We start from the raw sequence: 115,343 nt of genomic DNA, 5'->3' as shown, positions 1-115,343 counted from the left end.
AAAGACAGTATGGGTCAGAAGCTTTTTGATCATATCGAAGAAAATACGGTATATACAAATGATTGTTTAGTGAAATAAATGTTGAGGGAATTTTCTGCTTTTACTCTGATTTTTAAAATTTCGTAAGGTGAGGTGATAGGTATGCAATTAGAGGATTATGTAAAAGCAAACCATCCAAATGTTATGGAAGAGCATAAACGTTTTGTGCGAGGATTTGTTCCTTCAATTGGTTCTGAATTAATTTATTTAGTAGATGATGCTAACGGTAGTTCCGGACAGTCTTTGGAGGTAATTGGGTACAGTGCTTTAGGATGTGGTATGGATGTATTTATCGATTTGAAAAATCAATCTAACGGTACATGCAGTATTTGTTCTTTTAAAAACTGGCATGAAAAGGTCAAACTTATAAAGGGGGAATACCTTCCAATTGGTCAGGTGAAATTTAATGATTCATAATGATAGGAATCATGACAGTTTGATAGTTAAGTTAGAGTGTTAATAAGGAACTTTATATTACAAATGTATTTTTACTGGGTATTTAATTTTTGCAATCTAAAGGTTATTAAAAAATCTTTCGATAGGGGAATAGATCATGAAAGCTGCAAAATTTTATAGTGCATTAAATATTCAAATTGAAGAAGTACAACATTCGAAGATAGACGATGGATTAGTAAAAATCGCGGTAGAATGGGCTGGTATTTGTGGAAGTGATATGCATGAATACTTAGCAGGCCCTTTTTTTGCTAAACCAAATGTAACTTTAGGTCATGAATTTTCTGGTACTGTTGTTGAACTAGGAGCAGGTGTTACAACAGTTTCAGTTGGTGATCGAGTGGTAGTGGAACCTTTTTATAGCTGTGGGGATTGTGATGCTTGTACAGAAGGATTATACAATTTGTGTAAAAAAGTAGAGTGTTATGGGTTTTCTGATGATGGTGGGTTTGCTGAATTTGTGACGGTGCGAGAATCTAGGATTTTTAAAATTCCAGATGAACTAAGCTTTGAGGTGGCAGCATTAGTCGAGCCTACAGCAGTAGCACTTCATGCTGTTCGGAAAAGTCAATTAAAAAGCGGTAACAGTTGTGCAATATTTGGAGCTGGACCAATAGGACTATTATTAGTACAGGTTGCAAAAGCCTTAGGCGCAAAAGAAATCATAGTGGTGGAATTGTCAGAAGAACGTCGTAAAAAAGCACTTGAAATTGGAGCAACACACGTCATTAATCCTGATAATGAAAAACCTGTTAAAGCGATCAATAGGATTATACAAGGGGGAGTCCATGTTGCATTTGAAGCTGCTGGTGCAGAAACCTCTTTTATAGCTGCCCTAGCAAGTTTAAGACATACAGGAGAACTTATGATCGTTTCGCTATGGGAGAAAAATGTTTCATTCTCTCCTAATATGCTAGTGATTGGAGAAAAGAAGATTAATTCATCATTAGGATATCGCCATAATTTCCAAGAAGTGATAAATTTATTAATTAGTGGAAAAATTGATGGGACTAAATTAATTACAAATAAAATTTATATAAATGATATTGTAAAAAAAGGATTTGAGAAACTGAAAAACGATAAAACACAATGTAAGATCTTAGTAACCCCAAAAGAAAATAATCTTTAAGACTTAATATAGAGGGATATGTTTTTATATAAAGGATTTTTTTATTTTATTAAAATAGTATTTAGAATTGATTAACTATTAAATATGCCAATATCTTAGGAGGAGCTTATGATTATTCAAGAGCTTAGAAAATCGCCTTACTTTGGGGCAGAAGTTGAAACTGCACAATTGCCAAACGGAGCTATAGTTAACAAAGAATTAGCGTTTTCTGGTTCTAAAGGACCACAAATCATTCCAATTACGGATCGAATTACGCTATTACAGGGGTTTTCTGTAGAAAATACTGTGATTATTGAAGGCGATGAAGGCGTCATTATATGGGATACAGGTTCCTATACTGCAATTGGCAAGCGGAAATATGAAGCACTTCGACAATTAACGGATAAACCTATTAAAGCCATTATTTACTCCCATAACCACTATGCCATGGGAACGACAGCATTTGTTGGTGATGGAGCGGGGATTGAAATTATTTCTCATCCTGATCTTCATAAAAACATTACAAATGGAATGTTAGAACTTGGTCCTTCCTTACTAAGAAATGGTGGACAGCATTTTGGTTTTTATTTACCTCGTACTGGTCCGGACGCAGGGTTAGCAGCTGTAGAAAACGTTGCGGATGTAGATAAGTCATCGGGTTATTTAAAACCTACCTATGGTGTAAAAGATGGCGAAGAGTTGTTAATAGATGGTGTGCGTATCCAGTTTTTTCATACTCCATCAGACACGACTGATTCCTTAACGATATGGTTACCGGATCATGATTTAGTTATTACGAATAGTATTTGGCATCTCTATCCGAATCTTTATACGTTACGTGGTCAGCCATATCGGAATCCAGTTGAATGGATTAACGGTATAGATATCATTCGAAGTAAAAATCCTCAATACTTGATTCCTTCGCATGGGTTAGCAATGATGACAAGAGAGGAAAGTTATGAGCTTGCGACGAATTATAGAGATGGAATTGCCTTTGCCTACAGCCAGACGATTCGTGGAATTAATAAAGGACTAAAACCGGATGATATTGCTGATAGTATTGTGCTTCCTGAGCATTTGGCGAATTTTCCGCAATTAAAAGAAGCCTATGGTGAATTTAAACACCATATCAAAGGAATTTATAGTGGATTAATAGGATGGTTTAGCTTAGATGCTGCAGATATAAATCCTGTTCCAATTTCTTTTAGATCGAAAAGAATCATAGAAGGGTTTGGAGGTCCTGATCATTTAATTGATGCCTCAAATAAAGCTTTGGAAAATAAAGAATACGCTTGGGCAGCCGAGCTGATTACCCATCTATTAAACGTTGATCCAACAAATCCTAATGCAAAGCAAATTAAAGCGAATGCACTTCGTCAAATGGGATACGTAACCCCAGCAGTATCATCAAGAGCATTTTATCTAACACAAGCATTGGTATTGGAAGGAAAAATAAATCTAGAATATATTCCACCAGGTTTTCCAGGAACTCTAGATGAAAATGACATGAAAAAACATGTAGATAAATCTATTAAACTATTAGAATTCAAGATCAATCCAAACAAGTCGAAAAACATCGATCAAATCCTTTCTATTTCATTGAACAATTTGAATCAAGAATTCGGGTTGCATATTAGAAAAGGTGTAGCTGAATTTATCAATCATAGGCCATTAAATGCGGATTTACGAATTGAACTAACTAGCGAAATCTTGTCGGATATTATTTTTGGGAAAATTTCAATTGAAGCTGCCTTTGAAAGCGGCAAGGTAAAAACAAATGAAGACGTAAAAGAAATTGCTGCCTTTTTTAGCGTATTTGAATGATTTGAGCCGGAACTGAGTTAAATATTTTTCATGGAGGCTTTTAAAATGTTAGAAAAGAAGATTTTGAAGATTAATGGAAAACAGAATGTGTCATATATCGATGAGGGAAATGTATCTTCTCCTGTAGTTTTACTAGTTCATGGATTTCCAGAATCCTCATTAATATGGAAGGAGATCATTCCAAAGCTAGTTACTCTTGGGTATCGTGCAATTGCCCCGGATTTACCAGGATTTGGTCAGAGTGACCGTTTCGAGGTTTCGTCAACATGGGAAAATTACCGGCTATTCCTAAGTGATTTTCTTGAAAAATTAAATATCGATCGCTTTCATTTGTTTTGCCATGATTGGGGAGCAATTATTAGTTTATATTGGGCAGGTGAACATCCAGAAAAAATACTAAGCTTGTTCGTTACCGATACTTTTTATTCACCTGATGCAGAATGGCATGATGTTGCCAAACTGTTTAGAACACCACAAATCGGAGAAAAGGCGATTGAAAAATTATTTGCTACAAGAGAAAGTTTTGCAACTCTTATGAGAACGGGTATTCCTACTATTACTGATGAGTTAATAGATGAATTTTATTCTACTTTCCTGACTCCTGAAGGTAAAAAAATACCTCTTGAGCTTTATCGTTCAGGTGATTTTGAAATGATCGAAAAAGGTAAATTGTTGCAAATACAGAAACCAGCAACGATTGTGTGGGGGGAATGTGATCAGTTTTGCCCATTACATGATGCACATAAAATACGCGACAATGAAATGCCTCAGGCTTCAATTCATACGATTCCAAATGTAGGGCATTTTGCACCATATGAAGGAGCCGAAGAAATAAATAAAGTGGTGGAGCTTCATTTTGAAAAGGTGCAATCGAAAAGATAGGTGGTGTATCTGAATGGAAAATGTAAAAGGGAAAAATATTGTTATTACCGGTGGTTCTAGAGGGATCGGTAAAGCAATGGCTTTAAAATTTGCAGCGGAGGGTGCAAATCTCGCATTGATCGCTTCAAATCCAGATCTATTAGAGGAAACTAGAAAAGAGCTAAGTGAAAAGTACAATGTAATCGTTAGGGCCTATCCCTTAAACGTCAGTAATCAAGGTGATGTTTCTCAAACATTTGAAAGAATTTATAATGACTTGGGCAATATTGATATTCTTATTAATAATGCTGGGATTCCTTGTCATGAATATATTAAAAATTTGACTTTTGATCAATTAAAATTGGCAACTGAAGTAAACTTTTATGGTTCTTTTTTTACTATAAAAGCTGTTTTAGATAAAATGCTAGAAAATAAAAGTGGGCACATCATAAATATTACTTCAGGCTCCGCTAGAATTAGCCGTGAATATACAGCTGGATATGCTGCAACAAAAGCAGCTTTAACAAGTTTGTCTGAAGGATTGTATCTAGAAACAAAGCATACAAATGTAAATGTAACAACAGTTTTACTTGGAGCTGTTAAAACACAAATGCAACAAGATGGTGGAATATTAAATACGAAATATTCTGAAGCTATTCGTAAGGGAAGTATGGAACCAGAATACGTAGCTGAAGAAATTTATAAATTAATAATAAATCCAGTCCGTATTATCACCATTCCAAAAAGTTCGGAACCCATTACGGATTTATATAGTATTCATCCCGAGTTTATAGATAAATATTTTGAATTGGTAGGAAAATAGTGAATTTCTTCTTTTGGAGAATTTATGGAGGATTAAGAAATATGCGATTACAAACTAAAGTGGCAATTATTACTGGTGGAGCAAATGGAATTGGCAAAAAAACGGTTGAACGTTTTCTTGAAGAGGGTTCAAAAGTTGTTTTTACTGATTTGAATGCAGACGATGGTACAAAAGCATTGCAGGAATTCCAACAGAAATTTTCTGATATACATTTTATTCAACAAAATGTCCAATCAGAATCAGATTGGGCAAAAGTTGTGAGTGAAACGATAGAAAAGTTCGGTAGAATAGATGTTTTATTCAATAATGCTGGTATCTACAAATCCAAATCGATTGAAGAAACTACACTTGAAGAATGGAACTTATTAATGGGTGTGAATGTTACAGGTGTATTTTTGGGAATGAAACAAGTTATTCCAATAATGAAAAATCAACGTAGCGGCTCTATTATCAACGCTTCTTCTTTAGCTGGACTTCGAGGTAGTGCATATCATATATTATATGGTGCAAGCAAAGGTGCCGTTAGAATGATGACAAAAGACATTGCTGCAGAAGTTGCACCTTATTCTATTCGTGTAAACAGTACACATCCGGGAGTCATCCAAACATCAATGGGTGATGATGTTGCAAAGGGTATTGGAGTTACTACAGAACAAATTGGGAAAGGTGTTCCATTAAAACGAACTGGAACACCAGACGATATTGCCAACGCAGTTGTATTTTTAGCTTCCGATGATTCAACTTATATCACTGGAACTGAAATTGTTATTGATGGTGGTCTGAATATATAATAAAATGTAAATTTATTTTGTTTTTTAAAAGATTTGAATTTAGGAAATATCGTGGGTTAGTCTTGCTGAATTGATATATTTATTGGTTAAAAAGATAGAGCTATTTTTTAAAGTTGGCCTATTAGAAACCTATTAAATAGATCATTACAGGGCTAACTCATTATTAATTATGAGCGAATATTTTATGTGTTTTACAATTTTAATATAATATTCCCCTTGCCGTTAAATTTCCCAAACGTACCTTTAAATTTCTTGACTTAATAAAATGATAATAAGGAATTATTATATAAATGTGAAGATTCTTATTTTTTGAACTTAATTAAAAACTAGAAAGAGTAGATACTAGTTTACTTAAGTGAAAAAATTAAAACTACATTAGGAAGGAGGAGGTTTTTTGGCAAATTTAGACCCAATGGCTAAAGTCTATTTAAAATTGTATAGTCAACTGCCGGCCCTACAGATGATGGAGCCGCAAGCAGTCAGGCAATTATTAGCACTAGCTCCCAGTATAGAGGTAGAGCTTGCACCGCTCTCGAAAATTGATAACCGACTAATTTCGATTGGCCAGGATACTGAAATTAATGTCAGAATTTACACACCCATTGGAGAGGGGCCTTTTCCAATCTTTGTATATTATCACGGTGGCGGCTGGGTTTTGGGTGATCTTGAAACATCGGATGCTACGTGTCGGATGCTTGCTAATCGAACTGGTAGACTCGTAGTTTCCGTAGATTATAGGTTAGCTCCAGAATTTAAGTTTCCTGTTCCAGTAGAAGATTCATATGCGGCATTAAAGTGGGTTAGTGAAAATGGTAGGGAAATTAATGGAAACGTCTCTAATATAGTAGTTGGCGGTGATAGTGCAGGAGGAAATCTTTCCACTGTCGTTTCGCTAATTTCTAAGGAACGAAAGGGACCAGCAATTGCGGCACAAGTTCTCATTTACCCAGTAACTAGTCTAAGTTATGATACGAATTCGTACCTTGAATTCCAGAAGGGTTATGGTATGGATAGAGACCTTATGATTTGGTTTGGTAATCATTACACCAACAATGACGAGGAAAAACATCATAAATATGTAGCTCCATTATTAGCTGCTGATTTAAGTGATCTCCCACCAGCTTTTGTGATCACTGCAGAAAATGATGTTCTGAGGGATGAAGGATTGGCATATGCCGAACGCCTGAGCAAAGCTGGTGTTAAAGTTGATACGATTTGCGAGCAAGGACTAATTCACGGATATTTTACAAATATGGCGATATTTCCTGAGCGAATAAAAGGGACTATTTCTAGAATAGCTGAATTTTTATATAAAATAGATCAATTGGTTACTAAATAGGACTTTACTATTAATGAATGATTAAAATTATTAAACATGCAATATTTAAAGTCAAAATAACCATTTGTAAGAAAGAAAGGTAAGCTAATTAGTTCATTTCAATGTATCCAGATTAAAATGGCTGAAATGTCCATATAAATAATTTTCTGAATTTTTTTAAAATAATTCAATCACTGAAGTCTTGCCAATAGTTCAACATAAAATTAAATTTTTTTGTATTCACTCTTATTGAGAATCCTCCATTTCGAGACCCTTTCAATTAGAGACAGATAACAAAAAGTTTAGGATAAAATTTATTAAATGATTCGATAATGGGGTGTCTATATTTATGAGTACCGAAATTCAGAATAAAGGGTCAATTTATTTAAGTAAACCATGGCTTGCATCTTATACAGAAGGAGATCCGCATCAGATTGACATACCGTCTATCACTATATTCGACATCCTGGAAAAGTCAGCATACAAGTACCCAACTAAAATCGCTGTCGTGGACGGCGAGAGAGAATTAACCTTCTCCGAGTTGAAAAATATTAGTGAACGTGTAGCCACAGCTCTCTATAAGCGGGGATTCCGCAAGGGTGATTGCATCTCGATCATGGTGCCGAATTGTCTTGAATATGTCATTGCATTCTTTTCCATTCAACGATTAGGAGGTATCGTTGTTCAGGTCAATCCTAATTATCAGCCGGCAGAATTGGATCATATTCTTCGTAATTCGGAGTCAAAAGGAATAATCGCCTTCAGAGACCAGATGGAGAAACTTGAGAAAATTGGGTTGGCCAATGAGGTTATTTTTATTTTGGCTGATCAGGAAATAAATGAAGAAGATAATTTACATCACTGGATCGCTACTGAGACCTCCGAACTTCTGATTAGAGACGTTCAACCAGAAGACGTTGCCTATTTAGCATTTACAAGTGGAACAACAGGCCGTCCAAAGGGAGTTATGATTTCACACTCAAACCTGGTCTCAATGCTATATATAGGTTATACTTCAGGACTTTATAGGGTGTTTGAGAAAGGGGAACATTGCAACCTTGGTTTTGCTCCACTCTATCATGGCATGGGATTGTACAGTTTAATTGAATCTATTTTTATTGGCGGGCGTCTTTATCTAATTGATAAATTTGATATGAATTACATTTTAGAAATGATTCGTAAACAGAGACCAACCATTTTTTACGGGTCACCAACAATGTATATTGCATTACTAAATCATCCTGACTTAAAAAAGGATGACTTAACCTGTTTTCAATTTTGTATTTGTGGGTCGTCACCTTTACCAATTGAAGTGATTAAAAAGTTTGAAGAAATCACGGGAGCCCCGATGGTGGAAGCTTGGGGCTTGTCAGAAGCGACGACTGGAGTAACTCGAAATCCAATTGCAGGAATAAGGAAAGTAGGAAGTACGGGTATTCCAATGGTGAATTTAGAAGTGAAAATTGTGGATATCGCAACAGGAACGATGGAAATGCCAATTGGTGAGCCCGGAGAAATCATTGTAAAGGGGCCAATAGTTACAAAGGGATACTGGAAGAATCCGGAAGAAACGGAAAAAACCATTCGTGATGGCTGGCTGCATACGGGTGATATCGGAACGATGGACAGTGATGGCTATTTCTATATTGTTGGCCGAAAAAAAGAATTGATCATTACGGGAGGCTTTAATGTTTACCCTGCAGAAGTGGAGGATGTAATTTATCAGCATCCTGCAGTACTGGAAGCTGGTGTATACGGTGTTCCAGACTCGTATCGCGGTGAAACGATTAAAGCGGCTATCGTACTAAAAAAAGATGCCATTTTAACAGCAGAAGAAATCCAGGATTGGTGTAGAGAACGAATAACTAGATATAAGGTTCCACGGATCATTGAATTTAGAGAATCTCTTCCGAAAACGGCCGTTGGTAAAATACTCCGACGACAATTAAGGGATGACGATGTTGAGAAAAATAACCAGTAAGAAATGTTGTATATAACTAGTAGTAAATTCTAAAAAATCAGGGTTCTTAATCAGTCATTCCTTTTCATTAATTTGGGGAATGACTTTCTTTTTAGGTTATCATTCATTTAAGTTCTATATCGAGTTTCTGTTACAAATATAGATAAAAAAGAATAAGTGAGGTAATACAATGGTTGTTACGGAAATAATGAAAAAGGCAGAATTATGTAAAAGTTTCAAAGCTTCATTAGGGTTTGACATGATTCAATTAGAAGATGGTAGCATTATTCTGGAACTGCCCGTGACTATATAAATATTTACTTAACTTACCTTTTGATTTCTAAACTTTCCAAAAATTTATAAAAAATTATCATTTGGTAATAAGGGGAAATCAAAAATACTATCCTCGAGAATTAAGCTTTTCAAAAAAATTAACAAAGTCACTATTTTGGCATTAGATTTAATAACATATTTGGAGGGAAAAGTAATGGGAAAAACAAAAAAATTAAAAAAAAATGTTTCAAGTATTGAGCTTCTTTGGAATCAAGCTTTCATAAATTTAGATTCTTGGGTTGAAAGGGAGGAAGTTCGTGAAGATCATTTTCTTCAATCTGCAAAGAATTTAGCAGAAAATGTGAAAAAAAATCAAACAAATTTTAAGGAACTTTCTAAACAATTTTCTAGGGACCTATTTGAATTGGAAAATAAATCAAGAGAAGAACTTTTACTAGCCACAATTAGCTTACAAAGTTTATTTCCTATTAAATCAAATGAGCAAATTAATAATCAACTAGATTATCTTAAGAATAAAACCGCTGAGCTAGTGTCAAAACCATTTGATCATATCGGTAATGGTAAATTTGTAGAAAATTATGTGTCTGTAGTAAAAAAATATATTGAATTCAGACGAAATAATAGAAATTCATATGTGAAAAAAGTGAAAGATACAGCTTTAATTATCCAAACAAATCAAAGTGCATTACTTAATTTGATAACAAAACCAGTTAGAAATGTAATGTTTCCTTTTAATAAATTTATTGAACGTTCAAACGAATTAACTAATTAATAAACAAAATCTAGGAGGACGCATGGTGACTAACCAGAATACGTTTGATCCAGATGATCTTGTTAATAAATTTAGTAGTCAATGGGAGAAACACGGAAATAATTTCAATCACTTATTAACAAATAATCGTGAGGTAGTCCAATTTTCAAGACTTTCTTCATATATACACACTCGGTTTAGAAAGATGATTGATAATAGTCAAGAGTTGTTAGCAAATCAGTTGAATTTACCAACAAAAGAGGGTTTTGCTAATATTGCCAAATTATCTATTCAAATAGCAGAAAAATTGGATTCCCTTGAGAAACATATTAGGAAATTACAAGACTCCGTATACTCTACAAATAAAGAAATTGAGAGTGTGCTCGTAGAGGTTGGTAGTGACAATATTAAACTAACAAAACAGCTGAAAACAGAACTAATGAAAACAAAAGTTGAATTAGTTGAAGCAAAAAAGACTCATTGTGAGTTACTCGCAATGAAAAATGAGTTAGCTGACTTAAAAAGTTAAAAGAGATTATTAACTTAAAATAATAATAGATGGTAAGAATAATACAAAAGAAAATGCTATTAAAGGCAGTAGAATAATAATTTATTCTACTGCCTTTTTATTGCGCAATTTGTGCAGTATCTTTAGGGAAAATTAGAGTACTAGAATTTCCCTACTGATTTCTAGCCTTAGAATTTCCTAAACGTACCTTTTAATTTCTAACCTTTAAAAAATTATATTATTAAATTATTATTCAAATGTAAAGATTCTTATTTTTCTGAATCTTTTTAAACTTAAATGCTTTGGGCTACATGCTAGAGGAGGTGTACAGAATTTCTATTAAAAAGCCCGCAATTAACGATTAAATTAGTAGAATTAGTAGTTGCCTAATGTTTAGTGTAATTAAATGATAAACTCGATAATTATTAAAGAATTGTAGTTATTCTTTGAGGCATTTTACGTCATCGTGAATAAGAAATGGAAATAAAGGAGTAACAAATTGTTTTCTATACGAAAAGGGGTTGGGGTTCTTTATGAGATGGTTGATACTTTTGTTTATGTTCTTTGGTTTAATGATTAATTTTGCAGATAAGTCGATTTTAGGCTTTGCAGCTGAACCAATTATGAAAGAATTTAATTTAACTTATTCACAATGGGGAATTGTGGGTAGCAGCTTTTTTTGGCTATTTAGTATTGCTGGTGTAGTTGGCGGTGCATGGTCAGATCGAATTGGGACAAAGAAGGCATTAACCTTTTTATTATTTTCTTGGACAGTTCTTCAATTTGGCGCCTTTGCGATATCTGGATTACCTTTACTTATTCTTTACAGAATTTTGTTAGGTGTAGGTGAAGGGCCACATGGACCGATATCCATGAGTCAATTAAGCAAATGGTTTCATCCGAATTCTCGTGGATTAGCCCTATCTATTTTTAATGGTGGTGCAATAGTTGGAGCAGTAATATTAGCGCCAATTTTCGTAGTGCTAATAGAAGATTTAGGTTGGCGAGGTGCATTTGCCTCAACGGGTATTTTGAGTGTTGTTTGGGCTGTTTTATGGATGTGGCTAGGGAAAGAGAAACCAGCTAAAGTAGAATGGGACGAGCCGGTCACCACTCAAAGTAAGTTTAAATGGTCTGAAGTTTCACCAATCATATTCTCACGGTCTTGTTTATTAACTTTATTTTTGGGCTTCTCGGCATTCGGGGCACTTGCTTGGACATCAGTTTTTCAGCCTCTGTATTTTGGGCAAATACTCGGATTAACAAATAAACAAATTGGACTAGCATCAGTTGCCGTTGGAGTAGGCGGTCTGATTATTAGTATATTTATTTCTAAAATTTCTGATAATCTTTTCAAAAAAAATCAGAGCTATTATACCTCACGTGTTGTTGTCGGTGGAGTTTGTTTAATCGTTGCAGCACTCGGCTATTTCCTTGCTACTATCGTCCAATCTAACTTATTAATATTAGGAATGTTTATCCTGTCAGCTGGTTGTGTAGCAACAATAGCATCTATTGTTCCACAAATTATGATTAAGCTTTTTCCAACGCGAAGAGGATTCGGAATTAGTTTAGGAACATCCTTTCAAAATATAGCAGGGATCATCGGTCCAATCGTGATTGGACTTCTTATTAACCTGGCTGGTACCAATAAAGTTCTTGGCTTCCATTATGCATTATTTTATATTGGTGGATTGATGCTAATCGCTGGACTACTTTTTATTCTCTTTTGCAGACCAGATGAGTCTTCTGCTGAAGCTGCTCAGCCAACTGAAAATGCTATTTCATTTTAATATCATTTTATCATTAAAAAAAAGAGGTGTGTAAAAGTGGAAATGACCAAAAATCAAAGCAATATTAAAGAATCTGTAACAAAGATTGGACCAAAAGGTGAAGTTGCCAATTCAAAGCTAATTGATCATTCGAAAAATTTTGAAAAACGTTTAGTAAAAATTACGGATGGCGTATATCAAGTTATTGGAGTTGGCCTAGCAAATACAACCATGATCGAAGGCAAAAATGGGATGATCATTGTTGATACAGGTGATGGAATTGAAGAAGCAGAAGAGCATTTAGAAGAGTTTAGAAAAATAACAGATAAACCAGTGTCAGCGATTATTTATACACATTGGCATTATACAGTGGGTACAAGAGCTTATGTACCTGAAGGTCTGGAGGATTCAATTGAAATTTGGGGGCATGAGTTAGTTGATGCCAATATTAGCGCTAATAATGTGGATCTTAAGCAAACCCATATTAAAAAAGCATTTACCCAATTTGGACTGTTCCTTCCTCCTAAAGGACCTGATGCTTTTCCAAATTTGGCGCTAGGATCCTATTATATCGATTTTGAAAAAGGAAGAACTAGAGGATACGTAAAACCGAACCGTACAGTTTCAAAGGCATGTAAAACTGTAATTGACGGAATTAATGTTGAGTTCATTCCTACCATTACAGATACAAATGATGGATTGATCATCTGGTTACCTGATAAGGGTGTAGCAATTAATAATGTTCTTTGGGGTGTGTTTCCAAACATCGGAGCTTTAAGAGGAGATACTCGCGATCCAAAAAATTGGATTAATAGCATAAAGGAACTGCGCGCATTAAAACCAACACATATTATTGGAGTACATGGAGTTCCTATTTTTGGATCAAAAGAGTCTGAAAATGCGATAGAAGAATACCACGATGGAATGCAATTTGTCTATGATCAAACGATTCGTGGAATCAACCTTGGACTTTCTCCTGAAGATCTTGTGGAGTTTGTTAAATTGCCTTCTCACTTAAAGAACAGTCCGATTTTACAACCTTTTTATGGTGAAGTGGCAAACTTTGTGAGAGGGACCTATGCTTATTTAATCGGTTGGTATGGGAATGATACAGCAACGATTCATCCAGTTTCGAAAAAAGTGGAAGCTGAAAAAATCATTAATGGTTTCGGAGGGCTTGAAAAAGTATTGGAAGAAGCTCAAAAAGCTTATGACGATCTTGAATTTGCATGGTCTGCTCAATTAATTACGTATGTATTAAAATTATATCCAGATCATAAACTAGCTCGTCAAATAAAAGCTAATGCACTAAGAAAGCTTGCTGAGGCATCACCTTCTTCCATCACAAGAAACTTTTATTTAACTCACGTTCTTGAACTTGAAGGGAAAATTAGTCCAAATGTAAGAGTGGTTAAATCTGAAAACATAAGTACATTACAACCAGAAGCTATTATGAATTTTCTTAGAGTGAAAATAGACCCAGTGAAAAGTGAAACTGTAAATCAATTGATGCGAGTTAACCTAACTGATTCAAACGTTGAAATTGGATTACAAGTTCGAAAAGGTTTAGCAGAAGTCGTAAATTTCAATACGAACTCAATCACCCCTGATTTAACAATTCAAACAACATGTAAAGATTTGGCTCAATTATTAACTTGCGAAATTACACTTGAGAATGCATTAACGATCGGCAATATTACGATAATAAAAGGCAGCAAGGAGGAAGCGACTAATTTCTTAGCCATGTTTGATGAAATAATTATCGAAAATAAATAGAGGAGGAAATAGTGATGAGCTATGAATTAGAAGGAAAAAAGATAAATGTAAATGGCCTTCAGTTTCATGTAGTGGATGAAGGCACTGGACCAGCTGTACTACTACTCCACGGATTTCCCGACTCCTCCTACTTATGGAGAAACCAAATTCAGCCGTTGGTTAGGGCTGGTTATAGGGTTATCGCTCCAGACTTACGGGGGTTTGGTGAATCAGACAAGCCACAAGAGATTGAAGCTTATAATTTGAAGTTACTTGTTTCAGATGTTATAGGAATCTTAAAAGAATTAAACGTTGATCGTTTACGATTAGTTGGCCATGATTGGGGTGCATTGCTGGGCTGGGCACTTACTTCGCTTTTTCCGGATGTAGTTGAAAAATATGTCCCAATTTCTGTTGGTCACCCAGGTGGAAGATTCCATGTACAAATTGATCAATTTGAAAAATCATGGTATGTATTTATGTTTCAGTCAGAACACTATGCCGAGGAATTTTTAACTAAAAATAATTGGGAACTTTTCAGAGAATGGTGCCGAAATCATAGTGAACAAGAAAAATGGATAAAGGAGTTATCCCGACCGGGTGCATTAAGGGCTGCACTTAATTGGTACAGAGCAAACAGCTCAATGAAAGCCTTTGTACATAAGGGGGTCCACCCAAAGATTAAGTCACCAACAATAGGAATTTGGAGTAGCTTTGATCCTTTTTTAACAGAAGCAAAAATGCTTCAATCTAGTGAAATGATTGAGGGACCATGGAGATATGAAAGATTATCAGGCAGTCATTGGGTACCACTTGATCAATCAGAAAAATTAAATGAACTTTTAATAGAGTTTTTTGAAATTAAATAGGGATTTAGAATAGTCAGAGGAGTAAGACCTGCATAATAGTTATATTAAATTTACGAATGGTGCAATGGAGCTGGCACCCACTTATCAAAGATTTGAATTATAAATTTAGTGTACAATTATGGATATCTAAATAAAAGGAGGGATTCACTTTGATGTGAAATCCCTTCTTGTGTTAAGAAAAATATATTTAGTTAGGGTAGTATAGCTATATTACTATTATCTTATTTGTTTCTTTGAAATCATTAGCTTGAACTTGAAGTTCTTTCGAAAATTCCTTTCCAGCAGCAGATAAAAATTTGCTTTTTAATCGAATAGAATAATAGGAAATTTTCAAATCAATTCCTTTTACAGGTTTAACGATAATATCTTCTCTTTGATAAAACGGATCGGATTTAATAATTATGTACGGTTCAAATCCAATTGCCAATCCCTGTGAAATAAAATATTTTTTTGTTTCAGAGTTTTGGGAATGAACCAGGATATTAAGTTTGTTAAATTCTCCAAATACTTGAGTGAGAAATTTTTTTCTGTCATTATCACTTAAGTAGTTGGCAACAATTGGATATTTATGTATATCCTCCACGGTAAGAATGTCTTTACTAGCCAATTCAGAATCTTTTCTAAAACATAGCATCATTGAGTTATCGATAATATGTGTTGAAGTAAGCAACTGATTTTCTTCATTTAAAAAGGATGGATAAAAGACTAAGCCTATATCCGCATCACCATTCAAAACGTCTTTTCGAACTTGATAAGAAGCTGATTCTTTAATTTGAAGAGTTATTCCTGGGAATTTTGCATTTAGTTCAGCCGCTGTTTTGGGGATAATACTCCTGCAAATGGCCGGATCAGCTGAAATGGATAAATTCCCTTCGATATCCGAAGAATCACCTTTTGCCTCATGTTTAAATTCCTCTATACAATTTAATATCTCCTGTGCTTTTATTATTAGTTTTTTTCCTGTTTCTGTTGGCTCTAATCCAGTTCTAGAGCGTTCAAATATCTTTATTCCTAGTTCTTCCTCTAAACTGCTGATTGCAAGACTTATACCTGGAGATGATACATAAAGTCGTTCAGCTGCAGTCGCAATTGAGCCAGTCTTTGCTATTTCCGTTATGTATAAGAATTGCTCGATACGCAAAGATTCACCCCTAGTCCAATGTTCTTTTTCTAATTATTAATTTCATTCTGATAGGACCTGTGCTGCTTAAGTCCTATCATTAATAATTACTTAAGGTAACTTTTAATATCTAAACTTTAAAAAAGTATATTATAAAATTATCATAAATGTAAAGGTAGATATCAATTTGAATCTTAGAATTTTCCTTCAGACTTCATGTCTTAAAAGAATATAATTCTTATGAAAAATTTAGATTAAGGAGTGGCCAAAATGAGACTAAAGGATAAAGTGGCAGTTATTACGGGTGGAGGAAGTGGAATTGGAAGGGCAACTTGTCTTAAATTTGTCGATGAAGGTGCCAAAGTCGTTGTAGCAGATTTTAATGAAACAGCAGGAATTGAAACGGTTAAAATGCTCATAGAAATAGGTGGAGAAGCTGTATTTAAAAAAGTAGATGTAACCGACTTCCAACAGGTTGAAGATATGGTGAATTTTACAGTTGAGACCTATGGCCGAATCGATACCATCTTTAATAACGCGGGGATTGCATTTGGAAAACCTTTACTTGACCTAGATCCAGAAACTTATGAAAAGATTATCAAAGTGAACCAAGATGGAGTCTATTATGGAATTACACTTGCAGGCAGGAAAATGCGTGAGTTAGGGATTCATGGGACGATTATTAATTCATCCTCAGTATTTGGATTTTTAGCGAATGCCAATACCTTTAGTTATAATGCATCCAAGGGTGCAGTGAGATTAATGACGCAAACAGCTGCGTTAGAATTGGCGCCATATGGCATTCGAGTAGTCGGTGTCGCTCCTGGTGTAGTCGATACGCCAATTTACGATCCTGTTAGAGCAATAGGTCGTGAGAGCGAATTCACACATAAACAAATGACGAAAGCATTCACTCCACCATTACACATCGCGAATGTTGTTGCATTTTTAGCATCAGAAGAAGCACTTGCGATTAATGGAAGCACGATTTTGGTTGATGATGGATATGCATCTTTTAAATAGGACGAAAAAACAAATGAAGGGGTTCACTAATAAGTGGATTCCTTCTTATTTTTATTGTATCAGATCGAAACGAAGGGCATGGATACACATAAAATTATTTTAATTTAGAATTTTTTTTATAATGTCTTTAGGATCATCCCTACCTAAAAGTAACGATTAATATTTTCTTAACGCACCTTTTAATATCTAAACTTTATTATTTTAAATCATAAAATTATCATTATTATAAAGATTCCGAAATTCAAAAGGCGTATGCAAGTTACATTTATGGTGACAGCACGTGTGGTCAAAAAGCATTATATAGGGTGGGGATGACAGGGATCCCGATATTTAATATCAATAACAACTGTTCTTCGGGTTCAACTGCACTGTTTTATTGCAATACAAACTGTAGAGTTAGAAAAAACGATATTAATCCATATTATATTTCTATGCCCCATCAACCTATCATCAAGGGAAGTGAGTCCATTGACTGGTTTAAAAAAAGGATTTTCAGTTTATCCGATTACAGTTCCTACAAAGTACAGCGTTAAGAGTTTTAATTTTTATTTATGGGAGGATGGCAATTCCCTTTCGTTAATTGATGCAGGTCTGGATTCTAATAAGTGTTGGGAACAATGTAACAAAACTTTATCTGAGAATGGTTTTACTCTAAATGATATAAGCAAAATCATTCTTACCCATTCGCACGAAGACCATATTGGATTAATAAATCGTATTCTTTCAATAAGAGAAATCCCTGTCTTTGCACATTCAGAATCCATCCCACGATTGAAAAGGGATAAAGAATTTCATTCATTATGGATAGAGTTCTATAAACAACTTTATCATGAAATGGGATGTGGTGATACTGGAATACAAAACATTGAAAGATTAAAAATCGAGTTAAAGGAAAGAGAAAATTATACCATTCATTCCGACATTATCCCGCTTAATGAATCAAATACCATATCAGGATTACAAGTTATAGAAACACCAGGACATTCACCTGATCACTTAGCATTTTATAATCAAAAGGAAAAATGGCTCATTGGAGGGGACCATCTTATTGGGCATATATCTAGTAATGCATTAGTTGAACCTGATAGAAATGGAACACGGATATTTACCTTAGTTGAATATATTCAATCACTTGAAAAATGTCTAAATCTCGATATAGAATCTGTATTCCCTGGACATGGACGACCAATCTCCAATCCTAAAGACTTAATTACTACAAGACTGAAGAAAATATATCAAAAATCAGATCGAATTTTAAACTTAATCGTAGCTGGGATTTCAACAGCTGACCACCTTGCACGAACCTATTATAAGGATAAGTATCAAAGAGAGTTTGATTTAGTAATGTCCGAAATAATTGGTCATGTGGACTATTTGGAAGTGTCGAACAAAGTTAAGAAAGAGCTAATATATGGAGTATGGCACTATACACAAATCTGAGGCCTTTATTAAACAAGACTAAAGCTAGTAATGGATAACGTTACTAGCTTTTATTCATCTTGTTCAATATAAAATAATTTTCCAGCTGGATTGAACACAAATACGCACAGTTTCTATTCTAATCTAAAAGACAAATTTTTTTGGTTTTTACTAATTCTTACATAATGAAAAATTATCCTTAAAATTTTCTAAACGTACCTTTTGATTTTAAATCTTTATTAAATTATAAAATATAAATATCATACTATTATAAAGATTCGTTCAATTCCAAATTTAATTAAACAATCTTTTCAATAAGAAAAAGAGGGGGAAGTTAGGGATAAAAAGGAATTGTTCTTGGTTAAAAAATGATAGCGCTTACAAGGTTTAGGCCTCTTGAATCCATATGAATGAAAATAATAAGATATTGAGGTGTATTTATGAGTAACGAAATTCAGAATAAAGGCTCTATTTATTTAATTAAACCATGGCTTGCATCTTATCCAGAAGGAGATCCGCATCATATTGAAATACCATCTATTACGATATTTGATATTCTGGAAAAGTCAGCATACAAGTATCCAAATAAAATTGCAGTCGTTGATGGAGAGAGAGAACTAACCTTTTTCGAGTTGAAAAATATTTGCGAACGTGTAGCCACAGCTCTCTATAAGCGGGGATTTCGCAAGGGTGACTCCATATCGGTCATGTTGCCTAATTGTATTGAATATGTGATTGCTTTCTTTTCCATTCTACGGTTAGGCGGTGTCGTTGTTCAGGTTAATCCTCATTATCAGCCGGCAGAATTGGATCATATCTTACGAAATTCGGAGTCAAAAGGTATAGTGGCCTTCCGAGACCAGAAAGAGAAGCTTGAGAAAATCGGGTTGTCCAATGAAGTTATATTTATTACGGCAGATCAGGAAATACAGGAAGAAGATAATTTACATCACTGGATTGCCACTGAGACCACAGAACTTCTATTTAGAGACGTTCAATCGGAAGACATAGCATTTTTAGCGTTTACAAGTGGTACAACTGGCCGTCCAAAGGGAGTTATGATTTCACACTCAAACATGATCTCAATGCAATATATAGGTTATGGTTCGGGTCTTTATAGGGTGTTTGAGAAAGGTGAACATTGCAACCTTGGTTTTGCTCCACTCTATCATACCATGGGATTGTACTGTTTACTTGAAGCTATTTTTATTGGTGCACGTCTTTATCTTATTGATAAATTTGATATGAATTACATTTTAGAAATGATTCGTAAACAGAGACCGACCATTTTCTACGGTTCCCCTACTATGTATATAGCATTATTAAATCATCCGGACTTAAAGAAAGATGACTTAACCTGTTTTCAATATTGTATTTGTGGCTCAGCCCCATTACCAATTGAAGTGATTAAAAAGTTTGAAGAAATCACGGGAGCCCCGATGGTGGAAACATGGGGATTATCGGAAGCGACTGCTGGGGTAACTCGAAACCCAATAACAGGATTAAGAAAAGTAGGAAGTACGGGTATTCCAATGGCTAATTTAGAAGTTAAAATTGTTGATATCGCAACTGGAACGATGGAAATGCCAATTGGTGAGCCCGGTGAGATCGTTGTAAAGGGACCAATCGTCACAAAGGGATACTGGAAGAATCCAGTAGAAACGGAAAATACCATTCGTAATGGCTGGCTGCATACGGGTGATATCGGAAAAATGGACAGTGATGGCTATTTCTATATTGTCGGCAGAAAAAAAGAGATGATCATCACGGGAGGCTTTAATGTTTATCCAGCAGAAGTGGAAGAAGTAATATATCAGCATCCGGCAGTATTAGAAGCGGGTGTATACGGTGTTCCAGACTCGTATCGTGGGGAAACGATTAAAGCGGCCATCGTTCTTAAGAAAGGAGCCACGTTATCTGAAGAAGAACTGCAGAACTGGTGCAGAGAACGTTTAACTAGATATAAAGTTCCACGCATCATTGAATTTAGAGAGTCTCTTCCGAAAACAGCCGTTGGTAAAATTCTCCGCCGACAATTAAAGGATGAAGATGTTGAGAAAAATAAACAGTAAGGATTATCAGAAATAATATCGTTTAAAATAATTGTGCAGCGATTGGCATTATTTTCAAAGGCTAAAATGAAAAGATAAAAATAATTGTAGATAAAAATCTTGATTATTTGATCATCTGAGGAAATACATAAATAATCCGGACTGAATTGTTAACTATGTCTCTTTCATTTCACTTGAGTTTGTTCTGGTCTTAATTAGATAACATCTAGGGTCTAGAATAAATAAAAATGGCAATGGAAAAAATGCCTCTATACGAATTATGTACAACTATGCTAGTGAGAATTCCCACTACCTTTTTTCAAAGTATATAGAGGAATCTTGGGACGTTTTTAATGATCAATTGAAATCGCATGGATATAATGTGAAGGACATTAAACAAAAAATCATTACTCATCACTATGGATCATATTGGTCTTGTAAATATTTTGATTATGATGTTACTTTTATTGTTCGTTCTGAATATGAACGTTGGGTGAGTCCAACTTCCACATTTTTAAAACAACACGATGCCTTTTTTTGTGTATTAAAATGGGATTATATTATTAAGTTGTAAAGTTTATGAGTATCACTAATAAATCTTTCAGTAACCAAACGCTCATAGAATTTAATAAATTCTATGAGCGTTTGGTTTTTTTTATATTGTAAAAAGAGTCATCCAGTAGCAGGAGATTCGTCGGATTTGTGGACATGAAATATATTACGATAACGGGAAAGCAGCCAATTAATATTTACTTAACACACCTTCAAATTTCTAAACTTTAAAAAAATATATTATAAAACTATTATTAATATTAAGATTCATACTATTTTGAAACTAAATGAATTATTTTTCAATAGATAAACCCACTAATACCAGAAAAAGGGGAAAATATATTAATTTCTTTATTTTAATAATAGACAAGGGAATATACAAGAATCTTAAATTATTTGAGTCTTGCTAATTTATACAGATTAATAGTGTTGTTGAAAAAAGTTTGTTAAGAAAGGAATCAGACAAAATGAACATTTTAGTATTAATAAAACAAACGTTTGATACGGAAGAAAAAATAATTCTTCAAAAAGGCATCATTAACGAAGATGGCGTCAATTTCATTATTAATCCCTACGATGAATTTGCGATTGAAGAAGCAATAAAATTACGTGATTTGCATGGTGGCGAAGTGACGGTTATCACAATCGGGCCAGAACGTGCAGAAAATGCTCTCCGAACTGCCCTAGCTATGGGTGCAGACAAAGCAATCATTATAGATGGTGAAGACCAGGATTTAGATGAGTACAGCATTGCCAAAGTTCTGGCAGCCGTAGTTAAAGGTAGAGAATTTGATCTAATTTTAAGTGGTAATTTAGGAGTGGATTATGGTTCTGGACAAGTAGGACCTCGCCTTGCTGAAGAACTTAATATTGCACAAGTAACAACCATTACTTATATGGAGATTAATGGTGAAACTGCCATAATCGAGCGGGATGCGGAAGGGGATAAAGAGTTGGTGGAAGTTTCACTACCAGTACTTGTAACGACACAACAAGGCTTAAATGAACCACGTTATCCATCACTACCTGGCATCATGAAAGCAAAGAAAAAACCAATTGAACGATTAAAGATTGACGATTTGGATTTCGATGATGATATAAAAGCAAAAACAACTGTGATGGAAACGTATTTCCCACCCAAAAAAAATGCTGGACGTATCTTAAATGGAGACTTAAAGGATCAAGTAACTGAAATAGCAAATCTTCTCCATAGTGAAGCGAAGGTACTATAACCAAATAATGGAGGACGAATGAATATGAGAAAAGTACTTGTATTGACAGAAGCTAAAGCTGGAAACTTAAGAAGTGTGTCACTCGAAGCGCTGACTGCTGCGCACCGCATTGCGGAAGGTGGGGAAATTATAGCTGTCGCTTTAGGAAGTGATGCGAATCAATTTGCAAATGTCTTGGGGAAACATGGCGCAAAAAAAATATATATTATTGGCAACAAAGTATTAGATGTGTATACAACCGATGCTTATTCACAAGCATTGCGACAGGTAATTGATGTTGTACAGCCAGATGCGATTCTAATGCCGCACACTGCAATCGGGAAGGATCTTGCACCACGCATTGCTGCACGTTATGGACTTGGTCTTGTATCCGACGTCATTGATGTTCAGGTTGATAATGGTGATGTAATCTTTACTCGTCCTATTTACTCCGGAAAGGCGTTTGAAAAAAAGAAAGTTGTATCTGGCATCCCATTTGCAACTGTACGTCCGAATAATATACCTGTGGAAGAAATCAGCGGAACGATTGAGATTTTGCATTTTCATGTTGAAATCAAAGACTTACGGACGATTGTAAAAGAGGTAGTGCATAAAACGACAGGAGATGTAGACCTATCAGAAGCGAAAGTAGTCATATCTGGTGGTCGCGGGGTTAAATCGGCAGATGGCTTTAAACCACTCCAAGAACTAGCAGATATCCTTGATGGTGCTGTAGGTGCATCACGAGGGGCATGTGATGCTGAATATTGTGATTACTCTTTGCAAATTGGACAGACTGGTAAAGTTGTTACACCCGATTTGTACATAGCTTGTGGGATTTCAGGTGCAATTCAACATTTAGCAGGAATGTCAAACGCGAAAATTGTTGTGGCGATTAATAAAGATCCAGAAGCGCCTATTTTTCAGGTGGCTGACTACGGAATTGTTGGAGACTTGTTTGAAGTGATTCCGTTACTTACAGAAGAATTCAAAAAAGTACTTGCCCATGTTTAAACTGTTGGACAAACAATGGTTATAGATAAAACGAAAGTTTGGATCTTTCCTTCTATTATATAGAGGTATTTTTTAGCATAATACTGTTTTGGTAGAATTAGATAGTAAGGAAATTAAGTAGCAACAGGAGGCAGCATCATGGGGCCGAGAGAATATTATTATGAATATGAATACAATCTATTAATACTTGAATTAGAAAATTCAGGAAAAAAATACGGATTAACTGATCAAAAAACCATTGAAATCAGCCAAAAATTAGATTCATTGCTGAATGAAATCATGAGAATAAAATATCCAAGATTAATCAGATAGAAGCGAATTAAGTAGAAGGTTTCTACGTTATCTTTTTTTAGGAGTGAGTGGGATGAAAATAAGAGGAGAAATTTATAAGATAAGATCTTATTTTGATTACAATTTACAGAAAAATATAAATATTTCATTTATTGAAGCTGATGAATTAATAAAAGTAAACGGGACTATGATTAAACTTATTCCAATCATAAGTGAGAGTTCTTCTAATTACGAAGTGGGAGAGAAAATTGATGTGGATGGTGAAATCAGATTCGAATTTATTATTACTTCGACTGGTAAACGTAGTGCTGCACCAATCCCTGTTATTCGACAATGCAAATCAGTTTAGCAGTAGTTACTAGTAAATCGCACTAAGAAATTTACTGATTAGTAATTGGTTGATTCCTGAAATGAACACAAATTACGAAATTTTCACTAGATCTAACAGAATTTCTTGTTATTCTGGCGAATTTTTAAATACTTATTTTTTGAAAAAATTTATAAATGAGGGGTAGTAAAAATGAACTTCCTATTGTCTGAAGAACATAAAATGATGCAAAAAATGGTGCGCGATTTTGCATTAAACGAATGTGAACCTACTGCTGCACAGCGTGATGAAGAAGAAACCTTTGACATGGAGATTTGGCATAAGATGGCGGACCTTGGCTTATGCGGGATCCCTTGGCCGGAAGAGTACGGAGGTGCAGGTGCCGATTACTTGAGCTATGTAATCGCGGTAGAAGAACTGTCGAGGGTTGATGCTTCCGTTGGAGTCACCCTTTCCGCGCATACATCGTTAGCCGGATGGCCAGTATACAAGTTTGGAACAGAACAACAAAAGCAAAAATATTTGAGGGCCATGGCAGAAGGTAGAAGCATGGGGGCATATTGCTTGACGGAATCTGGTTCCGGGTCTGATGCCGGAGGGATGAAAACAAAGGCCGTTTTAGAAGGTGATGAATGGGTCTTGAATGGATCGAAGATTTTTATCACCAACGGAGGCTATGCCGACACCTATATCGTATTCGCACAGACCAACTCGGACCTAAAGCATAAAGGCATTACGGCGTTTATTGTGGATAGGAGCTTCCCTGGTTTCTCCGTAGGAAAGAAAGAGAAAAAGCTGGGCATTCGTTCTTCATCCACTACAGAAGTCATTATGGAGAACTGTCGCGTACCGAAGGACAATCTATTGGGTAAAGTGGGAGAAGGGTTCATGATTGCGATGATGACCCTTGACGGTGGTCGTAACGGGATCGCTTCACAAGCGTTGGGAATCGCTCAAGGATCATTTGATAAAGCTGTCGCTTATGCGAAGGAACGCGTCCAATTTGGCAAACCGATTAGCAGCCTTCAAGCCATCCAATTCAAATTAGCCGATATGGCTACAAAAATCGAAGCGTCCCGTTTACTGACGTACCAAGCTGCTTGGCGTGAGGATCAAGGTATATCATATGGGCTTCAGTCTGCAATGTCCAAACTGTTTGCGGGTGATACCGCAATGGAAGTAGCTATTGAAGCCGTGCAAGTATTTGGTGGATATGGATACACAAAGGATTATCCCGTTGAACGCTATATGAGAGATGCAAAGATCACCCAGATTTATGAAGGGACGAATGAGATTCAGCGTCTAGTTATTGGTGGATATCTTCTCAAAGATTAGTGTATATACAACTATTAGTTAAGCACTTGAAGGGAAATTGGACTGTAATCTATTACTCTTTAATTATTTGAAAGAAATTAAACCATTGAAAAAATATTAATCTATTGACCTCAAGGAAAAATCCAAAATATAGGTCAAAGTTATGGAGGGAAAATATGAGATTTCAAGGTAAAGTAGCCATTGTTACTGGTTCAGGAAAAGGCATTGGTAAGTCTATTATTCAAAAATTGGTACACGAAGGTGCATTCGTTACCGTAACGGATTTGAATAAGGAAACATGTGAAGAAACTGCTATGGAAATCCTCCAAGGTGGTGGAAAGGCAATTGCAGTGGCAGGGGATGTATCAAAAGGGGAGGATGCTAGAAATATTGTTGAAAAGACAATTGAAGCATATGGGAAGATTGACATTCTCGTTAATAATGCTGGTGTTCTGAAAGATTCGAGGATCAACGACATGGAAGAGGACGATTGGGATAAAGTTATCGATGTTTGCCTAAAAGGTGCATTTCTATGTTCCAAATATGCTTCTGCTTATATGGTTGAACAAAATTACGGGAAAATTATTAATATTTCTTCGAGAGCTTATCTAGGAAATCCAGGTCAAGCAAACTACTCTTCTGCCAAGGCAGGAATTATTGGTCTAACACGCTCTCTTTCCAAAGAATTAGGTAAAAACAACATTAATGTCAATTCAGTAGCACCCGGACTTATTGAAACTGATGCGCTTAAAAATCATCCCAAATATGAAAAAATTAAAGAGCTGCAAAAGAAAGATACACCAATTCGACGAATTGGATTACCTGAAGATGTAGCAAATGCAGTTTTGTTTTTCGCATCGGATGATGCTGCCTATATCTCGGGAGATATATTACACGTCTCCGGTGGGAGATTTGGTTGATCAAATTATAAAGGAAGAATCTTAATAAGCGGAATATAAGAAACAGAATTTAGGAGGATAACGATGTCAAAGGAGACCTTATATTTTGAGGACTTTGAAGTGGGAGAAAGATTTTTATCTCCTGCTAGAACAATCACGGAAGCAGATGTTGTAAATTTTGCTGGCTTATCTGGTGACTACAATGCCCTTCATGTTGATAGTGAATATGCTAAGGATTCCATTTTTGGAGAACGCATTGCACATGGTCTCCTTGGATTGACGGTATCCTCAGGGTTATTCACAAGAACTGACCTGAATAGGCGAATGGTGCAGTCCTTAATAACTCTTTTGGGGATTAATTCCTGGAGATTTCTAGGTCCGCTTAAATTCGGGGATACCATACATCTTGAAATTGAAATTGTAGGAAAAGAAGAAACAAGTAAGCCTGATAGAGGAATTGTTTATTTTAAACGGAAAGTGATCAACCAAAGGGGAAAGGTTATACAAGAAGGGACCACGCCCATGTTGATTTTAAGAAATAATCCAAAACACAAAATAAAGGAGGAAATGAAATGTCTCTAGTATTATCTGATGAGCAAATGATGATTAAGGATACCATTAGAAGATTTTTAGATAAGGAAATCTTACCTATCGTTGATAGCTATGAGAAATCTGGAAAAGCAGTTTCGAAAGAAATTGTTCAACAATTAGTGCCTTTTGGCTATTTAGGAGGACTTCTTCCAGAAGATGCAGGAGGTCTTGGGCTAGATTATACCACCTATTTTACCATGATTGAAGAATTATCCAGAGTTTGGCCATCCTTACGTGCAACTGTTGGGCTTACGAATTCGGTCCTGACACATATCTATGAATATGGTACTGAAAACCAGCGAAGAAAATTCTTGGAACCTTTACTTAAAGGAGAAAAGTTTGGTTTCTTTGCCCTGACTGAACCGAATGTTGGTTCGGATACATCCAGCATTCAAACCCGTGCAGAGTTAAGAGGAGATAAGTGGATTATCAATGGATCGAAAATGTTTATCACGAACGGGGTAGAAGGTGAAATCGGAATCGTCATCGCTCAAACGGATAAATCCAAAGGAAATGATGGAATTGCTGCTTTTATAGTTGAAAAAGGAGTCTCTCATTATGAAACGAAACCGATTGAAAAAATGGGAACCACCAGCTGTCCATTTGCAGAGTTAATTTTTGAAGATTGCGAGATTCCTGCAGAAAATTTGCTGGGAAAAGTAGGGGACGGATTAAGGCAGGGTCTAAAATTCTTGAATAGCGCACGGGCAATGGTCGCGTTTATTTCTACTGGAATTGCCCAAGCATGTGTAGACGCTTCAATAAAGTATGCAAAGGAACGGGTTCAATTTGGAAAACCAATTGGAGGGTTTCAACTAATACAAGCAAAAATTAGTGAAATGGTTACTCTGACAAGCGCTATGCGTTTACTTGGTCTTCAGGCCAGCCATTTGTTGGATCAGGGGAAATCCTGCAAAGTGGAATGCTCAATGGCAAAATACTTCTCCACTGAAAAGGTATTAAAAGTTGCGGAAGAAGCTTTACAAATTCATGGCGGCTATGGATACACGAAGGAATTCCCTGTTGAACGCTATTACCGTGATATTCGATATTTTACGATTGCAGAAGGAACAAACGAAATGCAAAAACTAATCATTGGTAGGGAAATTCTGGGAATAGCAGCTTTTTCTTGATAGTGATTATTCTATGAGTCAATTAATTTTGCAATAAGCCAGCATTGGATATTATTCCTCTTGTAAGTTTAAAAATGGGCGGCTTAGGTGTTACAGAGATTGCCAATCAAATAGATTTTAATAAAAGCTCTGTATACCGGATCCTGTCAACACTCGTACAATATGGGTATATTGAGCAAGATGAAGATACCTCGCGCTATAAGCTTGGTTACAAATTATTAGAAATCAGTTCAAAACTGCTTGAATCCATTGATCTAAGAGCTGAGGCTAACCCTTTTCTGCAGCAATTGGAAAAAGAAACGAATGAGGTTATTCATCTTGTTGTTTATGATCATGGTGAAGTGGTCTATATTGAAAAATTAGAAGGAAATGAAACACTAAGGATGCATTCTAAAGTAGGTAAAAGAGCATCCATGCACTGCACCTCAGTTGGAAAAGCAATCCTCGCCTACCTTCCAACCAATGATGTTCTGGATATTCTTGAACGTAAAGGAATGGCAATACAAACAGATAAAACGATCAGGAAAAAAGAGGATTTTATCAAGGAATTGGCTAAAGTGAAACAGAAGGGCTACGCACTTGATTTGGAAGAAAATGAATATGGTATTACGTGTATTGCCGTTCCTATCTTTGACCATTTGGGTAAAGTAGTGGCAGCAGTAAGTGTCTCAGGGCCGACACTACGTATGACGGAGGAAGCACTGACTCATCTTCAAACCCTAATGCTGTATATTGGAAAACAAATTTCAGCTCGTCTTGGTTATGAACTTAGAAGCATTTAAAGAGAATTAACACTTGACCATATTATTTTTTATTAATGATATGTTGGTCAAATGTTTTTTTTTATTTTAGTTGATTAACTTAAACGCATTGATTTATGAACTTCCTTATTGATTTGTAGCATTAATATTTACTTAACGTACCTTTTAATTTCTAAACTTTATTTAATCATAAATATTAATTATCATACAAATGTAAAGATTCGTGCAATTTTGAAATAAAGTAAAAACCGAAAAAGAATGGGAGAAGGATATTTTATTAATATCGCTGTATTTCTTGAGCAAATAAAGGGGTCTATTTCTAGCTCAGCTGAACTTTTTTAAAAATAGATCAAATGGTCACCGACAGGGTTTAAATGTAAGGGTTTACAAAAATGTTTTTTGTGAAATTTATATTTGTTTTATGTAAGGAAAGGATGCCTGCATTCTTTAAAAAGTAGACATAACTGAGTTGTATCTTGGGTTGATAATAACCAAGTGAACGAAAATCAAGCTTGAGTAAAAGTGACGTTGTTTGTGATCCAGGAATGGACTATGTAGGTATTACATAAAGGGGGATTTTCCTTATATAAAAAAATATAGGTTTTTGAAACCTTTCTCCTTTAATCCTTATCAGGGGAGAATGTTCAATATTTTCTAAATATTTAAAGGAGGTAAGTATTATGATGAAATCTAATCAGGATAACAACTTCGACGCAATTGTAATCGGTGCAGGATTTTCGGGATTATACATGCTACATCGATTACGAGAGTCTGGATTTTCCATCCGTGTTTTCGAGGCAAATAGTGATGTGGGGGGCGTATGGTATGCGAATCGCTATCCAGGAGCGAAATGCGACTCAGATAGCATCATTTATAATTACACTTTTTCTGAAGAAATCCTTCAGGAATGGACATGGACTTCAAGATTCCCAGAGCAGGCGGAAATACTAAGTTACCTTAACTTTGTGGCTGATAAATTAGATTTGCGTCGTGATATCCAGTTCAATACACGCATAACTGCTGCACATTACGACGAGGTCAATAAAAAGTGGAAGATCCAATCGGAAGATGGGACCATTTTGTCGGCTAAGTACTTCATCTCAGGTGTTGGCTTACTCAATGCCGCAAATGTTCCTAACATTAAAGGCTTAGATAGCTTTAAGGGTGATTGGTATCATACCGGAAAATGGCCCCATGAAGGAGTAGATTTTAAGGGGAAGCGTGTTGGTGTTATTGGAACGGGATCGAGCGGTATCCAGTCCATCCCAATCATTGCCCAAGAAGCCGATCACCTTACTGTGTTTCAGCGAACCCCTGGGTACTGTACACCTGCGAGGAACCATCCCTATGATCCGGAGTTCATTCGTCAAACAAAAGCAAATTACAGCGAGATTAGGAATCAAACTCGTCACTCCCTTACTGGCTATCTTGATCAACTAATTAATAATCGATCAGCTTTGGATGATACACTGGAAGAACGAGAGCGAGAATTCCAGAAGGTCTGGGAGCGTGGGGGATTTGCGATGGGACTTACCTACAATGATTTGATGCTAAACCCAGACGCTAACGAAACAGTTTGCGACTTCATCCGCTCCAAGATAAGTGAAACCGTTAAAGACCCAGAGGTGGCAGAGAAATTGAAGCCAACATACTTATACGGATCTAAACGGCCGGTCCTTGACACCAATTATTATGAGACATTTAACCGTGAAAACGTTTCCTTGGTAGATGTTAAGCGTGCTCCAATTGTGGAGATCACAGCCAAGGGCATCAGAACCGAAGAAGCAGAGTATGAACTAGATGTGATTGTTTTTGCAACTGGATTCGATGGGATGACAGGGCCCTTGTTTAAGATAGATATCCGTGGTAAAGAGGGGGTGTCACTAAAGGAGAAATGGGCAAATGGAGGCCATGTAAGGACATATCTTGGAATCGCCAACGCTGGTTTCCCAAACATGTTCATGGTTACCGGACCTGAAAGCCCTTCCGCATTAACCAATATGCCCGTATCAATTGAGCAGCATGTAGAATGGATTGGTGATTGTTTGGAATATCTTCGGGAAAATGGTGTGGAAACGATTGAGGCTAAAGTCGAGGCGGAAGAGGCTTGGAGTAAGCATTGCAGAGAGGTCGCTGACAAAACACTTTATTCTAAGGGTGACTCTTGGTACACAGGCGCAAATATCGAAGGGAAGCCGCGTGGATTCCTCATTTTTGTCGGTGGTGTAGGGAATTACCGTAAGAAATGTGACGAGGTGGCGGCTAAAGGCTACGAGGGATTTTCTATAAGTTCTGCTAGAGAAACTGTTTCATAATAAACTGAAGTACGGAAATAGTATACCATTAGGTGTCTAATGGTGATATGCAAATAATGATAGGGGATGAGTAATAAATGTCCAAATTATTAGAAGTACATCAAGAAAACGTGGCAAAATTTCTTTCTAGCACAAAGAAAATGTTAATCAACGGTGAATGGGTTCCTTCCATCTCTGGTAAAGTCTATGAATCTATTAATCCAGCAAATGGGGAAGTCATTGCTAAAATTTATGCGGGGGATAAAGAAGACGTGGATCGAGCGGTTCGTGCTGCAAGAGCTGCATTTAAAGGACCATGGTCATCAACTTCTCCTGCAAAACGGTCAAAACTTCTCAATAAACTGGCGGATTTACTTGAACAACGTTCAGAAGAATTTGCCTATTTGGAAACGATTGATGGCGGAATCACTATTAATTTTTCACGATATGGATTTGTACCCTCAGCCATTGCTCACCTACGCTATTATGCAGGGTGGGCGACTCAATTAACGGGTCAAACGATACCGTTTTCAACAGGGGGGAATCTTCATGCCTACACAAAAAGAGACCCAATCGGGGTTTGTGGTCAAATTACCTCATGGAATATCCCTTTACTTGGGGCAATCTGGAAATTAGCGGCTCCACTCGCTGCAGGGAATACGGTGATATTAAAGCCTTCCCAACAAACTACCCTAACGGCATTGCTATTAGGTGAGCTTATACGGGATGCCGGATTCCCAGACGGAGTGGTGAATATTGTAACAGGTTCCGGTGGGAAAATTGGGGAAGCGATTACAAGTCATCCCGATATTGATAAAATTGGATTCACTGGATCAACGATCGTAGGCAAAGGAATCATGAAAAGCTCCGCTGAAACTTTGAAAAAGGTAACATTGGAATTAGGAGGAAAATCGCCAAATATTATTTTTGCCGATGCAGACTTAGAAAAAGCGATAAAAGGTTCCTTTATGGGGATGTTTACCAATCAAGGTCAAGTATGTATGGCAGGTTCTCGACTCTATGTGGAAAAGAAAGTGTATAACTTAGTAATTGAAAAATTAGTTGAAATGGCACTAAAAATGAAAGTGGGCAATCCGTTAGATCCAACGTCACAGATGGGGCCGCTGGTCTCCAAACAGCACCTTGAAACGGTTAAAAATTATATTGAAACAGCTAAAAAAGAAGGGGCAAAAGTATTGGTAGGAGGAAATACTCTTCATGATAGCGAGTTAGCAGGTGGAAACTACTTGCAGCCTACCATACTTATTGATCTGGATGAAAATTGTACGGCTGTAAAAGAGGAGATATTTGGACCAGTTTTATGTGTTATGCCATTTGAGGATATTGATGAAGTAATTGGAAGAGCCAATTTTTCCGAATATGGACTAGCTTCTGGTGTATGGACGAAAGATATTTCGAAAGCTTTTAAGGTTATTAATTCATTAGAAGCAGGAACCGTCTGGGTAAATACCTACCTCAATTCGGATAATGCAATTCCCCTGACTGGTCATAAACAGAGTGGGATTGGAGCAGAAATGGGTTATCCAGGTATTGAAGCATACACCAAAACGAAAAGTGTTGTAATTAATCTAGATTAAGCTCAAATCTTCCATATTCGAGGAGGTAGGAATATTGAAAGCACTAGTACTGGTTGATAAGCAGAGGTGTGAGGTTAGGAATGTGCAAGATCCCACACCTGATAAAGACGGTATCCTTATTAAAGTAATGGCGAATGGAGTATGTCGAAGTGACTGGCATATGTGGACGCATGGACAGCCGGCTAATCGTATCTTGGGGCATGAATTTAGCGGTGTAGTAGAAGAAGTGGGCAAGGATGTTACTCACTTTAAAAAGGGCGATCGGGTAATCGTGCCCTTTACAAATAGTGATGGTACTTGCCCACACTGTCTCGGCGGTAAATCACATCTTTGTGACTCTCGTACCTCACCCGGTGCTAACTATGATGGAGGTTACGCAGAATACGTGGCTGTTCCAAAAGGAGATCGAAATGTAATACACCTTCCGGAGGAAATGAATTTCCTTGATGCCTCAGCCTTAGGATGTCGGTTCATGACTGCCTACCATGGGTTAGTTGATCGAGTGCAGGTTCTGCCAGGCGAGTGGGTAGCCGTTTATGGGTGTGGAGGCCTTGGTCTTTCCTTGATCAACATTGCAACGGCAATGGGGGCAAATGTAATCGGAGTGGACATCAATGATGCTAACCTTGAGTTAGCAAAGCAGATGGGTGCTATTTATACCATAAACAGCCGTGTAACGAAACCCATTAAGGCAATAATGGAAATCACTAAGGGAGGGGCAGACGTGTCTGTGGATGCACTGGGGCATTCCGAAACATGTGTCAACTCGATCCGCAGTTTAAAAAAGGATGGACGTCATTTGCAAGGCGGTATCATTTCAAATGAAGGTGGGAATGTTTCGATTCCAGTCAACGAGATGCTTAGTAAAGAGATTCGATTCATTTCTACCTATGGCATGCCTGTTCATCGTTTTTCATCTTTGCTTCCTCTCGTGGCACAAGGGAAACTAACTCCAGGAAAAATGGTGAATCGTGAAGTATCCCTTTCAGATGTGAACAGCCTTTTTGAAGGTATGAGTCAAAACGCTCTGACAGGAACATTTGTTGTGACGAAATTCGAATAATTTCATAGAGCAATTCCATTAATGTCGGCTTAATAGTCAAAAAAATCTGGTTCTTCCGTTATACGCAGGAAGAACCAGATTTTTGTTTCTTAATTATTTTTTACTATATATTGTCTAATGCACTACCTAGTACACGTTTAAAAAAATCAGGGATATTAATCTGGTTGACCATTCTGTCAGTATACTGATTTGTGTTAATAGGTCTGGTTTGAGACAAAGAAGAGGGGAGGTAATATTATGATTTTGAAAAAACTAGTTGATGAATATGAAATAATAAAAGGAAATTTGAATGAAGCCCGAAAGAGATTTGGAAATCATCATCATCTTGTAAAAGAATATCAGAATCAATTAGATGATCTATGCACTCGATATTTCGGTGCCAATAAAACTGACAGTAGATTAAAAGAAGAAAAATAGAACTTTCTATTTTACTCATCAATGTTCTATATTGTGAGATTATGCAATTTGACTTTAGTAAGTATGGTAGATTCATTTTTTAAAAGGTTTTGCATCCTTCGTAACTATATTAGTTGGGACAACATCTAGACAACAATTTAAATGTAAAAGTATTGGTGGGAAATAGGTTGATTTTTTTAATTACATCGTTAATCTCTCAGTTTTTTCATTATTTGTTATAGCTCCATTAGTCATCCATTCATTCTTTAATTATAAGCCCGTTAATAAGGTTCGACTCTGGGTCGGATTATATGCTGGATTTTTTACTATCATCCTCGTTGTATTATCTACCAAGAAACTAGGGTTTTCTTTTGATCTACTATGTGCATCAGTAATGCTAGTTTTTGCTTATCTTGGCCCGGTTAATTACCGGTGGCTTTGCATTGGCTGGCACCATCCAGTAAAGGCGGGAGCCCCTAAAGCTGATATAGTATATTCAATTTTATATGAAAAACAAGTGGCAATAAAATTTTCAGCCTTAATGAAAGGGGAATTTAATTGGGGAAAAATATAGCATTTATTTCAGATGTTCATGGAAATGCTAATGCCTTAAAAGCAGCTTTACATGAAATTGACAATAAAGAAAATATAGAGCATATTTATTGCCTTGGAGATATGATTGGAATTGGTCATCAAACGAATGAAGTGTTAGATATGTTGTTTTCACGCCAAGACATTTCAATGATTACAGGTAATCATGATGAGGCTGTTCTCGCATTGATAAAGGGTGAAGAATACCCTGAAAGTCACAACGTAGGAGAAATGCGTAAACATCATGAATGGATTGCATGTGACTTAGATACTTCGTTTATTCCAAAGCTTGAGAAACTTCCAAGGTACATTTCAAACAGTATTGAACAAATACCCACTGCATTAATTCATTATCATATAAAAAAAGACAAACTAACTGAACATATAAGTAAAGAACCGTTTAGCCAAATCGTAGAACCAACCTATGACGATCTTAATCATTTATTTCAAGATTACAAGGAAAGACTGATTTGTTTTGGACATCATCATCCTGTTCATTTATTTCAAATGGAAGAAAAAGTCTTTTTAAATCCGGGATCATTAGGTTGTAATTCTGAGCCAGTCGCTAAATATAGTATTGTAAACTTCAATTCAGGGAGCATTTCTATTAAATTACAAGAGGTACAATATGATCAAATGGAATTTATACACCAATACCGAAAGATGCAGGTGCCTTTTTATAAGACCATATTAAAGGTTTTCTATGGAATATCCTTATAGGAGAATGAGTAGCTTGAGGGGCTTTTGTAAGGTATGTCATGACCCCAACTATGGGGTCATGACATACCTGGTGTTTTCTGAATATTAATGAACAAATTTTTCGCATATTGGCTCATGAAATTACTCATAAGATCCTTCATATAAACTGCCCACTTGAGGAACAATGGACTAGGCTTTTAACATAAACTATTGTATCAACAATTGAGGGTGTAGCAACATGAGAAGGATAAGACAAGTACAACCAATGATTGGTCAAGCATGGACTGGCAGACATGTGGTCTTACTGCATTGTACGACTAATAATCAACTTATACATTTATATAAAAGCTACCACGCACCAATCGAGCCTCCTCGCGATAATTGTGCAGAGACATTATCGCAATTACTAAGTATCGGCTATCGTATTCATGCTATAACAGCCATTTCACCCAATCAAATTCAATACTTTTTGGTTCTTGAATAAAGTTAATTTATTCAACCAGATAAATAGCCGCTTTAGTCCTAAAAAAAGGCGGTTGTTTTCTAATTGACCAAATATAGTAAAACTATCTGATTAGTGCTAATTGACTAGAGTGAAAAGGATAGTCTTTTTTATCCATTCACATTAATTCTATACTTATTTATTATTATTTATATTACATACCGAGTTCGCCTGATTATGAATGTTTCAACATCCGAGAGCTTATTTTGAGGGAAAGGTGGAAAATAGTGAACACAGATCAAGCTTATGAATTGTTAACTGAAGCTGGAGTAAATGAAGAAATCAGTATTCAAACAGTTAGAAGATGGCTGCGTGAAAGGAAAATAAAATACGTGGGCACAGTTCCTCAGAATTCTGGATACATACTTGATGATACAGACCAAGCTTTGAACTTGTTAAAGGATGCAGGTGTTTCCGATCGTATTGGTGTCCAAATTGTACGAAGATGGCTTAGGGAAGGTAAGATTCAAAACGTGGGGAATGGGAGGAGTGAATATCTTCCAAATGAAACTCTTTCAAAGGTGCATTTAAATAACGATACAGATCAGGAAAAGATCATAGGTCAATTAAAAGTAAAAATTAATACACAGGATGAGCTTATAAAAGGGATGGAACAACTACATAAGGCATCTATCGATACTTTAATTCAACAAAGAGATAATTTAAATAAAGAAATCATCAACCTAGAGCATGAAAATAGTGACCTACAAAAGGAAACTAAGAAGTTACTAAAAGAGAATATTGAATTACGAAACCAATTGTTAAAATTAAAGGAAGAACTTTCTAAAGGAAACAAAAAAGAACCTGATAAGGTTCCTATAAAACTTCCTCCTAAAGTGAATGATTACCGTCAAAAGTTAGGGCTATCAAAAACGGCCAGCCACAAAGAAGTTTTTGCAGGATATAAAAAATTATTAATCGTTACACATCCTGATCATGGCGGCAACGCAACAGCCTTCCATTATATTAAAACAGACTATGATGATTTTAGAAATAGTATTAAAGAATAATGATTCATCTGACTAAGTACAGACTTAACCGTTCTAGTGCCTGACAATAAAGTTAGGCAACTTTTTAATCCTTATTGGTCAACATTAATAAATCCAAGTTTTCAATGTGAATACAACCAGATTCACGGAGTTCTTTTAATCGATTAATATCCAGGATTTCAATCGTCCTATTTGATAAGTCGATGATTTTTTGAGTCTTCCACTTACTAAGTATTTTATTAACTGTAATTCTAGAAGTCCCAATGTAACGAGCAAATGATGTTTGATCGATTGAGATATTGCCATTTTCATTTATCAGTTTTAATAGGTAATGAGCCATTTGCTGTTCAACTGGAGAGTTAAGAAAGGCAATAATTTCTGCCAATATTCTAAATTTATAGATGAGCGAATTGGTAAAAATACATGCTGCTTCAGGATGATTTTCACAAACTTTTACTAAGGCGTCATCAGAAAAATGATAGACAACAGATGAACAAGTAGTTAAAGCAGAGGTAAGGTAGGGCTGATTTCTTGAGCCGTGCTCTCCGAATAACATTCCTTCTGGAACATAATTAACCGTGCGTTCCACCCCTTCTTTAGAGAGAAGGGTGATTTTTATTCCTCCTTCAGCTAAGAAAAAAAATCCTTTTCCCTCACCGCCCTGACAGTAAACCATTGAATTTTCCTCAAACTCAAGTTTATCTCCATATTTTAAATAAGGACTCCAAGCGTTTCGAAGGTACTTCATGTCATCACCCTGCCCTGAAGCAATTTTAATTCATCTGGATTTTTTATGATGATCTTTTTCCCATGAATCTCTATGATGTCTTGTTCCTTCCATTGTTTTAGAATCTTATAAATGGGAATTCTCGTTAAACCAGTACATTTTGTTAGGTCCTGCTGTGAAAGGGGAACTTCATAATTCTTAAATTCATAACAGATATTCAAAAGGATTACGGACAACTGTTGTTCAGGTGTAAGAGTGTCCAAGTAAATTTTATCGGCTAGAATATGCATTTTATGGATGACCGTTTCTATTACCATGTGAAGGATTGAAGGTTGATAGGTAATTAGTTTTTGGAAATGATCACATGAGAAATAGTAGAGTACTGAATCATTTACAGCTGTAGCTGTTGTAAAATGGGGCTTCCGGTCCATTGCTTGAATTCCTAACAACTGTCCGGGAATAGCAATGTTTAGCATGCGCTCTTTCCCATTTGTCGTTGTAGTCGTCACTTTGACTATTCCCTTTTGTATATAATAGAATCCTTCTCCCATTGCCCCTTGTTGGTAAATACATTTTTTTTCCTTGAAAAATTGTCTAGTCCCAAACTGCAAACAGGTTTCCCAATTAATATCACTGTCAAAAAGGATTGCCACCAAATCAACTCCTAAGTTTATTATTTATCTTTATGTCTAGAACTTGTCAGCTGGTTCACTTTTTGTTAACGCTTACATTTTATAATAGATTAATAGATATGTATTGTTAAATTATCTTAACAAAAACACGAAAAAAGTATATTAATGTTAACCACTTAACAATAGTGTAAAAGATTTAAAATATAAAATCAATATAGGTGAATTATTTTCTAAATAATCAGCCAATTCATGAAACTTCCACTTACTTAGATATGAAGGAAGACAATCATGAAACCTATAGAAAAAAGGGGGGAACCTTAAGTATATTCATCCATGAATAAACACCAATGCCTATTGGAACAAATTCTAAAAGGAGATGGTTGGATGAACAGGGAAGTACAATCTGTCGTTACGGAAGATTTAACAAAACAGAATGTCGGATTAAACACTACTAATCTTTCAATTAAGAGTATGCCAAAAGCAACATTTGTTGTTGTACTACTTTGCTGGTTTGCGATGCTAGCAGACGGATATGATTTAGGCATCTATGGTGCAGTATTGCCGTCCTTAATGGAATATAAAGATTGGAGCATGACTCCAGCGCAAGCCGGTGCAATAGGAAGCTATGCACTAATGGGAATGCTGATCGGTGCCATTTGTGTTGGAACTGTTACGGATATGATTGGCCGTAAATTGACCTTGATTTTTTGCGTTACCGTATTTTCGATTTCAATGTGTCTCGTCGCACTTTCTACTTCTCCGGAAATGTTTGGGATTTTTCGCTTTATTGGCGGTCTTGGACTTGGTGGAGTAATTCCTACAGCTTCCGCTTTAACAATCGAGTATTCTCCTGTACAGCATCGATCAAAAATGTACGCTATTATGTATACTGGTTATCCAATTGGAGGAGTCCTTGGCGCTCTATTTTCCATGTTTCTTTTAGAGGATTATGGATGGAGATTAATGTTTTGGATAGGTGTCATTCCACTTTTAGTTATTCCTTTTATTATTAAATTTCTTCCCGAGTCGATTAGCTTTCTAATTGCTAAGAAAAAGTTTGATAAAGCTGAAAGTATAGCCCAAAAATATCAACTTCCTACTGATTTTATCCAAAGTAGCATGAAGGATGAAACCAAGGAAAAAACAAATAAATTCGCGGCTATTGCAAGTCTATTCTCTCGGACAAATATACGGGCAACCATGTTTTTTTGGGTTACTTTTTTTCTAGGGCTGCTTATGATTTATGGTTTAAGTACATGGCTGCCAAAAATGATGCGTGAGGCAGGATATCCGCTCGGATCTAGTTTAGGATTTTTACTGATGTTAAATTTATCCGCGGCGATTGGTGCTCTAGTAGCAGGAACGGCGGCAGATCGATGGGGCTCTAGAAAAATTATCAGTCTTTCCTATTTCTTAGCAGGAATTTCAATCGCACTTTTAAGCATAAAATCATCGATGTTTGTTGTGTATGGTTTAGTGGGGATTGCAGGTTTTGGGACGATTGGGACTACACTTATTCTAAATGCCTACATTTCCAAATATTTTGAAGCAGACAATCGAGCGACTGCCCTGGGATGGGCCCTTGGCTTTGGACGAATTGGTGCTATTTCAGGTCCAATTCTAATTGGTTTCTTTATGAGCTCAAATTTTGACTTCTCCCTTAATTTTTACCTCTTTGCCATTGCAGGAGTCTTAGCATCCATTACAATCTTGTTCATCCCTAAAAAAGGAAATATATAATTTGTAAAGTTAAAGCACCACTCTTCAAGGAAAAAGAAAAGTGGTGCTTTAAATTATTTGAAAAGAATAAGTATTTTAACTTTTTAGAAAAAGTGTTAACCAGACTACACTGAAACAGGAACGTTCAGTTTTATAATGACACTATGAAGGATGAGGAGGATGTATATGGGAATTCGTACAGGAGCAAAGTATATCGAGGCATTAAAATCGCGTAATCCAGAAGTTTGGTTATCAGGAAAAAGAGTAACAAATATCTTCGAAGAACCTGTTTTTCAACAGCCGATTCTTGAAATGGCGAAGCTTTATGATTTGCAGCATAACCCTAAGTATATTGAAGAAATTACCCATATTTGTGATGAAACCGGTGAAAGAATTTCTAATGCATTCATCGTACCAAAAAGCTATCAAGATCTAGAAGCTCGAAGAAAAAACTTTGAGGTTTTTGCTAAAGCTACTTTTGGTTTAATGGGAAGAACTCCTGATTTTCTTAATGTCGTAGTAACCTCAATGGCTAGTAATTCCGAGTTCTTGGATAAATACAATCCTGAATGGGGAAAAAACATTCGAGCCTATTATAAGCATGTTCGCGACAATGACCTATTTTTAACACACGCTATTATTAATCCACAAAATGACCGCAGTAAATCATCACATGAACAACAGGATATGTTTACTCATTTAGGTGCTGTAAAGGAAACACCAGATGGTTTGATCGTAAGAGGAGCTAAAATGCTGGCAACCCTTGCTCCTATTACTGATGAAGTAATTGTTTATTCCTTCCCTGGATTTAAACCTGGAGATGAACGTTACGCCCTTGCTTTTGCACTTCCACTTGATACGCCAGGGCTTCGTATTTTATGCCGTGAAGCGATGCAGGATGGAAAGCGGTCTGTTTATGATCACCCATTAGCTTCAAGATTCGAAGAAATGGATGCGGTCTTAGTATTTAATGATGTTTTAGTACCGTGGGATCGTGTTTTCCTTTATAACAATGTCGAGGCAGCAAATTTACTGTATCCGAAAACAGGAATTGGTATCCAGCCTGCACATCAATCTGGGGTTAGAGGTTTAGTAAAGCTGCAATTTGCTACCGAAGTGGCTTGTAAATTAGCTGACTCAATTGGTGTCGATGGTTACTTAAATGTACAAAATGATTTAGGCGAATTAATCCAATCGGTTGAATCCATAAGGGCTTTGCTTCGAATAGCTGAGTACGAATATGAAGTAACGGCTACTGGTGAAGTAATGCCTGCCTATGCACCACTTGAAACCATTCGAGGATTGCTGCCAACTATGTATCCACGTGCCATTGAGGTTATTCAAATCATCGGTGCTGGAGGACTACTGATGTCACCAACAGATGCCGATTTTGAAAATCCAGATTTACGTGAAGATTTAGATCGTTATTACGTGGGAAGAGAAGGAGTTACTGCAGAAGAGAGGGTTCATCTCTTTAAGCTGGCATGGGATTTATGCGGAGAGGCATTTGGGCAAAGGCTCCTTCAATACGAACGTTATTACACAGGAGATCCAATCCGGAAGAGAGCCATTTTCTATAACAACCACAAAAGAAATAATTCATTTAAGCTGGTTGAAGAAGCGCTGGAGATATTTGATCGTAAAAAAGAGGTTCCAAGCCTATAAAACTATTACCTATTTCGAGGAGGTGTGATCGGTGAAAACGCTAAAAGATGGGGTTCTGACACTAGAAGGGTCTGTAATGGCCATTGGTGCATTTGATGGGGTACATAAAGGACATCAAGCAGTCATTAAGCAGGCTGTGGAAAAGAGTCTTGTTCATCAGGTTCCAAGCGTCGTATATACTTTCGACCCGCCTCCTCGACATTTTTTCAAAGGTGCTCAAATCTTGACACCCATACAGGAAAAGGTAAGTAGGATCTATAAGTTAGGAGTAGATTATGTCATCGTTGCTAGTTTTGATGAATGGTATGCAACTCGTCCTCCTGAAGATTTTATCTGTGAATTATCAAAGCTTAACCCGGCAGAAGTATCTGTTGGTTCCGATTTTCGTTTTGGAAAAAGAAGAGAAGGCGATGTAGAACTTTTGAAAAAATATTTTCAGATCAATGTGTCTTTGCCTGTTTATTGTAATAGCGGGGAACTTATTTCATCATCGAGAATTCGTCAACTAATTTCAGAGGGAGATTTTAAACAGTCCTACTCTTTATTAGGGTGGCATTAGAACTGGGGGAAACTTACATAGAAACAAAGGGGTCATAAAAATGTAGTATTCATGCAAGAATCGTTAAAATCATCTGAGAAAAAATTAACAACGGTCTGAAACGGTACTAATGAAGGGGCCAGGAAGCCCAAAAACTAGATTCTTAAGATAAAACGGTACTCATGAACGGTTCGTGAGCACAGAAACTAGTTTCAATAAAAGAAACGGATCGCATTAGATAAAAAGTGAGGTCAACAAATTTGAAAGGGAACGATTATTCGTGACAAATTCATTAAAACCAATTAACCTATGGGGATTTATTGAAGAAAATAAGGAACAATTAAAGCCGCCGGTAAACAATAAAGTCGTTTGGAAGGATTCGGAGCTCATGTTCATGATCCTCGGTGGACCAAACAAACGACGTGATTTTCACGTTGATCCATCGGAAGAGATCTTTTATCAATTAAAGGGTGATTGTTACGTTGAAATTATCAATGCAGAAGGTAAAAGAGAAGTGATTACAGTGAAAGAAGGAGAAGTATTCCATCTGCCTCCAAATGTACCCCATTCTCCGCACCGGGTGGCTGATACCATCGGAATTGTGATTGAACGAGACAGAGCAGAAGGTGAATTAGAGGATTTTGTTTGGTTCTGTGACGAATGTGACCATGAAATGCACAGAGTAACTGTCCAATTATCGAATATTGAAATACAGGTAAAAGAGGCAATCAATGGATTTAACAGTAACGAAGAGCTTCGTACTTGTAAGTATTGTGGTCATGTAATGCCGGAGGAAGCGAGTGAATGGACATGCGAGTAGATTTTCACACGCATATCATTCCAGAAAATCTCCCAGACTTTGCGGCAAAGTACCAAAATGACAAATGGCCAATCCTTCAGCCAACCTGCTCCTGTGGTGCCAATATCATGGTAGCAGGCAAGGTTTTTCGTGAAGTAACCGACCAGGTATGGTGTCCAGAGAAACGGATCAGTGATATGGAAAAGGAAAATGTTGATATACAGGTTCTTTCGCCAATCCCTGTTACGTTTTCTTACTGGGCACCCATTGAAGAAGCGGAAATGATGGCAAAATTACAGAATGATTTTATCGCAGAAACCGTTGCACAGCATCCAACGAAGTTTATTGGATTAGGGACGGTTCCACTGCAAAATGTCGAAGCAGCCATTCGTGAACTAGACCGTTGTGTTCATAAGCTTGGCTTAAAGGGTATTGAAATCGGCACGAACATTAATGGAAAAAATTTAGATGATGAATCTTTAACAGACTTCTTTGAGGTGTGTGAGAAGTGGAACGTTCCCATATTCGTTCATCCATGGGAAACATTGGGCAGTGATCGGTTTACCAAACATAACCTAATGTACACAGTTGGGATGCCAAGTGAGACGGCTTTAGCTGCTGCAAGTTTAATTCTAGGTGGCGTCATTGAAAAGTTTCCGGGATTAAAAATTTGTTTTTCGCATGGAGGCGGATCACTGCCTTATATCCTTCCCCGCCTTGATCATGGGTGGAATGTATGGCCGCACCTTCAGCTGACGGAGCAGCCTCCAAGTTTTTATGCCAAGAAATTTTTCTATGATTCTATCGTAAATAATCCAGTGAATATTAAATTCCTAGTTGAAAAATTTGGTGCAGAACAAGTCATCATGGGATCAGATTACCCATTCCTGCTCAGGGAAACACCTCCTGGGAAGATTATTGATGATACTCTATCCCTTACTGCTGATCAAAAAAGAGCCATGTTGGGGGAAAATGCACTAAGATTCTTAAATATACCGGTTAATCAACTAATTTAGTAGGAAATGAGATGAGTAGATGGTAGAAAAAGTGTTGTCCCCAGAAGAAAGATTAGAGCAAATGGGCATGGTGCTTCCGCCTCTTCGCCCGGCATCTGGAAATTATGTGAGCTGTGTTCGCACAGGGAATCTTATATTTACCTCGGGTCAAGGTACGAATGAATATCGTGGAAAACTAGGCGAGGATGTATCAATAGAAGTAGGTTATCAGGCAGCAAGACAGTGTATGTTGAATCTTTTAGCTGTTATCAAACATGAGCTAGGCGACCTTAGTAAAGTGAAAAGGGTTGTCAAGATCCTTGGTTTTGTTAACAGCTCGCCAGATTTTACTGATCAGCCAAAAGTAATGAATGGTTCCTCCGACTTGCTGGTAGAGGTATTTGGTGATAAGGGGAGGCATGGGAGGTCAGCAGTAGGGGTGTCACAACTCCCCCACAATAATGCTGTCGAGGTCGAGATGATTTTAGAAGTAGAGGGCGGTGATTTTGATGAGTAAGTTGCTTGAAGAACAACTGAAAATTAAGGACGCAAAGCTTTTTATTAATGGAGAATATGTAAACGCTGATTCAGAAGAAACCTTTGATACTATTAATCCAGCGACAAATCAAAAGTTAGCTGCAGTCGCTAGTGCCAGCGTGAAGGATGTGGGAAGAGCCATTCAAGTGGCCCAAACAACTTATGAGAGTGGAATTTGGAGCAAAATGCCAGTTGAAGAAAGATCAAAGATCCTCTGCCGTATGTCAGACCTTGTCATGGCTCGTGTCGATGAGTTGGCGCTGATTGAAACATTAGATGTTGGTAAGCCGATAAAAGAAAGCAGAGATTTTGATATTCCTAGAGCTGCATCAAATTTACGATTCTTTGCGGAAATGGCAAAATATATTCATCACGAACATTATCACCATTCCAAGCATATGAGCTACACACAATACGCTCCTGCTGGTGTCACAAGCTTAATCATTCCTTGGAATTTACCTTTTATGCAAATGACATGGAAAGCATCAGCTGCATTAGCTGCGGGTAACACGGTGATTGTGAAGCCAGCCTCTTATACACCGTTAAGTGCAATCATGTTAGGTGAAATTGCCAATGAAGCAGGGCTGCCACCAGGCGTATTGAATATTCTTACCGGACCAGGTTCAACGGTTGGTACAGCGATGACTACCCATCCATCTGTACGCAGAATTTCCTTTGTCGGAGAAAGTACAACCGGTAAAACCGTCATGAAAAATGCAGCTTCACAATTAATCCCTGTATCATTGGAATTGGGCGGAAAATCAGCTAATATTGTGTTTGATGATGCTGACTTGGATGAAGCGGTACAAGGCTCGATAGAAGCGATTTTTAGAAATCAGGGAGAAATTTGTCTAGCAGGTTCACGACTGTTAGTACAAGAAACGGTTTATGAAAAATTCCTCGAAAAATTTGTCACTGCAGTTAAGAAAATAAGAGTGGGAGACCCATTGGATGAAAATACAGATATGGGCGCGCTTATTTCGATGAATCATTTAGAAACCGTTGATAAATATGTTCAAATTGGATTAGCAGAAGGTGCAAAACTTGCTGTTGGTGGTAAACGTGTTGACGGATTAACAGAAGGAAACTTTTACGAGCCAACAGTACTTTATGATGTAAATAATAAAATGAGAGTAGCGCAGGAAGAAATCTTTGGTCCCGTATTAGTGGTTATTCCATTTAAGACAGAAGAGGAAGCCATTCAGATTGCCAATGACTCCATTTACGGTTTGGCTGGAGTAGTTTGGTCAAATGATTTAAGACGTGCCCATCGTGTAGCAGATCAGATTAATACAGGTTTATTCTGGATCAATTGCTGGTACTATCGTGATTTAAGAACCCCATTTGGCGGGTCAAAGGCTAGTGGTATAGGAAGGGAAGGCGGACGTCATAGTTTCGAGTTCTACACTGAGGCTAAGACGATTACGATGAAATTATAAGAATATAGTTGAGAAGGTGGCTGCTCAGCCACTTTTTCACATTAAATAATAGGAGGTTTAATCATGAAACTGGTGCAAGATATGGTTGATTATTTATTAACAGCAGAAAAAGATAAAAGAGAAGTTGAAAAAATTACCACGGACTTTCCTTCGCTAACGATTGAGGAAGCATATGAAATACAACAAAAACTGATTGAGCAAAAGGAAAAAGAGGGTCATCACAGAATTGGTGTTAAACTCGGTTTAACTAGTAAAGCGAAGCAAGAGATGATGGGAGTCCATGAAGCGATTTATGGGTATCTAATGGATGATATGCTTGCAACTGATGGGGAGAGGTTACCATATAGCGGTTTCATTCATCCCAAGGCAGAACCTGAAATTGCATTCATAATGGATGAAGATATCCAAGGTACATCCATTACACCTGAAGATATTTTAAGGGTTACAAAATTTGTGGCACCAGCAATCGAGATTATTGATAGCCGTTACCTAGATTTCAAGTTTACTCTTGAAGACGTTGTTGCTGATAATTGTTCATCCTCAAAATTCATCATTGGAGACAGATGGGTATCTCCTCAATTTATAAACCTGAAAGAAATTGGTGTGAATATGTTAAAGAATTCGGAAGTAGTTACGGTTGGTACTGGTGCTGCTGTATTAGGAGATCCTGCAGCTGCGGTTGCCTGGGCTGTAAACAAGCTTGGGGAAACCGGGCGAGGTTTAAAGAAAGGCGATATCATTCTTAGTGGTGCCATTACGGAAGCGATTAGTTTTAAATCAGGGGATCAATTTGAAGTAAACTTTGCAGATTTAGGAAGTGTATCATTCTCCTGTAAATAATATAATAGAATATAGATAGAAGTATATATTGAGGAGAGGATAAGTATGTTTCTTACATTAGAGTATGCCAAACAATTAGATAAAGAAGATAGCCTATACAGATTTCGAGAAGAATTTTACATAAAACCGAATTCCATTTATATGGATGGTAATTCATTAGGACTCCTTTCAAAAAGAGCGGAACGTACTCTTTTAGAATCATTAAATGATTGGAAAGAACATGGAATCGATGGCTGGACAAAAGGGAAACACCCATGGTTTTTTCTTTCAGAAAAATTAGGAGAGATGATGGCACCGTTAGTAGGTGCTTCTTCGGACGAAGTCATTGTAACGGGTTCGACCACGGTAAATTTGCATCAACTTGTTGCTACTTTTTACAAGCCGGAAGGAAAGAAGTCAAAAATTCTCGCTGATGAATTAACCTTCCCATCTGATATTTATGCTCTACAAAGTCAGCTTCGCATACATGGTTTTGATCCGGTTACACATCTTATTCGGGTAAAAAGCCGCGATGGCCGTTTCTTAGAAGAAGAGGATATTATTGAAGCTATGACCGATGAAATTGCACTTATTATTTTGCCAACTGTTCTCTATCGAAGCGGTCAAATCTTGGATATGAAGAGGTTAACAGTGGAGGCGAATAAAAGAGGTATCCTAATTGGTTTTGATGGATGTCATTCCATTGGTGCCATTCCGCATTCGTTTAGTGAATGGGGAGTTGATTTTGCCTATTGGTGCAATTATAAGCATTTAAATGGTGGTCCAGGAAGTGTTGGCGGATTATATGTAAACAAAAAACACTTTGGAACTGCTCCTGGTCTTGCGGGCTGGTTTGGTTCTAAAAAAGAGAAACAATTTGATATGGAACATTCATTAACACCTGCTGAATCAGCCGGAGCCTATCAAATTGGGACACCACATGTTTTGAGTCTAGCACCCTTACTTGGTGCGTTAGAGATATTTGCAGAAGCAGGAATTGAAAATATACGCGAAAAGTCATTGAGAATAAATAGGTTCTTGATGGACTTGTTAGAGCAAGTGTTATCCGATATGGGATTCAACATAGGTAACCCTCAAGATGATGTGAGTCGTGGAGGTCATGTAAGCCTGGAGCATAATGAAGCTGCACGTATTTGTAAGGCATTGAAGGAAAATGGGATCATTCCAGATTTCCGGGCTCCAAACATAATTCGTCTAGCCCCAGTTGCACTTTATACCTCGTATAGTGAAGTTTGGGAAGTGGTTCAGATGCTAAAGAAAATTATGGTAGAAAAGCAATATGAGAAGTTTGAGAATGAACGTGAAGTCGTAGCGTAGAACAAAAAGATAAAGGGGGCAGTGTATGCAGAACAATACTAATATAAGTAACAACGATAAGGGATTAAAGCGGGAATTAAAAACGAAGCAGCTTACGATGATTGCGATGGGATGTGCGATTGGAACGGGATTATTCCTTGGCAGCGGGCTTGCAATCAGCACAGCAGGACCTGGTGTATTACTTAGTTATGCAATTGGTGCATTTATTGTCTTACTTTTAATGGGATGTTTATCCGAAATGACAGTTGCTCACCCAACTTCTGGATCTTTTGGGACCATATCTGAGAAATATGTTAGTCCTCTTGCTGGCTTCCTTGTTCGTTATTCCTATTGGATTGCAAACGTTCTTGCCGTTGGGGTAGAAGTAAGTGCCATTGCTGTTTATATGAAGTACTGGTTCCCGGATGTTCCTGGATTCGTCTGGATTTTGTTGTTTGCGGCTGTATTGATTTATGTAAATGCCACGAGTGTAAATACCTTTGCAACCTTTGAGTATTGGTTCTCCATGATCAAAATAAGTGCCATTGTTGGTTTCATTCTTTTAGGTTCATATGTTTTATTTGGTAATTCAGCTCAGTCGAATATGGGGCCTGAGAATATAGTAAACGCAGGTGGCTTCTTACCATTTGGATGGTGGGGAATGTGGGTTGCTATCTTTATTTCCTTATTTAGTTTTTTAGGAACAGAAATGATAGCGGTTACAGCTGGTGAGGCAAAGGATCCTGACGTTGCAGTGCCGAAAGCTCTGAAAGCGACGGTATTCCGATTATCAACATTTTATATTATCACCCTAGGCATTATGTTAATGATTGTTCCGTGGAAATCGGCTGGAGTAGAAGAAAGTCCTTTTGTAAAGGTAATGGAACTTTTAAATATCCCAGGTGCTTCCGGTATTATGAATTTTATTATTTTAACAGCTGCCTTGTCAGCTATGAACAGTCAACTTTATGCTTCCACCCGAATGATGTTTTCTTTGTCACAGGGAAATGATGCTCCTGCTTTTTTACGTAAACTAAGCAAAAAAGGAGTACCGTTAAGGGCTCTTGGAATTTCTACTTTAGGGATTTTCCTTGCAGCTGCAGTAAATGCATTATTACCAGGCTCCTCTTATGCGTTTATGATGGGGATTTCAATGTTCGGTGCTATTTTTACATGGTTTATGGTATTCGTTTCCCATTTATTTTTCAGAAGAAGGTGGGAAAAGTCGAATGGCCGGAAATTACCAATAAAAATGATAGGCTTTCCTTATTTAACGATCGTAGGAGCAGTTCTACTGTTGAGTTTAATGATAACTACATGGTTTACAGATTTTAAGATTATGCTACAATTCGGAATTCCATGGTTACTGTTTTTAACGGCTGTCTATTTCTTTTTTAAAAAAAGATCCAACACTCAAAAATCAGGAAATGATACGAATGATATTTTAAATGAGAATATAAATTAAATTTACATTAGTACAAACATAAGAACAGGGGAGAATTTTACATGAATACACCAGAAAAAAACATAAGCACCGGTTTGGAAAAAACGATTCAAACAGATTTCCAAAAAGAAATGTCGTATGGTGATTATCTGCATCTTGATAAGATTTTAGATAGTCAGCACCGGTTATCTGATCACCATGATGAAATGTTATTTATTATAATCCATCAAGCAAGTGAATTATGGATGAAATTAATTATTCATGAATTATCAGAAGCGATTAAGTGTATTCGCCAGAATGATTTAGAACCATCCTTTAAAATTCTGTCGCGTGTTTCAAGAATTCAGCAGCAGTTGATTCAATCATGGAGTGTTCTTTCTACTTTGACACCATCAGAGTACCTAGAGTTTAGGGATAAACTCGGTCAATCTTCCGGATTCCAGTCCTATCAGAACCGAATGATTGAATTTGCATTAGGTAACAAAAATGCTCATACTCTAGCAGTCTACCAGCATCAAACGCAAATTTACGAAAAAATGCAGGAGGCTCTTCATAAACCAAGTATTTATGATGCAGCCATCCATGCGCTTGTCGCTCGCGGAATTCCTGTTGATGATGAGGTCTTAAATCGTGATTTGTCCAAAAACTATGAACCTAATGAAAGTGTTGAAGAAGCTTGGCTGACAGTCTACCGTAACGTTGACCAATACTGGGACTTATACGAGCTGGCTGAGAAGCTAGTTGATATTGGCAATCAACAGCAATTATGGCGATTCAATCATATGAGTACGGTAGAAAGAATCATTGGTCATAAGCAGGGAACAGGAGGATCTTCTGGTGTGACCTATTTAAAAAGAGTCCTAGACCAGCACTTCTTCCCTGAACTTTGGAGCTTACGAACGAAATTATAGAGAAAAATCCACCATTTCTTTATGAATGGTGGATTTTTTATATTGGTCTTTGTAAAATAAATTATATTAATTTGGAAATTCAAGGGCATTGCAGAAGAATCTATTGTACGGGAAGTAAAGAATCGTCTTCAAAAAATAAAAATAGATGGCATTCTCGAGTCATCCTATATTGAAAACTTTATCCAAGATCAAAAGCATTCGCCATTTCCAACTGTTCAAAATACTGAACGGCCTGATGTTGTTGTTGGAAATTTACTCGAAGGAAGGGTTGCTATTTTTATTACAGGCACTCCATATGTACTCATTGTACCGGTTACCTTTACACATCCTTGAAAAAAATCCAGAAATGCTATGAGGGATGATACAAGGATATATAATAGCAAGAAAATGAAAAGCTGTTGCATCTTAATCACCATTTTCAATTTTATCTTATTATTTGTGCACTTCCCGGAATCTATCCATTAATAGGATAAGAATGGAAAACAATACAAATTTATAGTGTATTCAGATAGAATTAATAATGTATTTCTAAAAGGAAAGGTGAGATCATATGCTACATGAAAAAATAGAGATTAATTATGAACAAGATACGGGTACTTTGTACACATACATACTAGATAATTCTCCAGAGATTGATTCAAATCGAAAAAGACCGATGATTGTCATATGTCCAGGAGGAGGGTATCAATTTACATCTGAACGCGAGGCAGAACCAGTTGCAATCCGTTTGAATGGCATGGGATTTCATGCATGTGTCTTAAATTACAGTGTAAAGCCTGCAGTATTTCCATCTGCACTATGTCAATTGGCAAAAACAATAAGAAAGATACGAGACCATGCAGAAGAGTGGAATGTAGATACCAATAAAATTATTGTTCTAGGCTTTTCAGCTGGAGGTCATTTGGCAGCAAGCCTTGGTGTATTCTGGGACAAGGAGTTTTTACTTGAAAAGCTAGAATATACAAAGGAACAAATCACTCCAAACGGTTTAGTCCTTTGTTACCCAGTCATTACATCAGGTCCAAATGCACATCGCGGCAGTTTCCAAGCTTTATTAGGAGACAAGTGTCAAGATGATGATCATCTAGACCTGGTATCATTGGAGAAACAGGTTACCGCTAACACTCCTCCAACTTTCTTATGGCACACCTTTGCGGATATTTCCGTTCCCGTTGAAAATAGCTTTATGTTTGCAGGTGCACTGTTAAAAAATAAAGTACCTTTGGAAATGCATATCTATCCGAACGGGGTCCATGGTTTATCACTTGGAACAGATGAGACTGCAAATGTAGATAATGAGTTACACCTCCAGCCAGATGTATCAAATTGGATTGAGATGGCAGGACGCTGGATAAAAGGACTTTGACAATTAAAGTTAAGATTATTTTTTGCTTAGGAGAAAAATACTTATAGCTAATGTAATGACTGAAATAAACTTACTAGCAAGAATCAGATAACTGATGGTTTGTGATTCTAAATTAATATGGGGAAGTTTGATTAATGTGTAAACGATAAGAATCCCGAACAACAGGATGGAATATGCATGTTTATATGACCTGTTGATAATTAAACAACCTCGCTTATCGTCCTTTTCATTTATGAGAGTCATAATCTGATAGGACATGACTAATAATAAAATATACGTTAACAAAATAATCGCTAACCCTATACCCATTAGAGTGCCTCCCTAATTTTATTTGAATTCATATGAAAAAAGCTAACATTTGGATGAATTAGTCCATCTTGTTAGCTTTTTCACATTTTTAAAGACCAGGGCTATTCTTATTGTCATTTTGTGGTTTAGGAATTGCCTTGACCCTTTTTGGTCCTTTACTTTTTTCCCATTTAAATATTTTATTTAGGAAGTTATAAATATTTTTCGACTCTTTCGTTAATAGTGGCCCAATAATAGCCAATATTAATACATAAACGGCCGTAAATGGTTTTAGGATAGGCATTAAGCCGCCCATTAGTCCTAAGTTAGCAACAATGATCGAAAATTCACCTCTAGAAACGATTGTCAATCCGATATTAGAGGAAGCTTTATACGACAAACCAGCTTTTCTCCCGGAAATCATTCCTGCTACAAAGTTACTAAAAATTGTAAGAATAACGGCACCAATAGCAAGCCAAACGGCTCCACTTAAGCTAAAGGGATCAATACTAAGTCCAAAACTGAAGAAGAATAAAGCACCAAAGAAATCTCTAAATGGAATTACCAAATGTTCGATACGTTCGCGATGTTCCGTTTCAGAGAAAACTAAACCTAATAATAATGCGCCAATAGCTTCGGCCACATGTAGTTTTTCTGAAAAACCTGCGATAAAAAAGAGTGATGCGAAGATGACAAGAATGAAGATTTCATTAGATTTAATGTTTAATAGTTTGTTGAGAATAGGTGTACCTTTTCTAGCAATAATAAAAAAGAGAATCATATATCCAAGTGAAATAAGAACCGAAAAGATTGTTCCTAAAACTGTGGTTGATCCACCTAATAAAAGTCCTGACATAACGGAGAGAAATAATGCTAGGAATATATCATCGAATAAAATAATTCCTAAGATTAGCTCTGTTTCTGAATTGGCAGTTCTTTTTAGATCTACAAGAACTTTTGCGACAATGGCACTGGAGGAGACACTAAGAAGACCAGCAATTATTAATGTTTCCATAATAGGGAAACCTGTAACAACACCGTATATAACACCTAAAGTGAAATTTAGCGCTACATAAATCGATCCGCCTACTACAATAGAACGTCCGGAGCGAATTAGTTTTCCTACTGAGAATTCAAGTCCCAAATAGAATAATAGAAACAGAACACCTATGCGGCCAAAAAACTCAATAATTTCTGAGCTTTCGATAAAGGTAAGATCAATAATCCCAATTTGTGGGGCATGGGGACCAACTGCCATCCCTAAGAGGATGAGAAAGGGGATGATGGAAAATTTCAACTTGTTTGCTAGTAATGCGGTTAGTGCCACTAAAACAAGTGCTGTACCTACTTCAAAAACTAAATGATTCGTCATCCTATCACCCATCCCTTCTTGAAAGAACTTCTTTTACAATCTTTTTTACTTGATTGCGCTGCCCAGATACAATTACCGTATCTCCTTCTTCTAATAGAGTTTCAGGACCAGGAGTATGAATTTTTTTATGATTCTGTCGTTTGATTATCGCTATAATATTTACTTCATAGGATTGACGGATATTAAGATCCCCTATGGTCTGATTTGCTGCAGCTGCATTAGGTTCTACATTAAACCATTCAATGACCAAATCATCAAACGCCATTTCAATGGTTTCTAATGCCTTAGGTGCATAAGTCATTCCACCAATAATGGCAGCAATCTGCCTTGCTTCCTGATCATCGAAGGTAGTACTGGCAATTGCTTCTTCATAATCCTCCGTATCAAAATAATAAATGTCCCTTCTGCCATCATCGTGAATGATAATCACAATCTTATCCTTATTTTTTGTGATGGCTTCAAATTTCTTCCCGATACCAGGTAGTTCGATTTCGCGAATATTCATTTTTTCTATTCCTCCTTAAATAATTTGCACATGGATAAAGAGTGTATGTCACTAAAGATTGACATCAATCTCTGTTCGGATTTTTTCATCTTTGGCTATTCCTAGATACTTAAGCGTTTCGGAAGGGGTTGAATGATTGAAATGCTTTTGTAGAAGTGAGATGGCAATTCCACGTTTATAGGCGTGAAATCCAAAAGTCTTACGCATTGAATTGGTTCCAATTTTACCTTCAATACCAATTGCTTCAGCTGCCTGATGAATGATCCGGTATGCTTGTTGGCGTGTAATTGGTTTTTCTGTCTTTGAGGACTTGAACAAAAAATCCTCAATAGTTAACTGTCTACTTTCGACATAATGGAGGAGTGCCTGTTTAACTTTAAGATTCAGGTAAACTTCCTTCAAGGTTTCATGATGTGGGTACAAATAAAAGTTCTTAACACAATCTTCTTTTTCTAAGATATCGCCAACTCTGATATCCAGCATTTCGCTAATCTTTAACCCCGTGTTAATCCCAAAAACGAAGAGAACATAATCTCGCTCAGAATGCTTTTTTAAATATTTTTTGATCGCATTGATTTGCTTGATGTCTCTTAGAGCTTCAACATATTCCATAAAAAACGCTCCTTAATCCATGTTACATAATACTATTATATCATGGTATTATGTAACATTCAAATTTTCTGTCTGATTTGAATTCCTATTTAAAGTATGACTATTGGATGTAGTAATATATACTTAAATGATAGTGATTTACGAAATGAGGAAATGTCTATGAAGCCAAAAGTAATCGTTTATAAAAAAGTAGATAAAAAAGTATTGGAATTTATTGAAAACTTTTGTGATATCGTTTATTTTGAGAAACTTGCTTCGCATAATTCTCCTCTTTTTCTTAAGGAATTGAAGGCTAAATAAAATAAACCTCGCTTTTTTAATGGCGAGGTTCTTTTATTCTAGAGGTTTTAAAAGCATTGCTCGAAAGTTTATTAATAAAAAAGCTGCATTGTTCAGCTATGAACTCTTTTTCATAGTCCATGGAAGCGACATGATAAGAATTATATAACGGAACCACTTCTATTATTTCTGATTGAATGTTAGACAATATATAATTAGTGTTTTCAGGTGGAACAACATGGTCTTCTTTTGAACGAAATGCCAAAACCGGGCAAGAAACCGCTGGAAGCTTATCCCTCGTTTCTGCCATTAAAGCAAATAACTGATTAATGGAACGTACCGGTGCCTTTGTATAGGTAATTTCATGAACATTTTTATCCTTTATGTCTGGCTCTCCTTCATTAACAAAAGGAGGATTCTGTTTATTTTTATACTTTTCCATGTTAGGAATTGATTTTATGGCAGCATTAATTAACATAATCCCTTTGATATCTTTGTATTTATTGGCAAGGTTCAGAGTTAATGTACCACCCATGGATTGCCCGATCACGAAGATATCGCGGCAATGTTTTTGTAAAAATGAATAACCATCTTCTAAACTTTGAATCCAATCCTGGTAGCTGCACCTTTCCATATCCTCATAATGTGTACCATGTCCACTTAATCTAACTCCGTAGACGGAGAACCCTTTAGTTGCTAGGTATTCTCCTAGATACCTTACACTCTGTGGTGTTCCAACAAATCCATGGGAAATTAATATTCCTATTTGATTCCCTTTGTAGAAAAAAGATTCAGCGCCTGGTAATACTGGGTATTGTTCAATCATGTAAACTCTCCTTCCTTATTCGTCTATTTATTAAGTATTAAAAAAGCACCTTCTCATAAAAGAGGTAGGTGCTGTTTGCTGTCAAATGGGCTCATCATATATAAAGTATCATTAGGATTACAATATACCAATAATTCCGATGTGTCAAGTCGGTTTTTCGGCCTGACAACAGGTGAATTCCTTATTTGGAGGTCTTTTTTTACTTAGAGAAAACTTTATTATCGCTTAAAAATATGGGGTCAAGAATGCTTATCCTTCTTAAAGTAAACAATAATACTTAATCAAATACGTCAAGAGTGCTACTTGAATTTTTTGGAGGTATTAGGTATGAGTCGACTAGACAGGCTCAATATGGGGAAAGTGGAAACGAAGCATTTCCAACAATTTAACGAGTTATTGCGGTATGTGTTTCAAGTAACAAAAAAAGATTTACAAATGGTGGGATGGGAAGAACGTGAAATTGCTTTAGCCAAAAAGCCCGTTTTAGATCAGGCAGATGTGTTAGGTTGGTTTGATGGTGAAAAACTTGTATCACAGCTGGCCATTTACCCTTTTCAAGTAAATATTTTTGGACGAACATTTGAGATGGGCGGTTTAACGGGAGTTGGTACCTATCCAGAATATGCAAATATGGGTCTTATGTATAAGTTGATGCGACAAGGACTTACAGATATGAAGGAAAGAAAACAATCTATATCCTATTTATTTCCCTATTCGATTCCCTATTACCGCCGAAGGGGATGGGAGATTATTTCAGATAAGATGACGTTTGAAGTGAGAGACGTTCAATTACCAAAGAGAAAGGAAGTTCCAGGATATGTGGAAAGGTTGAATATTGAGCACCCTGATATAAGAACAGTTTACAAACTCTTTTCTAGTAAAATGCATGTCGCCATGATTCGTAATGATTTAGCATGGGATGAATATTGGAGATGGGATGTAGAGGAATTAATTGCAGCCGTCTATTTTGATTCAAAACACCAGCCTCAAGGGTATCTATTGTACTGGATCTCTGAGGATGTACTACATATAAAAGAAATGATTTATATGAATCAAGAGGCACGGATTGGACTCTGGAATTTCATTGGTGCCCATTTTTCTATGGTGTCAAAGGTTGTAGGGAACATCTTTATGAATGAACCATTAGCCTTTTGGCTTGAAGACGGTGATATTAAAGAAACCATTTCTCCTTATTTTATGGCACGAATCGTAGATGCCAAACAGTTTATTACTCAATATCCTTTTAAAGCTACCGGAACAGATAGTAAGTTAACCTTTAAGCTTGAAGATCCGATGTTGGAGTGGAACAAAGGGATATTCACGCTGTATGTTTCTCCTGAGGGTCAGGGACAATTAATTCAAAGTGGGAATGATCCAACAGCTTCGCTAGATATACAAACACTCACCACGATGTTACTCAGTTACAAAAGGCCATCATACTTGGCTGCTATTTCCCGTCTGAAGGGTGAAGAACAGGCTGTGGGGATATTAGAGAAAATTATTAAGAGGCAGACACCCTACTTTTCTGATTATTTTTGAACATCAAATTAATAAAAAAAGGATGAGACATAGTTGTTCTTATCCTCTTTTCGTGGAACTATCACATACATGAATTATAGTAATTCAAATCATCAAAAGAAAAAGCAGACAGGAACATTAGAGCGAGAAGTGCTAATCACGAATTATTAAAGATTAGCACTTCTTTTTTACAGTTTTTTTAGATGTATATATGCCTTCTTGACTTTTTGAAAATAATCCGTATAATACTATTCTTGTGTTACATTATTTTTTTCTTTTCTTATTCATAAATTGTTCATATTTAACTGTTATTATCAAATTCATAGATTAATGGATTCTATAACTCATATGAATAAACTCAAATTAAATAATAATTACTGCTTAAAGGTAGGTGCAAAAAATGAATAACTTAACTCAAAAGGGTCAGGGTATTTTAAATAAATATATTGGCTTTTTCTTTTTGGCTGTATTACTCCTTTGGATGAAAACATTTATAGCTCAACTAACACAATTTGATTTAGGAATTGAAAATACATTACAAAAATTCCTATTATTTATTAATCCGTTAGGATCATCTTTATTATTTTTAGGACTTGCTTCTCTATTTAAAGGACGTAAAAAATACATTGCGCTGCTCGTGATTGATTTCTTTTTATCATTTCTTTTATTTGCAAATGTCGTTTATTACAGGTTCTTTAATGACTTTATAACTTTACCAACTTTAACTCAGACACAAAACTTTGGTGATGTAAGCAGCAGTGTAATATCACTATTGAAACCACTTGATTTCTTGTTCTTTATTGATATCATTCTGTTGATTACATTACTTGCTTCTCGTTTTGTGAAAATTGAGTTCAAAGATATGAACCGCAGGAAAGTAGCAGCTTTATTCTCATTATCATTAGCAATTTCATTTGGGAATTTAGGACTAGCGGAAACCGATCGTCCTCAATTATTAACTAGAGGCTTTGACCGTAACTATATTGTGAAATATTTAGGTATGTACAACTACACGATTTACGATGCAGTAAAAAGTACAAAAGCTTCCGCGCAAAGGGTTATGGCGGACAGCGATGATATGACGGAAGTAATCAACTACACTAAATCTAACTATGCTGAACCAAATCCTGCATACTTTGGTGCTGGAAAAGGCATGAACGTGATTTATTTACATCTTGAATCGATGCAGAACTTCCTTATTGATTACAAGTTGAATGGGGAAGAAGTAACACCGTTTCTAAATTCCTTAACAAAGGATCAAAACACACTTTATTTCGATAATTTCTTCCATCAAACAGCACAAGGTAAAACGTCAGATGCTGAATTTATCCTGGAAAATTCATTATATGGACTTCCACAGGGTTCTGCCTTTACAACAAAAGGGTTAAATACGTACCAAGCTGCACCAGCAATTTTAGGCCAGCAAGGTTATACGTCTGCAGTGTTCCACGGGAATTCAGGAAGTTTTTGGAATCGTGATGAAATTTATAAATCATTTGGATACAACCACTTTTTTGACGAAAAATATTATAATATGAATCCAGAAGATCTAGCCGAGTATGGGCTTATGGATAAGCCATTCTTTGAGGAATCGATCCCAATGTTGGAATCATTACCGCAGCCATTTTATACAAAGTTTATGACTGTAACACATCATTATCCGTACCCGCTTGCTGAAGAAGAAGCGACGATTGCTCCACACACAACGGGTGATAAATCTGTTGATACGTACTTCCAAACTGCGCGTTATGCGGATGAAGCGTTGAAGTCATTCTTTGATTATCTAAAAGAATCAGGGTTATATGATAATTCAATTATTGTGATGTATGGTGACCATTATGGAATATCAGAAAATCATAATAAAGCAATGGAAAAAGTTCTAGGCAAAGAAATTACAGATTTCGATAGTGCAGGTTTACAACGTGTACCATTCTTTATCCGTGTACCTGGAATGGAAGGTGGAGTTAACCACGAATACGGTGGTCAAATTGATATCCTTCCAACACTTCTTCACTTGTTAGGGACAGATACAAAAGAGTACGTACAATTTGGTACAGACCTTTTATCTGAACAGCATGATGATCTTGTTCCTTTCCGTGATGGCGGCTTTATGAGTCCAACTATTTCATCTGTAAATGGTAAATTCTATGACTCCACTACAGGATTGGAAATTGATGAAAATAGGATGGAAGAGGCAACAAACCTCCAGAACATCGTAGTCAATAAATTAGCTCTTTCTGATAAAGTTGTAAACGGGGACTTATTGCGTTTTTATACGCCTGGAAACTTTACTCCTATTGACCGAACACAATACAACTACAATCCAACTCAAGATGGTGAAAAATAAGATTTAAACCCAGCTGTTTAGGAACATCCTAAACAGCCTTTTTTTATTATTTATATAAAAGTTGTCTAAAATATGAATTTTTTGATTACATCAAAAATTTAGAAGGAAACTCTCTTGGGAATGTCGAATCAATGAAGGACGACAAACGGGAGATGAGACAAATGAAATTACAAATGGCTGCTACAAATCATGTTGTTACAGATGAAAAGTCTTGCATTTTCTGTAGTAAGGAATTTGAATATGCTGCGATCGTTAGTGGAGAAAAGGATGTAGAGAATTTGTCATCAATCTATAAAGGTAAAGTACTAACCGATCAAGTTGTTGTCCTAAAAAAGAGTAATGTCAATAATGGAGCTTTTCACATTGTTGATGTTGAAATTACGGTTAGGTGCCCACATTGTCAATCCAATAATCGATTTAATAGTTATCTTACTGTAAAAAATTAAGAAATAAATAAAGAAAATCTAATATGCACCTAACTCGGGTGTTTTTTTTTATTTGCACTTATTACAGTATTATTGGAAAATAGATGAAAAAGAGAGCGATGGGTCTAGAAAATAAATCAACCGAATATTTACTAATATCTAGTTATGCTAATAAGGAGGGCACATATGTCGACTTATACTTCCAGAAATGAAGTACCAGTAAATGAAAAATGGAACCTTGAAGATATTTATTCCGATATAACCAAATGGGAAAACGATCTTCAGCTTGTTAAAAAAATGGCCGAGAAACTAAAGCAATTTGATGGAGCCATTCAGGATGGTAAGAGTCTTTATCAATACTTGAAACAAAGAGAGGAATTATCCTATACATTCAATCATGTCTATGCCTATGCAATGCTGAGGGTAGATGAGGATACACGGGACCCAAATTCACAATCTGTATTAGATCGTGCAAAAGGTCTTAGTGTGAAGGTTAGTTCCTCAACATCCTTTTTTATGCCGTTCCTATTAGGTTTAGATAAAGATACCTTAAGCAGTTATATTGCGGAGGAGGAGGGTCTTAAGTACTTTGAGGAGGATTTATATGAATCCTTTCGATACAAGTCCCATGTCCTTAGTAAAGACCAGGAAGAAGTTTTATCACAATTAGGCGAAGCATTGTCTGCTCCAAGTACCACCTTTGGCATGATAAATAATGCAGATATTAAGTTTGGAGATGTTACGATTAACAACGGTGAAAAGGTTCAGCTGACAAGAGGGCTGTACTCAAAATTAATCGAGGATGAAGACCGCGATAAACGAAGGGAAGCTTATAAAGCGTATTATAAGCCATATGTTGAATTAAAGAATTCCATTGCGAGCACACTGTCTGCAGCTGTCAAAAATAACGTCACCTTAGCAAAAATTAGGAAATATCCATCTGCATTAGAAAAAGCATTATTCGGCGATATGGTGCCAAAGGAAGTTTATGAGAACCTAATTAGGGCGACGAAAGGAAATATCTCACCCCTACACAAGTATTCTGAAATCCGCAAGGAAAAACTTCAGTTAGATGAACTTCGGCAATATGATATGTCCGTTCCATTAGTACAGGGCGTGAAACAGGTAATACCCTATGAGGAAGCCTATGAAACAATGATGAAAGCCTTGGCTCCTCTTGGGGAAGAGTATGTATCCATTCTAAAAGAGTTCAAGGATGCCAGGTATATTGATGTCCGTGAGACCCCTGGCAAGCGATCAGGCGCTTATAATTTGGGGATATACGGTGTTCATCCATTTATATTATTAAATCATCAAGATGATTTAGACAGTTTATTTACCCTAGCCCATGAGTGTGGTCATGGTGTCCATAGTAAATTAAGCTCGCAGCATCAGCCTCAAATTACAGCTCGTTATAGTATTTTTGTCGCAGAAGTGGCTTCCACCGTCAACGAAATATTATTGATTAATTACTTGTTAAATACCGAGAAGAATCTTGAGGTTAGGAAGCATTTATTAAACCATTTCATTGATCAATTTAAGGGCACGTTCTTCACCCAGGTCATGTTTGCTGAATTTGAGAAAATCACACATGAGCTGGCTGAGAAGGGCACTCCATTAAATGTGGAGGTATTTAATCAGACGTATGAAGCATTGTTCAGGGAATACAACGGGGTTGCAGTGGTGTTTGACGATGAAGTGAAATTTGGCTGGTCGAGAATTCCTCATTTCTATCGCCCCTTTTACGTCTACAAGTATGCAACTGGTTTTGCTTCAGCGATTCATTTGGCAACAAAAATTCTTGAAGGGGATAAAGAAACGTTACAATCATACCTAAACTTCTTAAAGAGTGGAAGTTGTGATTATCCTCTGGAGCTGCTAAAGAAGACGGGAGTCGATTTAACCACACATGAGCCAATAGAAAATGCCATGAAAAAGTTTGGAGAGCTGGTTGAAGAATTCTCAGGTCTATAAATAATAAAACAAAAATTGTGCCCCAAGAATTCTCAGGGGCACATTTTTTGTTTTATTAAATTAAATTAGGTTGTTTGATTGTCAATCCGCTCTCTGATTTTGCGTTCCCTTATTTTTTCCTTTATTAAAGAAAATGTTCTTAACGATTATGACATTTTTATTCCTTTTTTTACGAAATCACTTTTGTTCATACTTTGTTATTTGTTGCATGGTATGATGGGAATAAGAATATATTTACTCTTACGAGATTACCTTAAAATGAAAATAGGTGATTAATATTTGGAAAAAAATCATTGCCTTTATTGGGATAATATTGATCATTTTTATAGTTGTTCAAAATACCGAAACGTTCCGATTACTTAGAAACGGGGATATGGATTCAATCATACTGTCATTGAAAGATACTTCATTTTCAAAGTTCTTCTTTACCTTTATCATCATGGTGATTCAAAATTCATTTACCATTATTCCTCTCATAATTATCATCACAATAAACTATGCATTGTTCGGTTTCGTTAATGGTCTAATTTGGAGTTGGTTTACAAGTATAATTGCTGCCGGCATTTGGTTTTTTGGAAGTCGTTATTTTTTTAATGATTGGGTACAGAAAAAAACAAATCCCGAACTGCTATCAAGGATGGAACAAAATGGGTTATTATTTGTGTTCCAAGCGAGAATAATTCCATTCGTTCCTACAAGCTTAATCAATATTCTCAGCGGATTAAGTTCTATCACATTTAAACATTTTATTATCGGTACCATGTTTGGAAATCTTATCTTTTTCTTTGTGTTAACCCTTATCCCTGCGGGAGTAATGGAGGGAAATATGGAGCAAAATATCCTCCTTGGTTTAACGCTCGTCCTTGTAGGAATTGTGTTTTTCTATCGCCTTAAGAAAAAACAGAAAAGAAGAAAACAAGTAAATTAAATGAATTTTACCTGTAGCATCTTGCGCAAAGATAAAAATTATTGTACTCTAATATTTGTTTGTTAAATAGATAGTAAAACCTCTTTTTCTTTTTTTGAAAGAAGAGGTTTTTTTATGTAAAAAAGAAGAAAGGGGTGTTTACCATGAGTACAAGCAAAAAAGGGAATCCATGGGCGCTTATACCTTTTGCTGTATTTTTAGTATTATTTATCGGCTCGGGGATTATCACGGGTGATTTTTATAAATTTCCGGTTATTGTGGCGATTGTTTTCGCAGCAGCTGTAACATTAACAATGAATAGGAAAGAATCATTTAATCAGAAGGTGGAAATTTTCACAAGAGGTGCAGGAGAATCAAATATCATGCTAATGGTTATGATTTTCCTGTTAGCGGGTGCTTTTTCCGAGACTGCGAATGGAATGGGTGCAGTTGATTCAACAGTAAATCTGGCACTATCTGTCGTACCTCAAAATCTGTTAATGGTCGGTGTTTTTATTATCGCTTGTTTTATATCCTTGTCTATGGGGACAAGCATGGGAACAATTGTAGCGCTGGCACCAATAGGAGTTGGGATTAGTGAGCAAACGGATATTTCTCTTCCACTTTCAATGGCAGCTGTAATTGGCGGTGCGATGTTTGGGGATAACTTGTCATTTATTTCGGATACAACAATTGCAGCAGTAAGGACACAAGGCACAAAAATGAGGGATAAATTTAAGGTGAATTTCCTTATAGTCCTGCCAGCAGCAATTATTACTTGTGTCATTCTTTCAGTTTTAACAATGGGTGAACAAGCCAATATCAACCAACAACCCTTTGATTGGATTAAGATTCTACCCTATCTAGGTGTGTTAATTACTGCGTTAGCAGGGGTAAATGTATTTTTGGTTCTTGCATTTGGAATCTTGTTTGCTGGGTTAATCGGGTTAGTAGATGGCAGTTATAACCTTATGGAACTCATACAAAAAATTAGCGATGGTATGGCAGGGATGTATGAAATCTCCTTCCTCGCCATTTTGATTGCAGGTATGGTAGAAGTAATTAAGCATAATGGCGGGATTGATTATTTACTCCATCTTGTAACACGGAAGATTAAATCGAAAAAAGGTGCTGAATTTGGCATTGCTGGACTTGTAAGCTTAACTGATCTTTCAACTGCAAATAACACAATTTCAATCATTATTGCTGGACCGCTTGCGAAAAATATTGCCGGTAAGTATGGAATTGATCCACGCAGGTCGGCAAGTTTGCTCGACGTGTTTTCCTGCAGTATTCAAGGGTTAATCCCTTACGGTGCTCAAATGTTGGTTGCTGCAGGGGTTGCGAGTATCTCTCCAGTTAGTATATTAGCCTATTCTTATTACCCAATATTAATAGGGGTATGTGGAGTAGTGGCGATATTATCTGGTTTCCCGCGGTTTACAACAAAAAATGTTGAAAAAAGTAATGCAAAAATAGTCAGCGAAAAGGTTAGTTAATAAGATTACGCTCTGGTCTTGACGATCAGAGCGTTTTTTATTGCTTTATTGGATTGTATAATAAAGTAAATAGTAATTTAACAAATTGTTGAAAAAAGGTGAAGTAAATGAGTGTAGAAATCGTACCAATTGGAGATTCAGCAATTACGATAACTTTTGGTAATGAAATTGATGAGAGTACTCATCACCAAATCAATCAGTTTTTACAGAATTTTAGACGTAATAAAATTGATGGCGTTATCGAGTGTGTACCAACCTATACTTCTATTGCCATTTTTTATGACCCTGCAAAAATAGAATTTAGTCAATTAGTGAAAAATATTTACTCAATTTATGAATCACCCATGGAATCTAGTCCACAAAGACCTATTGTCTACAGGATTCCAGTTTATTATGGTGGGGAGTCTGGACCGGACTTACGATTTGTTGCAGAGTTCAATAACATCAGTGAACAAGAAGTTATCAACTTACATTCAGACAGAGAATATTTAATATATATGATTGGATTTGTACCAGGCTTTCCTTATCTCGGCGGTCTTAATAAAAAAATTGCAGCTCCTCGACTGGAAAAACCAAGAGCAACAATAGCAGCAGGCTCTGTAGGAATTGGCGGCAACCAAACAGGAATTTATCCTACTGAAGTCCCTTCAGGCTGGAGAATTATTGGCATCACCCCATTATCTCTATTTGATATCAAGAATGACAAACCTTCGCAATTATCTGCAGGAAATTATGTAACGTTTTTTCCTGTGAACTATGAAGAGTTTCTTACCATAAAAGAATGTGTAGCCACTAAAAAGTATGAAGTATTGACTTACAAAAAGGGAGCGGAAAAAACATGAGCTTTATTGACCTTAATTGTGATCTTGGAGAAAGTTATGGGTTTTTTAAAATTGGTAATGATAAAGAGATTTTGAAGCATATTTCATCTGCAAATATTGCCTGTGGCTACCATGCAGGGGATCATAATGTGATGATGGAAACGATTAAGTTGGCAAAGAAATATCATGTTAATATTGGTGCACATCCTGGATTCCCGGATTTAATGGGGTTCGGTCGGAGGGAAATGAACATATCCCCAAAGGAAATCTATCATCTAACACTCTACCAAATAGGTGCCTTATCTGCGATGGCGCAAGCTCAAGGGGTTAAGCTTGCCCATGTTAAACCCCATGGAGCCTTGTATAATATGGCTTCTAAGTTACGACCAATTGCTGACGCTATTGCACAGGCTGTTGCTGATTATGATTCTAGCTTAGTCCTTTTTGGTCTTTCAGGAAGTGAACTAATTCAAGCTGGAAAAGGAAAGGGTTTATTAACAACACAGGAAGTGTTTGCTGACAGAACCTATCAGCCTGATGGATCGTTAACTTCTAGAAATGAAAGCAACAGCATGATACATGATATGAAATTTGCAGCACAGCGAATCATTCGAATGGTAAAGGAAGGAAAAGTTACAGCGGCGGATGGAACTGAAATTGCTATAACGGCAGATACAGTCTGTATCCATGGGGATGAACCTGCTGCATTAGATTTTATTAAGGAATTAAAACATGCTTTAACGGAAGAAAATATAGTTATAAGAAAGAGTTGGTCCGAAAGATGAGTACTCCAATCTTTAAAGTAATTAAACCTGGATTGCAAACAACTGTCCAAGACCTTGGTAGATATGGATTCCGTGAATACGGGGTTAGTCCGTCAGGTGCAATGGATACTTATTCTTTGCAAATGGGAAATTTGTTAGTTGGAAACGACTTAGGTGAGGCTGGGCTTGAAGCACCGCTAATTGGACCAGTCCTGTTGGCTTTACATGATGTCTCTATTGCAATTTGTGGTGGGAATCTTTCACCCAAAATTAATGAACAGGAAGTTCCTCTCTGGAAGAGCATATTCATTCAAAAAGGACAAATTCTATCGTTTGGAGAGGTAAAAGAAGGAGTGAGATCATACATATGCATAGCTGGTGGAATTAATGTTCCACTTGTACTCAATAGTAAATCAACGTATTTAACAGGAAAATTTGGAGGTTTTGAAGGCAGAGCTCTAAAAGAGGGGGATACTCTCTATGGGAACCCATTTATTAAGAGAAATAGACAACTGCACGCTAATCTTATTCCTAAATATACGAATCCATTAACCGTTAGATTCATTGCAGGTCCTCATAAAGATAAATTTACTTCATTAGGAATCGAAACATTTCTGAATGAAGAATATTTTATATCACCTAAATCAAGCCGAATGGGGTTTCAATTAACAGGTCCAATAATAGAGCATAGCAGTCCTGCTGATATTATTTCTGACGCCATTCCTTTAGGTGGAATTCAAGTCCCTGCAAACGGGCAGCCTATCATACTTATGGCTGAGCACCAAACAACTGGAGGCTATTCTAGAATAGGAACGGTGATATCTACTGATATCCCACTTCTTGCTCAAGCCCTACCGGGAACCAAGATAAGATTTAAAGCGATCTCCCTACAATCTGCTCAAAATCTGCTAATCGAATGTAGGAAACAGATAAAATGTTTATACTGGTTCTCTAGGTCGTAATACCTTCTGTAAATATGAACTTGAATTCATTTTTAATAGATTTTATGGTATAATGATAGGAATAATAATTGATTAATGAAGGCTACATAAGTTGGTAATAATAACCTAGTCAGAGAATTAGTAGTGGAATTCATTCTCCAGTTTGGTTTTATTAATAAATTTTATTGATAAGGTGTGATTTTGTGACAGAATTAGTAAACGGAAAAGTACAACATCGAAAACTCTCTCTTAGTAAAAAAATCTTTCGAGCGGTAGCCATTACTCTCGGAGCGATATTAATGGCTACCGGTCTAGAGATCTTTTTAGTCCCAAACAAGGTAATTGATGGTGGGGTAACAGGTATATCAATTATGTTATCTCATTTAACAGGTCTTGAACTCGGTATCTTTCTATTCCTATTAAACCTGCCGTTTGTTTATTTAGGATATAAGCAAATGGGAAAAACCTTCGCCATTTCTACTGTTTATGGAATTATTGTTTTATCTGTTTTTACGACATTGTTTCATCCAATACCAGCCTTTACCGATGATATTCTTCTTGCGACTATTTTTGGAGGCATGATATTAGGAATTGGAGTTGGAATTGTTATTCGCTTCGGTGGAGCATTAGATGGTACAGAAATACTATCGCTAGTGATAACTAAAAAAGTGCCATTCTCCGTTGGTCAAATTATTATGTTTATCAACCTTTTTATTTTAGGAGCAGCAGGATTTGTGTTTAGTTGGGATAGGGCAATGTATTCCTTACTAGCTTACGTTATTGCTGCAAAAGCAATTGATACTGTGGTAGACGGCTTCGAGGAATCCAAATCTGTTTGGATTATTAGCGATGAAGCAGAAGAAATCGGAAATGCAGTAAATGCACGCTTAGGTCGTGGTGTAACTTACCTAAAGGGTGAGGGAGCCTATACCGGTGACCATAAGAAGGTTATTTTCAGTATCATCACTCGTCTTGAAGAATCGAAACTGACAACGATTGTTGAGGAAATTGATCCAAATGCCTTTTTGGCGATAGCTGACATCTCCGAAGTTCGTGGCGGTCGCTTTAAGAAACGTGACATCCATTGATGCATATATATTACAAAAAAATCTCAGGGACAAAGTTTCCCTGAGATTTATTTATTATGTACAGGGAAGTTTTGATAAAGAGTAAAAAACCAATTATTGTTTTTGTTAATAATATATTTAAATTTTTAAATAATTCAGAAAAGATATTGACACATTTTTGTCACTAATATAACATTCATATTAAGAGAAAGTTAGTGAGTACTAACAAACATAGTTAGGTAGGTAGAAGGAATATGAGTACTGATGAAAAAATTTTAAAAGTGGCAATTGATATGATTGCGAAAAAAGGATTTAAGGGAGCAACGACAAAACAAATAGCCGAAAAAGCTTCTGTGAGTGAAATGACTCTCTTTAGACATTTTCCGAACAAAAAGAAAATTCTAGAAGCAGCAATTGATCGATACTATTATAGTTTTCAAATGAAGGAACTTTTTGAGCATAAGTTAATTTGGGATCTTGAGAAAGACTTATTGATGATTGCGGAGACCTATCACAAAATTATGAAAAAGAATAAAAACGTTATAAAGATTGCCATTCAAGAAGGGCATAATGTGCCAGGATTACTAGAGCAGGTAAATAAGCACCCAAGGCAATTAAAGGACTTGATTATAAAATATTTAGAAGAGATGAATAAAAGGGAACTGATCATAAACGCGGATTATGAGCTGACAGCTATGAATTTCCTTTATATGAGTTATGGTCTTTTTATATCCCGATCTTTTGTATCAGGTGAAATCATTACTTCACTTTCAGAAGAGGATGTAATTAAAGGGAGTGTACATGTATTTATCGATCATCTAACTCCGAATGGGGTAAGTGAAAAAATTCATTAAACAAATAAGGGAGGAAAAAATATGCATTTATTGATTCACTTAACACACGGTCCAGAGGCACCAACTCAAGCAGACCGGGCTTTCCTAATTGCAAAAACAGCTCTCCAGGATGGACATCAAGCCTCTATGTTTCTTGCAGGAAGTGCCGTCCAATTATTAAAGGAAGATAATCTTGACACTGTGTTTGGAGTAGGGGTAACGGCAACTGAGTTAAGGAATTCTGTTAATGAAATTCTTGAACGAGGGGGACGAATTGTTTTATCACAAGTTTCCTGTGGGGCAAGGGGGATTACGGCAAAGGATCTAGAAGGGAAAAAAGTAGAATTAGGCTCTCCTAGTGTTCTAGTTGAAATGACCACGGCATGTGATAAGGTCATTACTTACGGATAAGAGAGGTGAAGTCGAATGGCAAGAATATGGGAAAAATACTTAGATGACCGTGATGCAAAAATTTACTCAGGCGCCGGATTAGGCACTACGTATGGTTTGGGAAAAAAGCCAGCACTCTTGATAGTCGATGTTCAATATGGATTCACTGGGGATGGACCCGAGGAAATTGAAGATGCGATTAAAGCATACCCAACAAGTTGTGGAACTGCTAGTTGGAAAGCTATTCCGTATATTAGAAGAGTACTAGAAACATTCCGTGAAAAAGGATTTCCAGTTATATATACCATTATTGAAGGAAACAAGAGCGGTGATAATGACCGTGTAGCGATTAAAGGCCAGATTTTCAATCATCCTCTCCTTCTTCAAGGCGAAAAAGGAACGAGGGTAGTTGAGGAGTTAGCACCGAAAAACGGTGAGGTAATTCTATCAAAGAAAAAGCCAAGTGCCTTTTATGGAACACCTTTAGTTTCCCTGTTAACAGCAAAGGGAATAGATAGTGTAATTGTAACAGGATGTACAACTAGCGGATGCGTTAGAGCTACGGTAGTGGACGCTTTTTCAAATAATTATAAAGTAGTGGTTCCGGAAGAATGCGTGTTTGACCGTGGTATTACTACCCATGCTATTAACTTGTTTGATATACAACAAAAGTATGGTGACGTCATACTTACAGAACAAGTAATATCCCTTTTGGAAGCGCTTAAAAATGAGAGGGGGAAGTAAATGATTATTTCAAAGCAGGACGAGAAATTAGTGTTGGTAAGGCAGGATGAACATGCTACCCAAATGGGGAATGTGTCAAGGTTATGGGGGAACGAAAAGTTTCAGAAGCTAGCAAACCATGAATCTGTCAGTCTTGGCATTGAAAAACATGACTCTGGATGGAAACAGCCTGATGATGAAATATTGTTTAACGAAGCTACTAAGCGACCAACCAATTTTTTGGAGGTTAATTTACCACAACATGTTCGTTTCTACGAAATTGGGTATCGAAATACATTAAAACAGGATCCATATGCAGGTATGATGCTAGGAATGCACTGGATTGGTCTATATACAAGTAGATTTGGATATGATCCAACCTTTACTTACAAGGTTTCAGATGATCTGCGAGGCTTCATGAATGATACCATTAACTCTATCCAAAAGGAATGGGTTGATATAAAGCAGCAATATTGGGAAGCTCGGCAGAAACGTAGTGAATTTGAAGATAAAATTTGGATGCAATATGAGTATTTTCAAGTTATGGATCGCTTAGGTTTATTTATGGGACTTAACAATCCTAAAGAGGTTAATGAAGTTATATTAGGCCCAATAAGAATGACAAGAGAAAGCGAACCAGTGCAACTAACAGTTAAATCTAAAGGTAATGGAGAAATACTTATTCATCCATTCCCATTTACAGATGAATTTGATACATCCGTACCTGGAAGAAAAATTGAAGACCGCGATTATGAAAATAATCTTGAAGCAAAAGAAATAGTAGAAGCTGCAGAAAAAGAAGAGATTAATTGGAGAATTGTTGCTAGTTAATCTGACATAATTCGTTTTTTGTATTCAGAATATTGCTAATATAGTAAAAACTAGAAAATGAATATAAAAATTTGACTTCATGTTAGTTGGTACTAACTAACTACAAATGAATGCAGGTGAATGCAGTGAAGGAAGGCTTTATTCTTAAAAATGAATTTGCATATGTATCCGTTCAAATAGACAGGTCTGCTAATGGGGATAGGCTTCTAATACAAGATATCCGAACTGGAAAAAGGTCTTACTTTGATCCCCTTGAATTAGAAAGCCTATTATGGAGCACACATAAGGACCTTACTTCCTTATTAGATCCATCACAAACAAGATGGGTAGATGAAGCAGACGATATTGTATAGTTTTTTAATAGATTAGATTGGCGTTCAGAAAAGGCTGGGAGGGAAAATGTTGAACAAAGTAAAAGCGGCTGTTCTTACAGAAAAAGAAACAATAGAAATAATGGAATTCCCTATCCCTAAAACGGGAGAGAATGATGCCCTGCTTCATGTGGAAGCCTGCGGGGTTTGTGGATTTGACAGTGAAGCCTATTTGAATGGCGGGAATGGGGTTTTTCAACTTCCATGTGTGATTGGTCATGAAATAGTTGGAAGGGTGACAAATTTAGGTCAAAAGGCCGCAGAACGCTGGGGGTTACAAGAAGGGGACCGAGTGGTTGTGGAAGAGTATATCCCATGCGGTGCCTGTAATAATTGTCTTACCGGAAATTATCAACAATGTTTTGATTTACGGTATGGAGCAATGAGAATAGACAATGAAAAAACTGCTTTATGGGGAGGATTTGCAGAATATATGTATCTGCACCCTAATTCTATCATTCATAAAGCGAGTGCAGATGTTTCAGCAGAACTTTTACAATTATATATTCCGATTTCAAATGGTATCCACTGGGTTCAAGAAGTGGGTAATACTAAAGTCGGTGATACAGTCCTTATTCAAGGACCAGGACCAATGGGCTTAGGAGCTGTAATCGGGGCTAAAGAAGCAGGAGCAGGGAAGATTATCGTTACGGGTATGTCGAAGGACGAACATCGTTTGAAATTAGCAAAAGAATTTGGTGCTACGCACACTTTCTTTGCAGATACGCAGGATCTCGTTAAAGAAGTTCATACGGTAACAGATGGAAAAATGGCTGATACCATTATTAATGCAGCAACCGCTCCGCAACAACTGGTAACTGCATTAGACTTAGCAGGACTAAGATCCACCATCGTTCACTCAGGGACAGATGAAAAATTATCCCAAAATCTTATGTCTAATAAAATCACTTGGAAGCTGTTGACCATAAAAGGAGTCCTTGGCCGGCCAAAGAGAGCTGTTGGAGTCGCATTGCGGGTAATTGAATCAAAAAAATACCCTCTTGAAAAGATGGTTACGCATAGTTTTCCGTTCGAAGATGCAGCAAAAGCAGTGAGGATGCATGCATTTGGTGAGGATGGGTGCATTCACGTTGCAGTTGTAAATGAATCTTTAAAGGAAGATAGGTGAAATTAACGATGGGAACGGTGAACATTTCTGATCTGGTTAGAGAAGGCGCAGTCCACGGAGATGTCTATACGGATGAAGCTATTTTTCAAATAGAAATGAGAAAAATCTTTGAAAATACATGGGTATATGTAGCGCATGAAAGTGAGATTGCTAATTCAGGTGACTACAAGACAACTGTCATAGGATCGAATCCGTTGATTGTTACCCGCGACTCTGACACTGATGAAATACATGTTGTATTAAATCGCTGCAGGCATAGAGCAGCAACAGTTTGTCAGCAGGAGCAAGGAAATGCAAACTATTTCCGCTGTGCTTATCATGGATGGACGTATTCTAATAATGGTGATTTAACTGGAATGCCATTTCAGGATGGATATGATGAAAAATTTGATCGCTGTAAAATGGGATTAATAAAAGTTCCAAGGGTTGGAGTATACCAGGGCTTTATCTTTGCTAGTTTATCTGAGGATGTTCCTAGTCTCGAAGAACACTTAGGGCATGCTCGTAAATATATCGATTATGTGGTTAATACTGGACCTGATGGTATTGCCTTAAATGCAGGAGTTCATAAGTACAGCTTTGACGGTAATTGGAAGCTGCAGGTTGAGAATACAATTGACCCTTATCATTTAAGTGTCACCCATCGAAGTTTCTTTAATTTGATAGCAAACAAAACAGGAAAAAAAATTAATTTTTCAAAGATGCATAAGAACGAAAAAATACGTGATTTGGGGAATGGGCATTCCTTATATGAATTAGATGGGGACCTTGGCATTGGTGCATTGCCTTTTAATCTGATTATCTTTCCTAACCTTGGCTTTGTCGGTTCTCAAGTTCGTGTAACTAGACCAATATCAGTTAATAAAACTCATGTCAGCCTGTACCCTATTATGCTGAAAGGTGTTTCTGTAGAAGAGAATGCCAACAGATTAAGAAAGCATGAAGGCTTCTATGGCCCAGCTGGTTTTGGAACGGTAGATGACCTCGAAGTTGGGTTTGATCGAGTGATGGAGGGGCTGAATGCAAAAGCCAATGGAGCAGAATGGCTAGAAATCAGCCGGGGAATGAATCGTGAAGAAATTGATGAAGATGGCATCATTACTGCCACTTCAAGTGACGAGGTATCGGCAAGAGCTTTATACAAAGAATGGCGACGCCTAATGACGAAAGAATAATAGGATGATAGGAGGCATGAAGATGAATGGAGTTCTTATCGACCGTAAGGATGTAGAAGCTTTTCTTATAGATGAAGCCTCTTATTTAAATGATGGGAAATTTAGTGAATGGCTGGAATTATTTACAGAGGACGCCTGGTATTGGATTCCGTCAAATAAAGATAACTATGATCCAAATACACATGTATCGATCATATATGATAACAAAGAGCGGTTGGGTGAACGCGTGTGGCGACTACAAAGTGGTTTGGCATACGGTCAAGAGCCGCAATCGAGAACGAGGCACTTAATCTCCAATATTAAAGTTTTAGATCAAGATGACCAATCCATTACCGTTAGCTCTAATTTTATGATTGTGGAATTAAGAAGGAGTATCCAAACGATTTATTCTGGCAGATTTGAACACAAGCTGAGAATAAACGGGAATGCTTGGAAGATTGCCTCTAAAAAAATAGAGCTGATTAATAATAACGAATTTATCGGAAACTTGAGCTTCTTGTTATAAATGGGAGTAAGTCTTATGAGTAGAGTACCCGTTATCATTTTAAGTGGATTCTTAGGAAGTGGAAAAACAACCCTATTATTAAATTTACTTGAAGAATCAGAGCAAAAAGGAATGACATTTGGAATACTCATGAATGAATTCGGAAAGATGGATGTTGACAGCCACATTATTAATGGGAGAAGTACTGTACCTATTCAATCCTTAAATGACGGTTGTGTCTGTTGCAGTAAAAAAAGTGAACTAATTAATAGTTTTGAAGAACTATTAAGAACTAGACCAAAAGTCATTTTTGTTGAATTAACAGGCTTAGCTAATCCAGAGGAAGTCATGGGTGAATTGTTGAAAAAGGAATTAATTTCCCGAGTTTATGTTAAAAGTGTCGTTACACTTGTGGATGCCGAAATTATATCCAGGATAACATCTTTTGATATGAGGTCGACATATGCAAGACAACTATTTTCTGCTGATTCTATTATCGTAAATAAAATGGATCTTGTAGAGGATTTGCTTAGACCTAAAATTGAAACCTTAATCAAAGAGTTAAATGAGTCTGCTGAAATTCTATTCACCACCTTAGGTCATGTCGGCCTGGATAAACTCCTTAATGTTAATAGGGCCGGTAAAGAAAGCGATCGAAGGGATTCCTTCCAAACTACTGTGGATAATGAGCTGATAGGAGATCAGCCTTCATACGATTACTTATCAACAATAGCGATCCCCGTTCCAATTAAAGTAACTAAGAGAATCATAGAAGAGTATTTCTCACGTCTAAAGCCAAATTTAATTAGGGCAAAAGGTTTTGTCCAATTAGAAGACGACAATAGAAATTATTTAGTTCAATTCACTGGGAATAGAATAAGTTGTGAAGTATTCATGGAATATGAAAGTCATCCATTTATTACATTAATTGGTGTAGATTTAAATGCTAATCAAGCATTTGAGGAATTTTCGAATCTTGTGAAAAAGCCGATTGAAGAACTTTTGACAATAAATTCCTAACGATATAGAACAATAATGTTTAGTGTAACTCCTTTAAATGGTTAATGTTACAATATGTCGTTATTTATATTATTCAGAAAATATCGAATTGTGTATAATCAAAATGTGGGGACTAGCAAAATATTACTAGTCTAGAGCTCATTAATAGATTACAAGGAGTGTTTGAATAGATGAATCTTGAGGGAGAAGCGAAATTTTCAATGGAAGTAAATCAGTTATGGGACTCACTTTTAGATGAAGAAATTCTAAAAAAGGTTATTCCTGGCTGCCATGAATTGATTTTAAATGAAAATGGTGAATACGACGTAGTTTTAAAATTGGGTGTGGCTGCAGTCAAAGGTGAATATGTGGGAAAAGTAAAAATTGAAGGTGTAGATAAACCAAATTACTATATTCTTCATGCCTCTGGTAGTGGATCTCCAGGTCATGTAGTAGCAAAAATGCACTGCAGGTTATTCGAGATGGAAGGTGGATCAAGACTTGAATGGAACTGTGACGCGGAAATAGGCGGAACCATTGCAAGTGTAGGAAACCGGGTTCTTGGTGGTGTAGCAAAATTTTTAGCCGGAAAATTTTTTAAAGATATTCAAAAGGCAGTTAAATCAGCATCCTTAGAAACCCCCATCGATTCTGCAATTAAAATTGATTAATCTCTTCAAATATATCATTAAAACCAATAGTTGCATTTCTTTCCAAATTACTAAATAGCAGAAGAACCTATAAAACTACATTAAAGGTGGTTGTAAAAAGAATGACAAGTCATTACCGAGTAGGACTTATTGTCCCAAGCTCTAATACAACAATGGAAACTGAAATCCCTGCCATGCTGCATGCAAAAATGAAAGAATCTTCCGAAACTTCTTTCACCTTTCATTCCAGCAGGATGAGAATGAAGCATGTATCAAAAGAGGAATTATCAAAAATGGATGTGGAAAGTGACAGATGTGCGGTGGAATTATCTGATGCCCGCTGTGATGTTCTTGCCTATGCGTGTCTTGTGGCTATCATGTGCCAGGGGGCTGGTTACCATATTAGCTCGGAAAAAAGGTTGTACGGTGCAACGGTTGAAAACGATGGTGCTGCCCCAGTAATCAGCAGTGCTGGAGCATTAGTGGAGGGTATAAAAACCATAAATGCAAAGAAAGTCTCCATTATTACCCCATACATGAAACCTTTAACTCAGATGGTAATTGATTATTTGGAACAGAGTGGAATCGAAGTGATTGATTCGATTAGCCTTGAGGTACCGGATAATTTAGAAGTTGGACGATTAGATCCAAATAATCTTCCTGAGATTGCAAAAAAGCTAAATATTAAAGGTGCTGATGCGGTCGTTCTTTCTGCATGTGTACAAATGCCATCGCTTCCAGCGGTCCAAAAGGTTGAAGATGAGCTGGGTATTCCAGTATTAACTGCAGCCACTTCAACGGTTTATAAAATATTAAAGCAACTGGAGATGGAGACATCAGTCCCTAACGCTGGAAGCTTATTATCAGGAAAATATTAAAAATAGAAAAAATGAACCTAGTAAAAGGAGGTCATTATAATGAAGCCCCCAAAGTTCTCCTATCTAAGACCTAATAGTCTCCTAGAGGCTCTTAATATGTTGGCTGAATATGGAGACGATGCCAAGATCATGTCAGGAGGCCAAAGTTTGATTCCTTTATTAAACATGAGGCTTTCAACTCCTGGGTACATAATAGATATTGGCAGAGTAGAAGAATTGAAAGGAATCAGAGAAAAAGAAGATGCCATTGTGATCGGCGGGATGACTCGGCATGTCGATGTTGAAAAGTCAGCATTGGTTCAAGAAAAATGCCCGCTTTTGACTGAAGGGATCCGCTGGGTAGGACATAATCAAATCAGATCGAGGGGAACGATAGGCGGAAGCATCGCCCATGCTGATCCATCGGCTGAGCTGCCATGTATGTTAACCGCCTTAAGAGGAGAGATCGTTATTGTTTCTAGTGAGGAAGAAATGACCTTATCACCTGAGGAATTTTTTCTGAGTTATTTATTAACGTCGCTGGAGCCAAATCAACTCATTAAGGAAATTCGCTTTCCAAAAATCAAAAAGGGAAGTGGATATGCGTTTGAAGAGGTAGCCAGAAGGCATGGGGATTTCGCTTTAGTGGAGGTAGCTGCAGTCTTAGAGCTTGATTATGATGGGACGATAGCTGATGCGAAAATTGCCTTAGGTGGTGCCAACTCGGTTCCTTTTATCCCAGAAGCAACAGAGGAATTTTTAATAGGAAAGCTGCCTGACGATTCCATTATCAAAGAAGCAGCTACTCTTCAATTAGATGAACTGGATCCAGAAGGAGATATACACGGCTCGAAGGAATACCGCCGATATTTATCAGGTGTTTTACTAGAACGGGCATTGTATAAAGCGGTTGAACGGGCTAGGGAAGGAGTAATCGCATGAGCAATTATACCGTCAAAATTAAAGTAAATGGGAAAGTAATAGATAAAGAGATTGAGTCTAGATGGCTATTATCTGACTTTCTTCGAGATAAACTTGGTCTCACTGGAACACATGTTGGCTGTGAACATGGTGTGTGTGGAGCGTGTACGGTATTACTAAATGGTGAGCCTGTTCGTTCCTGTTTAATGCTTGCTGTCCAGGCGGATGGCTTAGAAGTTGAGACAGTGGAATCACTTGCTGAAGAAGATGGTACTTTCCATCCGATTCAACAAGCATTTGCAAACAATCATGCATTACAATGTGGATTTTGTACTCCAGGTTTTCTAATGTCTATGAAAAACTTCATAGAAACTCATCCTGTGTTACCAACAGATGAAGAAATCCGCGAAGCGATCTCTGGTAACCTTTGCCGTTGTACCGGTTACAGCAATATTATTAAAGCTGTGAAAGAGGCATACGCACTGAAATGTTAACAAGGGGGGGATCAAGCGTGAAGCAATTTGTTGGACAAAATGTAAAAAGAAAAGAGGATTACCGACTGCTCACTGGTTCAGGAAGGTTTGTAGCTGATATTCGAATTGAAAATATGGTCGAAGCTGCAATTCTGAGGAGCCCATATGCTCATGCAAGGATTAAAAACATTGATCTTTCCGAAGCGAAACATTATAAGGGTGTCCTTGATGTCATCGTTGCTGCTGATTTAAAAGGAAATGTAAAACCTTTCACTGAATTTGTAGAATTCACCTTCCCTCCGCAGCTAGAAGCTGATATAAAGCCCACGATCAAGAAAAATCCTGAACCAATGTTAGCAGAAGATAAAGTAACATTTGTCGGTCAAGCGGTTGCCATTGTATTAGCAGAAGACCGGTATGTTGCAGAGGATGCACTTGCTTTGATTAAGGTAGACTATGAGCCTTTGCCTGTGGTTACGGACCCTTATGAAACCATAAAGGAAGACGCACTTGTAATCCATCCAGAGCTAGGGAATAATATCCAATCACATTTTGAAGTAAAGGTTGGAGATATTGACCATGCTTTTAGGCAGGCCAATCACATTTTAAAAACAAGAATAAAAACTCCAAGAGTATCAGGGAATCCACTCGAGACAAGAGGAGTCATTGCCGAGTACCAAGAACGTAATCAACAACTTGAGGTTTGGTCATCTACTCAAGTACCATTTATGGTTCGGTCCTATCTTTCAAAGCTAGTGGGGTTGGTCGAAGGCAATATACGTGTTGTAGCCCCAGATGTTGGCGGGGGATTTGGTCCGAAATGTGCCGTATATCCAGAGGAAATTATCATTCCCTATCTTGCCATGAAATACAAGCGCCCAGTTAAGTGGATTGAAGATCGTCTTGAGCATATGCAGAGTACCAGACATTCACGGGATCAGGTACATGACGTTGAAGTTGCTTTTAGAAATGATGGAACCATTATTGGTTTGAAGGATCAGTTTCTCTTAGATAATGGAGCACATAACTCCTTTGCCTTATGTTGTGCCTATAACTCGGCCGCACATTTGCGAGGAATGTATCACATTCCAAATTATGAGATAACTGGCCGAATCGTCTTAACCAATAAAACACCAAACGTACCATATCGTGGAGCAGGCAGACCAGAAGCAGTGTATGTAATGGATAGGATCATTTATATGGTTGCTGATAAGTTAAATCTTGATCCAGTGGAAGTATCGATGAGAAATTTTGTTCGTCCTGAACAAATGCCGTATGAAACAGGTATTTTTTACCGTGATGGTGCAAATATGGTTTTAGAAAATGGGGACTATGTGAAATCTTTACAGCAAGCAATGAAAATAGCGGGGTACGAGGAATTCCGTCAACATCAAGAAGAGGCAAGGAAAAATAACAAATATATTGGCATTGGTTTTTCATCTTATATTGAAGGAACAGGTATTGGTCCGTTTGAAGGCGCTGCGGTCAAAGTTGACACTACTGGACATATTTTGGTTGGCGTGGGCTCTAGTCCTCATGGGCAAAGTCATGAAACCACTCTGTCTCAAATATGTGCCGATGTGTTCGGAGTAAATCCAGAACAAGTATCGGTGCGGGCAGGAGATACAAGTTTGCTTCCATACGGTGTGGGTACTTTTGCAAGCAGGGGTGCTGTTACTGCTGGATCAGCGGTTCATGGTGCTTCCAAACAATTAAAAGAAAAGTTCCTTTTAATTGCAGGCCAAATGCTTGGAGTTTCAATCAATGATCTAGAAATGTATGGTGGTAAAGTATCTTTGAAAAATTCGCCATCCAAATTTGTTACTTTACAAGAAATTGCTCAGGCTGCTAAACCAGGTCCTCGCTGCAAGGTTCCAATAGGAATTGAACCAGGTGCGAGTGCAACCTATTACTTTGTACCTCCAACCGTGACATTTTCATCAGGCTTTCACGTAGCCGTTGTAGAGGTTGATAAGGAAACAGGATTTGTCGGCATCTTGCGTTATATTGTCGTCCATGATTGCGGTCGTGTTATTAATCCAAAGATTGTAGATGGTCAAATTCAAGGTGGAGTTGCACAGGGTATTGGTGGTGCTCTATATGAAGAAATTATTTACGATAAAAACGGTCAATTGGTGACCGGAACTTATATGGATTATTTAATCCCTACAGCAATGGAGGTACCTGAAGTTGAAATGGGTCATCAAGAGTACCTATCTCCTCACAATCCGATGGGGATTAAGGGAGTGGGAGAAGGTGGTGCAATCAGCCCGCCAGCTGCAATTGCAAATGCTGTTTGCGATGCAATGAGACCATTAAAAATAGAAATAAACTCACTCCCAATTAGTCCTAATAAACTAAGAAGTTTAATAGAAGAAGCTGAAAGTGCAGAAAGTGTACTAAATTAACATCATCTAAAAAGTTTATTAGAAATTTTTTTTAATAAATAAACAATATAAGCACAGTGATAATAAAAAATCATATCAAGGGTGAGATTAGCCTTGTTAACAGATCTAACCCTTGACATCTAAATGGAAAGAAAATAATCCATGTATAAAGAATTTAGAGGGAGGCTGAAGATGGAATACGTTATATATGGAATCATTACTGGTTGTATCTTAATCATTGCTTCCATTGGTTTTTCAATGGTTTGGAAAACAGAGAATTTCTTAAATATAGCACATGGCCAAATGCTTTTAATAGGTGCCTATATGGCCTATCTTTTCAAAAGTGTGCTCAACTTTCCGTTTGCTTTGGCCATGATCTTTTCCGTAATCGCTACAGCTGTTTTAGGGCTATTGTTAGCTAAGGTTTTCTATTTTCCAGTACGTAAAAGCGGGATCCTAGTTTTACTATTCACTTCCATAGGTCTTTCTTGGGTAATTTACGGTATCGTTCAGGCGATTGTTGGTCCGCAAATTAGAACATTTGGGCTTGAGACGAGCAATATGATAGAAGTGTTTGGCAGTCAGATTCTCTCGTATCAGGAATTGTTTATTATCCTTATCTCGTTAGCATGTGTCTTTGTCCTTCATTTCATTTTAACAAAAACAAAAAACGGCAAAGGTTTCCGAGCAATGGCAGAAAATCGCGATTTAGCGCAAATAAGGGGAATCAATTCTAAGAAACTATCGAATTACGTTTGGTTGATTTCATCAGGATTAGCAGGATTAGCTGGCATTCTGCTGGCCATGTCCGGTACTCTGAACATGGAATTAGGCTGGCACCAAATTTTGATCATCATGTCAGTCGTTATTGTAGGTGGAATGGGGAATTTATACGGTACAATGCTTGCTGCCTTAATTATCGGACTGAGTATGGATGTCAGCACAATCATTGTCCCTACTTCTTACAGAACAGCCATTGCCTTTATTATTGTCATACTTGTGCTATTAATTCGACCTCAAGGATTGTCAAAAGGAGGTGCACATTAAATGGAAATACTCGTTTTCATATCGGGTATCATTGCCTTAGGCGGGATTTATGCAATGCTAGCTGTGGCATTAAATGTGAATGGTGGAATACTGGGGCTTTGGGATTTAGGGATTGTAGGTTATTTTGCAGTTGGCGCCTATTCCTACACATTGCTTACCATCGAAGCTCCTGAGGGACTTGGTCTTCCGATGATAGCCGGTGTCATTGGTTCGGTCATTATCACAGGATTGCTTAGTTTATTTATTGGCTATATCTCACTTCGTTTACAGAGTGAATATTTATTAATTACAACGTTTGCTTTTGCTGAAATTATTAGAATTGTTGCTGGAAATGAAGAATGGTTAACAAATGGTAATATCGGATTTTTTGGTCTTGATAAACCATTTCAGGAATTTATACCAGGTGCTAATTACATGCTTTTTTTCTCTGGATTAGTACTACTAACTTTGGCCATATTTTATATCTTTGCTCAAAGATTGGCTGATTCCCCAATGGGTCGTTATATGAGGGCTATTCGTGAAAATGAAATCGTTACTCAATCGATTGGAAAGAAAATATATACTACAAAGTTAAAAGTGTTTGTATTAAGTAGTTGCATGGTTGGCTTAGTTGGCTGCTTTTATGTTTGGTACATGTCTATCATTGCGCCGAATATGTTTACCTCAGCTATAACGTTCACGGTTTGGACAGCACTTGTATTAGGTGGGATTGGAAATAATCGGGGAGCTGTTATTGGAGCCTTCGTACTTATTCTTGTACAAGAAGCGACACGCTTTATTCCGGTTCCAGCTGAATATAGTGTTGTTTTAGCTGGATTACGTCAATTTATCTCTGGTATGATGCTGATTCTTGTTCTTCGCTTCCTTCCACAGGGATTGATCGCTGAAAAGTTTAAATCTGTTGAAAAGCTATTTAAATTCCATGATAATTCGATAATCCTTGAACCGAAGGGAGTAGGGAAAAATGCTGCAAGTCAAGGGGCTGAGTAAAAATTTTGGAGGAGTTCAAGCTGTTAAAAACGTGACACTGGAGGTTAATAAAGGGGAAATTGTTGGATTAATCGGTCCTAATGGAGCAGGTAAAACAACCCTTTTTAATATGATCAGTTTGTTTTTAACTTCAAATTCTGGTGAGATTTCCTTCTTGGAAGAAAAAATTGATATTGCCACTCCCGAAGCTGTAGTGGGAAAAGGACTGCTGCGGACCTTTCAGACTCCAGTGGGTTTTCCAAAACTAAGCTTGCTAGAAAACTTAATGGTAGTACCTCCCAATGAAGGCGAAGGAATATTCTCTATCTTCTTTAAAAAGAAGAAAATTACTCGAATAGAGCAGGATCACTATGATAAGGTTTGTGGACTTCTCAGGCAATTTAACTTATATGAGAAACGAAATGAACTTGCTGAAAATTTGAGTGCAGCAGAATTGAAATTGCTGGAATTATGCAGGCAATTAATGGCAAATCCAAAAATAATGTTGCTGGATGAACCAGCTTCAGGCGTAAATCCAATCATGCTCGAAAAAATGGTTCAACACATCTTACGACTTAGAAGTGAAGGTATGACATTTCTTGTAATTGACCATAATCTAGGTTTTATCTATCGGATATGTGACCGGATTTATTGTCTTGCAAATGGGGAGCTAATCGCTTCAGGTACTCCAGAAGAAATTTCGAATAATGAAAAGGTTAAATCTGTTTACTTGGGGGCGAGTTAAAATGAGCTTTCTAGAGGTTAAGGATGTTGTTTCTGGATATGGAAAAATTCCCATTTTACATGGACTCAGTCTCCATGTAAATCAAGGGGAGATGGTTGGAATTATTGGCTCAAATGGAGCCGGGAAGACAACATTAATGCATACCATTAGTGGTTTGCTTCCTGTAATGAGCGGCTCGCTTACCTTTCAAGGTAAGCGGATTGACAATGTAGCCCCAAGTGAGATTTCAAAGATGGGCTTAGGTTATGTTCCACAGCGAAAAAATGTTTTTGCGGAATTAACCGTTTTCGAGAATCTTGAAATGGGTGCGTACACACTTAAAAAACCAAAGGAAAAAATAAATGAGATGTTTGAGATGTTTCCACGTCTAAAAGAACGAATTAACCAAAAAGCTGGAACGTTAAGCGGCGGAGAAAGACAGATGTTAGCTTTAGCAAGTGCATTGATTGTAAACCCTAAATTTCTTCTCCTAGATGAACCGATCACAGGATTAGCCCCTCAAATTATTCAAGGTTTGATCGACATGATTGTTGAAATTCGCGATCAAGGGACAACAGTGGTGTGGGTCGTTGAGGAAAATCCAAAAGAAGTCTTGAAGCATGCAGATCGTGTTTATTTAATGGACTCAGGAATCATTAAAATGGAACGGACTGGAAAACAATTTTTGGAAGAAGAAAATTTCGAAGAACTATTCTTGGGCCACTAAGGGGGAGAAGGAAATGAAAAAAGTATCGATGGCTGCAATTTCAATTTGTACGGCATTAACGGTAATGACTGGTTGTGCAAGCTCTACTGGAAGTTCAGGTGATAGTGGTTCAAATAGTGGCGGGGATATTAATGTTGGATTTTTATCAGGTCTTACTGGCTGGCTCGGGGCATTTACAAAAGAAAATATAAATTCTATTATAATGGCAAAAGATGAAATTAACGCAGCAGGTGGAATCCTTGATGGCAAGAAAATTAATATTATCGACGTAGATACAGCTTCTACTGTTGAAGGCTCAATTAAAGGTTATCAAAAGCTAGTAAATGCGGATAAGGCAGTTGTTGCGATTGGACCTGAAACGGAATCAATGCTAGCTTTGTTAAAAGAAGCGCCAAAATCAAAGGTGCCAATCATGTCAGCTTTTGCAGGTTCAACAGAACTTGATGAGGTTGGCGGTAATTATGCATTCCGAACAGCCGCTTCAGATTCAACGATTGGAGAGGTTCGTGCAAAGGTATTAATTGAGAGCGGAGTTAAAGAAATTGCCGTAATGGTAGGAAACTATGAAGGAGCCCAAAGTGATGTTGAGAGATTTAGAGAAACGTATGAAGGTTTGGGCGGTAAGATTCTAGCAGAAGTAACCTTTAATACCGGTCAGAATACGTACAATGGGGAATTGAAAAAAATCGCAGACGCGAATCCAAAATTAGTGTATTATTCTGGTGCCATTGACACTGCACCAACTATTTTCAAGTCAGCAAAGCAAAGAGGTTATGATTGGGATTGGTATGTAACACCAGACGTTGCTGTACAAGAATTTATTGATGTTATTGGGAAGGACATTGCGGAAGGAATAAAGACCATTATTCCTATGGAGGATGAAAATAACGAAGGTTTCAAACGTTTCAACAAGGACTACGAAGCTAAGTTTAAAGCTAAACCATCTGGCGGATATTACAATGCCAATACGTATGACCTATTAATTGCATCTGCTTTAGCAATGGAAGCAGCGGGTGAAGCAAGCGGAAGTGCAATCAATGAAAAGATCCGTGAAGTCACGAACCCTCCAGGAAAGGTAGTAAATACCTTTGAAGAAGGTCTTAAGGAATTGCGTGCAGGAAACGATATTGACTATCAAGGTACATCTGGTCCAATCGACTTTGACGAACATGGAAACGTATTAGCTTCCTATGCCTTAATGGAAGTAAAAGACGGTGAATGGAAACAAAATGAATTTTTCTCTGCGGATTTTCTTGATTAAAAGTTTCAGAATAATAGAAAAATAAAAAACAAAGAGGCAAAGATCAACAATTTTGCCTCTTTGTTCATTTAAAATGTTGGGAGGTACAAAGAATGAGGAAGGGTGATCTACAACAACTACATATATCTTCATCACCTCGATCCAATGCAGTTCTTCATCCCCAAAACCTTTCGTCAGGCATCGTATCTGGTTTACTGGCAGCCACTGGACCGCCTGTCATCATATTAGAAGCCGCAGCAAATGGTAATTTTACAGATGCCCAAACGGTACTTTGGATGTTTTCTGTCTATTTTTTTGGAGGGCTGTTTAGTGTTGTGCTCCCATTTTATTTTCGTATACCCATCGTTGGCGCCCATTCCATAACAGGAGTTGCTTTCTTAGCTACCATTCCATTACATGTCCCTTACAATCAATTGATTGGCAGTTACATCATATCAAGTCTATTAATTTTTCTTGTGGGCATTTTTGGGTTATTTTCAAAATTCATGAAGTACGTCCCTAAGGAAATTATTGCTGCGATGATGGCAGGAATCATTACAAGCTATGTTGTAAGATTAATCATTTCTATCCAACACCTGCCCCTTATTGGGGGAACCGCTTTGCTTACTTATTTTTTATTTTCAAAGTGGAAATTACGAGTTCCGCCCGTGATAGCAGCCGTTTTCTCTGGATTTATCGTTCTGTTAGTAACATATAATTTTGAATCTGCAGCTGGAAGTACCATTGGTTTTGTAATGCCGCAAATACAACTGCCGGAATTTAATCTATTAACCATTTTTACCATTTCAGTACCCCTTGCCTTATTGATCTTGAGCAATGACGCTGCACCGGGAATCGGCGCGTTAGAACAAAACAACTATAAGCCTCCGATTAATAGAATTGTTACTTTAAGCGGGATCTTTTCTCTTTGTGCAAATATGTTTGGCGGTCAGTCTGCAAATGTTGCGGGAATGATGACAGCTATTTGCTCGGGAGAGGAAACAGGAATGAAAGAAAAAAGATATATAGCAGCCATTGTTTCAGGAGTATTAATAATATTGTTTGGTATTTTTGCCTGGTGGACGGTGCCTTTTATTAAATCATTACCAGGTGATTTTGTATCAATGCTAGCAGGTTTTGCACTCTTTGGAGTTTTGGGGTCCAGCCTTAATTTGAGTTTTTCACAGCCTAAAATGCTGGTGAGTGTTACGTTTACCTTTGTTATTGCTATGTCAAACATAAGTGTATTTTTTATTAGTGCACCTGTATGGGCATTAGCAGGTGGTACTCTTATTGCAAATTGTGTTGAAAAGAAAAAGGAAAAGCAGGCCGGAAAGGGGTGAATTTATGGGAAAGGCTGCTATAAGTGGGGTGGAAAATAAGCTTAAATTTTATTATGGATAGGGAATAAACTTTTCTATAAATTAGAAAGGTTCATTTTTTAAAGAAAAAACAATGTAGACGTGGTATTATTTAGTAGGACATCTATTAATAGCGATTTATATGGGAACAGTAGATGGAGAATTGATAGTTTTCAGAAAAGGGGATTCATATGGGAACAGACAAGAAAAGAATCGAGAAGGATTTCCTAGGACAAAAAGAGATACCGATTGATGCGTATTACGGGATACAAACAATAAGGGCCGTGGAGAATTTCCCTATTACAGGATACCGCATTCATGAGTCCTTAATTAAAGCGCTTGCAATGGTAAAAAAAGCAGCAGCAATTGCTAATATGAATACAACACGATTGTATAAAGATCTTGCTGGTGTCATTATACAAGCAGCAGATGAGATTATTGCTGGAAAGTGGGACGACCAGTTTATTGTGGATCCGATTCAGGGTGGTGCGGGTACATCTATGAACATGAATGTCAATGAGGTCATTGCCAATCGTGGACTCGAATTACTTGGTCATGCTAAAGGTGACTATTTTCATTTAAGTCCTAACACACATGTAAATATGTCACAATCTACGAATGATGTATTCCCGACAGCTATACATATTTCAACGCTAGCACTACTAGAAAAATTACTAATCACTATGGAAGATATGCAGAAAGTATTTAAACAAAAAGCTGTCCAGTTTGAGAAGGTAATTAAGATGGGACGTACTCATCTTCAAGATGCCGTTCCTATTCGTCTTGGACAAGAATTTGAAGCATATTCTCGGGTCCTTACTCGGGATATCAATCGTATTAAACATACTCGAGAGCACTTATTGGAAGTGAATATGGGAGCTACTGCTGTAGGAACTGGTTTAAACGCAGATCCTAAATACATTAAGGATGTAGTTAAACAGCTTGCTGAAATCACTGGTTTTCCTCTTGTAAATGCTGAGCATTTAGTGGATGCCACTCAAAATACGGATGCGTATACAGAAGTTTCGGCAGCTCTGAAAGTATGCATGATGAATATGTCGAAAATAGCAAATGACCTTCGCTTAATGGCTTCGGGTCCTCGCGCAGGTCTGGGAGAAATTCGCCTTCCTGCTCGTCAGCCAGGTTCGTCGATTATGCCAGGTAAGGTAAATCCAGTCATGCCAGAGCTAATCAATCAAATTGCCTTTCAGGTTATTGGAAATGACCACACCATTTGTCTTGCGTCAGAAGCTGGTCAACTGGAACTAAATGTAATGGAACCTGTTTTAGTATTTAACCTACTTCAGTCTATCAGTATTATGAACAACGGATTCCGTGCCTTTACGGAACATTGCTTAGCAGGCATTGAAGCAAATGAAGAACGCCTAAAAGAATATGTAGATAAGAGCGTGGGAATCATTACCGCGGTAAATCCGCATCTTGGATACGAAGTGGCTGCACGAATTGCTAGGGAAGCAACCATTACGGGGAAATCTGTTCGAGAATTATGTTTACAGTATGATGTATTAACAGAAGAGGAATTAGATATTATCTTGAATGTCCATGAAATGACTGAGCCTGGGATTGCAGGAGAAGAACTCCTAGATAGAGATTAAAAGCTATCTGAGATAAAAAATGTATTTCAGTTTTTATCTATTCCGGTCACAATGAACAATCAAATGTGACCGGTTTTTCAATTTTTATAAGATTTTGGTCATCAATAAGGCTCATAGGTGACCGTTTTTTCTTTACCTATATAGCTACTGGTCACCAATAAGGCTCATAGGTGACCGTTTTTTCTTTACCTATATAGCTACTGGTCACCAATAAGGCTCATAGGTGACCGTTTTTTCTTTACCTATATAGCTATTGGTCGCCAATAACCTCCATTAGTAAACGTTTCTTATTCCGCAAATAACAACTAAGTTGTTTAACAAAGAAAAATAGACTTATTGTTACATTTAATTGGCTGTTATGGTATGAAGTTCTTTAAAGGAATTTCGGATGATATCCCCACGACTTATAATGCCAACTAAGATCCCATTTACGCTCAACAGGCACTTTTTTAATTTGCTTTTTCCTAGAATGGCAGCAATGTTTTCAACATCCTCATCCCAAGAATCTTTAATAACCTTTCTTTTAGCAATTTCCAACACATTTAAACTTAATAGTCTTTGCTCTCGTTCTTCAAAATTTTCATAATCTCCATTTATCACGAATGGATAGTAAAAAGAATCTATAACTTTGTCCGAATGCTTCTCGATGTACCGCATGATATCTCCATCACTAATAAAAGCGACTACTTCATTTCTATCATTAACAACAGTGAGTCCGCTGATCCGGTAATCAATAAATTTTTTAATCACTGACTGAACCGTATCCGTATCCTTTACCTTGTGAACGTGGTTGATCATTATTTAATGAGCTTTTACAAAAATCCTCCTTAAACACAAAAAAAGTTGTTTGGATATAGAAATTTTTTCATCTATGATATGATGGGCTTAGTAATAGGATTTCAGTGAGGTAGTAAAAATGAATGAACATTTTTTGGATACGATTGAACTTGAACTAGCAATTTTAATACGAAGAATCACTGCTAAAAAAACAGGTGGTCTTGAACGATCTGCCTACCTATTGTTGCACCAAATTAATTCCCATGGTGCAGCGGGTGTAAAAGCGTTGGCAGAAGAATTTGATTTGGATATTTCCACAGTAAGCCGGCAGGCAGCTGCCCTTGAAAAAAATGGATACGTTTATAGAGTGCCGGATCCCGTGGATGGGCGAGCGTATTCATTTCAAATAACTGACATTGGGATAAAAGAACTCCTAGAAGAGAAACAGAATCGAAAAGCAAGAGTAGGAGAAGTAGTCAAGTATTGGTCAGATGAAGAGAAGCAGGTTTTTGGAGAACTTTTAAAAAAGTTCAATATTGCTGTAACAAATAAACGTTAAAAGGGTGCCCAATGAAAGGGTACCCTTTCTTTAAATTATAAATCGAGTAATTCTGTTAGGGTTACTAAGTTAAATCCCATCCCTTTCAAAATGGGGATGACCCTATCAACCACTTCAGAAGTATTGATTCCCCCAATATGCATAAGGATAATGTCTCCATTGCTTGCTCCTGATTGAATTCTTGACACAATCACCTCAACAGAAGGCTGCTGCCAATCAATGGTATCGATGGTCCATTGGATGCTGTATGGATATCCTGCACCGCCTGCTGCTTTTAGGGCTGTGCAGCATTCTTGTGCGGTTTCTTTTATGTTATTTCTCGCTATTCTATTCCTACTTTTTATCACTTAATCCTCGGTAAATTTGCGTATACATACTTCCTTCTTTGATGTTTTCTAGAAAAAAAGGACCAATGAGTTCAATATATTCCTCATCATCAAACATCCTTTTATTTTCTAATTCCATTTCTCCCAATCCATCATAGGTAGAAAGTAGTGCAAAGGTATGATCTTCACCAGATATAGGTGTAAGAATTTCAACGTGATGGTTATAATTTTCATTTCTGAATTTTTTAATCTCTCTTAAATTGTCTATCGCTTCTTTAAATTTATCTTGTTTAATGATAAACGTCTGATAAACGAAAACAGACATTAAAGCACCCCCAGGGATATATACAAGCATACATATCTTTATAAATCTCCAGAGAGTTTGTTAATTATTCTAGATAATAAAACTTACAACAGTGTTATGTTTTCTTTTCTACAGTCTTCAAGGATTTGATCATTCCATACTGAAACCTGAACCTCGCCTATGTGAACTTTTTGAAGAAAAAACATACATATTCTTGATTGTCCAATTCCGCCTCCAATCGTATAAGGAAGTTCCTGATTAAGAATGGCTTGATGGTATTCTAAAGACATTCTATCCTCATTTTCGGATATCTTTAATTGGTTTTTAAGCGCTTCTTCATCTACACGTATCCCCATGGAAGAAACTTCAATCGATTGTTCTAAAGCTGGATACCAGAAAATAATATCACCATTTAATGTCCAATCATCATAATCTGGAGAGCGTCCATCGTGTTTTTCTCCAGAGAGTAACTGAACGCCAATTTGCATGATGAACACGGCACCATATTCTTTGGCAATCCTGTCTTCTCGCTCTTTTGCTGAAAGCTCTGGATACTTTGTTTCAAGTTCCTGCGTGGTAATAAAATGAATCTCCTTAGGCAGGACAGGCTCAAGTACAGGATAGAGCTCGTTTAAATGATTTTCTGTATTTTTAAAGACTTGATATATTTTTTGAACTTCGGATTTTAACGTCTCTAAGTTGCGTAGTTCTTTTGAAATAATTTTTTCCCAATCCCATTGATCGACATAAATGGAATGCAAATGATCTAAAACTTCATCTCTTCTTATGGCATTCATATCCGTATAAAGTCCTTCTCCAAGGGGAAAACCGTACCTTGCCAAAGCCATCCTTTTCCATTTTGCCAACGATTGAACGATTTCAATATTTGTATTTTTAATATCTAAAGCTTCAAAGGAAACCATTCGTTCCACACCATTTAAATCATCATTTAAGCCCTTACCAGATTTTAAGAGGATTGGGGCTGATACACGAGTTAAATTTAGCATCTCAGCTAAAGAACTTTCAAAGAAATCCTTCGTTTTTTTAATTGCCACTTCTGTTTGTAAAAGGTCTAATTTAGAAGTGTAAAGCTTTTGAATAGAAAGTGAATTTGGCATAAAATCAAAAACCTCCAGTAAAAATCATAATAATGACAATGTTTATATATACAATCAGATGTATTCCAAAAGAATATTCTGAAATTATAGCAAAATTATGTTTTCCTTTCCATAGATTTAGACCAAACACTAAAAAAAAAATCCTCCACCTTGTAACTTGGTGAAGAAATTTTTTCATGCTACCTCAGTTGATCCCAATCTGAGTAAGATCCGCTGCCTTGACAACCTGGGCATTCTACGGAGTTATAATAGGCAAATTCATTATAGGGATACACAGTAAAGCCTCTCCCATAGCAATCGGGACACTTTTCTTGATTCTTCATATGAGAAACATGATTTTGATATCGTGTTTCTCTCCACTGGTTAAAGGAGTTAATTAATCCCATGTTCTTCACCTCACCGTTTTTCTTTAGTATGATGAAAAATGGAATATTTATGCAGGAAATGATTCGTGTATGTTTTTTATCATGATTCCCAAACTAACAAGGAGAGGTGATACTATGAGTGATTGGAACGAACAAGCAGCACCTAATAATAATATTCCTCCAAGAATTGTTAGACCCGATGAGCGCCGTGACCAAAAAGTTGATCATGAGTTTTCAGAGGAGTTATCTGATGGCGGTGAACGTGACGAATATATCCAACACCAAAAAAAGATAAAGAAATAGTCAGGATTGGTGGCGATATGAAAAATCGTCACTTTTTTTATTTTACAAATGATTTTATATAGTATAGAATTTCTATGTACCTAATAATTCTAGGTAGGTGAAAAAATGTTTAATCGTGAATTGGTAAAAGGAAGTACGTCATTAATCTTGCTTCAATTATTAAATGAAAGAGATATGTATGGCTATGAATTGGTCAAAGAATTAGAGCAGCGAAGTGATAATGGACTAAGCGTTAAAGAAGGGACTTTATATCCAGCTCTGCATAAACTTGAAAAACAAGCGTATATTGAATGCTATTGGCAGGAACAGAAGAAGGGTCCAGCGCGTAAATATTACAGAATTACGGACGCAGGAAAAGAAGTTCTGAATGAAAAAACCCGCGAATGGCAGGATTTTGTGAAGGTGATGAACAAGGTAATAGGGAGATCAAAACATGGAACGGCCGAAGAATAAGTTTTTAGAAGAACTGGAAAAGGGGCTCGGAAACCATCAGGATAAGAAAAGTATTCTATTGGAATATGAAGCACATATCGATGAAATTCTTATTGAATCGTATGATTGTAACGATGAGAATGAGATGCTGGAACGAATTATTTCTAGATTGGGGAGCCCTGAGGAAATTACTGTAATGTGGGAAGAGGAGCTCTCTGTCACTCCGAGTAATATGAAATGGCTTTTTATCCTAATGAATATTCTCTTTTTTGGGGGAGGAAGCTTGTTAACCTTATTCCATAATGTATTTCAATGGAAATGGCTTTCAGTGATTTGGAACCATCTAACTGCTATTCCCACCTTGATTGCCTTTATTTATATGTTCTTTTGGGCGTTGCTTGGCTATGAAATTGGTAAAGGCTTTGGACATAGAGGAAGGAGCCTTCTGAAGAAGACTTTTTTACTTTCACTTATTCCAAATCTGATGTTAATGGTGTTAACCGTATTTGAAATAATACCGCATTCATGGTTCGAACCTTTATTAACGAAAACATTTATTATTGCTTGTATCATTTTTACCATCATCCTATATCCAATAAGTTGGCTTGGATATCGATGGGGTAGGAAGGCCTCGATATAAGCGGCTTTTTTTACCTATATACCTAGTAAAACTATGTATATAGAATTTCTATATGGAAGAAGGATATTATATGGAATTGAAAATAGGCAAATCTGATTGGTTATTTTTATTGTTGTGTATGGTGTTAGGAATTGTGGCGGAGGAAGCTTTTTTCCGAGCTGAAATAGGCATTTCCTATTTAGTGTTTATCATCGCTTTTTACGGTTTGTTTTTTTACCGCTATCGCGGGTTTTCATTCTCTCACCAGCGATTTGGATATCTTGTACTCATCTGTATCTGGGTGTTAGCTGCAAGCTATTTTATAAATGATAACCTTTTCTTTTATGCACTCAATATCGTTGTGATTCCATCGCTTGTATTTTTTCATCTTGTATTAGTAACAAGTCAAAAAAATATCCGTTGGAACAAACCAGCCTTTATTACTTATTTATTTTCAAAGTTGGGGGGAGCAATAAAGTATAATTTCATTTTTGCCTCTTTAATGGGTAAGTTTTTTAAACAGGGTATAGATGAAAGTAAGTTTCAAGTGTGGAAAAAAGTATCGATTGGAATCCTAATTTCCGTTCCCGTTTTGTTTGTTGTCTTAGGCTTACTTATGTCAGCAGATACTCAATTTGAAAAAATGTTAGGGGGGATTCCACAGTGGTTTCAGTTGCTGGACGCTGAAGTGGTATTTCGAATCATCACTGTTTTGTTCTGTACCTTTGTTTTCTTTGGTCTCATGCAGGTCCTTATAAAAAAACAAATAAATGTAATGACTCACGATGGTGATAAACAAAAATTTACTATGGATGCAATTATTACCATTACTGTTCTGGTGTTAATAAATGCGGTGTATGTCCTCTTTACCATTGTCCAATTTAAATACTTCTTTAGTGGGACATTGCAAGGAGATTTCACCTATGCAGAATATGCAAGAAAAGGCTTTTTTGAACTATTATTTGTGACACTGATCAATCTCACGATAACCATTCTGGTTTTAACCTTTGCGAATAAGTCGATAGGTTTTATAAAAAGGTTTATACAAATGCTTCTAACGACGCTAGTCATTTCGAGTGGTGTGTTATTAAGTTCTGCTTTCATGCGGTTAAGTATGTATGAGGACGCTTATGGGTTTACCTTCATCAGGGTAATGGCCCACTCGTTTATGATTTTTCTTGTTGTCATTTTCATGTATACCTTAATAAAAATTTGGATTGAAAAACTTTCATTATTCCATTTTTATTTTATTAGCTCCTTACTCTATTACACCTTGATGAACGTGATCAATGTTGAACAAATTATCGTGACAAAGAACATTGAACGTTATGAACAAAGCGGGAAAATTGATTTGCATTATCTAAATAGCTTATCTCACACAGGTATTCTAGGGTTAATTGAGATATATGAAGAAAATCCTCAACTTCCGGGCTTAAAAAATATTTTACTAGAAAGGAAAAACGAAGCAAATCTAGGTTACGTCCCATGGCAATCCTATAACTTAAAAAGAACTCAAGCTAATGAGGAATTAAGAAAACTACATCTGGAATAAAGGTAATCAAGAGATTTTGTCGAAAACAAAGAGTGAAAAATATTATTTAAGGAGAAATGTATGATGAATCGAAAAGATGTCTTGTTAGAGCAATTCCTATGGACTGACTGGTATGAGACCATTAAGAATAGTTTCTAGGATGCGAAGATGGATCAAATCCTGTTTTTGTTTGCTTTACTTATAAAAGGCGCTTTTGTCATACTCTAAATCACCAAAATTGGCATTTTAGAAGAAACCTATTAATATACAAGAAAGAGGATTAATCTAAATCTTTCGAATTAGGAGGTTACGAATGAGGGTTTTAATCATTGGTGCAACTGGAACAATTGGAAGTGCTGTAAAGAAGGAATTAGAAACTAGCCATGAAATAATTACAGCAGGACGAAATAATGCAAATATCTTTGTTGATCTTTCCGTTCCAGAAAGTATTACGTCTATGTATGAATCTGTAGGGAACGTTGATGCGGTAATTTGTACAGCAGGTAATACATACTTTGGACCCTTTCAGGCTTTGACTCCTGAAAAAAATGAGATTACAATTTTAAGTAAATTAAAGGGGCAAATCAATCTGGTCCTGCTTGGTATTAATCATGTGAATGATCGTGGAAGTTTTACGTTAACAACTGGGATATTAATGGATGACCCTATTGTCGGGGGCACTTCATCAGCGATGGCAAATGGAGCAATACAAGGATTTGTTAAGTCATCAGCTATTGAGCTGCCTCGTGGAATCCGAATTAACAACGTAAGTCCCAATGTATTGAAAGAGTCTATGGAAAAGTATGGACCGTATTTTTCTGGCTTCAATCCTGTGCCAGCGAGCAGGGTAGCATTAGCTTATCGGAAAAGTGTCGAAGGAGCTCAAACCGGGCAAACATTTACTGTTTATTAGAAATTAATTTTTAAGGAAATCTAGAGGATTTCCTTTTTTTATGTGAAGTTTTTGTAAAATATTCCTTTTTTACAGGTGAAAATAGATGAAATTAATGAGATACATAGGATTGGCAATATTAATCTATTAAGCAATGCACATAAACCCGTGTTACTGATTGTAGAGGAACGTGAACATGAATTAATTTCTTTCGCCAAACAAGAAGGCATTGCATGGGCTAAATATTCAATAACAATAGCTATTAAATTGGAATGGATACAAGCGATAAGAAGAACGGTGTGGGATATCCTCTATAATTTTGATTTGAATAAAATAATGATCATTCTTCAGAATCTTATTTTACTTTGGAAAAAAACATAAACCGACAATTTGATCAATTCTTAAATTCTTTCTTCATCCAATATACAAAGTATAAAGATGAATTGTTAGACACTCAGAGAAAACTTTTAGAGAACCTTTCTGTTCCCATTATCCCAATCTCACCAGATATCAGCATCATACCTTTAATTGGTGCTATTGATTCCTATAGAGCCAATACGATTGAAGATAAAATAATCACGGAAATTGGTAATTCTCATATTCAAACATTAATATAAGATCTTTCAGGTGCAGCGGTGATGGAGGTTGAAGTCATTGAACATCTCATACGGATTATTAATGGTATCTCGATGATGGGGTGTAAGACAGTTATTACTGGTCTACGTCCAGAAATTGTCAAGCTTGTAATTAACTCGGGGATCTCTTTTGAGCACGTCGGAGAATTAAAGGGAACCTTACAGTTTGCCCTTTCAGATTACATCATGGAGAATAAAATCCAATAGAAAAAGGGCAGATTTTGATTTTGCCCTTTTTCTAATTACCATGTTTTAATCACCATTGAACATATCAAAAATACCTCTTGCGATGCTGCCTTCGTCTTTTCCACCACCGCGGTGTGGTGCTGCTGCAAAAACTCGGCTTGCAAGTCGGCTAAATGGCAGGGACTGAATCCAAACCGAACCTGGACCTCTTAATGTTGCAAAAAATAAGCCTTCGCCGCCGAAAAGGGCTGTCTTTACTCCCTTAACAAATTCAATATCATACTCGACTCCACTAGTCATTGCCACCAAACAGCCGGTGTCTACTCTTAATGTTTGACCTGGAAGAAGTTCCTTTTTTGTAATCGCTCCTCCTGCATGAACAAATGCAAGTCCATCGCCTTCAAGCTTTTGCATAATGAAGCCTTCACCGCCGAAGAAGCCAGCTCCAATTTTTCGCTGAAATTCTATTCCAACTGATACACCCTTTGCCGCAGCAAGGAAAGCATCCTTTTGGCAAATGATTTTTCCACCCAACTCACTTAAATCCATTGGAATGATTTTACCAGGGTACGGTGAGGCAAACGAAACGTGTTTTTTGCCATGACCTTGATTGGTAAAGGCAGTCATGAACAAGCTTTCTCCTGTAATAACACGTTTACCGGCACTGAATAATTTGCCCATCAGCCCGCTGCCTCCAGAGTTACCAGATCCGTCTCCAAAAATTGTTTCCATATGTATGTCATCTTCCATCATCATAAAGCTTCCTGCTTCAGCAATAACGGTTTCTTGAGGATCAAGCTCAACTTCCACGAACTGCATATCATCCCCATAAATTTTGTAATCAATTTCATGATTATTCATCGTTTTTTCCTCCTTTTAATAAAAACCCTGATAATTCCATTTTATAAGATTTAGGAAAAAAGAGCTAATTTAAACATAAAAAAGACGCCTGCATATAGCAAGACGTCTTTTTGCGTATTGAGGCGAAAAACCACACTCCACATAGTGCGCTCCAAAAAGGAATGTTTCTCGACTTACACAACTCAGCTCATCGCTCAATTAATATAACACAGGATAGGGGACAACACAACTGGAAAATTTTTTAAAACAAATGTCTTGATTATTAATTTGAATTCCTCTATATTCAAATAATCAGATATACAAATTTGAAAGATAAGAAGGGTTCATATGTTAAGTGACAAAAGATTCCATCAATATTCCTTAAGTAGTGTACCAAAAGATGTCCTGTCAGGACTCATTGTCGGTGTAATTGCCATACCTCTTGGGATGGCCTTCGCGATTGCTTCAGGGGTGAAACCGGAATTTGGAATCTACACAACAATTGTTGCCGGAATCCTCATCTCCTTGTTTGGAGGCTCGAAGTATCAAATTGGTGGTCCAACTGGAGCGTTCATTCCAATATTATTTGGAATCGTTATGACGTACGGATATGAAAACCTGTTAATTGCAGGTTTTTTAGCTGGAATTATGCTCCTCTTCATGGGGATTTTCAAAATGGGATCATTAATAAAATTTATCCCAAGACCTGTAACCATTGGTTTTACCACAGGGATCGCGATTACCATTTTCACCGGACAAATTGCTAGTTTACTAGGGTTGACAGGTATTAAGATGCATGAAGAATTTATTAATAATGTAAAAGAAATCATGATCCACATGGACAGTATTAACCTTTTTAGCATTTTAACGGCGGTCATATGCTTAGTAACGATTATTTTGACCCCAAGAATTGCGCCTAAGGTTCCAGGACCATTAATTGGATTAGTGGTTTCAACGATGATTGCAGCCTTGTTCTTTCCCAATCAGGTAGCAACCATTGGAACTGCTTATGGTGAAATTCCTAGCAAATTGCCACAGCTGCAAATTCCTGACTTGAGCGTAGAAATGATTATTACTCTATTAAAACCAGCGTTTATTATTGCGATGCTTGGAGGGATTGAATCCCTGCTTTCAGCAGTGGTTGCCGACGGGATGACAAATAGCAAGCATAACAGTAACAAGGAACTTATAGGTCAAGGGATTGCCAATATGGTCACTCCGCTTTTTGGCGGAATTCCAGCAACAGGGGCAATTGCCAGAACAGCTACAAATATCAAAAATGGGGCAGTTTCCCCGTTATCCGGTATTATTCATGGGATTGTAGTATTGCTAGTATTAATGTTTTTCGCTCCTTTTGCATCTTATATTCCACTTGCAAGCATGGCACCTATATTAATGGTTGTTGCTTGGAATATGAGTGAACGGAAAGTATTTGCCCATATTTTAAAAACAAAATCGACTGATTCCCTAGTCTTAGTGGTTACCTTTTTATTAACAGTATTTGTTAACTTAACCACTGCCGTTGAAGTGGGCTTAGTCATGGCGGCGATTTTATTCACGAAGAGAATGAGCGATTTGATGACCACGGCAAAGGCATTGCCAAACCTTCAGCATAAAAATGCAAAGGTAGAGACTCAAATTGTATCTGATTCTCATGATTGTCCTCAAATAAGCATTTATAATGTTGAAGGTCCATTATTCTTTGGAGCAGCCAAAACATTTGAAACATCTATCATGAGTACAATTAACTATCGTCCCAAGATTCTGTTATTGCGGATGAGTAGGGTGCCATTTATGGATACTACTGGTGAAGCAAATTTGGCAAGTATTGTGTCTCATTTTTCAAAAAATGGTATAGTTATCATATCGGGAATAAACGAACAGCCTAAAAATGTTTTGTTACGTACGGGCTTATATGATGTGATTGGTCAAGATCATTTCTTTGAACACACAGGTGACGCCATTCAGTTTGCGTTATCGCAGCTGGATCGCAATAAATGTCTTGGCTGTAAGCACTTCGCATTTAAAGAATGTAAGAAGCTTTCGGCTTCCGAAGTAATTGAAAGCAGCAAACAGAAGCTCTCGGCTACTTACTAGAATGAATTAAGGAAGTGAATGGATTGAATCTTGAAATGCAGCAATTTAAGGCGGAATTTTTCAAAGCACTTGCACATCCTTTGAGGATCCGCATATTAGAACTGTTAGCAGAAGGGGATAAAAATGTGAATGAAATCCAAACCCTTGTTGGCAGTGAAGGTTCTGCTGTCTCTCAGCAGTTGCAAATATTAAGAGCAAAAAATATTGTCTCGGGTACCAAAGAAGGAAATAAAGTCATTTATACACTAAAAGATCCAATGATTGTGGAACTTTTAGCCGTAGCTCGTCAAATTTTTAACAATCACTTAGTTGATACCATAACTATATTAGATAAGTTTAGAGACGAAGATGAAGAACTAGCATTGGAGCCGAAGAAATAATTTTCTTCGGCTATTTTTATGTTTAAAAGTATCAATCTTCGAGAAATGATAACTGTCTAGCTGCAGCGCCTAGGGGCTCGGGGTCATAAGCTTGTCTAGTTGAGGCTCCCTGGGACTCGAGTCATAAGCCACCCCCTGAAGAAGGCAAAGAGCGCCTTCTTGCAGGGTTCGTCTTATGCCTTCGTCCCAGGGCAGTCGCCTCCGCTTTTCTCTTAAAAATCAATTAATTGTACTATTTTAACCAACATTTTCCTTGTTTCTTATATTACGATAATGGTGTAAACAAATAATAGAATTTAGGAAGTGATCAAATGATTTACGACTTGGTACTGCTGCATCCTCCAACAGTCTATGATTTCAGAAAAGAAATGCTATTTACCGGTCCTATCAGCGATGTGGTTCCTTCTTCCCCTGTTTTTGAAATGTATCCAATTGGATTGACGAGTATTGGAGATTACTTAGAACGATTTGGATTAAAAGTGAAAATCGTCAATATTGCAAATCGAATGCTTTTAAATCCAAATTTTGATGTTGAAAAGAAAATCAGTAAAATCAAAACTAAGGCTTTTGGAATTGATCTTCACTGGCTTCCTCATGCACATGGAAGTGTAGAATTAGCAAAAATCGTTAAGAAATATCATCCAGATACACCCGTTTTGTTTGGTGGACTGTCCAGCACCTATTTCCATAAAGAATTAATTGAGTATTCTTGTATTGATTTTGTAGTTCGGGGTGATACTACTGAAAAATTAATATTAATGCTGCTTAATAAGCTGGAGAAAAAGGACGTATCTGGATTTTCAGATATTCCAAATCTAACATGGAAGCGAAATAATCAATATTTTTATAATGAGATCACCTATGTACCAGACAGTCTCGATGAGTTTAATTTACCAGGATATCGCTATATCATAGGTTCCGTCTTTAAATATGTTAATCTATTAGATACATTGCCATACAAAGGTTGGCTTCAGTATCCAAACACTGCCATATTAACCTCAAAAGGTTGTAACTATAATTGTTTAATTTGCGGAGGTTCTAAAGATGCCTATGAGTTAAACTGCAACCGAAAGAAGCTAGTTATGCGTTCCCCTCGAAAAATGCTCGAAGATATTGCCTTAATTCAAAGATTTACACGGGCACCTATTTTTCTTCTGAATGATATAAGGCAAGGAGGCAAGGAGTACGTTGATGAATTTCTTGATGGTTTGTCAAAAATGAAGGTAAAGAACGAGATCGTATTCGAATTGTTTAATTATGCCGATGAGAATTTTTTTGAAAGATTAAATGAGGCAATGCCTAAATATAGTATTGAGCTTACTCTTGAATCTGCAGATGAGGATATCCGTAAATATAATGGAAAGCTGCCATGTACAAATGCCAAAGTAATTGAAATGCTTCAATTTGCATTAAAGAATGGCTGTGCTAAGATTGACTTATTTTTCATGACGGGGATCCCCAATCAAAATTACGATAGTGCGATGAGAAATGTTGATTTTTGTGAAAACATTCACAAGGAATGTGACGAAGATTCTCGAATTTCATATTTTGTCGCACCGCTTTCTCCATTCCTTGATCCAGGAAGCCCGGCGTTTGAAAATCCGGAAAAATATGGTTATAAAAAGTTTTGCAACAAACTTGAAGACTTCCGTGAAGCTATGAAACAACCGTCTTGGAAAAATATGCTGAGCTATGAAACTAACAATATGACAAGAGAGGAAATTGTAAATGCTACGTATGACTCTGCTCTGAAGTTAAATGAATTTAAATATAAGAATCATATTATAACCAAGGATGTTCATGATGAAGTAAGACTGAAGATTGAAAAGTCAGTCGAGTTCCTTGCTAGACTAGATGCCTTGGAGCTCCTGCCTGACGATGAAAAACAAAAACAGTTTTCCATCATTAAGAATGAAGTAGATCAAATCAATCGCCACAGTATTTGCGGTGAGAATGAACTGAAATGGGAGGTCAAAAAGCTTTTTGCAAATTTTCCTACTCTAACCTACATCGGTTTAGAATTACTCATCAAAGATGTCGTAAAAGATATAAAATGTAAGTTTGGCAAGATTGACAGGAATCAAGTTTTGGTCACGAATCCAAGCAGTAATCAGCACAAAAAGTAAACGGATACAAAGGGCGCAAATGCCTTGAAAACCCCGAATTTTGTAGGCTTTTGTCTATAGTACTTTATTGACATAGAAGCTAAAAAATGTTAAATTTTAGTCAGCCGTTGCACGGGATTAGATTTATGTTACAAAGCTTGTTCAGGTTTTATCATTAGTTTGGATAAGAAAGTGAAAGTAAAGCTATCACGTTGTAATTTGGTGAATTTTACACATGGCTTAGTATAAGCTAATAGGGGGATTTTTTTACATGAAAAACGGTAAAGTAAAATGGTTTAACTCTGAAAAAGGTTTCGGATTTATCGAAGCTGAAGACGGAAACGACGTATTCGTTCACTATTCCGCTATCCAAACTGAAGGTTTCAAAACTTTAGAAGAAGGTCAAGAAGTATCTTTCGAAGTTGTTGAAGGTGCTCGTGGACCACAAGCTGCAAACGTAACTAAAAAATAATAATTTATGAAACCAATGATTTAACAGCCCGACCAATGTGTCGGGCTGTTTTTTGCTGTTTAAAATAAAAACCTCTACCCCGTATTACCTGTTATTTCTTCGTTTTCCAACCTCACAAAAGTTGGTATTTTGCTATAATAGTATTTATGAGTTAAAAAAAGATGGGGTGAAAATAAATGAAATTTATCCATACGGCGGACTGGCATTTAGGTAAATTAGTGCATGGTGTTTATATGACAGAAAACCAGCGGGAAGCACTTAATCAATTTATAGATATTGTTGCAGAGGAAAAGCCGGATGCGGTCGTAATTGCCGGTGATTTGTATGACCGTTCCGTTCCGCCAACCGATGCAGTTGAATTATTAGATGAAATACTGTTTAAAATCAATGTTGAGCTGAAAACACCTGTTGTAGCGATTGCTGGAAACCATGACAGTGCTGAAAGATTGTCATTTGGAAGCTCATGGTATAAGCACAGCCATTTCTACTTGTCTGGTAAGCTATCGAACAGCTTTAAGCCCGTACAGGTAAACGGAGTTAATTTTTATTTAGTACCTTTTGCTGAACCTGGAGTGGTTCGTCAACTTCTTGGAGATGATTCAATTCATTCCCATCAAGATGCGATGAAAGCACTGATTGGAAAAATGGAGGAAAACTTAAATCCCAATGAGCCTAATGTATTGGTGGGACATGCCTTTGTCTTAGGCGGGCAGACTTCAGACTCCGAACGTGTTTTATCCGTTGGGGGATCTGGTTGTGTAGGTGCAGAGCTTTTCGAACCTTTCTCCTATACGGCACTAGGTCATTTACACAGTCCGGATGCAATCAAACATGAAAAAGTAAAATATTCAGGTTCCCTATTAAAGTATTCCTTTTCAGAAGCGAAGCAAAATAAATCGATTTCAATTATAGAAATGGATGAAAAAGGGAACTTCTCCCATCGTTATCGATCACTGAATCCAACACATGACATGCGTGAACTTGAGGGACATCTTGAGGAGCTGCTAGATCCTTTCTTTTATGAAAAACAAAGATTACATGATTATATGAAAATTACCTTACTTGATGAAGGGGCACTGCTTGATCCGATAAATAAATTACGACAGGTATATCCGAATGTACTTCATCTTGAACGGAAAATAGATATTACGGATTTAAAGAAAAAGCAATCATTCAATATTACACAAAGTGAGAAAAAATCAGAACTTGACTTGTTTGAACAATTTTATACCGAGATGACCACGTCAGAGTTTTCCACTGGTAAAAAAGAAGTAATGGCAGATGTGATCGAAAAAGTGTTACGTGAGGAGGGTAAACGTTGAGACCATTAAAACTAACCATGCAGGCATTTGGTCCTTATGCAGATGTAGAAACGATTGATTTCACTCAGCTTGGTAATCGCACAATGTTTGTTATTTCAGGTAAAACAGGTTCTGGAAAAACAACCATTTTTGATGCGATTAGTTATGCGATATATGGAAAAGCAAGTGGCGAAGACCGCAATGGACCTGAATTACGAAGCCAATTTGCAAGAGCAGATTTAGTAACAGAGGTTTCACTTGACTTCTCTATCCGTAACAAAGTGTATTCGATTACCCGCCTCCCCCAACAGCCTAAAAAGAAGGAAAAGGGCGAAGGATTTACTTCCTTACCAGCCAAAGCGGAATTATACAGCTGGGATGAGAACGGTGAAAAGAAATTAATTGCAACCAAGATCAATGAAGTAGAAGAAAAAATTAAAGAAATTATGCTGATTGATAGCAATCAGTTCCGCCAAATCTTAATGATCCCCCAAGGAGAATTTCGTAAGCTATTAACGTCTGATAGTAAGGATAAAGAGGTTATTTTACAGCGATTGTTCCATACTCAGATTTATAAGATGGTGGAAGAGAGGCTGAAAGTTGAATCTACAGAGTTAAAGAATTCTGTTGAGATGCAGGTTCAGACTAGATATGAAAATCTCCGCCGTATTCAAGCGGTAACAAACGATGAGCTTAAAGGATATTTAGAAGCAGACAGTGTAAACGATTTGATTATCATGCCGTTATTACAGGAAGAAATCAGTGGTATGGAAAGCCTGCTTGAAAAATTGGTCATAAGCTTAAAAGAAAAAGAACAGGAACAAGATACCTTAAAGGGAAAACTGTTTGAAGCCGAAACGATTTTAAAACAAATTCAAACGAGAGAAGCGTTAAAAGAGGAAAAAATAAAACTAGAATCACAAGCAGATATTTTTGCTGAAAAAGAAAAACAGGTTCAACTTGCACATAAAGCAGCACTGTTGGCACAGCAAGAAGAGCTTTGCCATCGTTTAAAGCGTGAATTGGACCAACTTAAGGGAAATGTAACATCTATACAAAGTGAAATCGAAAAATTAGATGTTTTATCAAAACAATATGAACAACAATGGCAGGCTGAAATCGAGCGTGAAGGGGAGCGGCAAAAAGCACTTGATGCCATTAATCAACTCATAAATATGAAGGACGATGTTTATTCCTTTACTGCTTTAGTAAAAGAGTCAGCATTAGTGGAAGCTTCCCTGAGGGATGCGAAGGAAAAGCAAGTAGCAGCTGAAAATAGTCTCATGGGCTTGGAAGACCGAATGAAAAATCTGCAGGATAAAAAAGCAGAAATTGAGAAGGGCCAGTTGAAGTTTATAGAAAATGAACGCCAGATTGAAAAAATGCAGTCAGAATTAGACAGAATGGAAAAATATGAATTATTCCTTGGACGCCATCAAAAGGCGCTGCAGGATCTTAATTTGAATTCCGGGAAATTTGAAAATACAGCTGCTAGGTATATGGATGCAAAAGCACTTGTGGAAGATTTGGAGAATAAATGGCTTCATGGCCAAGCATCACTAATAGCTGCACGACTTACAACGGGTGAAGCATGTCCGGTTTGTGGTTCGGAGCACCACCCAGCACCAGCGTCAGCAAATGCAGCTCTTATTCCAAATGAAAAGGACCTTAAAGCTGCAAAGCAGCAGGCAGTTTTTTTGGAAAAAGAAAAAGCAGCATCAGAATCTCTCTATTTTGAAAGTCAATCTATTGAAAAAACACAACGAGAAAACTGTGAAGAGATTTTTAAGGAAATACGATCATATCGCGTTGATTTTAAGGAAACTGATTTACAAGTAACTAAATCCGAGGTTCAATCTGGAAAAAATAATCTCCAGAAAGCACAAAAAACGCTAAATGATCAAATCAAAATGCTTGATCAAATTAACATGGAACTAGAGAAAAATGATTCTGATAAAACGGTATTAAAAAGTGCTATACAACAGTTAACAGCTCATGTAACTGAGCTGACTGTACAGTTTACGGAGAAGAAAACGAATTTAACCAGAATGATGAAGGTGATTCCAGAGAATCTTCGTACCGTAGATGCATACGAAGAGGCACTAAAAACTTCAAAAAAACAACATGAATTGTTATTGAAAAGGTTAGAAGAGGCACAGCAGCGTTTACAAGCAGTGAAAGAGAAACAATCTGCAGAAGCAGCTAGATTACAAGACGCGGTAAAGCACCATTCAGGCAAAGAAAATGAGCTTAAAACAGAGAAAGAAATCTTTGTTACTAAACTTGCAGAACAAGGATTTGAAAACTACAGTCTATATCATTCATCTAAAAAAACTGAGAATGACATCCGGATTCTTGAAGGTCAAATTCGCAGTTATCGTGAAGAGTTACGCTCTGTTTCAGATCGCTTAAAAGAATTGACTGAGCTTTTACAAGATGTGAAGACGCCTGATGTTGATGGATTAAAAGTGTTATTAGAGAATCTAGCTAGTGAATTAGTGGATCTGACTAATCAGCGGACAGACCTGTTTGTTAAAAGGCGGGACAATCTTGAAATCTATAATAATGTTGAAAGAATTAATGAGCATATGAAGGTGTTGGAGGAACGCTATAAGCTGATTGGACATCTTCACGAAATTGCCAAAGGTCAAAATACGTATCGAATTACGTTTGAACGATATGTACTTGCTGCATTTTTAGATGATATTTTGCGGGAAGCAAATGTGCGATTAAGGAAAATGACGGCAGGACGATTTGAGCTTTTAAGGAAAACCGACAGGTCTAAAGGGAATGTTCAAAGTGGTTTAGAACTTCTTGTCTTTGACCAATATACCGGTCAGGAGCGCCATGTAAAGACTTTATCTGGTGGGGAAAGCTTTAAGGCCTCTCTATCATTAGCTCTTGGGCTTGCGGATGTGGTTCAAAACTATGCAGGCGGAGTTTCATTGGAGACGATGTTTATTGATGAAGGCTTTGGAACGCTAGACCCTGAATCACTTGATCAAGCCATTGAAGCACTGATGGACATCCAAAGCAGCGGACGGTTGGTCGGTATCATCTCTCACGTTCCAGAGCTGAAAGAACGAATCGATATTAGATTAGAAGTCATCGCGGGACAAACCGGAAGTAGGACAGAATTTATTTTTACAAATTAAAGTTTGTGTTTGGAGTGACTGAAACGTAAATAGAGATGGGTTCCTGGTCACTCCTGCGGGTCTGGAGTGATCGAAAAATAAAAAGAGTAATGTTTATGGTCACTCCAGGTGGTCTGGAATGACCGAAAAATGAAAAGAGTTATGTTCATGGTCACTCCAGCAGCACTGGAAAGACCGAAAGATGAAAAAAAGAGTTAGTTCGGTCACTCAATTAAAAACAACAGAGTTTACATGGTAGCTCTCATGTTTTTTTGAACCTAGACTATACTTAGATGGCTTTGAAATTAGGGAAAGGATACTTGGCTTCTGCAAGGGATGATAGATTTGTCAGTTCGGCTGCAGCACCAATTTTATCCCATACTGCCATTACTTTTTCAGATTGATGTGCTTTGTCAATTGCCTCACTAGACTTCCATTCCGCTATTTCAATAATAGTTCCGTCCTCAGCTTGTAGTGTTAATAATTGACGTTCTGTTATCAATCCTTCTTCTCTAAGGACAGGGATATGTACTTTAAGGATTTCTTTTAGTTCATTCTCTTTTCCAGGTTTCGGACGATATAGTGCCATAAACACGAGTGCAGACATGTAATAACCTCCTAATTTTTATAGTAATCATCATAATCGTACATACTATTAAACGTCAACAAAACGCTATTTCGTGAAGTGCATTTATTTATGACATAAATACATTGGTGATCGGATGGAAAGATATTTTCTAGCAGATGGTGAAGATGCCTTTATTTTATTTTCAAAAACACACTGGATGACGTTATTTGTTTTAGTTGGCGTAATTGTCTTAATCTTTCTATTTCGAAGAGTACTAAGGAAGCCGCCATTTAATAACGTTGTTAGAGTAGGATTGGCAGCAATTTTATTTATTTCAGAAATTAGTCTGCATGTATGGCTATGGCGTGTAGGGGAGTGGACTATTCAATATTCTCTGCCATTCCACCTAAGCAGTATTTCCATCCTTCTATCTGCAGCTTTACTGCTTACTAAGAGCTATAGTCTCTTTGAATTTACCTATTTTGCAGGTGTTGGAAGCGCTCTGCAGGCAATGATCACCCCTGATATTAGTGCTTATACGTTTCCACATTTCCGTTATGTTCACTTTTTTATTTCGCATGGTGGAATCGTGGTGGCAAATTTATTTATGGTATTGGTAGAAAAATATAGACCAACAGCAAAGAGTGTGTGGAAAGCTTTTTTATACTTAAATCTTTATACTTTTTTTGTGTTTTTATTGAATTATTTTATTGAAGGAAATTATATGTATATCTCCGAAAAGCCAGTAAACCCATCCGTTTTGGATTATTTAGGACCATGGCCATTGTATCTTATACCTTTAGAGGTCATTGCATTAATAACCTTTTTGTTATTGTATTTGCCATTCTGGTTCATTGATAGATTTGAAAAAGAAAGGTAGCAGACAGATGACATCCACATTTTCCCATAAGCAAATGGCAGTAAATTGTTTTAATGAGGTTTGGGAATATCTTGAACTATCAGAACGAACAAAATTAGATGAAGAGAAAATGATTCACCTAGCACATTCGTCATTTTACCATTGGACCCAGGTAGAAGATCATACGCCACAAAATCTATCAATTGGGTATTGGCAGCTTTCTAGAGTTTATGGAGTAGTAAATCTTGGTGAGAGATCATTTTACTTTGCGGAGCGGAGCTTAGAAGTAAGTGTGGAGAATGATATCGAGCCTTTTTATATTGGGTATGCCTATGAAGCATTAAGTAGGTCAGCACGTATGATTGGTAAAACTGATTTATCACATAAGTATTATCGGCTTGCAATGGACTTTGCCCAAAAAGTACATGATGATAACTCAAAAGAAATGCTTGTTGTGGACTTAGAGTCAATTAAATAAAAGAAAGATTTGAATTCACGTACGGTTCTGAGAGGGGTGCGACTTGTTGTTGCACATAATCTGGCGTGTTGTTTTTTTGTGTCCGCACATACTTTTGCTTATATACTGGAAAACAAACTCTCTCCTGCCAATTTTAATGAGCGGGTCAAGAGAGTTGTCTAGCACAAGCACCTTACTTAGAACATATTCTAATATAGTAATCAGATATTCAGACATATGAAAGGGGCTGTTGAGAGTGAATTTGGAAAATGAGATTGTCGATAAACTGGATAAAATTCATATATCGAAGCAATCCGGCAGTGTGGAAATTAATAACCCAACAAGTTTTAAGTTATTGGGAAAAGGACACCAAGGGGCTGTTTTTCAAATAGATGAAAATCGCTGTGTGAAAATCTACTGTGTGAAACAAGACCTGGATCGTGAGCTTCATGGATTGCAACTTGGAGGTAATATTGGCATTTGTCCAAAGGTGTATTTAACGGGAGAAAATTTTATTGTTATGGAATACTTGAAATATCCAACTCTTTTCGAATATTTAGACCAGAATCCACTTGACAAGGAATTAACGGCCAAAATTATTGATGTATTGGATTCATTTGAACAAGCAGGCTACAATCGTTTCGATCATTCTGCGCGGCACATCTATGTGGTTCCTGATGGGAAAATGAAAGTAATTGATGTGGTTCACATGATTAAACCTCAGCCTGTCCTCTTAGCAAAAAAACTAATTGGTGATATGGGAGTTAACGCTGAAGATTTCGTTCGATTTGTCCAAGAAATTAGCCCTAAATGGTATAAACGCTGGGTAAATGAACCTGATTTTCATGATTTAATGACGAAAGTGAAAGGACAAGTATAGGTTAAGTGTACAGTTTTTCCATCATTCTATTCGCTTCATTTACTCTGTAACACCTATGAGAGAAAGGTTTTATTTTGTCTAAAAGAATCACCGATTGGCGAGCCTTAAAGGCGGTTCATGAGACAGAGTTCGTCGAAAAGCACAGCCTTTCGACTGCGATGCTTATGCTTACGGAGCCCTTCCTTAGTGCACTAATGCTCGAAAAGAAAGGATAAATTTGAAAAATTTATCCTTTCTTATTAGCCTAGAAAAGGTTCTGCCATAAGGCAGAACCTTTATTCCTTTATTTTTTCTTTTTTTTGGATTGTAAATTTAGCTCTGGTAATAGTTGTTTTGCATTAACAAGGTGGGTGACAAGCGCCTCCCTTTCCATTTCCGATACATCCCAATCCTCAGGGATCGATTTGATTACATCATGAATTGCCTTTTCTGGAATGGCCATTATTTTTTCAATCGCTGCATTTATCTCGTTTTGACTTTGCAGTAAAGAAACGCACCACTTATGAACGTTTAGGTTAACAGCCACCTTAGGCATTTTCCTTAGTGTTTTGACGGTCCATTTCGCTTCAGAAAAACAACGGCCGTGGTCGATCATATGGAGATAATACTCCCCGTTCTCAGCGGGTTCGAGCAGGACATTGTTCTCTTTACGATCTGTATTGCCTATCCAAAGATCGAATACCATCATTAAGGCGAGATGATCTCGATTGCTTACTTTTACGTGTTCATTCTGCGAATCCCTTAAGAGTTGAATACAATTGTCAATAAACAAACTGGCAAACTGGCTCCCAGAGGTGAACTTGTGTTTAGAAAGAATTGGAGACTCCTTAATAAAATCATCTTCTATTTGTACCACTTCAAAAGGTACAACGGGAAGGGAGAGAAGTTGGCCTAATTTACCGGCAATGTACTCGTTTACCATAACTCTCGTTCCAGATGGATTATTTTTGAACTTCACTACATACGTGCGACCATCACTAAAAAGAATGTGCTGAGGTTTGGAATAACCTTTAAAGAAGGTTTCCAGCAGCTGAACAGGATGTATGTTCTGATTCATACTAATTAAATCCTCCTTTATCTAATTTGATGAAAGCTCTGCTCCTAGACAAAATGAAGCAGAGGTAGATGTGACTGTAAGCCCCAAACAAAAGCCGTGTCCGAAAATAGGAATACGAGGCATCCTCCAAATGATATTCTCTGACTTTAGGGATACCCAAGAAATCACTTTCCCGTTTTGAAACCCTCTCTTGTCTTCATTTTGGTAAGGGAGAATGTCGGAGCGGCCTTCGCGCAATAATCGCAAGTAGTCTGGTGATAAACCAATATCGAGTGATAGAGGCAAAATGTTTGAAGGAATATGGTCATATTTAATATTGATTTCACCTTGTCCTTTTTTGAGTAAAAAGTGTTTGGTCATCCCATAGGCAGCACTGTTTGATTGCTTGTTCACGATCACGAGCTCAACTTCTTGATTTTCTTTTATCGTGAGAGAAAGAAGTTCATATGTGTCATGTTCAAATCCATAATCTGCCAATGCGCCTGGATGATTCATTGGAACGTCCATAAAGTCGTTTAGTTCCTCCAACCAATTCCAGTCGTCTGATGGATTACCAACGATAAGCTGTCCATCAACTTCTTTATAAAAAAACAGGTAAATGATACGCCCGCCGAAACGAGGCGAAATCACTGCGGCTAAAACATTATTTCGTAATATGACTTCCTTATGACCGTCATTATCTAAATCAACTTCAAAAGCATGAATGAGGCTGGAGTTATCGCAATCATTTTCCCATTTTACTGCTTCCATCAGGATTGAGGTTGCCCGAACATGACTTGCGACTGCACGTGCCCAAGGAGCGGGTAATGGGACACCGCTGCTGTCTGGATCGCTGTGAATACTGTTTGGAGCGTCGTGCCAACCTGTTTCATAAGTACAAGCAAGAAAGTGTTTTCGTGCTAGTACAAGTAATGAAGACTGTGGATTAGTCTTAGATGAAAGCTTTTTAAGCTCCTCCCACGTTTTGATCAAGGATCGTTGATAAGGAGCCCAAGCCTGTGAATTTGCCCAATTCATATAATCTTCACCAGCTCCAAACTCTGTAGCCAGCTCTCGGTAGGTACCAGTTCCGATAGGACGCTGGGGTTGAATTTTGTGATTAGCCAACCATGACTGAAGAAGAACGGGTGTAACATCTTGTCTATTAATCAACCATTCTAGGAAACAACGATAATGTTCAACAGCAAGAGGATTCCAAGGAGGAATTCCTGCAACCTTCTCCATATCATCGCCATAGATTGCAATTACGTCTCGACCGTTAATGATCTCTTGCTGCATTTGCGACATAAGAATATTTAATCGTTGTTCATGCTTCTCTGTTTCAAGAGGGACAGATAAACGCATTTCATAAGAGAGCGGAAGCGCGATTAAACCTTGACTCCCTTCAATACGATGAGCTTCAAAAAGTTCGGGAATAAAGCGTGGATTAAGATCAAAGTTTCCACGTGAAGCATTAGATAAGATCAAGCGGTCATCCACTAGAACATATTGAAACCCTCCATTAGGAAGACTTGTATCAGTAAGAACATTAGCTAGTTTTTGGGTATTCCATACTCGTTCAGGAACCCAAAATCCCGTTACCTCAGAAATTTCGGATCCAAGCCACGTTTCGAACAGACGCAGTTCTTCTTCAACTTGATAGCGATTATGTTCGCGATCAAACAAAGGCATAATATTTTGGGCATACGTAGAACCAATAATCTCTACTAATCCCGATTTTCTTAATTCAACAATTTCTTCAAGAAAAAGCGGATCAAACCAGGCGCATGCTTCGATAAACGTGCCGCTAATATGGAGGTGGAAGGGTATGTTATATTGGGAATGGAGATCAAATACTGCTCGTAAACCGGAGGTAGCGTCAGGAGGCCCAATAATCTCATCGATACCCGGACGATTGTCGTAGCCGTTAGTGATCAGGTATTGATTGGCATGGTGAACGATGGCAATGGGAATGGATGGGCCGCTCATTTATAACCCTTTCCTTGCAAATACAGCTCGCACTTGGTAAGAAAAGGATCTATAATGGTAAATTTTCCTGTATTTAGGACACATAATTCATAGTGCAGGCTTTCAAAAAGGGAACGAGCACTGTATAAAGAGATTCGGTCAAGAAATGACTGTTTGTCGTAGGCAGGATGAGCATCAAAATACTTTTCAATGAAATACTTAATCATTGGTTGAAAAAAATCAAAATTCCCTTTCTTGAAAAAGCCGCTTACCTGAATTTGACATGCCAAATACGCTACATCCCAGGCGGGGTCACCTGCAAAATGGTGATCAAAATCAATCGCAATGACGTTTTCCTCATGCAAGAATACATTTTTTGTATGAAAGTCACCATGAAGTAACACTGTTTCGTCTGTTCTATTTTTTTCTGAATTTTTAATAAATTTATCATATATAGATTTTAGCCTTGATTTTTCTTTTGGTATTCGTTCTGTAAGATCTTCATAAAAACGCCTCATGTCAGCATTGGCTCGTGTTCGTGTCGCTTCGCGGATCTCTGTAAGAGGAATCTCATGCATTCGTGTCAACCATTCTGAAATCAGAAAGGCTAGCTGCTTGCTATTCATATTTGGATCATGTATCCAATCGTCCAATGTTTTGCCAGGAGACTTAGACATAATCATCAATCTCCATTTCTGTAAATAAGCGATCGGATGTACTATCGTATACTGAGGGTCAGAACCCAATCCATTGTTCCACAAATATTGCAAAAACCGATAGCTTTCAATTCCTTTTTTTTGATCAGAATACACTTTTCCAATTAATGATTCTTCTTCCAACTCTCCATCTTGATTACGGAAGGTTACAAGATATTCTAGGATCATTTTCCGTATTTTAGGGGTGTAGGAAATGAGTACAGCTTGCAGAACCTGTCTGCTTGTCCCATAGCAATCTTGATAGGCTGAAATAATATCCTCAATTGCAGGAAGTTGTGTCTCGTTTGACATATTCTATTAACTCCTTTCCTTAATAAATAAAATAGATTATTACTTTGTGTTTAATAGCTTTAAATATAATTGGCGAGTCTTCTTTGCTGCAAGGCTCCAAGACCATGTCCGTGCTTCTTGAGCACCTTTTTGCCCTAAGGTTTGTCTTAGCTCTGGGTTGTCCAGGAGGTGAATGATCGCTTTTGCCAATTCCTTCGGCTGATTCGGCTCAATGATATGAACATTCTTGACAATTTCCCCAACTCCGGTTGAGGACGAGATGATGGTCGGGATACCTGCAGCCATTGCTTCCAAAACGGTTATTCCAAAAGGTTCAGATCTGGCTGGAAGAACAAAAAGTATGGCATTTTTGTAACATTCTTGCAATTTCTCACCAAAGACACTGCCTGTAAACTCAACACGATCAGCAATTTTCAAGCGGCGTGCTTTGAGACGTAACTTATTGAGTAAGTCACCATCCCCTGCTATTTTAAAGCGGACATCATTACGTTCTGCAAGAACAAAACTAGCTGCTTGTAAAAAATCATCTGGAGCTTTCTGGCCGGTCAATCTACCGAGAAATAATATATGCCCTTCAATTTTTTGATAATCTCTGTTTACCATCTGTTCAAAAGATGAGACGTCAATACCATTGTAGATTGCAGTTATTTTATCCGGATCGGCTCGATAACGATCAATCAGAATTTGTTTTGTCCCTTGGGAGACAGAAATCGTATGATTCACGGTAAGAAAAGCTTCTTGTTCAATAGTAAAAATCGCTGGATTAAGTGAATTTCCCGCAGCTCGATCATATTCTGTAGAATGAACAGTCCAGATGAGGGGAATCTTGTATTTTTGGGCGATTCCTGATGCTGCAAATACACCCATCCAATCGTGCGCATGAATGATATCAATACCTTCCGGCTGAAATACTTCATCCAGTCGATTCCGGAAATCCATCACAGATTCCCATATGGCAGTTCCTAAATAAGAATAATCCGAGAATGGCTTGTTCATCTGTACATGATGAATAACCATACCCTTTGGAGTATCAAATTCGAGTTTCTTAAACGCAGGGAGGTAAAAATCAACACTAACCCCGATGCTTGTCAATTCTCGAACAATGGCTTGACAGTGGATGCCCAACCCCCCGGAAAATTGCGGCGGATATTCCCAGCTAATCATTGCTACTTTCATGAATTCCAAGCACCTCCTATTTACTTTTACCTAACTTTGCTTTTGCGATAGTGGCATTGAACTTAGGATGATTTGTCCAAGTGTTATACAAAGTGGGTTCAAATTCTTTTACGTACTGGAGAAAGACAGTAACCTGATTACCCATTCCCTTGATCATTCGCTGTGGAAACTGCTTAGGTGGTAGTTTGTTATGGCGGTGTAAGTTTACTACCTTAAGACTGCCGTCCGGCATTAAGTAAATGAATGCGGGGTCGTGATCAAGACGGGTAAAACCAATTGCCTTAAAATCATCGAGAAGACCAAGAAGCTTTTGTATTAATTCAATGGTTAAAGGATTGTTTTTCAGGTAATCAGCTAAAGTCGGCGCTTGTATGGATTCCATTACTACGTAAGTCCCTCTTCTTTCATAAACAATTGGAGTAATTCCTCGTTCCGCTCCCATCTGAAGGGCTTGAAACTCTTTTTCGGCTTTTTCCTCTTCTTCGAAATACGCTGCATAACGAGTTTCATCAATGCCAATGACAACACGCTTCTCTTCCTGGATGATGATAGGAAGGTCTGTCGGATTATGAATGATTATTCCTGTAGATTCAGGCTTCGTCACCTTTATTTTGTTAATCTCTTTTATTAACATTGCTTCATCGGAATTCTTAGACTTATGTTGCATAATGCTTCATCTCCCTCTTTAAATTAAAAAAATGTAAAAAATATTAATCTACTATTAAGATATGGTAAAGATAGAAAAGGAGACTCAACGCTTGTCCATCTCCTGAAAAATTTGGCGAAAACACTAAGAAAATAGTTTTTTTTCTTTATATCCATTGCAACAATAATTTCAATTTGCTATGAATGGCTTCGTCGCAAAGATGGAGTTTTTCATAATAAGAATGGGTATCAAATCGTGTACTCTATATGTTTTTATTTATTTTTCCTAACCTTTCTTATTATCTATTATCGCTTGGTTGAATTAAAACATTAAAAAAACCAGAAAAAAGTTCTGGTTTTTAGTGTGCGCTTGGCAGCGCTTCGCTCTAATGGGTGAAAGTCCCTAACATGCCGTTGTGGCGGAAATGTATAGCTGACAGGTAGTG

General features: G+C 37.1%; 113 protein-coding genes and 1 pseudogene (1 of these 114 running past the window's edge). 95 read left to right on the top strand and 19 right to left on the bottom strand.

Annotation, left to right across the window (positions count from 1 at the left end):
* The 14 genes from TR08_RS22535 to TR08_RS22470 form a co-directional block, all read left to right on the top strand.
* Positions 1–78, top strand: the end of a protein-coding gene (locus TR08_RS22535; RefSeq protein ID WP_045522028.1) for a citryl-CoA lyase. 708 nt of this gene lie to the left of the window's left edge; only the last 78 of its 786 coding nucleotides appear in the window; its start codon lies off the left edge, out of view; it ends in the stop codon at positions 76–78.
* Between the two features lie 63 nt (positions 79–141).
* The gene (locus tag TR08_RS22530; RefSeq protein WP_045522026.1) at positions 142–456 is read left to right on the top strand and encodes a hypothetical protein; all 315 of its coding nucleotides are present in this window, start codon (positions 142–144) and stop codon (positions 454–456) included.
* 136 nt (positions 457–592) lie between these two features.
* Positions 593–1,621 carry a 2,3-butanediol dehydrogenase gene (locus TR08_RS22525; RefSeq protein WP_045522024.1) on the top strand — a complete coding sequence of 343 codons (1,029 nt, stop codon included), beginning with the start codon at positions 593–595 and terminating at the stop codon, positions 1,619–1,621.
* A 108-nt stretch (positions 1,622–1,729) separates the two neighbouring features.
* Positions 1,730–3,424: an alkyl sulfatase dimerization domain-containing protein gene (locus TR08_RS22520; protein ID WP_045522022.1), complete on the top strand. Its 1,695-nt coding sequence runs from the start codon at positions 1,730–1,732 to the stop codon at positions 3,422–3,424.
* Between the two features lie 45 nt (positions 3,425–3,469).
* On the top strand, positions 3,470–4,306 hold the full coding sequence (locus TR08_RS30490) for an alpha/beta fold hydrolase (protein WP_052427587.1): 837 nt from the start codon (positions 3,470–3,472) through the stop codon (positions 4,304–4,306).
* A gap of 13 nt (positions 4,307–4,319) precedes the next feature.
* The gene (locus tag TR08_RS22510; RefSeq protein WP_045522020.1) at positions 4,320–5,108 is read left to right on the top strand and encodes an SDR family NAD(P)-dependent oxidoreductase; all 789 of its coding nucleotides are present in this window, start codon (positions 4,320–4,322) and stop codon (positions 5,106–5,108) included.
* Positions 5,109–5,149: 41 nt separating this feature from the next.
* Positions 5,150–5,899 (top strand): SDR family NAD(P)-dependent oxidoreductase, encoded by a 750-nt coding sequence (locus TR08_RS22505; RefSeq protein WP_045522017.1) that lies wholly within the window; start codon positions 5,150–5,152, stop codon positions 5,897–5,899.
* Positions 5,900–6,293: 394 nt separating this feature from the next.
* The gene (locus tag TR08_RS22500) at positions 6,294–7,238 is read left to right on the top strand and encodes an alpha/beta hydrolase (protein ID WP_045522015.1); all 945 of its coding nucleotides are present in this window, start codon (positions 6,294–6,296) and stop codon (positions 7,236–7,238) included.
* A 328-nt stretch (positions 7,239–7,566) separates the two neighbouring features.
* Complete coding sequence (locus TR08_RS22495; RefSeq protein ID WP_045522013.1) at positions 7,567–9,198, top strand: long-chain-fatty-acid--CoA ligase; 1,632 nt, start codon at positions 7,567–7,569, stop codon at positions 9,196–9,198.
* 466 nt (positions 9,199–9,664) lie between these two features.
* Positions 9,665–10,243 (top strand): hypothetical protein, encoded by a 579-nt coding sequence (locus TR08_RS22490; RefSeq protein WP_052427586.1) that lies wholly within the window; start codon positions 9,665–9,667, stop codon positions 10,241–10,243.
* A gap of 25 nt (positions 10,244–10,268) precedes the next feature.
* The gene (locus TR08_RS22485) at positions 10,269–10,751 is read left to right on the top strand and encodes a hypothetical protein (protein ID WP_052427585.1); all 483 of its coding nucleotides are present in this window, start codon (positions 10,269–10,271) and stop codon (positions 10,749–10,751) included.
* A gap of 512 nt (positions 10,752–11,263) precedes the next feature.
* Positions 11,264–12,523, top strand: coding sequence for an MFS transporter (locus TR08_RS22480; protein ID WP_045522011.1), 1,260 nt, complete (start codon positions 11,264–11,266; stop codon positions 12,521–12,523).
* Positions 12,524–12,565: 42 nt separating this feature from the next.
* Positions 12,566–14,278, top strand: coding sequence for an alkyl sulfatase dimerization domain-containing protein (locus tag TR08_RS22475; protein WP_152597493.1), 1,713 nt, complete (start codon positions 12,566–12,568; stop codon positions 14,276–14,278).
* A 14-nt stretch (positions 14,279–14,292) separates the two neighbouring features.
* Positions 14,293–15,126: an alpha/beta fold hydrolase gene (locus TR08_RS22470; RefSeq protein WP_045522007.1), complete on the top strand. Its 834-nt coding sequence runs from the start codon at positions 14,293–14,295 to the stop codon at positions 15,124–15,126.
* Between the two features lie 205 nt (positions 15,127–15,331).
* On the opposite strand, the gene TR08_RS22465 is transcribed toward TR08_RS22470, so the two are convergent.
* Entirely contained in the window at positions 15,332–16,267 is a 936-nt protein-coding gene (locus tag TR08_RS22465) for a LysR family transcriptional regulator (protein ID WP_045522005.1), read from the bottom strand.
* Positions 16,268–16,516: 249 nt separating this feature from the next.
* Here TR08_RS22465 and TR08_RS22460 point away from each other — a divergent pair, with 249 nt between their 5' ends.
* The 19 genes from TR08_RS22460 to TR08_RS22370 all read left to right on the top strand — a co-directional run bounded on the left by TR08_RS22460 (position 16,517) and on the right by TR08_RS22370 (position 36,986).
* Positions 16,517–17,269, top strand: a complete 753-nt coding sequence (locus tag TR08_RS22460) for an SDR family NAD(P)-dependent oxidoreductase (protein WP_045522003.1) — start codon at positions 16,517–16,519, stop codon at positions 17,267–17,269.
* Positions 17,270–17,728: 459 nt separating this feature from the next.
* Positions 17,729–18,709, top strand: coding sequence for an MBL fold metallo-hydrolase (locus TR08_RS22455; protein WP_370576391.1), 981 nt, complete (start codon positions 17,729–17,731; stop codon positions 18,707–18,709).
* A gap of 419 nt (positions 18,710–19,128) precedes the next feature.
* Entirely contained in the window at positions 19,129–20,760 is a 1,632-nt protein-coding gene (locus TR08_RS22450) for a long-chain-fatty-acid--CoA ligase (protein WP_045522000.1), read from the top strand.
* Between the two features lie 998 nt (positions 20,761–21,758).
* On the top strand, positions 21,759–22,523 hold the full coding sequence (locus TR08_RS22445; RefSeq protein WP_045521998.1) for an electron transfer flavoprotein subunit beta/FixA family protein: 765 nt from the start codon (positions 21,759–21,761) through the stop codon (positions 22,521–22,523).
* A gap of 24 nt (positions 22,524–22,547) precedes the next feature.
* On the top strand, positions 22,548–23,516 hold the full coding sequence (locus tag TR08_RS22440) for an electron transfer flavoprotein subunit alpha/FixB family protein (RefSeq protein WP_045521996.1): 969 nt from the start codon (positions 22,548–22,550) through the stop codon (positions 23,514–23,516).
* 138 nt (positions 23,517–23,654) lie between these two features.
* The gene (locus tag TR08_RS31395) at positions 23,655–23,828 is read left to right on the top strand and encodes an aspartyl-phosphate phosphatase Spo0E family protein (protein WP_081954608.1); all 174 of its coding nucleotides are present in this window, start codon (positions 23,655–23,657) and stop codon (positions 23,826–23,828) included.
* Between the two features lie 52 nt (positions 23,829–23,880).
* Positions 23,881–24,156, top strand: a complete 276-nt coding sequence (locus tag TR08_RS22435) for a hypothetical protein (protein ID WP_045521994.1) — start codon at positions 23,881–23,883, stop codon at positions 24,154–24,156.
* Positions 24,157–24,327: 171 nt separating this feature from the next.
* The gene (locus TR08_RS22430; RefSeq protein WP_045521992.1) at positions 24,328–25,470 is read left to right on the top strand and encodes an acyl-CoA dehydrogenase; all 1,143 of its coding nucleotides are present in this window, start codon (positions 24,328–24,330) and stop codon (positions 25,468–25,470) included.
* A 155-nt stretch (positions 25,471–25,625) separates the two neighbouring features.
* On the top strand, positions 25,626–26,369 hold the full coding sequence (locus tag TR08_RS22425) for an SDR family NAD(P)-dependent oxidoreductase (protein WP_045521990.1): 744 nt from the start codon (positions 25,626–25,628) through the stop codon (positions 26,367–26,369).
* Between the two features lie 63 nt (positions 26,370–26,432).
* Positions 26,433–26,930 (top strand): MaoC/PaaZ C-terminal domain-containing protein, encoded by a 498-nt coding sequence (locus TR08_RS22420; protein WP_045521989.1) that lies wholly within the window; start codon positions 26,433–26,435, stop codon positions 26,928–26,930.
* Positions 26,921–28,072 carry an acyl-CoA dehydrogenase family protein gene (locus tag TR08_RS22415; RefSeq protein WP_045521987.1) on the top strand — a complete coding sequence of 384 codons (1,152 nt, stop codon included), beginning with the start codon at positions 26,921–26,923 and terminating at the stop codon, positions 28,070–28,072. The genes TR08_RS22420 and TR08_RS22415 overlap by 10 nt, the downstream gene beginning before the upstream one ends.
* A 44-nt stretch (positions 28,073–28,116) precedes the next feature.
* Positions 28,117–28,854, top strand: a complete 738-nt coding sequence (locus TR08_RS22410; RefSeq protein ID WP_045521985.1) for an IclR family transcriptional regulator — start codon at positions 28,117–28,119, stop codon at positions 28,852–28,854.
* A gap of 659 nt (positions 28,855–29,513) precedes the next feature.
* Positions 29,514–31,148: a flavin-containing monooxygenase gene (locus TR08_RS22405; RefSeq protein WP_045521984.1), complete on the top strand. Its 1,635-nt coding sequence runs from the start codon at positions 29,514–29,516 to the stop codon at positions 31,146–31,148.
* A 77-nt stretch (positions 31,149–31,225) separates the two neighbouring features.
* A complete protein-coding gene (locus tag TR08_RS22400) occupies positions 31,226–32,725 on the top strand; it encodes an aldehyde dehydrogenase family protein (protein WP_045521983.1) in 1,500 nt (499 codons plus the stop codon).
* Positions 32,726–32,759: 34 nt separating this feature from the next.
* Positions 32,760–33,788, top strand: coding sequence for an alcohol dehydrogenase catalytic domain-containing protein (locus TR08_RS22395; protein ID WP_045521981.1), 1,029 nt, complete (start codon positions 32,760–32,762; stop codon positions 33,786–33,788).
* Positions 33,789–34,025: 237 nt separating this feature from the next.
* Positions 34,026–34,205 (top strand): hypothetical protein, encoded by a 180-nt coding sequence (locus TR08_RS22390; RefSeq protein WP_045521980.1) that lies wholly within the window; start codon positions 34,026–34,028, stop codon positions 34,203–34,205.
* Between the two features lie 537 nt (positions 34,206–34,742).
* Positions 34,743–35,495 (top strand): metallophosphoesterase family protein, encoded by a 753-nt coding sequence (locus TR08_RS22380; protein ID WP_052427584.1) that lies wholly within the window; start codon positions 34,743–34,745, stop codon positions 35,493–35,495.
* Between the two features lie 217 nt (positions 35,496–35,712).
* Positions 35,713–35,958 (top strand): hypothetical protein, encoded by a 246-nt coding sequence (locus tag TR08_RS22375; RefSeq protein WP_045521975.1) that lies wholly within the window; start codon positions 35,713–35,715, stop codon positions 35,956–35,958.
* Positions 35,959–36,203: 245 nt separating this feature from the next.
* Positions 36,204–36,986: a hypothetical protein gene (locus tag TR08_RS22370; protein WP_045521973.1), complete on the top strand. Its 783-nt coding sequence runs from the start codon at positions 36,204–36,206 to the stop codon at positions 36,984–36,986.
* Positions 36,987–37,050: 64 nt separating this feature from the next.
* Here TR08_RS22370 and TR08_RS22365 read toward each other — a convergent pair whose 3' ends face one another.
* Complete coding sequence (locus tag TR08_RS22365) at positions 37,051–37,713, bottom strand: Crp/Fnr family transcriptional regulator (protein ID WP_045521971.1); 663 nt, start codon at positions 37,711–37,713, stop codon at positions 37,051–37,053.
* Complete coding sequence (locus TR08_RS22360; protein ID WP_152597491.1) at positions 37,710–38,345, bottom strand: Crp/Fnr family transcriptional regulator; 636 nt, start codon at positions 38,343–38,345, stop codon at positions 37,710–37,712. The genes TR08_RS22365 and TR08_RS22360 overlap by 4 nt, the downstream gene beginning before the upstream one ends.
* 450 nt (positions 38,346–38,795) lie before the next feature.
* On the opposite strand from TR08_RS22360, the gene TR08_RS22355 reads away from it, so the two are divergent.
* The 13 genes and pseudogenes from TR08_RS22355 to TR08_RS22295 all read left to right on the top strand — a co-directional run bounded on the left by TR08_RS22355 (position 38,796) and on the right by TR08_RS22295 (position 51,873).
* A complete protein-coding gene (locus TR08_RS22355) occupies positions 38,796–40,064 on the top strand; it encodes an MFS transporter (protein ID WP_045522325.1) in 1,269 nt (422 codons plus the stop codon).
* 165 nt (positions 40,065–40,229) lie between these two features.
* The gene (locus TR08_RS22350) at positions 40,230–41,708 is read left to right on the top strand and encodes a 4-hydroxyphenylacetate 3-hydroxylase family protein (protein WP_045521967.1); all 1,479 of its coding nucleotides are present in this window, start codon (positions 40,230–40,232) and stop codon (positions 41,706–41,708) included.
* 31 nt (positions 41,709–41,739) lie between these two features.
* A complete protein-coding gene (locus tag TR08_RS22345; protein WP_045521966.1) occupies positions 41,740–42,267 on the top strand; it encodes an FAD synthetase family protein in 528 nt (175 codons plus the stop codon).
* A gap of 259 nt (positions 42,268–42,526) precedes the next feature.
* Positions 42,527–43,066 (top strand): 3-hydroxyanthranilate 3,4-dioxygenase, encoded by a 540-nt coding sequence (locus TR08_RS22340; protein ID WP_045521965.1) that lies wholly within the window; start codon positions 42,527–42,529, stop codon positions 43,064–43,066.
* A complete protein-coding gene (locus TR08_RS22335; RefSeq protein WP_045521964.1) occupies positions 43,051–44,061 on the top strand; it encodes an amidohydrolase family protein in 1,011 nt (336 codons plus the stop codon). Before TR08_RS22340 ends, TR08_RS22335 begins: the two co-directional genes overlap by 16 nt.
* A 19-nt stretch (positions 44,062–44,080) precedes the next feature.
* Entirely contained in the window at positions 44,081–44,557 is a 477-nt protein-coding gene (locus TR08_RS22330; RefSeq protein ID WP_045521962.1) for a RidA family protein, read from the top strand.
* A complete protein-coding gene (locus TR08_RS22325; protein WP_045521960.1) occupies positions 44,550–46,016 on the top strand; it encodes an aldehyde dehydrogenase in 1,467 nt (488 codons plus the stop codon). Before TR08_RS22330 ends, TR08_RS22325 begins: the two co-directional genes overlap by 8 nt.
* A 63-nt stretch (positions 46,017–46,079) precedes the next feature.
* Positions 46,080–46,856, top strand: coding sequence for a 2-keto-4-pentenoate hydratase (locus TR08_RS22320; protein WP_045521958.1), 777 nt, complete (start codon positions 46,080–46,082; stop codon positions 46,854–46,856).
* Between the two features lie 45 nt (positions 46,857–46,901).
* Positions 46,902–48,173, top strand: coding sequence for a kynureninase (gene kynU / locus TR08_RS22315; RefSeq protein ID WP_045521956.1), 1,272 nt, complete (start codon positions 46,902–46,904; stop codon positions 48,171–48,173).
* Between the two features lie 25 nt (positions 48,174–48,198).
* Entirely contained in the window at positions 48,199–49,617 is a 1,419-nt protein-coding gene (locus TR08_RS22310; protein ID WP_045521954.1) for an amino acid permease, read from the top strand.
* Between the two features lie 41 nt (positions 49,618–49,658).
* Positions 49,659–50,507: a tryptophan 2,3-dioxygenase gene (kynA, locus tag TR08_RS22305; RefSeq protein ID WP_045521952.1), complete on the top strand. Its 849-nt coding sequence runs from the start codon at positions 49,659–49,661 to the stop codon at positions 50,505–50,507.
* 78 nt (positions 50,508–50,585) lie between these two features.
* A pseudogene (locus TR08_RS31390) lies at positions 50,586–50,828 on the top strand (spore germination protein); the annotation flags it as partial.
* A gap of 229 nt (positions 50,829–51,057) precedes the next feature.
* The gene (locus TR08_RS22295) at positions 51,058–51,873 is read left to right on the top strand and encodes an alpha/beta hydrolase (RefSeq protein ID WP_045521949.1); all 816 of its coding nucleotides are present in this window, start codon (positions 51,058–51,060) and stop codon (positions 51,871–51,873) included.
* Between the two features lie 15 nt (positions 51,874–51,888).
* Here the strand turns inward: TR08_RS22295 and TR08_RS22290 are convergent, their stop codons facing one another.
* The 4 genes from TR08_RS22290 to TR08_RS22275 form a co-directional block, all read right to left on the bottom strand.
* Complete coding sequence (locus tag TR08_RS22290) at positions 51,889–52,182, bottom strand: hypothetical protein (protein WP_045521947.1); 294 nt, start codon at positions 52,180–52,182, stop codon at positions 51,889–51,891.
* An 88-nt stretch (positions 52,183–52,270) separates the two neighbouring features.
* On the bottom strand, positions 52,271–53,533 hold the full coding sequence (locus TR08_RS22285; RefSeq protein WP_045521946.1) for a cation:proton antiporter: 1,263 nt from the start codon (positions 53,531–53,533) through the stop codon (positions 52,271–52,273).
* Positions 53,534–53,537: 4 nt separating this feature from the next.
* Entirely contained in the window at positions 53,538–54,038 is a 501-nt protein-coding gene (locus tag TR08_RS22280; RefSeq protein ID WP_045521944.1) for a cation:proton antiporter regulatory subunit, read from the bottom strand.
* A 51-nt stretch (positions 54,039–54,089) separates the two neighbouring features.
* The gene (locus TR08_RS22275; RefSeq protein WP_045521943.1) at positions 54,090–54,650 is read right to left on the bottom strand and encodes a tyrosine-type recombinase/integrase; all 561 of its coding nucleotides are present in this window, start codon (positions 54,648–54,650) and stop codon (positions 54,090–54,092) included.
* Between the two features lie 159 nt (positions 54,651–54,809).
* Here TR08_RS22275 and TR08_RS32755 point away from each other — a divergent pair, with 159 nt between their 5' ends.
* Entirely contained in the window at positions 54,810–54,950 is a 141-nt protein-coding gene (locus TR08_RS32755) for a hypothetical protein (RefSeq protein ID WP_193747825.1), read from the top strand.
* Between the two features lie 16 nt (positions 54,951–54,966).
* On the opposite strand, the gene TR08_RS22270 is transcribed toward TR08_RS32755, so the two are convergent.
* Positions 54,967–55,755, bottom strand: coding sequence for an alpha/beta hydrolase (locus tag TR08_RS22270; RefSeq protein WP_045521941.1), 789 nt, complete (start codon positions 55,753–55,755; stop codon positions 54,967–54,969).
* Positions 55,756–56,082: 327 nt separating this feature from the next.
* On the opposite strand from TR08_RS22270, the gene TR08_RS22265 reads away from it, so the two are divergent.
* From TR08_RS22265 to aspA, 31 genes are all read left to right on the top strand, one after another.
* Positions 56,083–57,294, top strand: a complete 1,212-nt coding sequence (locus TR08_RS22265; protein WP_045521940.1) for a GNAT family N-acetyltransferase — start codon at positions 56,083–56,085, stop codon at positions 57,292–57,294.
* Between the two features lie 379 nt (positions 57,295–57,673).
* Positions 57,674–59,620 (top strand): LTA synthase family protein, encoded by a 1,947-nt coding sequence (locus TR08_RS22260; protein WP_045521938.1) that lies wholly within the window; start codon positions 57,674–57,676, stop codon positions 59,618–59,620.
* Positions 59,621–59,781: 161 nt separating this feature from the next.
* Positions 59,782–60,066, top strand: coding sequence for a hypothetical protein (locus TR08_RS22255; protein WP_045521937.1), 285 nt, complete (start codon positions 59,782–59,784; stop codon positions 60,064–60,066).
* Positions 60,067–60,231: 165 nt separating this feature from the next.
* On the top strand, positions 60,232–62,019 hold the full coding sequence (pepF, locus tag TR08_RS22250) for an oligoendopeptidase F (protein WP_045521935.1): 1,788 nt from the start codon (positions 60,232–60,234) through the stop codon (positions 62,017–62,019).
* 268 nt (positions 62,020–62,287) lie between these two features.
* Positions 62,288–62,947 (top strand): TVP38/TMEM64 family protein, encoded by a 660-nt coding sequence (locus TR08_RS22245; protein WP_045521933.1) that lies wholly within the window; start codon positions 62,288–62,290, stop codon positions 62,945–62,947.
* Positions 62,948–63,090: 143 nt separating this feature from the next.
* Complete coding sequence (locus TR08_RS22240) at positions 63,091–64,425, top strand: Na+/H+ antiporter NhaC family protein (RefSeq protein ID WP_045521931.1); 1,335 nt, start codon at positions 63,091–63,093, stop codon at positions 64,423–64,425.
* A 107-nt stretch (positions 64,426–64,532) separates the two neighbouring features.
* Positions 64,533–65,267: a 5-oxoprolinase subunit PxpB gene (pxpB, locus tag TR08_RS22235; RefSeq protein WP_045521929.1), complete on the top strand. Its 735-nt coding sequence runs from the start codon at positions 64,533–64,535 to the stop codon at positions 65,265–65,267.
* A complete protein-coding gene (locus TR08_RS22230; RefSeq protein ID WP_045521927.1) occupies positions 65,264–66,031 on the top strand; it encodes a LamB/YcsF family protein in 768 nt (255 codons plus the stop codon). Before pxpB ends, TR08_RS22230 begins: the two co-directional genes overlap by 4 nt.
* Positions 66,028–66,972, top strand: a complete 945-nt coding sequence (locus TR08_RS22225) for a biotin-dependent carboxyltransferase family protein (RefSeq protein ID WP_045521925.1) — start codon at positions 66,028–66,030, stop codon at positions 66,970–66,972. Before TR08_RS22230 ends, TR08_RS22225 begins: the two co-directional genes overlap by 4 nt.
* A gap of 182 nt (positions 66,973–67,154) precedes the next feature.
* The gene (locus tag TR08_RS22220; RefSeq protein ID WP_045521923.1) at positions 67,155–68,039 is read left to right on the top strand and encodes a YitT family protein; all 885 of its coding nucleotides are present in this window, start codon (positions 67,155–67,157) and stop codon (positions 68,037–68,039) included.
* 233 nt (positions 68,040–68,272) lie between these two features.
* Positions 68,273–68,872, top strand: coding sequence for a TetR/AcrR family transcriptional regulator (locus TR08_RS22215; protein ID WP_045521921.1), 600 nt, complete (start codon positions 68,273–68,275; stop codon positions 68,870–68,872).
* Positions 68,873–68,893: 21 nt separating this feature from the next.
* Entirely contained in the window at positions 68,894–69,262 is a 369-nt protein-coding gene (locus tag TR08_RS22210) for a DsrE family protein (RefSeq protein ID WP_052427583.1), read from the top strand.
* Positions 69,263–69,277: 15 nt separating this feature from the next.
* Positions 69,278–69,985 (top strand): isochorismatase family protein, encoded by a 708-nt coding sequence (locus TR08_RS22205; protein WP_045521919.1) that lies wholly within the window; start codon positions 69,278–69,280, stop codon positions 69,983–69,985.
* Positions 69,986–70,795, top strand: coding sequence for a DUF3891 family protein (locus TR08_RS22200; RefSeq protein WP_045521917.1), 810 nt, complete (start codon positions 69,986–69,988; stop codon positions 70,793–70,795).
* A 125-nt stretch (positions 70,796–70,920) separates the two neighbouring features.
* Positions 70,921–71,148: a hypothetical protein gene (locus tag TR08_RS22195; RefSeq protein WP_202964981.1), complete on the top strand. Its 228-nt coding sequence runs from the start codon at positions 70,921–70,923 to the stop codon at positions 71,146–71,148.
* 49 nt (positions 71,149–71,197) lie between these two features.
* A complete protein-coding gene (locus TR08_RS22190; RefSeq protein WP_052427582.1) occupies positions 71,198–72,295 on the top strand; it encodes a zinc-dependent alcohol dehydrogenase in 1,098 nt (365 codons plus the stop codon).
* Between the two features lie 8 nt (positions 72,296–72,303).
* Positions 72,304–73,470, top strand: coding sequence for an aromatic ring-hydroxylating oxygenase subunit alpha (locus TR08_RS22185; protein ID WP_045521912.1), 1,167 nt, complete (start codon positions 72,304–72,306; stop codon positions 73,468–73,470).
* Between the two features lie 22 nt (positions 73,471–73,492).
* Positions 73,493–73,975: an aromatic-ring-hydroxylating dioxygenase subunit beta gene (locus TR08_RS22180; RefSeq protein WP_052427581.1), complete on the top strand. Its 483-nt coding sequence runs from the start codon at positions 73,493–73,495 to the stop codon at positions 73,973–73,975.
* Positions 73,976–73,990: 15 nt separating this feature from the next.
* A complete protein-coding gene (locus TR08_RS30485) occupies positions 73,991–74,974 on the top strand; it encodes a CobW family GTP-binding protein (protein WP_052427580.1) in 984 nt (327 codons plus the stop codon).
* Positions 74,975–75,144: 170 nt separating this feature from the next.
* On the top strand, positions 75,145–75,624 hold the full coding sequence (locus TR08_RS22170) for an SRPBCC family protein (protein WP_045521908.1): 480 nt from the start codon (positions 75,145–75,147) through the stop codon (positions 75,622–75,624).
* Between the two features lie 101 nt (positions 75,625–75,725).
* Complete coding sequence (locus tag TR08_RS22165) at positions 75,726–76,481, top strand: maleate cis-trans isomerase family protein (protein ID WP_045521907.1); 756 nt, start codon at positions 75,726–75,728, stop codon at positions 76,479–76,481.
* A gap of 39 nt (positions 76,482–76,520) precedes the next feature.
* Positions 76,521–77,402, top strand: a complete 882-nt coding sequence (locus TR08_RS22160) for an FAD binding domain-containing protein (RefSeq protein WP_045521906.1) — start codon at positions 76,521–76,523, stop codon at positions 77,400–77,402.
* Positions 77,399–77,875: a (2Fe-2S)-binding protein gene (locus TR08_RS22155; protein ID WP_045521905.1), complete on the top strand. Its 477-nt coding sequence runs from the start codon at positions 77,399–77,401 to the stop codon at positions 77,873–77,875. The genes TR08_RS22160 and TR08_RS22155 overlap by 4 nt, the downstream gene beginning before the upstream one ends.
* Positions 77,876–77,892: 17 nt before the next feature.
* Positions 77,893–80,262, top strand: a complete 2,370-nt coding sequence (locus tag TR08_RS22150) for a xanthine dehydrogenase family protein molybdopterin-binding subunit (protein ID WP_052427579.1) — start codon at positions 77,893–77,895, stop codon at positions 80,260–80,262.
* A gap of 171 nt (positions 80,263–80,433) precedes the next feature.
* Positions 80,434–81,288 carry a branched-chain amino acid ABC transporter permease gene (locus tag TR08_RS22145; protein ID WP_052427578.1) on the top strand — a complete coding sequence of 285 codons (855 nt, stop codon included), beginning with the start codon at positions 80,434–80,436 and terminating at the stop codon, positions 81,286–81,288.
* Positions 81,289–82,278 carry a branched-chain amino acid ABC transporter permease gene (locus tag TR08_RS22140; RefSeq protein WP_052427577.1) on the top strand — a complete coding sequence of 330 codons (990 nt, stop codon included), beginning with the start codon at positions 81,289–81,291 and terminating at the stop codon, positions 82,276–82,278.
* Complete coding sequence (locus TR08_RS22135) at positions 82,253–83,002, top strand: ABC transporter ATP-binding protein (protein WP_045521902.1); 750 nt, start codon at positions 82,253–82,255, stop codon at positions 83,000–83,002. The genes TR08_RS22140 and TR08_RS22135 overlap by 26 nt, the downstream gene beginning before the upstream one ends.
* A gap of 1 nt (position 83,003) precedes the next feature.
* Complete coding sequence (locus tag TR08_RS22130) at positions 83,004–83,708, top strand: ABC transporter ATP-binding protein (RefSeq protein WP_045521901.1); 705 nt, start codon at positions 83,004–83,006, stop codon at positions 83,706–83,708.
* A gap of 13 nt (positions 83,709–83,721) precedes the next feature.
* Positions 83,722–84,969 carry an ABC transporter substrate-binding protein gene (locus TR08_RS22125; protein WP_045521900.1) on the top strand — a complete coding sequence of 416 codons (1,248 nt, stop codon included), beginning with the start codon at positions 83,722–83,724 and terminating at the stop codon, positions 84,967–84,969.
* A 92-nt stretch (positions 84,970–85,061) separates the two neighbouring features.
* On the top strand, positions 85,062–86,291 hold the full coding sequence (locus TR08_RS22120; RefSeq protein ID WP_052427576.1) for a benzoate/H(+) symporter BenE family transporter: 1,230 nt from the start codon (positions 85,062–85,064) through the stop codon (positions 86,289–86,291).
* A 209-nt stretch (positions 86,292–86,500) separates the two neighbouring features.
* The gene (gene aspA / locus TR08_RS22115) at positions 86,501–87,925 is read left to right on the top strand and encodes an aspartate ammonia-lyase (protein WP_045521899.1); all 1,425 of its coding nucleotides are present in this window, start codon (positions 86,501–86,503) and stop codon (positions 87,923–87,925) included.
* 345 nt (positions 87,926–88,270) lie between these two features.
* Here aspA and TR08_RS22110 read toward each other — a convergent pair whose 3' ends face one another.
* Positions 88,271–88,723, bottom strand: coding sequence for a CBS domain-containing protein (locus tag TR08_RS22110; RefSeq protein WP_045521898.1), 453 nt, complete (start codon positions 88,721–88,723; stop codon positions 88,271–88,273).
* Positions 88,724–88,841: 118 nt separating this feature from the next.
* On the opposite strand from TR08_RS22110, the gene TR08_RS22105 reads away from it, so the two are divergent.
* Positions 88,842–89,261: a MarR family winged helix-turn-helix transcriptional regulator gene (locus TR08_RS22105; RefSeq protein WP_045521896.1), complete on the top strand. Its 420-nt coding sequence runs from the start codon at positions 88,842–88,844 to the stop codon at positions 89,259–89,261.
* A gap of 35 nt (positions 89,262–89,296) precedes the next feature.
* On the opposite strand, the gene TR08_RS22100 is transcribed toward TR08_RS22105, so the two are convergent.
* The 3 genes from TR08_RS22100 to asnA form a co-directional block, all read right to left on the bottom strand.
* A complete protein-coding gene (locus TR08_RS22100; RefSeq protein WP_045521895.1) occupies positions 89,297–89,608 on the bottom strand; it encodes a hypothetical protein in 312 nt (103 codons plus the stop codon).
* The gene (locus TR08_RS22095) at positions 89,595–89,912 is read right to left on the bottom strand and encodes a hypothetical protein (protein WP_045521893.1); all 318 of its coding nucleotides are present in this window, start codon (positions 89,910–89,912) and stop codon (positions 89,595–89,597) included. Before TR08_RS22095 ends, TR08_RS22100 begins: the two co-directional genes overlap by 14 nt.
* Before the next feature lie 83 nt (positions 89,913–89,995).
* Positions 89,996–91,009 (bottom strand): aspartate--ammonia ligase, encoded by a 1,014-nt coding sequence (gene asnA, locus TR08_RS22090; RefSeq protein ID WP_045521891.1) that lies wholly within the window; start codon positions 91,007–91,009, stop codon positions 89,996–89,998.
* Between the two features lie 500 nt (positions 91,010–91,509).
* Here asnA and TR08_RS32750 point away from each other — a divergent pair, with 500 nt between their 5' ends.
* From TR08_RS32750 to TR08_RS30470, 7 genes are all read left to right on the top strand, one after another.
* Positions 91,510–91,677 carry a hypothetical protein gene (locus TR08_RS32750; RefSeq protein ID WP_193747824.1) on the top strand — a complete coding sequence of 56 codons (168 nt, stop codon included), beginning with the start codon at positions 91,510–91,512 and terminating at the stop codon, positions 91,675–91,677.
* Positions 91,678–91,782: 105 nt separating this feature from the next.
* On the top strand, positions 91,783–92,130 hold the full coding sequence (locus TR08_RS22085; protein ID WP_045521889.1) for a PadR family transcriptional regulator: 348 nt from the start codon (positions 91,783–91,785) through the stop codon (positions 92,128–92,130).
* Positions 92,111–92,749 carry an HAAS signaling domain-containing protein gene (locus TR08_RS22080; protein WP_045521887.1) on the top strand — a complete coding sequence of 213 codons (639 nt, stop codon included), beginning with the start codon at positions 92,111–92,113 and terminating at the stop codon, positions 92,747–92,749. Before TR08_RS22085 ends, TR08_RS22080 begins: the two co-directional genes overlap by 20 nt.
* A gap of 70 nt (positions 92,750–92,819) precedes the next feature.
* Positions 92,820–94,280, top strand: a complete 1,461-nt coding sequence (locus TR08_RS22075) for a DUF4153 domain-containing protein (RefSeq protein ID WP_045521886.1) — start codon at positions 92,820–92,822, stop codon at positions 94,278–94,280.
* 292 nt (positions 94,281–94,572) lie between these two features.
* The gene (locus TR08_RS22070; protein ID WP_045521885.1) at positions 94,573–95,172 is read left to right on the top strand and encodes a short chain dehydrogenase; all 600 of its coding nucleotides are present in this window, start codon (positions 94,573–94,575) and stop codon (positions 95,170–95,172) included.
* A 344-nt stretch (positions 95,173–95,516) separates the two neighbouring features.
* Positions 95,517–95,768 carry a hypothetical protein gene (locus TR08_RS30475; protein WP_052427574.1) on the top strand — a complete coding sequence of 84 codons (252 nt, stop codon included), beginning with the start codon at positions 95,517–95,519 and terminating at the stop codon, positions 95,766–95,768.
* A gap of 21 nt (positions 95,769–95,789) precedes the next feature.
* Positions 95,790–95,993 carry a hypothetical protein gene (locus tag TR08_RS30470; protein ID WP_052427573.1) on the top strand — a complete coding sequence of 68 codons (204 nt, stop codon included), beginning with the start codon at positions 95,790–95,792 and terminating at the stop codon, positions 95,991–95,993.
* Between the two features lie 45 nt (positions 95,994–96,038).
* Here the strand turns inward: TR08_RS30470 and TR08_RS22060 are convergent, their stop codons facing one another.
* Positions 96,039–96,833: a TIGR00266 family protein gene (locus tag TR08_RS22060; RefSeq protein ID WP_045521883.1), complete on the bottom strand. Its 795-nt coding sequence runs from the start codon at positions 96,831–96,833 to the stop codon at positions 96,039–96,041.
* A gap of 327 nt (positions 96,834–97,160) precedes the next feature.
* Between TR08_RS22060 and TR08_RS22055 the strand changes: the two genes are divergently transcribed.
* From TR08_RS22055 to TR08_RS22030, 6 genes are all read left to right on the top strand, one after another.
* A complete protein-coding gene (locus TR08_RS22055) occupies positions 97,161–98,909 on the top strand; it encodes a SulP family inorganic anion transporter (RefSeq protein ID WP_045521882.1) in 1,749 nt (582 codons plus the stop codon).
* Between the two features lie 23 nt (positions 98,910–98,932).
* Complete coding sequence (locus tag TR08_RS22050) at positions 98,933–99,289, top strand: ArsR/SmtB family transcription factor (RefSeq protein ID WP_045521877.1); 357 nt, start codon at positions 98,933–98,935, stop codon at positions 99,287–99,289.
* A 311-nt stretch (positions 99,290–99,600) separates the two neighbouring features.
* Entirely contained in the window at positions 99,601–101,415 is a 1,815-nt protein-coding gene (locus TR08_RS22045; RefSeq protein WP_045521875.1) for a TIGR04190 family B12-binding domain/radical SAM domain protein, read from the top strand.
* A gap of 250 nt (positions 101,416–101,665) precedes the next feature.
* Positions 101,666–101,866, top strand: a complete 201-nt coding sequence (locus TR08_RS22040; protein ID WP_007083969.1) for a cold-shock protein — start codon at positions 101,666–101,668, stop codon at positions 101,864–101,866.
* A 176-nt stretch (positions 101,867–102,042) separates the two neighbouring features.
* Positions 102,043–103,188: an exonuclease SbcCD subunit D gene (locus tag TR08_RS22035; protein ID WP_045521874.1), complete on the top strand. Its 1,146-nt coding sequence runs from the start codon at positions 102,043–102,045 to the stop codon at positions 103,186–103,188.
* Positions 103,185–106,322, top strand: coding sequence for an AAA family ATPase (locus TR08_RS22030; protein WP_045521873.1), 3,138 nt, complete (start codon positions 103,185–103,187; stop codon positions 106,320–106,322). Before TR08_RS22035 ends, TR08_RS22030 begins: the two co-directional genes overlap by 4 nt.
* A gap of 268 nt (positions 106,323–106,590) precedes the next feature.
* Here TR08_RS22030 and TR08_RS22025 read toward each other — a convergent pair whose 3' ends face one another.
* A complete protein-coding gene (locus TR08_RS22025; RefSeq protein ID WP_045521872.1) occupies positions 106,591–106,908 on the bottom strand; it encodes a putative quinol monooxygenase in 318 nt (105 codons plus the stop codon).
* Between the two features lie 115 nt (positions 106,909–107,023).
* On the opposite strand from TR08_RS22025, the gene TR08_RS22020 reads away from it, so the two are divergent.
* From TR08_RS22020 to TR08_RS22010, 3 genes are all read left to right on the top strand, one after another.
* Positions 107,024–107,749 (top strand): YwaF family protein, encoded by a 726-nt coding sequence (locus TR08_RS22020; RefSeq protein ID WP_045521871.1) that lies wholly within the window; start codon positions 107,024–107,026, stop codon positions 107,747–107,749.
* A gap of 7 nt (positions 107,750–107,756) precedes the next feature.
* On the top strand, positions 107,757–108,206 hold the full coding sequence (locus tag TR08_RS22015; RefSeq protein WP_045521870.1) for a hypothetical protein: 450 nt from the start codon (positions 107,757–107,759) through the stop codon (positions 108,204–108,206).
* 235 nt (positions 108,207–108,441) lie between these two features.
* On the top strand, positions 108,442–109,065 hold the full coding sequence (locus TR08_RS22010; RefSeq protein ID WP_052427572.1) for a hypothetical protein: 624 nt from the start codon (positions 108,442–108,444) through the stop codon (positions 109,063–109,065).
* A gap of 283 nt (positions 109,066–109,348) precedes the next feature.
* On the opposite strand, the gene TR08_RS30465 is transcribed toward TR08_RS22010, so the two are convergent.
* The 5 genes from TR08_RS30465 to TR08_RS21985 are packed head-to-tail and all read right to left on the bottom strand — an operon-like array spanning position 109,349 to position 114,919.
* A complete protein-coding gene (locus TR08_RS30465) occupies positions 109,349–110,122 on the bottom strand; it encodes a HipA family kinase (protein ID WP_052427571.1) in 774 nt (257 codons plus the stop codon).
* Between the two features lie 21 nt (positions 110,123–110,143).
* Positions 110,144–112,090, bottom strand: a complete 1,947-nt coding sequence (locus TR08_RS22000) for a hypothetical protein (RefSeq protein WP_045521869.1) — start codon at positions 112,088–112,090, stop codon at positions 110,144–110,146.
* Positions 112,087–113,076, bottom strand: coding sequence for an aminoglycoside phosphotransferase family protein (locus tag TR08_RS21995; protein ID WP_045521868.1), 990 nt, complete (start codon positions 113,074–113,076; stop codon positions 112,087–112,089). The genes TR08_RS22000 and TR08_RS21995 overlap by 4 nt, the downstream gene beginning before the upstream one ends.
* Positions 113,077–113,115: 39 nt before the next feature.
* Entirely contained in the window at positions 113,116–114,252 is a 1,137-nt protein-coding gene (locus TR08_RS21990) for a glycosyltransferase family 4 protein (protein ID WP_045521867.1), read from the bottom strand.
* 16 nt (positions 114,253–114,268) lie between these two features.
* Positions 114,269–114,919, bottom strand: coding sequence for a hypothetical protein (locus TR08_RS21985; RefSeq protein WP_045521866.1), 651 nt, complete (start codon positions 114,917–114,919; stop codon positions 114,269–114,271).
* Positions 114,920–115,343: the final 424 nt, after the last annotated feature.

It is taken from the genome of Neobacillus niacini (assembly GCF_000759675.1).
In the GTDB taxonomy this organism is placed as follows: Bacteria; Bacillota; Bacilli; order Bacillales; family Cytobacillaceae; genus Neobacillus; species Neobacillus niacini_A.
The sequence above is the reverse complement of the archived record's forward strand: the minus strand, read 5'-3'. Positions and strand labels throughout refer to the sequence as shown.

What these genes read in the sequence shown, in the direction of transcription:
- TR08_RS22530 (WP_045522026.1), top strand. Translation starts at nt 142, where the DNA reads ATGCAATTAGAGGATTATGTAAAAGCAAACCATCCAAATGTTATGGAA.
- TR08_RS22525 (WP_045522024.1), top strand. Translation starts at nt 593, where the DNA reads ATGAAAGCTGCAAAATTTTATAGTGCATTAAATATTCAAATTGAAGAA.
- TR08_RS22520 (WP_045522022.1), top strand. Translation starts at nt 1,730, where the DNA reads ATGATTATTCAAGAGCTTAGAAAATCGCCTTACTTTGGGGCAGAAGTT.
- TR08_RS30490 (WP_052427587.1), top strand. Translation starts at nt 3,470, where the DNA reads ATGTTAGAAAAGAAGATTTTGAAGATTAATGGAAAACAGAATGTGTCA.
- TR08_RS22510 (WP_045522020.1), top strand. Translation starts at nt 4,320, where the DNA reads ATGGAAAATGTAAAAGGGAAAAATATTGTTATTACCGGTGGTTCTAGA.
- TR08_RS22505 (WP_045522017.1), top strand. Translation starts at nt 5,150, where the DNA reads ATGCGATTACAAACTAAAGTGGCAATTATTACTGGTGGAGCAAATGGA.
- TR08_RS22495 (WP_045522013.1), top strand. Translation starts at nt 7,567, where the DNA reads ATGAGTACCGAAATTCAGAATAAAGGGTCAATTTATTTAAGTAAACCA.
- TR08_RS22490 (WP_052427586.1), top strand. Translation starts at nt 9,665, where the DNA reads ATGGGAAAAACAAAAAAATTAAAAAAAAATGTTTCAAGTATTGAGCTT.
- TR08_RS22480 (WP_045522011.1), top strand. Translation starts at nt 11,264, where the DNA reads ATGAGATGGTTGATACTTTTGTTTATGTTCTTTGGTTTAATGATTAAT.
- TR08_RS22475 (WP_152597493.1), top strand. Translation starts at nt 12,566, where the DNA reads ATGACCAAAAATCAAAGCAATATTAAAGAATCTGTAACAAAGATTGGA.
- TR08_RS22470 (WP_045522007.1), top strand. Translation starts at nt 14,293, where the DNA reads ATGAGCTATGAATTAGAAGGAAAAAAGATAAATGTAAATGGCCTTCAG.
- TR08_RS22460 (WP_045522003.1), top strand. Translation starts at nt 16,517, where the DNA reads ATGAGACTAAAGGATAAAGTGGCAGTTATTACGGGTGGAGGAAGTGGA.
- TR08_RS22450 (WP_045522000.1), top strand. Translation starts at nt 19,129, where the DNA reads ATGAGTAACGAAATTCAGAATAAAGGCTCTATTTATTTAATTAAACCA.
- TR08_RS22445 (WP_045521998.1), top strand. Translation starts at nt 21,759, where the DNA reads ATGAACATTTTAGTATTAATAAAACAAACGTTTGATACGGAAGAAAAA.
- TR08_RS22440 (WP_045521996.1), top strand. Translation starts at nt 22,548, where the DNA reads ATGAGAAAAGTACTTGTATTGACAGAAGCTAAAGCTGGAAACTTAAGA.
- TR08_RS31395 (WP_081954608.1), top strand. Translation starts at nt 23,655, where the DNA reads ATGGGGCCGAGAGAATATTATTATGAATATGAATACAATCTATTAATA.
- TR08_RS22435 (WP_045521994.1), top strand. Translation starts at nt 23,881, where the DNA reads ATGAAAATAAGAGGAGAAATTTATAAGATAAGATCTTATTTTGATTAC.
- TR08_RS22430 (WP_045521992.1), top strand. Translation starts at nt 24,328, where the DNA reads ATGAACTTCCTATTGTCTGAAGAACATAAAATGATGCAAAAAATGGTG.
- TR08_RS22425 (WP_045521990.1), top strand. Translation starts at nt 25,626, where the DNA reads ATGAGATTTCAAGGTAAAGTAGCCATTGTTACTGGTTCAGGAAAAGGC.
- TR08_RS22420 (WP_045521989.1), top strand. Translation starts at nt 26,433, where the DNA reads ATGTCAAAGGAGACCTTATATTTTGAGGACTTTGAAGTGGGAGAAAGA.
- TR08_RS22415 (WP_045521987.1), top strand. Translation starts at nt 26,921, where the DNA reads ATGTCTCTAGTATTATCTGATGAGCAAATGATGATTAAGGATACCATT.
- TR08_RS22405 (WP_045521984.1), top strand. Translation starts at nt 29,514, where the DNA reads ATGATGAAATCTAATCAGGATAACAACTTCGACGCAATTGTAATCGGT.
- TR08_RS22400 (WP_045521983.1), top strand. Translation starts at nt 31,226, where the DNA reads ATGTCCAAATTATTAGAAGTACATCAAGAAAACGTGGCAAAATTTCTT.
- TR08_RS22390 (WP_045521980.1), top strand. Translation starts at nt 34,026, where the DNA reads ATGATTTTGAAAAAACTAGTTGATGAATATGAAATAATAAAAGGAAAT.
- TR08_RS22375 (WP_045521975.1), top strand. Translation starts at nt 35,713, where the DNA reads ATGAGAAGGATAAGACAAGTACAACCAATGATTGGTCAAGCATGGACT.
- TR08_RS22365 (WP_045521971.1), bottom strand. Translation starts at nt 37,713, where the DNA reads ATGAAGTACCTTCGAAACGCTTGGAGTCCTTATTTAAAATATGGAGAT.
- TR08_RS22355 (WP_045522325.1), top strand. Translation starts at nt 38,796, where the DNA reads ATGCCAAAAGCAACATTTGTTGTTGTACTACTTTGCTGGTTTGCGATG.
- TR08_RS22350 (WP_045521967.1), top strand. Translation starts at nt 40,230, where the DNA reads ATGGGAATTCGTACAGGAGCAAAGTATATCGAGGCATTAAAATCGCGT.
- TR08_RS22335 (WP_045521964.1), top strand. Translation starts at nt 43,051, where the DNA reads ATGGACATGCGAGTAGATTTTCACACGCATATCATTCCAGAAAATCTC.
- TR08_RS22330 (WP_045521962.1), top strand. Translation starts at nt 44,081, where the DNA reads ATGGTAGAAAAAGTGTTGTCCCCAGAAGAAAGATTAGAGCAAATGGGC.
- TR08_RS22325 (WP_045521960.1), top strand. Translation starts at nt 44,550, where the DNA reads ATGAGTAAGTTGCTTGAAGAACAACTGAAAATTAAGGACGCAAAGCTT.
- TR08_RS22320 (WP_045521958.1), top strand. Translation starts at nt 46,080, where the DNA reads ATGAAACTGGTGCAAGATATGGTTGATTATTTATTAACAGCAGAAAAA.
- kynU (WP_045521956.1), top strand. Translation starts at nt 46,902, where the DNA reads ATGTTTCTTACATTAGAGTATGCCAAACAATTAGATAAAGAAGATAGC.
- TR08_RS22310 (WP_045521954.1), top strand. Translation starts at nt 48,199, where the DNA reads ATGCAGAACAATACTAATATAAGTAACAACGATAAGGGATTAAAGCGG.
- kynA (WP_045521952.1), top strand. Translation starts at nt 49,659, where the DNA reads ATGAATACACCAGAAAAAAACATAAGCACCGGTTTGGAAAAAACGATT.
- TR08_RS22295 (WP_045521949.1), top strand. Translation starts at nt 51,058, where the DNA reads ATGCTACATGAAAAAATAGAGATTAATTATGAACAAGATACGGGTACT.
- TR08_RS22290 (WP_045521947.1), bottom strand. Translation starts at nt 52,182, where the DNA reads ATGGGTATAGGGTTAGCGATTATTTTGTTAACGTATATTTTATTATTA.
- TR08_RS22285 (WP_045521946.1), bottom strand. Translation starts at nt 53,533, where the DNA reads ATGACGAATCATTTAGTTTTTGAAGTAGGTACAGCACTTGTTTTAGTG.
- TR08_RS22280 (WP_045521944.1), bottom strand. Translation starts at nt 54,038, where the DNA reads ATGAATATTCGCGAAATCGAACTACCTGGTATCGGGAAGAAATTTGAA.
- TR08_RS22275 (WP_045521943.1), bottom strand. Translation starts at nt 54,650, where the DNA reads ATGGAATATGTTGAAGCTCTAAGAGACATCAAGCAAATCAATGCGATC.
- TR08_RS32755 (WP_193747825.1), top strand. Translation starts at nt 54,810, where the DNA reads ATGAAGCCAAAAGTAATCGTTTATAAAAAAGTAGATAAAAAAGTATTG.
- TR08_RS22270 (WP_045521941.1), bottom strand. Translation starts at nt 55,755, where the DNA reads ATGATTGAACAATACCCAGTATTACCAGGCGCTGAATCTTTTTTCTAC.
- TR08_RS22265 (WP_045521940.1), top strand. Translation starts at nt 56,083, where the DNA reads ATGAGTCGACTAGACAGGCTCAATATGGGGAAAGTGGAAACGAAGCAT.
- TR08_RS22260 (WP_045521938.1), top strand. Translation starts at nt 57,674, where the DNA reads ATGAATAACTTAACTCAAAAGGGTCAGGGTATTTTAAATAAATATATT.
- TR08_RS22255 (WP_045521937.1), top strand. Translation starts at nt 59,782, where the DNA reads ATGAAATTACAAATGGCTGCTACAAATCATGTTGTTACAGATGAAAAG.
- pepF (WP_045521935.1), top strand. Translation starts at nt 60,232, where the DNA reads ATGTCGACTTATACTTCCAGAAATGAAGTACCAGTAAATGAAAAATGG.
- TR08_RS22240 (WP_045521931.1), top strand. Translation starts at nt 63,091, where the DNA reads ATGAGTACAAGCAAAAAAGGGAATCCATGGGCGCTTATACCTTTTGCT.
- pxpB (WP_045521929.1), top strand. Translation starts at nt 64,533, where the DNA reads ATGAGTGTAGAAATCGTACCAATTGGAGATTCAGCAATTACGATAACT.
- TR08_RS22230 (WP_045521927.1), top strand. Translation starts at nt 65,264, where the DNA reads ATGAGCTTTATTGACCTTAATTGTGATCTTGGAGAAAGTTATGGGTTT.
- TR08_RS22225 (WP_045521925.1), top strand. Translation starts at nt 66,028, where the DNA reads ATGAGTACTCCAATCTTTAAAGTAATTAAACCTGGATTGCAAACAACT.
- TR08_RS22215 (WP_045521921.1), top strand. Translation starts at nt 68,273, where the DNA reads ATGAGTACTGATGAAAAAATTTTAAAAGTGGCAATTGATATGATTGCG.
- TR08_RS22210 (WP_052427583.1), top strand. Translation starts at nt 68,894, where the DNA reads ATGCATTTATTGATTCACTTAACACACGGTCCAGAGGCACCAACTCAA.
- TR08_RS22205 (WP_045521919.1), top strand. Translation starts at nt 69,278, where the DNA reads ATGGCAAGAATATGGGAAAAATACTTAGATGACCGTGATGCAAAAATT.
- TR08_RS22200 (WP_045521917.1), top strand. Translation starts at nt 69,986, where the DNA reads ATGATTATTTCAAAGCAGGACGAGAAATTAGTGTTGGTAAGGCAGGAT.
- TR08_RS22185 (WP_045521912.1), top strand. Translation starts at nt 72,304, where the DNA reads ATGGGAACGGTGAACATTTCTGATCTGGTTAGAGAAGGCGCAGTCCAC.
- TR08_RS22180 (WP_052427581.1), top strand. Translation starts at nt 73,493, where the DNA reads ATGAATGGAGTTCTTATCGACCGTAAGGATGTAGAAGCTTTTCTTATA.
- TR08_RS30485 (WP_052427580.1), top strand. Translation starts at nt 73,991, where the DNA reads ATGAGTAGAGTACCCGTTATCATTTTAAGTGGATTCTTAGGAAGTGGA.
- TR08_RS22170 (WP_045521908.1), top strand. Translation starts at nt 75,145, where the DNA reads ATGAATCTTGAGGGAGAAGCGAAATTTTCAATGGAAGTAAATCAGTTA.
- TR08_RS22165 (WP_045521907.1), top strand. Translation starts at nt 75,726, where the DNA reads ATGACAAGTCATTACCGAGTAGGACTTATTGTCCCAAGCTCTAATACA.
- TR08_RS22160 (WP_045521906.1), top strand. Translation starts at nt 76,521, where the DNA reads ATGAAGCCCCCAAAGTTCTCCTATCTAAGACCTAATAGTCTCCTAGAG.
- TR08_RS22155 (WP_045521905.1), top strand. Translation starts at nt 77,399, where the DNA reads ATGAGCAATTATACCGTCAAAATTAAAGTAAATGGGAAAGTAATAGAT.
- TR08_RS22145 (WP_052427578.1), top strand. Translation starts at nt 80,434, where the DNA reads ATGGAATACGTTATATATGGAATCATTACTGGTTGTATCTTAATCATT.
- TR08_RS22140 (WP_052427577.1), top strand. Translation starts at nt 81,289, where the DNA reads ATGGAAATACTCGTTTTCATATCGGGTATCATTGCCTTAGGCGGGATT.
- TR08_RS22135 (WP_045521902.1), top strand. Translation starts at nt 82,253, where the DNA reads ATGCTGCAAGTCAAGGGGCTGAGTAAAAATTTTGGAGGAGTTCAAGCT.
- TR08_RS22130 (WP_045521901.1), top strand. Translation starts at nt 83,004, where the DNA reads ATGAGCTTTCTAGAGGTTAAGGATGTTGTTTCTGGATATGGAAAAATT.
- TR08_RS22125 (WP_045521900.1), top strand. Translation starts at nt 83,722, where the DNA reads ATGAAAAAAGTATCGATGGCTGCAATTTCAATTTGTACGGCATTAACG.
- TR08_RS22120 (WP_052427576.1), top strand. Translation starts at nt 85,062, where the DNA reads ATGAGGAAGGGTGATCTACAACAACTACATATATCTTCATCACCTCGA.
- aspA (WP_045521899.1), top strand. Translation starts at nt 86,501, where the DNA reads ATGGGAACAGACAAGAAAAGAATCGAGAAGGATTTCCTAGGACAAAAA.
- TR08_RS22110 (WP_045521898.1), bottom strand. Translation starts at nt 88,723, where the DNA reads ATGATCAACCACGTTCACAAGGTAAAGGATACGGATACGGTTCAGTCA.
- TR08_RS22105 (WP_045521896.1), top strand. Translation starts at nt 88,842, where the DNA reads ATGAATGAACATTTTTTGGATACGATTGAACTTGAACTAGCAATTTTA.
- TR08_RS22095 (WP_045521893.1), bottom strand. Translation starts at nt 89,912, where the DNA reads ATGTCTGTTTTCGTTTATCAGACGTTTATCATTAAACAAGATAAATTT.
- asnA (WP_045521891.1), bottom strand. Translation starts at nt 91,009, where the DNA reads ATGCCAAATTCACTTTCTATTCAAAAGCTTTACACTTCTAAATTAGAC.
- TR08_RS32750 (WP_193747824.1), top strand. Translation starts at nt 91,510, where the DNA reads ATGAGTGATTGGAACGAACAAGCAGCACCTAATAATAATATTCCTCCA.
- TR08_RS22085 (WP_045521889.1), top strand. Translation starts at nt 91,783, where the DNA reads ATGTTTAATCGTGAATTGGTAAAAGGAAGTACGTCATTAATCTTGCTT.
- TR08_RS22080 (WP_045521887.1), top strand. Translation starts at nt 92,111, where the DNA reads ATGGAACGGCCGAAGAATAAGTTTTTAGAAGAACTGGAAAAGGGGCTC.
- TR08_RS22075 (WP_045521886.1), top strand. Translation starts at nt 92,820, where the DNA reads ATGGAATTGAAAATAGGCAAATCTGATTGGTTATTTTTATTGTTGTGT.
- TR08_RS22070 (WP_045521885.1), top strand. Translation starts at nt 94,573, where the DNA reads ATGAGGGTTTTAATCATTGGTGCAACTGGAACAATTGGAAGTGCTGTA.
- TR08_RS30470 (WP_052427573.1), top strand. Translation starts at nt 95,790, where the DNA reads ATGGAGGTTGAAGTCATTGAACATCTCATACGGATTATTAATGGTATC.
- TR08_RS22060 (WP_045521883.1), bottom strand. Translation starts at nt 96,833, where the DNA reads ATGAATAATCATGAAATTGATTACAAAATTTATGGGGATGATATGCAG.
- TR08_RS22055 (WP_045521882.1), top strand. Translation starts at nt 97,161, where the DNA reads ATGTTAAGTGACAAAAGATTCCATCAATATTCCTTAAGTAGTGTACCA.
- TR08_RS22045 (WP_045521875.1), top strand. Translation starts at nt 99,601, where the DNA reads ATGATTTACGACTTGGTACTGCTGCATCCTCCAACAGTCTATGATTTC.
- TR08_RS22040 (WP_007083969.1), top strand. Translation starts at nt 101,666, where the DNA reads ATGAAAAACGGTAAAGTAAAATGGTTTAACTCTGAAAAAGGTTTCGGA.
- TR08_RS22035 (WP_045521874.1), top strand. Translation starts at nt 102,043, where the DNA reads ATGAAATTTATCCATACGGCGGACTGGCATTTAGGTAAATTAGTGCAT.
- TR08_RS22025 (WP_045521872.1), bottom strand. Translation starts at nt 106,908, where the DNA reads ATGTCTGCACTCGTGTTTATGGCACTATATCGTCCGAAACCTGGAAAA.
- TR08_RS22020 (WP_045521871.1), top strand. Translation starts at nt 107,024, where the DNA reads ATGGAAAGATATTTTCTAGCAGATGGTGAAGATGCCTTTATTTTATTT.
- TR08_RS22015 (WP_045521870.1), top strand. Translation starts at nt 107,757, where the DNA reads ATGACATCCACATTTTCCCATAAGCAAATGGCAGTAAATTGTTTTAAT.
- TR08_RS30465 (WP_052427571.1), bottom strand. Translation starts at nt 110,122, where the DNA reads ATGAATCAGAACATACATCCTGTTCAGCTGCTGGAAACCTTCTTTAAA.
- TR08_RS22000 (WP_045521869.1), bottom strand. Translation starts at nt 112,090, where the DNA reads ATGAGCGGCCCATCCATTCCCATTGCCATCGTTCACCATGCCAATCAA.
- TR08_RS21995 (WP_045521868.1), bottom strand. Translation starts at nt 113,076, where the DNA reads ATGTCAAACGAGACACAACTTCCTGCAATTGAGGATATTATTTCAGCC.
- TR08_RS21990 (WP_045521867.1), bottom strand. Translation starts at nt 114,252, where the DNA reads ATGAAAGTAGCAATGATTAGCTGGGAATATCCGCCGCAATTTTCCGGG.
- TR08_RS21985 (WP_045521866.1), bottom strand. Translation starts at nt 114,919, where the DNA reads ATGCAACATAAGTCTAAGAATTCCGATGAAGCAATGTTAATAAAAGAG.